This window comes from Stenotrophomonas sp. GD04024, from assembly GCF_029837545.1.
GTDB classification, from domain to species: Bacteria; Pseudomonadota; Gammaproteobacteria; order Xanthomonadales; family Xanthomonadaceae; genus Stenotrophomonas; species Stenotrophomonas forensis.
Genome location: NZ_JAOEDV010000012.1, coordinates 1 through 91,174 on the forward strand (window position 1 = coordinate 1; position 91,174 = coordinate 91,174).

Annotated in this window: 94 protein-coding genes and 4 tRNA genes; 26 read left to right on the forward strand and 72 right to left on the reverse strand. The window is 65.9% G+C overall.

Annotated features, from left to right (window positions below; genetic code table 11):
* From rsfS to N7590_RS05855, 6 genes are all read right to left on the reverse strand, one after another.
* A partial coding sequence (rsfS, locus tag N7590_RS05830) for a ribosome silencing factor (protein WP_279935237.1) occupies positions 1 to 381 on the reverse strand: 381 nt, incomplete at its 3' end.
* 58 nt (positions 382 to 439) lie between these two features.
* Positions 440 to 1,105 (reverse strand): nicotinate-nucleotide adenylyltransferase, encoded by a 666-nt coding sequence (gene nadD / locus N7590_RS05835; protein ID WP_053450437.1) that lies wholly within the window; start codon positions 1,103 to 1,105, stop codon positions 440 to 442.
* Between the two features lie 3 nt (positions 1,106 to 1,108).
* Positions 1,109 to 2,146, reverse strand: coding sequence for a DNA polymerase III subunit delta (gene holA, locus N7590_RS05840; RefSeq protein WP_053450438.1), 1,038 nt, complete (start codon positions 2,144 to 2,146; stop codon positions 1,109 to 1,111).
* 9 nt (positions 2,147 to 2,155) lie between these two features.
* Complete coding sequence (gene lptE, locus N7590_RS05845) at positions 2,156 to 2,740, reverse strand: LPS assembly lipoprotein LptE (protein ID WP_164087332.1); 585 nt, start codon at positions 2,738 to 2,740, stop codon at positions 2,156 to 2,158.
* A 136-nt stretch (positions 2,741 to 2,876) separates the two neighbouring features.
* Positions 2,877 to 5,519 (reverse strand): leucine--tRNA ligase, encoded by a 2,643-nt coding sequence (gene leuS, locus N7590_RS05850; protein ID WP_053511525.1) that lies wholly within the window; start codon positions 5,517 to 5,519, stop codon positions 2,877 to 2,879.
* Between the two features lie 105 nt (positions 5,520 to 5,624).
* Positions 5,625 to 6,224: a DUF998 domain-containing protein gene (locus N7590_RS05855; RefSeq protein ID WP_164242003.1), complete on the reverse strand. Its 600-nt coding sequence runs from the start codon at positions 6,222 to 6,224 to the stop codon at positions 5,625 to 5,627.
* A gap of 156 nt (positions 6,225 to 6,380) precedes the next feature.
* Here N7590_RS05855 and N7590_RS05860 point away from each other — a divergent pair, with 156 nt between their 5' ends.
* The 4 genes from N7590_RS05860 to N7590_RS05875 all read left to right on the forward strand — a co-directional run bounded on the left by N7590_RS05860 (position 6,381) and on the right by N7590_RS05875 (position 11,078).
* A complete protein-coding gene (locus N7590_RS05860) occupies positions 6,381 to 6,647 on the forward strand; it encodes a hypothetical protein (RefSeq protein WP_164242001.1) in 267 nt (88 codons plus the stop codon).
* 140 nt (positions 6,648 to 6,787) lie between these two features.
* Positions 6,788 to 7,645 carry a thioredoxin gene (trxA, locus tag N7590_RS05865; protein WP_053511519.1) on the forward strand — a complete coding sequence of 286 codons (858 nt, stop codon included), beginning with the start codon at positions 6,788 to 6,790 and terminating at the stop codon, positions 7,643 to 7,645.
* 152 nt (positions 7,646 to 7,797) lie between these two features.
* Positions 7,798 to 9,459 carry a FecR domain-containing protein gene (locus N7590_RS05870; RefSeq protein WP_239544366.1) on the forward strand — a complete coding sequence of 554 codons (1,662 nt, stop codon included), beginning with the start codon at positions 7,798 to 7,800 and terminating at the stop codon, positions 9,457 to 9,459.
* A complete protein-coding gene (locus N7590_RS05875; RefSeq protein WP_053511520.1) occupies positions 9,456 to 11,078 on the forward strand; it encodes a CHASE2 domain-containing protein in 1,623 nt (540 codons plus the stop codon). Before N7590_RS05870 ends, N7590_RS05875 begins: the two co-directional genes overlap by 4 nt.
* Before the next feature lie 52 nt (positions 11,079 to 11,130).
* Here the strand turns inward: N7590_RS05875 and N7590_RS05880 are convergent, their stop codons facing one another.
* Complete coding sequence (locus N7590_RS05880; RefSeq protein WP_080376019.1) at positions 11,131 to 11,583, reverse strand: transposase; 453 nt, start codon at positions 11,581 to 11,583, stop codon at positions 11,131 to 11,133.
* Between the two features lie 226 nt (positions 11,584 to 11,809).
* Here N7590_RS05880 and N7590_RS05885 point away from each other — a divergent pair, with 226 nt between their 5' ends.
* Complete coding sequence (locus tag N7590_RS05885; protein WP_053511521.1) at positions 11,810 to 12,262, forward strand: DUF4442 domain-containing protein; 453 nt, start codon at positions 11,810 to 11,812, stop codon at positions 12,260 to 12,262.
* Positions 12,263 to 12,265: 3 nt separating this feature from the next.
* Here the strand turns inward: N7590_RS05885 and N7590_RS05890 are convergent, their stop codons facing one another.
* Positions 12,266 to 13,582: a hypothetical protein gene (locus N7590_RS05890; RefSeq protein ID WP_053511522.1), complete on the reverse strand. Its 1,317-nt coding sequence runs from the start codon at positions 13,580 to 13,582 to the stop codon at positions 12,266 to 12,268.
* A gap of 76 nt (positions 13,583 to 13,658) precedes the next feature.
* On the opposite strand from N7590_RS05890, the gene N7590_RS05895 reads away from it, so the two are divergent.
* The 9 genes from N7590_RS05895 to rnfB all read left to right on the forward strand — a co-directional run bounded on the left by N7590_RS05895 (position 13,659) and on the right by rnfB (position 22,747).
* Positions 13,659 to 14,342 (forward strand): DUF502 domain-containing protein, encoded by a 684-nt coding sequence (locus tag N7590_RS05895; RefSeq protein ID WP_006460795.1) that lies wholly within the window; start codon positions 13,659 to 13,661, stop codon positions 14,340 to 14,342.
* Entirely contained in the window at positions 14,339 to 15,124 is a 786-nt protein-coding gene (locus tag N7590_RS05900; protein ID WP_053511523.1) for a queuosine precursor transporter, read from the forward strand. Before N7590_RS05895 ends, N7590_RS05900 begins: the two co-directional genes overlap by 4 nt.
* A gap of 94 nt (positions 15,125 to 15,218) precedes the next feature.
* Positions 15,219 to 17,159, forward strand: coding sequence for a DUF885 family protein (locus N7590_RS05905; RefSeq protein WP_053511524.1), 1,941 nt, complete (start codon positions 15,219 to 15,221; stop codon positions 17,157 to 17,159).
* Positions 17,160 to 17,175: 16 nt separating this feature from the next.
* Complete coding sequence (locus tag N7590_RS05910; protein ID WP_164241999.1) at positions 17,176 to 18,246, forward strand: serine hydrolase domain-containing protein; 1,071 nt, start codon at positions 17,176 to 17,178, stop codon at positions 18,244 to 18,246.
* Positions 18,243 to 18,647, forward strand: a complete 405-nt coding sequence (locus tag N7590_RS05915; protein ID WP_164241997.1) for a VOC family protein — start codon at positions 18,243 to 18,245, stop codon at positions 18,645 to 18,647. The genes N7590_RS05910 and N7590_RS05915 overlap by 4 nt, the downstream gene beginning before the upstream one ends.
* A 377-nt stretch (positions 18,648 to 19,024) precedes the next feature.
* Positions 19,025 to 19,468, forward strand: a complete 444-nt coding sequence (locus N7590_RS05920) for a DUF2147 domain-containing protein (protein ID WP_006462411.1) — start codon at positions 19,025 to 19,027, stop codon at positions 19,466 to 19,468.
* An 82-nt stretch (positions 19,469 to 19,550) separates the two neighbouring features.
* Positions 19,551 to 21,632: a methionine--tRNA ligase gene (gene metG, locus N7590_RS05925; protein WP_164242753.1), complete on the forward strand. Its 2,082-nt coding sequence runs from the start codon at positions 19,551 to 19,553 to the stop codon at positions 21,630 to 21,632.
* A 77-nt stretch (positions 21,633 to 21,709) separates the two neighbouring features.
* A complete protein-coding gene (locus tag N7590_RS05930; RefSeq protein ID WP_279935248.1) occupies positions 21,710 to 22,300 on the forward strand; it encodes an HAD-IB family hydrolase in 591 nt (196 codons plus the stop codon).
* Between the two features lie 24 nt (positions 22,301 to 22,324).
* Complete coding sequence (gene rnfB / locus N7590_RS05935; RefSeq protein ID WP_164242754.1) at positions 22,325 to 22,747, forward strand: Rnf electron transport complex subunit RnfB; 423 nt, start codon at positions 22,325 to 22,327, stop codon at positions 22,745 to 22,747.
* 43 nt (positions 22,748 to 22,790) lie between these two features.
* Here rnfB and N7590_RS05940 read toward each other — a convergent pair whose 3' ends face one another.
* Positions 22,791 to 23,138, reverse strand: coding sequence for a RidA family protein (locus N7590_RS05940; protein ID WP_005418155.1), 348 nt, complete (start codon positions 23,136 to 23,138; stop codon positions 22,791 to 22,793).
* A 192-nt stretch (positions 23,139 to 23,330) separates the two neighbouring features.
* On the opposite strand from N7590_RS05940, the gene mprF reads away from it, so the two are divergent.
* Positions 23,331 to 25,895, forward strand: coding sequence for a bifunctional lysylphosphatidylglycerol flippase/synthetase MprF (gene mprF / locus N7590_RS05945; RefSeq protein ID WP_279935239.1), 2,565 nt, complete (start codon positions 23,331 to 23,333; stop codon positions 25,893 to 25,895).
* A gap of 29 nt (positions 25,896 to 25,924) precedes the next feature.
* Here the strand turns inward: mprF and N7590_RS05950 are convergent, their stop codons facing one another.
* From N7590_RS05950 to N7590_RS05965, 4 genes are all read right to left on the reverse strand, one after another.
* On the reverse strand, positions 25,925 to 27,271 hold the full coding sequence (locus N7590_RS05950) for an AcvB/VirJ family lysyl-phosphatidylglycerol hydrolase (protein WP_053511576.1): 1,347 nt from the start codon (positions 27,269 to 27,271) through the stop codon (positions 25,925 to 25,927).
* 78 nt (positions 27,272 to 27,349) lie between these two features.
* Complete coding sequence (locus N7590_RS05955) at positions 27,350 to 27,967, reverse strand: DUF998 domain-containing protein (protein WP_053511577.1); 618 nt, start codon at positions 27,965 to 27,967, stop codon at positions 27,350 to 27,352.
* Positions 27,964 to 28,137 carry an oxidoreductase-like domain-containing protein gene (locus N7590_RS05960; protein ID WP_053511578.1) on the reverse strand — a complete coding sequence of 58 codons (174 nt, stop codon included), beginning with the start codon at positions 28,135 to 28,137 and terminating at the stop codon, positions 27,964 to 27,966. The genes N7590_RS05955 and N7590_RS05960 overlap by 4 nt, the downstream gene beginning before the upstream one ends.
* A gap of 48 nt (positions 28,138 to 28,185) precedes the next feature.
* Entirely contained in the window at positions 28,186 to 28,788 is a 603-nt protein-coding gene (locus N7590_RS05965; protein ID WP_164242756.1) for a hypothetical protein, read from the reverse strand.
* A gap of 229 nt (positions 28,789 to 29,017) precedes the next feature.
* On the opposite strand from N7590_RS05965, the gene N7590_RS05970 reads away from it, so the two are divergent.
* On the forward strand, positions 29,018 to 30,169 hold the full coding sequence (locus N7590_RS05970) for a transglutaminase domain-containing protein (RefSeq protein WP_053511580.1): 1,152 nt from the start codon (positions 29,018 to 29,020) through the stop codon (positions 30,167 to 30,169).
* A 7-nt stretch (positions 30,170 to 30,176) separates the two neighbouring features.
* Here N7590_RS05970 and N7590_RS05975 read toward each other — a convergent pair whose 3' ends face one another.
* Positions 30,177 to 30,512 carry a zinc ribbon domain-containing protein YjdM gene (locus tag N7590_RS05975; RefSeq protein ID WP_006462284.1) on the reverse strand — a complete coding sequence of 112 codons (336 nt, stop codon included), beginning with the start codon at positions 30,510 to 30,512 and terminating at the stop codon, positions 30,177 to 30,179.
* Between the two features lie 170 nt (positions 30,513 to 30,682).
* On the opposite strand from N7590_RS05975, the gene N7590_RS05980 reads away from it, so the two are divergent.
* The 3 genes from N7590_RS05980 to N7590_RS05990 all read left to right on the forward strand — a co-directional run bounded on the left by N7590_RS05980 (position 30,683) and on the right by N7590_RS05990 (position 32,761).
* Complete coding sequence (locus N7590_RS05980; RefSeq protein WP_053511581.1) at positions 30,683 to 32,044, forward strand: Hsp70 family protein; 1,362 nt, start codon at positions 30,683 to 30,685, stop codon at positions 32,042 to 32,044.
* Positions 32,045 to 32,273: 229 nt separating this feature from the next.
* Positions 32,274 to 32,567: a YkgJ family cysteine cluster protein gene (locus tag N7590_RS05985; protein WP_080375010.1), complete on the forward strand. Its 294-nt coding sequence runs from the start codon at positions 32,274 to 32,276 to the stop codon at positions 32,565 to 32,567.
* Positions 32,568 to 32,578: 11 nt separating this feature from the next.
* The gene (locus tag N7590_RS05990) at positions 32,579 to 32,761 is read left to right on the forward strand and encodes a hypothetical protein (protein WP_005410566.1); all 183 of its coding nucleotides are present in this window, start codon (positions 32,579 to 32,581) and stop codon (positions 32,759 to 32,761) included.
* A gap of 49 nt (positions 32,762 to 32,810) precedes the next feature.
* Here N7590_RS05990 and N7590_RS05995 read toward each other — a convergent pair whose 3' ends face one another.
* From N7590_RS05995 to N7590_RS06005, 3 genes are read right to left on the reverse strand one after another with little or no spacing between them, the layout of a single operon-like run.
* Positions 32,811 to 33,692 carry a DUF4097 family beta strand repeat-containing protein gene (locus N7590_RS05995; protein ID WP_279935240.1) on the reverse strand — a complete coding sequence of 294 codons (882 nt, stop codon included), beginning with the start codon at positions 33,690 to 33,692 and terminating at the stop codon, positions 32,811 to 32,813.
* Positions 33,693 to 33,702: 10 nt separating this feature from the next.
* Positions 33,703 to 34,236 (reverse strand): hypothetical protein, encoded by a 534-nt coding sequence (locus N7590_RS06000; protein ID WP_164242758.1) that lies wholly within the window; start codon positions 34,234 to 34,236, stop codon positions 33,703 to 33,705.
* Positions 34,233 to 34,811 carry an RNA polymerase sigma factor gene (locus tag N7590_RS06005; RefSeq protein WP_164242759.1) on the reverse strand — a complete coding sequence of 193 codons (579 nt, stop codon included), beginning with the start codon at positions 34,809 to 34,811 and terminating at the stop codon, positions 34,233 to 34,235. The genes N7590_RS06000 and N7590_RS06005 overlap by 4 nt, the downstream gene beginning before the upstream one ends.
* 126 nt (positions 34,812 to 34,937) lie before the next feature.
* On the opposite strand from N7590_RS06005, the gene N7590_RS06010 reads away from it, so the two are divergent.
* Both N7590_RS06010 and N7590_RS06015 read left to right on the forward strand, forming a co-directional pair.
* Positions 34,938 to 35,117: a hypothetical protein gene (locus N7590_RS06010; RefSeq protein ID WP_164242760.1), complete on the forward strand. Its 180-nt coding sequence runs from the start codon at positions 34,938 to 34,940 to the stop codon at positions 35,115 to 35,117.
* A gap of 33 nt (positions 35,118 to 35,150) precedes the next feature.
* Positions 35,151 to 35,744: a mechanosensitive ion channel family protein gene (locus N7590_RS06015; protein WP_006462204.1), complete on the forward strand. Its 594-nt coding sequence runs from the start codon at positions 35,151 to 35,153 to the stop codon at positions 35,742 to 35,744.
* A 659-nt stretch (positions 35,745 to 36,403) separates the two neighbouring features.
* Here N7590_RS06015 and N7590_RS06020 read toward each other — a convergent pair.
* From N7590_RS06020 to N7590_RS06030, 3 genes are all read right to left on the reverse strand, one after another.
* Positions 36,404 to 37,018 (reverse strand): RluA family pseudouridine synthase, encoded by a 615-nt coding sequence (locus tag N7590_RS06020; RefSeq protein ID WP_053512027.1) that lies wholly within the window; start codon positions 37,016 to 37,018, stop codon positions 36,404 to 36,406.
* Between the two features lie 85 nt (positions 37,019 to 37,103).
* A complete protein-coding gene (locus tag N7590_RS06025) occupies positions 37,104 to 38,090 on the reverse strand; it encodes a malate dehydrogenase (protein ID WP_004153634.1) in 987 nt (328 codons plus the stop codon).
* A 118-nt stretch (positions 38,091 to 38,208) separates the two neighbouring features.
* Entirely contained in the window at positions 38,209 to 38,700 is a 492-nt protein-coding gene (locus tag N7590_RS06030; protein ID WP_004153629.1) for a peptidylprolyl isomerase, read from the reverse strand.
* Between the two features lie 272 nt (positions 38,701 to 38,972).
* On the opposite strand from N7590_RS06030, the gene typA reads away from it, so the two are divergent.
* The 3 genes from typA to N7590_RS06045 are packed head-to-tail and all read left to right on the forward strand — an operon-like array spanning position 38,973 to position 42,963.
* Positions 38,973 to 40,820, forward strand: coding sequence for a translational GTPase TypA (typA, locus tag N7590_RS06035; protein ID WP_049456418.1), 1,848 nt, complete (start codon positions 38,973 to 38,975; stop codon positions 40,818 to 40,820).
* An 11-nt stretch (positions 40,821 to 40,831) separates the two neighbouring features.
* A complete protein-coding gene (locus N7590_RS06040) occupies positions 40,832 to 41,299 on the forward strand; it encodes a DUF2127 domain-containing protein (protein ID WP_005415426.1) in 468 nt (155 codons plus the stop codon).
* A 41-nt stretch (positions 41,300 to 41,340) separates the two neighbouring features.
* Positions 41,341 to 42,963, forward strand: coding sequence for an amidase (locus tag N7590_RS06045; RefSeq protein ID WP_053448884.1), 1,623 nt, complete (start codon positions 41,341 to 41,343; stop codon positions 42,961 to 42,963).
* Positions 42,964 to 43,026: 63 nt separating this feature from the next.
* Here the strand turns inward: N7590_RS06045 and N7590_RS06050 are convergent, their stop codons facing one another.
* Together N7590_RS06050 and N7590_RS06055 are read right to left on the reverse strand one after the other, a co-directional pair.
* Positions 43,027 to 44,166 (reverse strand): mechanosensitive ion channel family protein, encoded by a 1,140-nt coding sequence (locus N7590_RS06050; protein ID WP_053512030.1) that lies wholly within the window; start codon positions 44,164 to 44,166, stop codon positions 43,027 to 43,029.
* Between the two features lie 557 nt (positions 44,167 to 44,723).
* Positions 44,724 to 46,115, reverse strand: a complete 1,392-nt coding sequence (locus N7590_RS06055) for a 3-deoxy-7-phosphoheptulonate synthase class II (RefSeq protein ID WP_279935242.1) — start codon at positions 46,113 to 46,115, stop codon at positions 44,724 to 44,726.
* A gap of 220 nt (positions 46,116 to 46,335) precedes the next feature.
* On the opposite strand from N7590_RS06055, the gene N7590_RS06060 reads away from it, so the two are divergent.
* Complete coding sequence (locus N7590_RS06060; RefSeq protein WP_164241637.1) at positions 46,336 to 48,462, forward strand: TonB-dependent receptor; 2,127 nt, start codon at positions 46,336 to 46,338, stop codon at positions 48,460 to 48,462.
* 94 nt (positions 48,463 to 48,556) lie between these two features.
* Here the strand turns inward: N7590_RS06060 and N7590_RS06065 are convergent, their stop codons facing one another.
* The 47 genes from N7590_RS06065 to N7590_RS06295 all read right to left on the reverse strand — a co-directional run bounded on the left by N7590_RS06065 (position 48,557) and on the right by N7590_RS06295 (position 85,128).
* Positions 48,557 to 49,063 (reverse strand): disulfide bond formation protein B, encoded by a 507-nt coding sequence (locus N7590_RS06065; protein WP_005415421.1) that lies wholly within the window; start codon positions 49,061 to 49,063, stop codon positions 48,557 to 48,559.
* Between the two features lie 174 nt (positions 49,064 to 49,237).
* On the reverse strand, positions 49,238 to 49,621 hold the full coding sequence (rplQ, locus tag N7590_RS06070; RefSeq protein WP_005408217.1) for a 50S ribosomal protein L17: 384 nt from the start codon (positions 49,619 to 49,621) through the stop codon (positions 49,238 to 49,240).
* Positions 49,622 to 49,812: 191 nt separating this feature from the next.
* The gene (gene rpoA / locus N7590_RS06075) at positions 49,813 to 50,811 is read right to left on the reverse strand and encodes a DNA-directed RNA polymerase subunit alpha (RefSeq protein WP_004145453.1); all 999 of its coding nucleotides are present in this window, start codon (positions 50,809 to 50,811) and stop codon (positions 49,813 to 49,815) included.
* Positions 50,812 to 50,867: 56 nt separating this feature from the next.
* Positions 50,868 to 51,497: a 30S ribosomal protein S4 gene (rpsD, locus tag N7590_RS06080; RefSeq protein WP_004145446.1), complete on the reverse strand. Its 630-nt coding sequence runs from the start codon at positions 51,495 to 51,497 to the stop codon at positions 50,868 to 50,870.
* A 15-nt stretch (positions 51,498 to 51,512) separates the two neighbouring features.
* Positions 51,513 to 51,902 carry a 30S ribosomal protein S11 gene (gene rpsK / locus N7590_RS06085; RefSeq protein ID WP_004145443.1) on the reverse strand — a complete coding sequence of 130 codons (390 nt, stop codon included), beginning with the start codon at positions 51,900 to 51,902 and terminating at the stop codon, positions 51,513 to 51,515.
* A gap of 11 nt (positions 51,903 to 51,913) precedes the next feature.
* On the reverse strand, positions 51,914 to 52,270 hold the full coding sequence (gene rpsM / locus N7590_RS06090; RefSeq protein WP_004154500.1) for a 30S ribosomal protein S13: 357 nt from the start codon (positions 52,268 to 52,270) through the stop codon (positions 51,914 to 51,916).
* Positions 52,271 to 52,617: 347 nt separating this feature from the next.
* Entirely contained in the window at positions 52,618 to 53,985 is a 1,368-nt protein-coding gene (secY, locus tag N7590_RS06095; protein WP_004154499.1) for a preprotein translocase subunit SecY, read from the reverse strand.
* Between the two features lie 7 nt (positions 53,986 to 53,992).
* Complete coding sequence (rplO, locus tag N7590_RS06100) at positions 53,993 to 54,436, reverse strand: 50S ribosomal protein L15 (RefSeq protein ID WP_004154498.1); 444 nt, start codon at positions 54,434 to 54,436, stop codon at positions 53,993 to 53,995.
* A 6-nt stretch (positions 54,437 to 54,442) separates the two neighbouring features.
* Complete coding sequence (gene rpmD / locus N7590_RS06105) at positions 54,443 to 54,634, reverse strand: 50S ribosomal protein L30 (protein ID WP_004154497.1); 192 nt, start codon at positions 54,632 to 54,634, stop codon at positions 54,443 to 54,445.
* Positions 54,627 to 55,169 (reverse strand): 30S ribosomal protein S5, encoded by a 543-nt coding sequence (gene rpsE, locus N7590_RS06110; protein WP_053448882.1) that lies wholly within the window; start codon positions 55,167 to 55,169, stop codon positions 54,627 to 54,629. The genes rpmD and rpsE overlap by 8 nt, the downstream gene beginning before the upstream one ends.
* A 161-nt stretch (positions 55,170 to 55,330) precedes the next feature.
* Positions 55,331 to 55,690 (reverse strand): 50S ribosomal protein L18, encoded by a 360-nt coding sequence (rplR, locus tag N7590_RS06115; protein ID WP_024957318.1) that lies wholly within the window; start codon positions 55,688 to 55,690, stop codon positions 55,331 to 55,333.
* An 80-nt stretch (positions 55,691 to 55,770) separates the two neighbouring features.
* On the reverse strand, positions 55,771 to 56,295 hold the full coding sequence (gene rplF, locus N7590_RS06120) for a 50S ribosomal protein L6 (RefSeq protein ID WP_164241636.1): 525 nt from the start codon (positions 56,293 to 56,295) through the stop codon (positions 55,771 to 55,773).
* 18 nt (positions 56,296 to 56,313) lie between these two features.
* A complete protein-coding gene (rpsH, locus tag N7590_RS06125) occupies positions 56,314 to 56,712 on the reverse strand; it encodes a 30S ribosomal protein S8 (RefSeq protein WP_005408210.1) in 399 nt (132 codons plus the stop codon).
* A 258-nt stretch (positions 56,713 to 56,970) separates the two neighbouring features.
* Complete coding sequence (gene rpsN / locus N7590_RS06130; protein ID WP_005408209.1) at positions 56,971 to 57,276, reverse strand: 30S ribosomal protein S14; 306 nt, start codon at positions 57,274 to 57,276, stop codon at positions 56,971 to 56,973.
* Positions 57,277 to 57,294: 18 nt separating this feature from the next.
* Positions 57,295 to 57,837, reverse strand: a complete 543-nt coding sequence (gene rplE, locus N7590_RS06135; RefSeq protein ID WP_004154491.1) for a 50S ribosomal protein L5 — start codon at positions 57,835 to 57,837, stop codon at positions 57,295 to 57,297.
* A gap of 11 nt (positions 57,838 to 57,848) precedes the next feature.
* Positions 57,849 to 58,166 carry a 50S ribosomal protein L24 gene (gene rplX, locus N7590_RS06140; protein WP_004154490.1) on the reverse strand — a complete coding sequence of 106 codons (318 nt, stop codon included), beginning with the start codon at positions 58,164 to 58,166 and terminating at the stop codon, positions 57,849 to 57,851.
* A 16-nt stretch (positions 58,167 to 58,182) separates the two neighbouring features.
* The gene (gene rplN / locus N7590_RS06145; RefSeq protein WP_004145357.1) at positions 58,183 to 58,551 is read right to left on the reverse strand and encodes a 50S ribosomal protein L14; all 369 of its coding nucleotides are present in this window, start codon (positions 58,549 to 58,551) and stop codon (positions 58,183 to 58,185) included.
* A 12-nt stretch (positions 58,552 to 58,563) separates the two neighbouring features.
* The gene (gene rpsQ, locus N7590_RS06150) at positions 58,564 to 58,833 is read right to left on the reverse strand and encodes a 30S ribosomal protein S17 (RefSeq protein ID WP_004154489.1); all 270 of its coding nucleotides are present in this window, start codon (positions 58,831 to 58,833) and stop codon (positions 58,564 to 58,566) included.
* An 11-nt stretch (positions 58,834 to 58,844) separates the two neighbouring features.
* Positions 58,845 to 59,030, reverse strand: a complete 186-nt coding sequence (gene rpmC, locus N7590_RS06155; RefSeq protein ID WP_004154487.1) for a 50S ribosomal protein L29 — start codon at positions 59,028 to 59,030, stop codon at positions 58,845 to 58,847.
* Positions 59,030 to 59,443, reverse strand: a complete 414-nt coding sequence (gene rplP, locus N7590_RS06160) for a 50S ribosomal protein L16 (protein WP_004154486.1) — start codon at positions 59,441 to 59,443, stop codon at positions 59,030 to 59,032. Before rplP ends, rpmC begins: the two co-directional genes overlap by 1 nt.
* A 5-nt stretch (positions 59,444 to 59,448) precedes the next feature.
* Complete coding sequence (gene rpsC, locus N7590_RS06165; protein WP_004145350.1) at positions 59,449 to 60,183, reverse strand: 30S ribosomal protein S3; 735 nt, start codon at positions 60,181 to 60,183, stop codon at positions 59,449 to 59,451.
* Positions 60,184 to 60,201: 18 nt separating this feature from the next.
* Positions 60,202 to 60,537 (reverse strand): 50S ribosomal protein L22, encoded by a 336-nt coding sequence (gene rplV, locus N7590_RS06170; RefSeq protein WP_004145348.1) that lies wholly within the window; start codon positions 60,535 to 60,537, stop codon positions 60,202 to 60,204.
* A 12-nt stretch (positions 60,538 to 60,549) separates the two neighbouring features.
* The gene (gene rpsS, locus N7590_RS06175; protein ID WP_004154485.1) at positions 60,550 to 60,819 is read right to left on the reverse strand and encodes a 30S ribosomal protein S19; all 270 of its coding nucleotides are present in this window, start codon (positions 60,817 to 60,819) and stop codon (positions 60,550 to 60,552) included.
* 6 nt (positions 60,820 to 60,825) lie between these two features.
* Entirely contained in the window at positions 60,826 to 61,653 is an 828-nt protein-coding gene (rplB, locus tag N7590_RS06180; protein ID WP_004154484.1) for a 50S ribosomal protein L2, read from the reverse strand.
* A gap of 10 nt (positions 61,654 to 61,663) precedes the next feature.
* The gene (rplW, locus tag N7590_RS06185; protein WP_004145338.1) at positions 61,664 to 61,963 is read right to left on the reverse strand and encodes a 50S ribosomal protein L23; all 300 of its coding nucleotides are present in this window, start codon (positions 61,961 to 61,963) and stop codon (positions 61,664 to 61,666) included.
* Positions 61,960 to 62,565 (reverse strand): 50S ribosomal protein L4, encoded by a 606-nt coding sequence (gene rplD / locus N7590_RS06190; RefSeq protein WP_004145337.1) that lies wholly within the window; start codon positions 62,563 to 62,565, stop codon positions 61,960 to 61,962. The genes rplW and rplD overlap by 4 nt, the downstream gene beginning before the upstream one ends.
* A gap of 12 nt (positions 62,566 to 62,577) precedes the next feature.
* Entirely contained in the window at positions 62,578 to 63,228 is a 651-nt protein-coding gene (gene rplC, locus N7590_RS06195; protein ID WP_004145336.1) for a 50S ribosomal protein L3, read from the reverse strand.
* An 11-nt stretch (positions 63,229 to 63,239) separates the two neighbouring features.
* Entirely contained in the window at positions 63,240 to 63,551 is a 312-nt protein-coding gene (rpsJ, locus tag N7590_RS06200) for a 30S ribosomal protein S10 (protein ID WP_005408208.1), read from the reverse strand.
* Positions 63,552 to 63,883: 332 nt separating this feature from the next.
* Complete coding sequence (gene tuf, locus N7590_RS06205) at positions 63,884 to 65,074, reverse strand: elongation factor Tu (protein WP_004154360.1); 1,191 nt, start codon at positions 65,072 to 65,074, stop codon at positions 63,884 to 63,886.
* Between the two features lie 51 nt (positions 65,075 to 65,125).
* Entirely contained in the window at positions 65,126 to 67,267 is a 2,142-nt protein-coding gene (gene fusA / locus N7590_RS06210; RefSeq protein ID WP_004154359.1) for an elongation factor G, read from the reverse strand.
* A 141-nt stretch (positions 67,268 to 67,408) separates the two neighbouring features.
* Positions 67,409 to 67,882, reverse strand: a complete 474-nt coding sequence (gene rpsG, locus N7590_RS06215; protein ID WP_004145321.1) for a 30S ribosomal protein S7 — start codon at positions 67,880 to 67,882, stop codon at positions 67,409 to 67,411.
* Between the two features lie 12 nt (positions 67,883 to 67,894).
* On the reverse strand, positions 67,895 to 68,269 hold the full coding sequence (gene rpsL / locus N7590_RS06220) for a 30S ribosomal protein S12 (protein WP_004145320.1): 375 nt from the start codon (positions 68,267 to 68,269) through the stop codon (positions 67,895 to 67,897).
* A gap of 284 nt (positions 68,270 to 68,553) precedes the next feature.
* Complete coding sequence (gene rpoC, locus N7590_RS06225; RefSeq protein WP_164241635.1) at positions 68,554 to 72,777, reverse strand: DNA-directed RNA polymerase subunit beta'; 4,224 nt, start codon at positions 72,775 to 72,777, stop codon at positions 68,554 to 68,556.
* A gap of 87 nt (positions 72,778 to 72,864) precedes the next feature.
* Complete coding sequence (gene rpoB, locus N7590_RS06230; RefSeq protein WP_004154354.1) at positions 72,865 to 77,019, reverse strand: DNA-directed RNA polymerase subunit beta; 4,155 nt, start codon at positions 77,017 to 77,019, stop codon at positions 72,865 to 72,867.
* 308 nt (positions 77,020 to 77,327) lie between these two features.
* Positions 77,328 to 77,696, reverse strand: coding sequence for a 50S ribosomal protein L7/L12 (gene rplL / locus N7590_RS06235; RefSeq protein WP_004154353.1), 369 nt, complete (start codon positions 77,694 to 77,696; stop codon positions 77,328 to 77,330).
* Positions 77,697 to 77,759: 63 nt separating this feature from the next.
* A complete protein-coding gene (gene rplJ, locus N7590_RS06240) occupies positions 77,760 to 78,296 on the reverse strand; it encodes a 50S ribosomal protein L10 (RefSeq protein ID WP_005408203.1) in 537 nt (178 codons plus the stop codon).
* 384 nt (positions 78,297 to 78,680) lie between these two features.
* Positions 78,681 to 79,379, reverse strand: a complete 699-nt coding sequence (gene rplA, locus N7590_RS06245) for a 50S ribosomal protein L1 (RefSeq protein WP_004154350.1) — start codon at positions 79,377 to 79,379, stop codon at positions 78,681 to 78,683.
* A gap of 4 nt (positions 79,380 to 79,383) precedes the next feature.
* On the reverse strand, positions 79,384 to 79,812 hold the full coding sequence (gene rplK, locus N7590_RS06250) for a 50S ribosomal protein L11 (RefSeq protein WP_004145248.1): 429 nt from the start codon (positions 79,810 to 79,812) through the stop codon (positions 79,384 to 79,386).
* Positions 79,813 to 80,096: 284 nt separating this feature from the next.
* Positions 80,097 to 80,657, reverse strand: a complete 561-nt coding sequence (gene nusG, locus N7590_RS06255) for a transcription termination/antitermination protein NusG (protein WP_279935245.1) — start codon at positions 80,655 to 80,657, stop codon at positions 80,097 to 80,099.
* Positions 80,658 to 80,667: 10 nt separating this feature from the next.
* A complete protein-coding gene (secE, locus tag N7590_RS06260; protein WP_004154361.1) occupies positions 80,668 to 81,081 on the reverse strand; it encodes a preprotein translocase subunit SecE in 414 nt (137 codons plus the stop codon).
* A 49-nt stretch (positions 81,082 to 81,130) separates the two neighbouring features.
* Positions 81,131 to 81,206: transfer RNA gene (locus N7590_RS06265), tRNA-Trp, on the reverse strand.
* Between the two features lie 102 nt (positions 81,207 to 81,308).
* Positions 81,309 to 82,499 (reverse strand): elongation factor Tu, encoded by a 1,191-nt coding sequence (tuf, locus tag N7590_RS06270; RefSeq protein WP_004154360.1) that lies wholly within the window; start codon positions 82,497 to 82,499, stop codon positions 81,309 to 81,311.
* A gap of 41 nt (positions 82,500 to 82,540) precedes the next feature.
* Positions 82,541 to 82,616 (reverse strand) — tRNA-Thr (locus tag N7590_RS06275).
* Positions 82,617 to 82,665: 49 nt separating this feature from the next.
* Positions 82,666 to 82,739: transfer RNA gene (locus N7590_RS06280), tRNA-Gly, on the reverse strand.
* Between the two features lie 24 nt (positions 82,740 to 82,763).
* Positions 82,764 to 82,849, reverse strand: a tRNA-Tyr gene (locus N7590_RS06285).
* 137 nt (positions 82,850 to 82,986) lie between these two features.
* On the reverse strand, positions 82,987 to 84,003 hold the full coding sequence (locus N7590_RS06290) for an isoaspartyl peptidase/L-asparaginase (protein ID WP_053511506.1): 1,017 nt from the start codon (positions 84,001 to 84,003) through the stop codon (positions 82,987 to 82,989).
* 105 nt (positions 84,004 to 84,108) lie between these two features.
* Entirely contained in the window at positions 84,109 to 85,128 is a 1,020-nt protein-coding gene (locus tag N7590_RS06295) for a cyanophycinase (RefSeq protein ID WP_164241633.1), read from the reverse strand.
* Between the two features lie 170 nt (positions 85,129 to 85,298).
* Here N7590_RS06295 and N7590_RS06300 point away from each other — a divergent pair, with 170 nt between their 5' ends.
* Positions 85,299 to 88,037, forward strand: coding sequence for a TonB-dependent receptor (locus N7590_RS06300; RefSeq protein ID WP_164241632.1), 2,739 nt, complete (start codon positions 85,299 to 85,301; stop codon positions 88,035 to 88,037).
* A gap of 55 nt (positions 88,038 to 88,092) precedes the next feature.
* Here the strand turns inward: N7590_RS06300 and N7590_RS06305 are convergent, their stop codons facing one another.
* From N7590_RS06305 to pth, 3 genes are all read right to left on the reverse strand, one after another.
* Positions 88,093 to 88,731, reverse strand: coding sequence for a hypothetical protein (locus N7590_RS06305; RefSeq protein WP_164241631.1), 639 nt, complete (start codon positions 88,729 to 88,731; stop codon positions 88,093 to 88,095).
* Between the two features lie 659 nt (positions 88,732 to 89,390).
* Entirely contained in the window at positions 89,391 to 90,482 is a 1,092-nt protein-coding gene (gene ychF / locus N7590_RS06310; protein ID WP_004154474.1) for a redox-regulated ATPase YchF, read from the reverse strand.
* Positions 90,483 to 90,622: 140 nt separating this feature from the next.
* A partial coding sequence (pth, locus tag N7590_RS06315) for an aminoacyl-tRNA hydrolase (protein ID WP_279935247.1) occupies positions 90,623 to 91,174 on the reverse strand: 552 nt, incomplete at its 5' end.

The following is a 91,174-nucleotide window of genomic DNA, read 5'->3' on the forward strand; positions in this document are numbered from 1 at the left end:
CTGGTCGCCGACCGTCCACAGCCGTTCAAGCGCGTAGAACTCGCGCACGCGCGGCAACATCACGTGGACGATGACGTCACCCAGATCAACCAGCACCCACTCGGCTTCGCGCTCGCCTTCCACGCCCAGCGGCATCACGTCGATGTTCTTGGCGAAACGCACGACTTCGTCGGCAATCGACTTGACGTGGCGGGTCGAAGTACCCGAAACCACGATCATGTAATCGGCAACGCTGGACCGGCCGCGCACGTCGATCTCGACCAGGTCCTTGGCCTTCAGGTCTTCGGTGGCTTGGCGGACGCTGGCCAGCAGTTCCGGCACGGACGGCGGCGGGCTGGGCAGATCGACCTTGATGGTCTGGGGCTGGGTCTGGTTGCTCAAAGTGGATCGACTCGATAAACGTGGGGGCGATTATACGGGCAAGCCGCAGCTGCGGCATTCACGGCGTGGAGGGGCGGTACAGCCCGTGGACGGCAACGTAGTCGGCCACGGCGGGCGGCAGCAGCGCACGCCAGGGCCCGCCGGAGGCGATCTGCGAGCGCACTGCGCTGGCTGATTCGTCACGCAGTGGGTGGTGCAGGCGCAGGATGCGGCCGGCCGGGCTGGCGAACAGCGCCTGTTCGTTGTCGGCCCAGCGCCCTTCCAGGGCACGGCCCAGCGCGCCGTCAACCGAGGCCCGCAGCGGGCTGCCCGGGCGTTCGGCCACCACGAAATGGGCCAGCCCGAACAGGGCCTCCCATTCGTGCCAGCTGGGCAGGCCCAGCAGGCTGTCGGCACCGACCAGCCAGGCCAGCGGCCGGCTCGGCCCCAGTTCGGCGCGCAGCTCGCGCAGGGTATCGACGGTGTAGGACGGGCGACCGGGGAAACGCGCCGCACGGTCCAGCTCGCGGCGGTCCAGCAGCAGGCCGGGCTCGTCGCCAATGGCCAGCGACAGCATGGTGCAGCGCTGCTCGGCGGTCGCACCGGGTACCGCGCGATGCGGCGGGTCGGCCGCCGGCAGCATGCGCACCGCCACCTGCAGTTCATCGCGGGCGGCACGCGCGATCGCCAGGTGCCCGAGGTGCACCGGATCGAAGGTGCCCCCGTAATAGATCCGCAGGCTCATCGCTCAGGCCCGCGCCAGCAGGCGCACCGCACGCGGTTCGGCCACGGCCACCAGCAGGCGCTCCAGCGCCAGCCAGGCATCGCCGTCGGCCCGCCCCTTGGCGATGCGGTCGACCAGCCCGGCTTCGGCCACGAAGCGCTCCCAGCGCTTGCCTTCCGGGTGGCGCTGCAGCGCACGCTTGTAAGGCGCCTGCCGCGACTCCCAGATGCCCCGCGACTTCATCTCGGCGGCCAGGTTGCCGCCCCGCGCCTGCACCCGGGCCAGGCCGGCACCGGCCAGCAGCTCGCGGATCACCATCGGCATCAGTGCGGCCACCGCTTCGCCTTCGCCGCGCAGGCCGGCCAGCATGCGCAGCACCGCCGGCGGCTGGCCGGAGAACGTCGCCTCCAGCAGCCGGAACACGTCATAGCGGGCGGCATCGGCCACCAGCGATTCCATCCGTTCCACATCCAGCGGCTGGCCATCGGCCAGCAATGCCAGCTTGTCGATCTCCTGGGCAGCGGCCAGCAGGTTGCCTTCCACCCGCTCGGCCAGTCGCTGCACGGCGGCCGGGTCGGCCCGCAGGCCCTTGCCACGCAGGCGGCGCTCGATCCAGTCCGGCAGCTCGTGCGGCTTGATCGCCCAGGCCACCGACAGCACGCCGATGCGGTTGACCGCCTCGGCCCACTTGCCCTGGTGGGCCTTGCTCCATTCGTTGGCGGTGATCATCAGCACCACGTCCGGCGCCGGGTTGGCGCAGAACTGGCTGATCACCTCGGCGCCGTCCTTGCCCGGCTTGCCGCTGGGCAGGCGCACCTCGACCAGGCGACGGGCGCTGAACAGGCTCGGCGCATTGAAGCTGGCGTCAAGCTGGTTCCAGTCGAAATCGCGGCCATCGGCGTCGAACACCTCGCGCTCGCCGATCCCGGCACTGCGCGCACGCGCGCGGATGGCGTCGGCCGCCTCCAGCACGCGCAGCGTCTCCGGGCCGGCAATCAGATAGACCGGCGCCAGTGCAACATCAGCGCCCTGGCTGGCCAGCTGCTCCGGACGCAGTTCCATCTTCGCTGCTCAGTGCTTGGCTGCGGGAACCGGCTCGGCCGGCACCGCGCCTTCGACGGGCTTGGCCTTCGGTGCCGACAGGCTGCCCCCCTTCTCAAGCTCGGCGCGGACCACGCTGTCGATGCGGCGGATGATCGATGCGGACATTTCCCGGCGCAGCTCATCGGCCAGGATCTCGCGCTCGGTGGTGGTACCGGTGGCGTCGGTCGGCGGCGACACGTAGTCACGCGACAACTCGATCACCTGCTGCGGCACCAGCTCGCTGCCGTCTTCGCGACGGAAGATGAAGATCACCGCGTAACGCAGGCTGTACTCCTGCGCACGGCCCTGCGAATCGATGGCGATCGGCAGGTCGCCCCAGCGTTCGGACAGCACCTGCAGCTGGGCACTGGGCTCCTTGCTGTCCTCGTCGGCCAGCTTGGCACCGGAGGCGAGCAGGCTGCGGTTGAGCAGCTTGACCAGTTCGCTGTACGGCGCGGTGGAGACTACCTTCACCGGCGCGGTGTCGGTCGGCAGCATCAGCTTGCTGCGCAGATGGAAACCGCAGCCGGCAAGGCCGAGGGCAAGAACGAGGGCAAGCAGGATTCGGGTCATGTAGACAGTCTGGCGGAGCCGGGCGATCACGGCAACACACAGCCTGCCCGAAGCCGCGTGAATGCAGGGCCAGCAAATGCATGGCCCTGCACCGGAATGGCACCGGCCACCACGCAGGTGGCCGGTGCGGGGTACATCAGGCGGCGACGATGTTCACGATCTTGCCCGGAACGATGATGATCTTGCGCACCGTCAGGCCTTCCAGGAACTTGGCCGCGTTGGGCTCGGCCAGGGCCAGTGCTTCGACCTGCTCGCGCGCGGCATCGGCCGCCACCTCGATGGTGCCACGCAGCTTGCCGTTGACCTGTACGGCCAGGGTCAGCGCATCGCGCACCAGCGCACCGGCATCGGCCTGCGGGAACGGCTGGTCTTCCAGCAGCGTCTCGCCATGGCCCAGCACCTGCCACAGGGCATGGCTGGCGTGCGGGGTGATCGGGTTCAGCAGCAGCACGATGGCCTGCAGCGCCTCCTGGCGCACCGCACGGCCCTGCCCGCTGCCGTCCTCGAACTTGGCCAGCGCGTTCATCAGCTCCATCACTGCGGCAATGGCGGTGTTGAAGCTGTGGCGGCGGCCATAGTCATCGCCGACCTTGCCAATGGTTTCATGGGTCTTGCGGCGCAGCGCCTTCTGGCTGGCATCCAGCGCGGCAGCGTCCAGCGCCGGGGCGGCACCGTCGGCAGCGTGCTTCTGCACCTGGGCCCACAGGCGGCGCAGGAAGCGGGCCATGCCATCCACGCCGGCCTCGTTCCACTCCAGCGACTGCTCGGGCGGCGCGGCGAACATCGAGAACAGGCGCACGGTGTCGGCGCCGTACTTGCCGACCATGGCCTGCGGGTCCACGCCGTTGTTCTTCGACTTGGACATCTTCTCGGTGCCACCGACCACCACCGGCTGGCCGTCGGCGATCAGGGTGGCGCCGGTGATGCGGCCGCGTTCATCGCGCTGCACTTCCACATCGGCCGGGTTGATCCAGTCCTTCGAGCCGTCCGGGTTCGGGCGGTAGTAGGTCTCGGCGATCACCATGCCCTGGCACAGCAGGTTGCGCGCCGGTTCGTTGCTGTCGACCATCCGCGCGTCGCGCAGCAGCTTGTGGTAGAAGCGGAAATACATCAGGTGCAGGATCGCGTGCTCGATGCCGCCGATGTACTGGTCGACCGGCAGCCAGTAGTTGCCGCGCTTGTCGACGGCATCACGCGCACCCGGCGAAGTGTAGCGGGCGTAGTACCAGCTCGACTCCATGAAGGTGTCGAAGGTATCGGTTTCGCGCTCGGCCGCACCGCCGCACTCCGGGCAGGTGGTCTTGCGCCATTCCGGGTCGGTCTTGATCGGCGAACCGGTGCCCGAGAACGCCACGTCTTCCGGCAGCACCACCGGCAGCTGCTCTTCCGGCACCGGCACTGCACCGCACTTGGCGCAGTAGATCACCGGAATCGGGCAGCCCCAGTAGCGCTGGCGGCTCACGCCCCAGTCGCGCAGGCGGTAGTTGACGCGGCGCTGGCCCTGGGCCTTGCGCTCGAAACGCTCGGCCAGTGCTTCGAAGGCACCCTGGAAGTCCAGGCCGTCGAACTCGGCCGAGTTGACCAGTTCGGTCTGCCGGCTCTTGTCGCTGTACCAGTCCTGCCAGCGGCTGCCGTCCCAGCTGCGCTCTTCTTCGCTGCGCGCATCCTTCAGCGCGATCACCTGCTTGATCGGCAGGCCATACTTGTTGGCCACTTCGTTGTCGCGCTGGTCATGGCCCGGGACGGCCATCACCGCGCCGGTGCCGTAGCCCATCAGCACGAAGTTGGCGACCCAGACCGGCACCTGCTCGCCGGTGACCGGGTGCAGGGCGCGCAGGCCGGTGTCCATGCCGCGCTTTTCCTGGGTTTCCAGTTCAGCCTCGGACACGCCGCCCTGCTTCAGGTCGGCCAGCATCGCGGCCAACTCCGGGTTGTTCTTCGCCGCGTGCAGCGCCAGCGGGTGCTCGGCGGCGATCGACACGAAGGTCACGCCCATCACGGTGTCCGGGCGGGTGGTGAACACGCGCAGCGGATCCAGCACACCGCCGTCCACGTCACGCACGTCGAACTGGATCTCCAGGCCTTCGGAACGGCCGATCCAGTTGCGCTGCATGGTCTTGACCGATTCCGGCCAGCCCTCCAGCTCGTCCAGGCCGTCCAGCAGTTCCTGGGCGTAGTCGGTGATGCGCAGGAACCACTGCGGGATCTCGCGCTTCTCGACCAGGGCGCCGGAACGCCAGCCGCGGCCGTCGATCACCTGCTCGTTGGCCAGCACGGTCTGGTCGACCGGGTCCCAGTTCACCACCGCGTTGCGGCGGTAGGCCAGGCCCTTGCGCATCAGCCGGGTGAACATGCGCTGCTCGTGGACGTAGTAGTCCGGACGGCAGGTGGCAAACTCGCGCGACCAGTCGATGGCATAGCCCAGCGACTGCAGCTGGCTGCGCATATGGTCGATGTTCTTGTAGGTCCACGCCGCCGGCGCAGTCTTGTTCTTGATCGCGGCATTTTCCGCCGGCAGGCCGAACGCGTCCCAGCCCATCGGCTGCAGCACGTTGTGCCCGGTCATGCGCTTGTAGCGGCTGATCACGTCACCGATGGTGTAATTGCGCACGTGCCCCATGTGCAGCGCACCGGACGGGTACGGGAGCATCGACAGGCAGTAGTACTTCGGCTTGTCCGAAGTCTCGTCGACCTCGAAGGCACGGGTGGCATCCCAGAAGCTCTGGGCGGCGGATTCAACCTGCTGCGGGTCGTAGGCGTTGGTTTCAGCGCTGGTCATGGAACACGCGGATGCGGCGGCAAAGCGGTACAGCGTACCGCAGTGCGGCAAACGTCTCCAATCCTGACTGCCGCCCGCAGGCGCCGCCCACGCGTGGAGACCGTCTCAGCGAGCCCGCGACAGAGGCAGGGCCAGGGCCAGCCAGACCGCCCAGCAGGCGAAAGCCACGCGTTGCGCCAGCGGTGCAGGCAGCACGCCCTGCAGGGCAAAGGCCGCCATTGCCGCCAGTACGGCACAGATGACCGCCACCCCACCGAGGGCCTTGCCAGGACCCTGGCGCAGGTGGGAGATGCCCAGCAACAGGGCGCCGGCAACAAATCCCAGCACCCAGACCATCCAGGCGCTGGCGTGCAGCTGGCTGGCCGGTCCATGCAGGTCATCCACGTCCAGCGGCAGCAGCCCCATCGCCGCAAAGGCCAGGCCGGCCAGCAGCAGCATCTGGCTGCCCACCCGCGGCGCCCAGCCGGCCGTGGCCGGAAGGCGGCGGCGCAGGCACTCGGCGACCACTGCGGCCAGCACGCCGGGCAGCACGAAGCCCAGCAGATTGAACCCCAGCGCATGCGGCACGCCCCGTGCGCCCAGCAGGGCCACCGGGTGGCGCGCCTGCGCGTAGCCGTCCAGCGCCGCGCCGAAGCCCACCACGGCCAGGACGAAGATGGCTGCAGCAAGCAGCCCCCACCAACGATCACGCCGGAGCACGGACATCGCGCGGATTCACCAAGAAGCGGAAGACCGGCCATTGTCGCGGCAACGATGCGGAGCGCCAAGCGGCGGCACATTTCAGAATCATTCGATATCCGCGCGGGCATGCTGCGCGCGATGCTCGGGGCATGGCAGTCCCGCCATGCAGGGAGACCTCCCATGATCCATCGCATCCTCGTCGCCGGCGCGCTCAGCCTGGGCCTGGCCGCCACCGCTCACGCCGGCGAGTTCCAGTGCTCGGCCTGGATCGGCGCACCCGCCGCCACGGCACCGCCGAGCAGCAACTTCTTCGGAGGCCCCATCATCAAGGCGTCCGACGCCCGCACCGCGGCCGAGCTGTATCAGGCCCGCATCTCCGAAACGACGCTGCCGCTGAAGACCGGGCGCTGGATCGTGCATCACGTCCGCTGCGATCAGCTGAAGTAACGGCCGGCGCATCGAGGGCAGGCCCCGCGCCTGCCCTCTCCTGCCGGGAATGGCCATGGTTCAGGGCGCCATCAAGGGTTGAGTCTGACATTGATCGTCACCATAGAATCGGTCTCCAGATGCCAGACGATGCCTCCCCCATGACCGAGACGACCTACGTATTCGACGCTACCACCGCGACCTTCGAGGCCGAAGTCCTGCAGAAGTCGCTGCAGACGCCGGTGCTGGTCGATTTCTGGGCCACCTGGTGCGGGCCGTGCAAGACCCTCGGCCCGATGCTGGAAAAGCTGGCGGCCGAGTACAACGGCGCCTTCGAGCTGGCCAAGGTCGACGTCGACAAGGAACAGCAGATCGCGGCGGCGTTCCAGATCCGCTCGGTACCGACCGTGTTCCTGGTCAAGGGTGGCCAGCTGGTGGACGGCTTCCCCGGCGCGATTCCGGAAGGCCAGCTGCGCGAGTTCCTGGCCCAGCACGGCATCGTGCCCGCCGATATCGGCGACGCCATCGCCGAAGACGCAGCACCGCTGGACCCGCAGGCGCAGGTGGACGTGCTGCGCGCGCAGATCGCCGCCGAGCCGGACAAGGATGAACTCAAGCTCGACTTGGCCATGGCCCTGCTGCAGATCGGCGGCGTGGATGAAGCCGGCACGCTGATCGACGGCCTGCCCGCCAACCTCGCCACCGATGACCGCGCCGTCCGTGCCCGTGCCCGCCTGTCCTTCGCGGCCGCGCTGAAGGACGCCCCTGCGGCTGAAGTGCTGGACGCGCGCATCGCCACCGACGGCAATGACCTCAAGGCCCGCCACCTGCGGGGGGTACAGCTGCTGCTCGGCGGCCATGACGAGGCCGCACTGGCCCAGTTCCTGGAAATGCTGCGGATCGATCGCAGCTTCGAGGAAGGGTTGCCGCGCAAGGCCCTGATCGACGCCTTCAATGTGATCTCCGACGAGGACCTCGTTGGCCAGTACCGCCGCAGGATGGCCTCTCTGCTGTTCTGAACGGGAGCCCCCTTCGTTCAGAATCCCTGCACTGAACGCGGGCAATAATGCGCGAGATGGCGGGCGTTCGGCCGCCACGATCCGTTCGGGGGGATGAGGTCGGGGCCATCGGGTCTTGCAGCTGCACCCCCGCATTGCCGGGATTGCAAACTGTGACCTTCGTCCGCTCGCTGTCGTTCGCCAAGCGCTTCCAGGGCGCCCTGCTGTGTGCCCTTCTCCTCCTGCTGCTGCCAGGCGTGGCCGGTGCCCAGGACTGGAATTACCGGGTCCGTCCCGGCGATACACTGTGGGATCTGGGCGGCCTGTACCTGAAGCCCTCGGTACGCTGGCAACAGCTGCAACAGCACAACCGCATCGACAATCCCTATCGGTTGCCGCCCGGCCAGCTGCTGCGCTTCCCGATCAGCTGGCTGCGTACCGAGCCTGCGCCGGCCCGCGTGCTGTCGGTTCGCGGCAAGGTCGAGCTGTCCGGCGCCGATGGCAGCGCCACGCGCGCGATCCTGGCGGGCGAGCAGCTGCGTATCGGTGACACCGTGCAGACCGAAGGCGAATCCAGCGTCACCCTCGAGTTCGCTGACGCTTCGCGCCTGCAGCTGCGTGAGTACTCGCGCCTGCGCCTGGACCAGCTCAGCCGCTATGGCCACACCGGCATGGTGGACACCCGCCTGCGCCTGCAGCAGGGCCGCGCCAGCAACCGGGTCACGCCCGCCCGTGGCCCGGCATCGCGCTACATCATCGATGCGCCCACCGCGACCAGCAGCGTGCGCGGCACCGTGTTCCGGGTCAGCGCCGGCGACGCCGGCCAGGTCGGTGCGACCGAAGTCCTGCAGGGCAAGGTGCAGGTTGGCAACACCCACGGGCAGCGCCTGGTCCGGCCGGGCCAGGCCACGCTCAGCGGCAGCGCCGACGCGGCACCGGACGCGGTCTCCCCGCTGCTGCCAGCACCGCAGCTGCGCAACGACGAACTGCGCCTGGCGCCGCTGCCGACGCTGCTTGCCTGGGAGCCCGTTGCGGGTGCCGCGCATTACCGCGTGGAAGTGGTGCAGTCCGCAACCCCGGAAATCCTGCTGTATGCCGCCACCACCACCGATACACGCCTGGCGATCGGCGACCTGCCGCCGGGCCAGCTGCGCGTCCTGCTGCGCGCGGTCGATGCGCAGGGCGTGGAAGGCCTCGACGCCAGCGCCGATTTCGAACTCAGCGACCAGCCGCCACCGCCGATCACCGTATCGCCGCTGCACGGGCAGACGGTCAACAGCGACCGCCCGCGCTTCCGCTGGAGCCAGGCCCCCGGCGCGCGCAGCAGTGTGCTGCAGATCGCCTCCGAGCCCACGTTCCGGCAGCCACTACAGGAACAGGCGACCCATGGCACCGACCTGCGCCTGGCGCAGTCCCTGCCGCCAGGCCAGTACTTCTGGCGGGTCGCGTCGCGTGATGGCAATGGCCACCAGGGCCGCTACGGCCAGGCACTGCCACTGCAGCTGAGCAATGAACCAGTCGACCCGGCGCTGCAACCGCCGGAAGCGGCCCATGGTGAACTGACCCTGCGCTGGCAGGCCGGCAGCGAAGGCCAGCGCTACCGGGTGCAGGTCGATCGCCATGGCGACTTCAAGGCACCGCTGGTCGACCAAACCGTGGCCGAGCCGCAGGTCAGTTTCAAGCGGCCGTGGAGCGGCACCCTGCATGTGCGCGTGCAGTACATCGACGACGACGGCCATGCCGGCGAGTTTTCGCCCGCCCAGCAGATCAAGCTGGCGTGCCGCCTGTGCTACGGCGCCGGCGGCGGCGCCGTGCTGCTCTGGTTGCTGTTGTGAGGCGTTCGCCACTGCCGTGGAGCAAACGGATCGCACTGGCCCTGCTGGCCGGTGTGCTGACCGTGCTGGCCAGCCAGGGCCAATGGCTGTGGCGGCAGGACGAGAGCGCCTACGACGCACTGGTCGGTGGTTGGGATTACCGCCCCGACCCCAGCGTGCTGATCGTGGCCATCGACGAAGGCAGCCTGCAACGCATCGGCCAGTGGCCCTGGCCGCGCTCGATACACGCGCGCCTGCTGGACCGGTTGACCGATGCCGGTGCCGAGCGCGTCGCCCTGGACCTGGTGCTGTCCGAACCGGATCGGCGCGACAGCCGCCAGGACGATGCGCTGGCGGCCGCCATCCGCCGCAATGGCCGGGTGGTGCTGCCGGTGCTGGCCGCGCCCGCTGCCGGTGACCGCATGGCCGAGGAAATGCTGCCGATCCCGCAGATCGCGGCCACTGCCGCAGCCATCGGCCACACCGATGTCGAAGTGGATGGCGACGGCGTCGCCCGCGGTCTCTACCTGCACGCGGGCATCGGCCAGCCACATTGGCCGGCGCTGGGCCTGGCGTTGGCCGGCCTGCCGGCGGGCGCCGTGCACGGCCTGCCCGACCCCGACCCGGGAATCGGCTCGCCCTATCAATGGCGACGCGACGACTATGTGCGCGTGCGCTACGCCGGCCCGCCGGAGCGGTTGCCGCAGGTGTCCTACGCCGACGTGCTCGATGGCCACGTCGACATGGCGATGCTGCAGGGCCGCCGCATCGTGGTCGGCATGACCGCCAGTGGCATCGCGCCGCGCCTGCTGACACCGACCACCCGCGAATTCTGGATGAGCGGCAGCGAGTACCAGGCCAACATCGCTTCGATGCTGCTGCAGCACAAGCAGATCGATGTTCTGCCCCCGGCATGGCAACAGGCCATCAGCGCGGTGCTGGTCGCACTGTGCGTTCTCCTGCTCGGCCTGCGCCTGCCCTGGCTTGCGGCGCTGGCGTCGTTGCCGGCGGCCCCATTGCTGAGCTGGGTGCTGCTGCGCAGCAGCGATCTGTGGTGGGCGCCGGCCACCGCGATGCTGGGCATTCTATTGGTGCTTCTGGCCTGGGCGATCTGGCGGATCTCGGCCTGGCACCGCCAGGCCAACCGCGATGCGCTGACCGGCCTCGGCAATCGCCTGCGCTTCGAGCAGTCATTGCAGCAGGAATGCGACGCCGCGCGACGCAGCGGCAAGCCGCTGAGCCTGGCGTTGATCGACGTGGACCATTTCAAGCGTCACAACGACCTCCATGGCCACCAGGTGGGTGATCGCGTGCTGCGCGATGTCGCCCGCCTGATCGGCGCGCATGCGCGGCGCCCGCGCGACATGGCCGCGCGCTATGGCGGCGACGAATTCGCTCTGGTACTGCCGGATACACCGGCCGAAGGTGCGCGCCTGGTGATCGACGACCTGATCGCCTGCGTGCGGGCACTGCCGCCCCCGGGTGATGGCGGCGGCGAGCGGGTCACCCTCACCATCGGTGTGTTCACCCGCGTGCCGGACGGAGAACTGCAACCGCATCATTTCGTCGAAGGCGCCGACACCGCCCTGTACCAGGCCAAGGCCAATGGCCGCGACGGGTTTGTGATCGACGGCGCGTGAGGCACCATGTGCACTCTGCCTGTAGAGTCGAGCTTGCTCGACTGCGCGCCCATCATTCGAGCGGCCAACAACACCATGCGAATGGATACTCCCCCAGGGTTGATGCCAGACCCGCATGTACAGGGTTGGCCATGGCATACAGCGCTTGTTGCCGGACATCCTGCTCATTCCGGATCAGGTGATCGTAGTAGCCCCGCTGCCACACCGGGCGTCCTTCACCGGAGTGCGCGTTGACCGCGATCGCCACCCTGGACTTGAGTGATTGCATGCAACGGCCAAGCGTACCTTCGCGCAACTGCAGAACCCAGTGCAGATGATCCGGTATCACCACCCAAGCCAATGACCGCGTGATCCCCTTGCAGTCGCTGCCTCGCAGCTCATCAGTCAAGGCATCCACGCATCGCGGGTCTGCAAAGACGCGTTGGCGTCCGGCAGTGACAGTGGTGACTACGTAGAAGCATCCGACCGTGGAGCATCGGCCGCGCAACAAGGCTGGACTGGGCATACGGGCAGCATGGACCGCGGTTCACGGCCAGACCTATCAGGAGACCCCGAAATGGCGATGAGACATTGTCTGAACTCGTTCGATTGAGGCCCGCTGGAAGCAGTCGAGCAAGCTCGACTCTACTCTCGCCTGCCGTCACGCCAGAATGGCGATGATCCGCCACCCGGTGCAACATACGCATGCGAATGGTTAGACTGTAGGCCTCGCCCTGCGCCCCCGGACCCCCATGAACGCCCGCCTGTTCCGCTTCGGCATCAATCTCTGGCCGCCGTTCCTGTTCACCGGCATCCACGTCACCCGGGTCTCGCCGGACTACCGGCAGATCGACGTCGAACTGCGCATGCGGCCCTGGAACCGCAACTACGTCGGCACCCACTTCGGCGGCAGCCTGTTCGCGATGACCGATCCGTTCTGGATGCTCGGCCTGCTGCACATCCTCGGCCGCGACTACTACGTGTGGGACCGCGCCGGTGCGATCGATTTTCTCAAGCCCGGCCGCGGCACCGTGCGAACCTCGTTCCGCATCGATGACGCGCTGCTGGACGAGCTGCGTGCCGAAGCGGCCAGCGGCGAGAAGGTGCTGCGCTGGTTCAGCAACGACGTGGTTGATGAAAGCGGTGAAGTGGTCGCGCAGGTGCGCAAGCAGGTCTACCTGCGGCTGAAGCCACACGCACGCTGAGCGTCAGTCGCGCGCCGTTGCCCCCGTGGCGGGCGAAGCCTGCAGCGGTACCGAAAGCCAGGGGCTGTCGGCAACGCTGCGCGACGGGGAGCGGCGTGGCACCTGCAGGCGGCTGCCATCGGCCGACAACTGCGGGGCGCGCACCGGCGAGCGGAACTGTTCCGGCAGGCGCTGCAGCGCGTCTGCCGGGTCATCCGCCTGCTGCCGCAGCCAGCGCTGCGCCCCAAGCAGCCGCAGCATCGCAGCGGCGTCCTGGGTGCGCGACGAATAGGCGGGATAGGCCGGTGCGGCGATATCCGTCAGCACGCAACCCATGATGTTCGACAGGCAACCGAAGTCACGCTGTGGCGGCGCCGACACGGGCAACGGACGATCCGCCTCCAGTGCCGCCGTTGCCGCCGCGCCGCAGGCCCAACCGATATTACCGGCCACGCGTGCCAGGGTGCTGCTGCGGTCCAGCACCAGTACGCCGCCGAATTCCCTCGCTGAGGTTTCGATCGCCGCCTGGCTCATCGCGTACTCGCCCTGCATCGCCCGGCACAGGCTCTGCTCGTCGGTCCGCATCGGCTGCATCGCCAGCGCGCATTCCGCGGGCAGCGGGTGGTCGGCTGGAAGTTCAACCAGCATGTCGGCCAGCAGTTGTGCATTGGCCTGGACCAGGCTGGCCCCGACGATGCTCTCGACCAGATAGCTGCCCCCGGGCACCAGCCGGCGCCCCAGCTGCAGCCCCAGGCAACTGCCGCGCAGGGCGCCATCAACATCGCCCTGTACGTAGGCCAGCGCGCGGGCGCTGGTGGCATCCATCACCAGGCCATAGGTCGGCAGGGGCACCTGGATGCCTTCGCCCTTCGGCTGGAACGGCGACACGAAGTGGTCCGCCTCGGCCAGCTGGTCCAGGCGCGCATGCAGCAGCTGGTGACCGGCGTGGGCTTCGGCAAACCGCTGCGGATCGGCGCGCACCTGCGCCAGGCAGCCGCTGGCGGCCGGGCCGCAGCTGGCGGATGGGCGCGAATGCAAGCCGCCGGGGGCGCTGGCCAGCTGGGGCTGTGTGACGTTATTGCCGTGCGGGTCGGCGTCCCAGCGCCGCACGTCTTCGGCCAGCGCCTGCTCGCGCTGGCGGGCATCCAGGCCGTCAACGCCGAGCGTCCACAACTGCGCATAGCCATTGCGGCCGGGTGCCGGCAGGCGGGTCTCCAGCCGCTGCTGCGCCTGCAGCCGCGATTCGGGGATGGGCCACATGCGCGAGGCACACCACACGACGATGGCCAGCACCAGCAGGCCCAGCAGGGTCCAACCCAACCCACGCAGTATCTTCAACACAGCGTCCCTTCCATGTGCCGTTGCCGCAGTTGATTGCCCAGCGTAATCGACCCGCGGTCACCGCTACAATGCGCGCATGTCGCTCGAAGCCCCCGCCCTGGTTCCCCGCCCCTCCCTGCAGCGCCTGTTCCTGACCGGCCTGCTGACCCTGCTGCCGATCTGGCTGACCTGGGTCGTGGTCAAGTTCGTGTTCGTGCTGCTGTCGGGTATTTCCAGCCCGCTGGTGGTACCGCTGTCCGAGCAGATCGCGACCAGCTTCCCGCACTACCTCGGCTGGGTGCGCGCCGAATGGATCCAGGACACCATCGCCCTGCTGGCCACGTTGCTGGTGATCCTGGCGGTGGGCGTGGCCAGTCGCCGTGTACTCGGCCAGCGCCTGCTGCGCTGGGTCGGGGCGATCATCAAGCGCATTCCGCTGGCCAGCATCATCTACGACAGCGCCAAGAAGCTGCTGGACATGCTGCAGACCGAGCCGGGCAGCACCCAGCGCGTGGTGCTGATCGACTTTCCGCACCGTGACATGAAGTCGGTCGGGCTGGTTACCCGCGTGATCAAGGAACACGGCACCGACCGTGAACTGGCCGCGGTGTACGTGCCGACCACGCCGAACCCGACGTCGGGCTACCTGGAAATCGTGCCGGTGGAGCTGCTGACCCCGACCGACTGGACCGTCGACCAGGCGATGAGCTTCATCATTTCCGGCGGCGCCGTGGCGCCGTCCAGCGTGCCGTTCACCCGCGCCGGCGACCGCGCCGAATGACCCCGGCGCCGATCGAGCGCCCACTGCAGGACCGCGCGGTCCTGCTGTTCATCGTGCTGGCCGCGTTCTTCTGCGGCAATGCGGTGCTGGCCGAGCTGATCGGGGTGAAGATCTTCGCCCTGGAAGACACGCTGGGCATCGACCCGCTGAACTGGAACCTGTTCGGCCAGACCGGCTCGTTGAGTTTCACCGCCGGCACCCTGCTGTGGCCGGTGGTGTTCATCATGACCGACACCATCAACGAGTTCTTCGGCAAGCGCGGCGTGCGCTTCATCTCGTGGCTGGCGGTGGTGCTGATCGGCTACGGCTTCCTGTTCGCCTTTGCGGCCATTTCGCTGGCGCCGGCCAGCTGGTGGGTCACTTCGATGGACGGCCACGGCGTACCCGACTACCAGGCGGCGTTCGCCGCCGTGTTCGGCCAGGGCATGTGGACCATCGCCGGCTCGCTGGTCGCGTTCCTGCTTGGCCAGCTGATCGACGTGGCGGTGTTCCACCGCATCCGCCAGGCCACCGGCGAACGCCACGTGTGGCTGCGCGCGACCGGCTCGACTGCGATCTCACAGGTGGTGGACAGCTTCGTGGTGATCTGGATCGCCTTCGTGCTCGGCCCGCAGCACTGGCCGACATCGCTGTTCCTGGCGGTGTCCAGCGTCAACTACATCTACAAGATGGGCTTTGCGATCGCCTTGATCCCCCTGCTGTACCTGATGCGACGTGCGATTACCCGCTACCTGGGCGTTGAACGCGCCGCCGCATTGCGCGCCGCCGCTGCTGCTGACTGAAGCCCCAGCGAACGCCAGCTGACTGCGCCTTCACGCTGGCCGTACGCGGCCGGATCGTGCAAGCTCCACGGTCTGTGTTCCACGGAAGCTCCTGATGCCGCATCCCACCCGCGTCCTGGCCGCCGCCATCGCCGCGTTTTTCCTGTTCAGTGCCGTACCGTCGGCCGAAGCAGCGAAGAAGAAGGCCAGCCGCCCTGCCGCCGCGCAGACCCGCCAGGCGGCCAAGCCCAAGGCCAAGCCCGCCCGCGCCACCGCGCCGGCCCGTGGCAGCTCGGCGCGCCGCGCCACGCCGCGTCCGGTCGCGCCGGCCCGGGCCGTACCCAAGCAGGTACAGTTGGAGCGCCTGTACGACGAGTACTGGGATGCCTCGATGCGGTTGAATCCGCTGCAGGCGACCTTCCAGGGCGAAGCCCGCTACAACGACCAGCTGCCCAACATCCTGTCTGCCGCATGGCGCCAGCAATCGCACGACTTCACCACCGAGTGGCTGGGCAAGGTCGAGAAACTCGGCAGCGACGGCCTGCAGGGCCAGGACCTGCTCAGCTACGAGATCTTCGTTCGCGATGCGCGCGCCTCGCTGGCCGCCGAGCGCTACCCGAGCTGGATGATGCCGATCAGCCAGTACTACAACATCGGCAGCATCATGGCGATCCTCGGTGCCGGTGCCGGCGCGCAGCCGTTCAACACCGTGCAGGACTACGACACCTGGTCTCGCCGTTCGCTGGGCATTCCCGAGCTGTTCGACCAGGCCATCGACAACATGCGCCAGGGCATGAAGGCCGGCGTCGTGCAGCCACGCGACCTGATGGAAAAGGTATTGCCGCAGCTGGATGCGGTGATCAAGCCGACCGCCGAAGAGAGCATCTTCTGGTCGCCGATCCGCACCATGCCCAACACCATCGCGGCCGAGGACAAGGCGCGCATCAGCGCCGAATACAAGCGCATGATCGAGCTGCGCATCATGCCGGCCTACCGCGCCCTGCGCGGCTTCATCGCCACCGAGTACCTGCCGGCCACGCGTGCCAGCAGTGGCCTGGGCGCGCTGCCCGATGGCCAGGCCTGGTACGCCAACCTGATCGTGCAGACCACCGCCAGCGACCAGACCGCCGCGCAGCTGCATGCGCTGGGCGAACAACGCGTGCAGGAACTGCAGGCCCAGATCGCCACGGTGATGAAGGATGCCAAGCTGCGTGGCAGCCCCACCAAGCTGCTGCGCAGCATGCGCAACGACCGCCAGTTCCAGTACGGCGATGCCAACGCGCTGATCAACCGCTACCGCCAGGTGCAGCTGCAGGTCAACGCACGCCTGCCGCAGGTGCTGGATACGTTGCCGAAGGCACCGCTTGAGGTGCGCGCGGTGGAACCGGAGCGGGCGCTGACTGCCGCTGCCGCCGCGTACCAGCCGGCATTGCCCGGGCAGTCCGCCGTGCTGTACGTGAACACCCGCGACCTGGCCAGCCGCAAACGCTGGAACGTGCCGGTGCAGTACCTGCATGAGGCGATCCCCGGCCATCACGTGCAGCTGGGCCTGCAGCAGGAACTGGCCAAGCTGCCGCGCTTCCGCCGCCTCGGTGGCGATCTCGCCTTCGTCGAAGGCTGGGGCCTGTACGCCGAAACGCTGGGCGAAGACCTCGGCATCTACACCGATCCCTACGACCGCATCGGCTACCTGTACTCGCGCCTGCTGCGTGCCGCGCGCGTGGTGGCCGATACCGGCGTGAACGCACAGGGCTGGAGCAAGCAGCAGGCCGTGGCCTACCTGCAGAAGACGGTCGACATGAGCAGCGATGACGCCAATGCCGAAGTCGAGCGGATCATGGCCCAGCCCGGACAGGCCCTCTCCAACGTGGCTGGCCTGACCACCATCGTGGCCCTGCGCGACAAGGCCAGGGCCCGCCAGGGAGCCGCCTTCGACCTGCGTCGCTTCCACGCCGAACTGCTGAAGGACGGCTCGATGCCGCTGGACGTGCTGGACCGCAAGATGGAACGCTGGATGGCCGAGCCGGCCAGTGCCACGCCCGCCCCTTCACCCTGACCCGACCGGAGCCCTCATGCGCCCTGCCGTCGTCCTGCTCGTCGCCGTGCTGGGCCTGCTACCCCCAGCCAGCTCCGCCGCCCCGGTGCTGACCCCACCGGATGCGGGTATCGACGGCCTGATGCAGGCCTATGACGGCCAGGTGCCCGGCGCCGCGGTGCTGGTCCTGCATGACGGGCAGCCGGTATTCCGTCGCGGCTACGGGCTGGCGGTGGTGGAAGACGGCACCCCGGTCACCGCGGCCAGCAACTTCCGGCTGGCCTCGGTCAGCAAGCAGTTCACCGCCGCGGCGGTGCTGCTGCTGGTGGAGGACGGCCGGCTCGGGCTGGACCAGACCGCCCGCCAGTGGCTGCCCGAACTGCCACCGGCTGCCGCCGCCATCACCATCCGCCAGCTGCTGTCGCATACCAGCGGCCTGCTCGACTACGAAGACCTGATGGACCCGGCCGACCCGCGGCAGGTGCACGATGCCGACGTGCTGGCCCTGCTCTCGCGCGAAGACCGGCTGAACTTCACGCCCGGCACGCAGTACCGGTACAGCAACAGCGGCTACGCGCTGCTGGCACTGATCGCCGGACGCGCCTCGGGCCAGGATTTCGCAGCCTTCCTGCAGCAGCGCATCTTCCGCCCGTTGGGCATGGCCCATACCGTGGCCCACCAGGACGGTGTCGACACGATCGCCACGCGTGCCTATGGCTACAGCTGGCTCGATGGCCGCTGGCAGCGCACCGACCAGAGCACCACCAGCGCCGTGCTCGGCGATGGCGGCATCTACTCCTCGCTGGACGACCTGGCCCGCTGGGATGCCGCGCTGTATGACGACCGCCTGTTGTCCAAGGCCTCGCGCCGCGCGATGTTCAGCCCGGCCACCACGACCACCGAACCTGACGTGCCGCACTACGGCTTCGGCTGGCGCCTGAATGGCGCTGTGCAATGGCACAGCGGCGAAAGCATCGGCTTCCGCAACGTGATCGTTCGCCACCCGGAAAAGCACCTGACCGTGATCGTGCTGACCAACCGCAACGACCCCGAACCCTATCCGCTGGCGCTGAAGATCGCCCAGCGCTGGCTGGACACCCTGCAATGACGGCTGCTTCCGACGCCCTGCTGGGCATTCACCACGCCGCGCTGATCTGCAGCGACTACGCGCGCTCGAAGGACTTCTACGTGCGCATCCTTGGCCTGCGCGTGCTGGCCGAGAACCACCGTGTCGCGCGCGACTCCTGGAAGCTGGACCTGGCCCTGCCCGACGGCGGCCAGCTGGAACTGTTCTCGTTCCCCTCACCGCCGCCCCGCCCGAGCCGCCCGGAAGCCCAGGGCCTGCGCCACCTCGCGTTCCGGGTGGCCGCGCTGGAGCCGTTCATCCAGCATCTGGCGGGGCATGGCGTGGCCTGCGAACCGATCCGTGTGGACGAATACACCGGCCGCCGCTTCACCTTCTTCGCCGACCCCGACGACCTGCCGCTGGAGCTGTACGAAGTCGGTTGAGCGTTTTTCAATCGTGATTCATCCATGCATGGCATGGTTCTACGTGTCGACCAAGGTCGACACCCACCAAGAGCAGGGCGTGCCATTCCGACAGATTGCGGAGACCTGCCGAAGGCGGGGTGGGTCCGGTTGCGGGGGTGTCCGCGGCATGGATGCCGCGGCCAAGCCCCCAGGGACGGGTTCACGGCGTCCCCCGCAACCGGACCCACCCCGCCATCCCACGGAATGCGTGCCTTTGCTTCGGCCGTTGCGGTTGCTGTTGCCTCTGCAGGTGCAGCGCGCAGCCCTGCAAAGCCCCCCCTTCCCCATACCCCGCCGAATGGGTATACAGTCGACCCGTACCGGCATCGTGCCGGAATGAACCCTGGGAGGGGACCATGCGCAAGACCTTCAAGACCCTGCTGCTGGCGCTGCCGCTGTGCCTGGCCGCGCTCTCGGCGCAGGCCGCCGACGGCGCCGCCGGCCGCTGGAAGACCATCGACGACAAGACCGGCAAGGTGAAGTCGATCGTGGAGATCACCCAGGCCGCCAATGGCACCCTGACCGGCAAGGTGGTCGACATCCTGCACTCGGACAAGGGTCCCAACCCGGTCTGCGACGGCTGTGAAGGCGCCAACAAGAACAAGCCGGTAAAAGGCATGACCATCCTCTGGAACCTGAAGGCCGACGGCGCCAACAAGTGGTCCGGTGGCACCATCCTCGACCCGGCCAACGGCAAGACCTACAAGTCGAAGATGGAACTGCAGCCGGGTGGCACCAAGCTGGACGTATCCGGCTGCATCGCCTTCATCTGCCGCGCGCAGACCTGGCAGCGCGAATAAGCGCCCTGACCCGCCCCCGGCCGGGTCACCTCGTTGCGGGCATGCGATACTCTGCGGTTCCCCTCGGCTTCACCCCGCGACCATGACCCGTACCGCGCTCGTCACCACCGCCCTGCCCTACGCCAACGGCCCGCTGCACCTGGGCCACCTGGTCGGCTACATCCAGGCCGACATCTGGGTGCGTGCGCGGCGAATGAGCGGCGGCAAGGCCTGGTTCATCTGCGCCGACGACACCCATGGCACGCCGATCATGCTGGCTGCGGAAAAGGCCGGGGTCACCCCGGAAACCTTCATCGCCAACATCCAGGCCAGCCACGAGCGTGACTTCGCCGCCTTCGGCGTCGCCTTCGATCACTACGACTCGACCAACTCGGCGGCCAACCAGGCGCTGACCGAGCAGTTCTACCTGAAGCTGGAAGCGGCCGGCCACATCAGCCGCCGTTCGGTGGCGCAGTTCTACGACCCGGCCAAGGGCATGTTCCTGCCCGACCGCTACGTCAAGGGCATCTGCCCGAACTGCGGCAGCCCCGACCAGTACGGCGACAACTGCGAAGTGTGCGGCGCCACCTATGCGCCGACCGACCTGAAGGAGCCGCGTTCGGTCATTTCCGGTGCCACCCCGGAAATGCGCGATTCGGAGCACTTCTTCTTCGAGGTCGGCCACTTCGATGCGTTCCTGCGCGACTGGCTTGCCGGCGATGTCGCCCTGCCGGGCGTGAAGGCCAAGCTGGGTGAATGGCTCAATGCCGAAGGCGGCCTGCGCGCGTGGGACATCTCGCGCGATGCGCCGTACTTCGGTTTCCAGATTCCCGGCCAGCCGGGCAAGTACTTCTACGTCTGGCTGGACGCGCCGATCGGCTACCTGTCCAGCTTCCAGACCCTGTGCGGCAAGCTCGGCGAAGACTTCGAATCGCACCTGCGTGCCGGCACCAGCACCGAGCTGCACCACTTCATCGGCAAGGACATCGTCAACTTCCACGGCCTGTTCTGGCCGGCGGTACTGCACGGTACCGGCCATCGCGCGCCGACCCGCCTGCACGTCAACGGCTACCTGACCGTGGACGGCGCCAAGATGAGCAAGTCGCGCGGCACCTTCGTAATGGCCCGCACTTTCCTCGACGCTGGCCTGGAACCGGAAGCGCTGCGTTACTACTACGCGGCCAAGTCCGGCGGTGGCGTCGACGATCTCGACCTGAACCTGGGTGACTTCATTGCCCGCGTCAATGCCGACCTGGTCGGCAAGTTCGTCAACCTGGCCAGCCGCTGCGCCGGCTTCATCAGCAAGCGCTTCGACGGCCAGCTGGCCGCGCAGCTGCCCGATGCGGCGCAGTACCAGCGTTTCGTCGATGGCCTGGCGCCGATCCGCGAAGCGTACGAGCGCAACGACCCGGCTGCGGCGATCCGCCTGACCATGACCCTGGCCGACGAAGCCAACCGCTACATCGATGACGTCAAGCCGTGGGTGATCGCCAAGCAGGAAGGCGCCGATGCGCAGCTGCAGGCGGTCTGCAGCCAGGGCCTGAACCTGTTCCGCGTGCTGGTCACCGCACTGAAGCCGGTGCTGCCGGCCACCGCCGCGCAGGCCGAGGCCTTCCTGGCTGCGCCGGTGAACGACTGGACCGACCTGGTGCAGCCGCTGCTGGGCCACCGCATCACCGACTACACCCCGCTGTTTACCCGTATCGACCCGAAGAAGATTGACGCCATGATCGACGCCTCCAAGGACACCCTGCAGCCGGCCGCCGCTGCTGCCCCCGCCGCCAAGGCCGACGCCGCCAAGCCGGCCGCACCGGCACCGGCCAAGGACGAAGCGAACAGCGCCGACGCGCCGGCCTACATCGGCATCGATGATTTCGCCAAGCTCGACCTGCGCATCGGCAAGGTGCTGGTGTGCGAATTCGTGGAAGGCTCGGACAAGCTGCTGCGCTTTGAACTGGATGCCGGCGAGCTGGGCAAGCGCCAGATCTTCTCCGGCATCCGCGGCAGCTACGGTGAGCCGGAAAAGCTGGTGGGCCGCAGCGTGGTGTTCATCGCCAACCTGGCCCCGCGCAAGATGCGCTTCGGCCTGAGCGAAGGCATGATCCTGTCGGCCGGCTTCGACGGCGGCGCGCTGGCGCTGCTGGACGCCGACCGCGGCGCACAGCCGGGCATGCCGGTCCGCTGATGCCTCAAGCGGGCGTGGCCACGGCCGCGCCCGCCGGCAGCACCGGCCACGGGGGCAACGCGATGGGAGGCAACGGAATGGAACTGGCGCTGTTCGACTTCGACCACACCGTGACCACCTGCGATACCTATGGCCGTTTCCTGCGCCGCGTGGCCACGGCCGAACAGCTGGCGCAGGCGTGGTGGAAAGTCGGCCCGTGGCTGGTGGCGTACAAGCTGAAGCTGATCTCGGCCGAACGCATCCGTGCACGCGTCACCCGCCTGACCTTCAGCGACCGCCACAGCGATGACATCACCACGCTGGCCGCCGGCTTCTCGCGCGAATTCCTGCCCGAGGTGGTGCGCCCGGAAATGCTGGAGCAGATCCGCTGGCACAAGGAACAGCAGCACACCGTGGTGATCGTGTCCGGTTCGCTGGACCTGTACCTGAAGCCATGGTGCGAGCAGCTGGGCCTGCAGTTGATCTGCAACCGGCTGGAGAGCCAGGACGGCCGCCTGACCGGTCGCTATGCCGGTGGCGACTGCGGCCCGCGCGAGGTCGAGCACATCCGTCGCCAGTTCGATCTGTCGCGTTACGTGCGCATCCATGCCTACGGCGACAGTTCCGAAGACAAGCCGATGCTGGCACTGGCCCACGAGCGCTGGTTCCGTGGCAAACCCCTGAAGTAACCCAACGCGCAGCCTTCGCCACGCATGAGCCTGACCCCGCCCCTGACCGAACGACTCGACCGCCTGCTGCCCCAGACCCAATGCGGGCAATGCGGTTACGACGGCTGCCGCCCCTACGCGCAGGCGATGGCGCGCGGCGAGGCGGGCGTGGACCGCTGCCCACCGGGTGGCGATGCCGGTGCGCGTGCACTGGCCCAGGTGCTGGGCACACCGGCCATTCCGTTTGACCGCTCGCGCGGCGAGCACAAGGCCGCGCAGGTTGCGTTGATCGTGGAGGCCGACTGCATCGGCTGCACCAAATGCATCCAGGCCTGCCCGGTGGATGCCATCGTCGGCGGTGCCAAGTACATGCACACGGTGATCGCCGATCTGTGCACCGGCTGCGAGCTGTGCATTCCGCCGTGCCCGGTGGACTGCATCGAACTGGTGCCCCCGCAACAAGGCTGAGATCCCTTTTCCAACGGAAAAGGGATCTGACCCCGTTCAATGATTACGGCACCGCTGCCGTCACCACGATCTCGACCTTCCACTCGGCGTGGGCCAGCTTGGCTTCGAACGTTGCGCGGGCCGGGGTCGCGCCCTCGACCACCCACTCGTCCCACGCCTTGTTCATGCCATCGAAGTCGGCGATGTCGGCCAGGAACACTTCCGCGCGCAGCACGTGCTGGCGATCGCTGGCCACCAGCGCCAGCAGCTTGTCGATCTCCGCCAGCACCTGCCGGGTCTGACCGGTGATGTCCTGACTGGTGTCTTCCGGAATCTGGCCGGAGAGGTAGGCGACCTTGTTGTACACGGTCATTTCGGACATGCGCGGTCCGACGTCGTAACGCTCCATCATGGGCGTGGCTCCTGCGGGTGATCAGGCCTGCATTGTCCTCCAAAGCGGTCAACGATGGGTGCACGCGGGCGTGCCGCACAACGCCACTACCGCGCTCCGACACGCCCGCTGGTCAAATGCCCGCGACAGGCGCACGATGCGCCACGCCCGCGTTGACACCGCCCTCGCCCTCCCTGACGCACCCTTGCGCCGATGACCGAAACCACCGACCCCGCCACCGCTTCCTCCACCCCGGCATGGAAGCGGGTCCTTACCATCGTCGTCCCGCTGCTGATCCTGGCGCTGGCCCTGCATGGGCTGGCCAACGAGTTCGATGAGAACGGCTACCGCGCCATCCGCCACGCCTTCCATCAACTCAGCGGCACGCAGATCGCGCTTACCGTGGTGCTTGGCCTGGCCAGCTACGCCTGCCTGATCGGCTTTGACGCCATCGGCCTGCGCCGCAGCGGCATCCGCGTGCATCCGGCACGCATCGGCATCACCGCGTTCCTGGCACATACGCTGGGCCAGACCGTGGGCTTCGCCGCGCTGACCGGTGGCGCGGTGCGCCTGCGCGGTTACCGCACCGCCGGCCTGGACCTGGCGCAGATCGGCCAGGTGGTGCTGATGAGCACGCTCGGCTTCGTGTTCGGTGCCTGGCTGCTGATCAGCGTGGCGCTGTGCATGGAGCCTGAAGCCGCGGCGCTGGCACTGCCGCTGAATCCGGACGCGGTGCGCGTGGTCGGCATCATCGCGCTGTTCGCCTATCTGGCGATGCTGCTGCTGGTCGGCCGCGAAGGCCGCCAGTTCAGCGTGTTCGGCCATGGCCTGTGGCTGCCCGACCGCCGCACCATGATCGGCGTCACCGTGCTCAGCGTGATCGAACTGGTACTGGCCAGCGCCGCGTTCTACGCGCTGCTGCCGGACTCGACGCCCACCGGCCTGCCCGGCTTCGTCGGCCTGTACCTGGTCGCGGTGCTGGCCGGCCTGGTCTCCACCGTCCCCGCAGGCCTCGGCGTGTTCGAATGGAGCCTGCTGAAGCTGCTGCCGCAGGTTGCACCGGCGGCGGTGCTGGCCGCCGCGCTGATCTACCGCGTTACCTACTACGTGCTGCCGTTGGTGCTGGCCACCCTGCTCGCATTGGCCCCTGCCCTGCGGCAACCGCTGCAGGCCAGCGCCGGCGCCACCCGCGCCGGCTGGAACGCACTGCGCCCCTGGTTGCCACAGATCATCGCGCTGGCGGTGTTCAGCATCGGTGCCGCGCTGGTCATCGACGGCACACTGCCCACGCCACGCCGGCATCTGGTCAATGCCTCACTGCCGGTCCTGGAAACCTCGCACCTGATCGGCAGCCTCAGCGGTGTCGCGCTGCTGCTGATCGGCCAGGGCCTGGCCCGGCGCAGCCATGCGGCGTGGATGCTGGCGATGGCGGTGTGCGTGGTCACCCCGTTGCCGCTGTGGCTGCGCGGCGGCCAATGGTTGATCGCAGTTTCCGCAGTGCTGGCGGCGATGGCCCTGTGGGCCGCGCGCCGCGAGTTCTACCGCCAGGGTGCGCTGCTGGACGAGGCCTGGTCGTGGCCATGGCTGCGCAACCTCGGGCTGGTGCTGGTCGCGGTCACCTGGCTGCTGTTCTTCACTTACAGCCACGTCGAATACCAGAACGAGCTGTGGTGGCAATTCGCGGTGTCCGGCAACGCGCCGCGTGCGCTGCGTGCGCTGCTGGTGGTGGCCATCGCGCTGGTGATGTTCGGCCTGGCGCGATTGCTGCACAGCACGCGCAGCCCGCTGCCGGCCGCCGATGAAGCCACGCTGCAATCGCTGGCGCCGGTGCTGGCCGGTGCCACCGATACCCAGGCCTGCCTGGTGCTGACCGCCGACAAGGCGGTGCTGCGCGATGATGCCAGGCAGGGCTTCGTGATGATGCAGCGCTATGGCGGCTCGCTGATCGCGATGGGCGATCCGGTCGGACCGCCGGAGGTCGCCCGCGCATTGATCTGGCGCTTCCGCGAGGAGGCCGACCGGCTCGGCCTGCGCCCGGTGTTCTACCAGGTGGGCGAGACCTACTGGCAGACCTACCTGGACCTTGGCCTGGGCCTGGTCAAGCTGGGCGAGGAAGCGATGGTGCCGCTGCACGACTTCGGCCTGGAAGGCCGCGAGCGCGCCGACCTGCGCCAGGCCTGGAACCGCGGCAAGCGCAGCGGCCTGTCATTCCGGGTGGCGCCCGTGGAGGAGATTCCCAGCCTGCTGCCACTCCTGCATGCGATCTCCAACGCCTGGCTGGACGACAAGGCCGGCGATGAAAAGGGCTTCTCGCTGGGCAGCTACGACCCGGATTACCTGGCGCGCTTCCCGGTCGCACTGGTCGAGGCCGAAGGCCAGATCGTGGCGTTCGCCAACCTGTGGCAGGCACCGGCCGGCGCCGAGCTGTCGGTGGACCTGATGCGCCATGTCAACGAGGCGCCCAAGGGCACGATGGACTTCCTTTTCATCGAACTGTTCCTGTGGGGCCGCGCGCAGGGCTACGCGCGCTTCTCGCTGGGCATGGCGCCGCTGTCCGGCCTGGCCCAGCATCGGCTCGCGGGCCGCTGGAACCGGCTGGCCGGCCTGCTGGCGCGGCACGGTGAACGCTTCTATGGCTTCAGTGGCCTGCGCCGCTTCAAGTCGAAGTTCGATCCGCAGTGGCGGCCGCGCTATCTGGCAGCGCCCGGCGGCATGCACCTGCCGGCGGCGCTGCTGGATGCCACGCGCCTGATCTCGCTGGACCCGCGGCGGAATTGAGACCCCCTACCGCCGGGCATTGCCCGGCGCTACGCGCCACCCTTGAGGATCACCTCGGCCAGGCGGTCGTAGTCACCATTGAAGTGATGGTCGCCCGGCAGCTTCACCTTCTGCACGCCATCGTTGGCGGGAAGGCCCGGGCACAACGCGTCATCGTCGTCCTGCCCATACACGCACAACGTCTTGCCAGCCGGCAGCTTCGCCACTTCCGGCGCGATCGGCAGGCCGTCACCGCCGCCGCCCAGCCAGTTGCTGACATGGAACTCGAAGTCGGCCTTCTTGCCCACCGACAGCAGCACAATACGGTCCAGTGCCGCGCGGGTATCTGCATCGAGCTGGTTGATGGTGGCCGGCAGCACGTCGGCGCCCTGCGAGAAACCGATCAGCATCACCTTGTCGCGGTGCCACTGCTGGCGGTAGTGATCGATGATCTTCTGCAGGTCCGCAGCAAAGCCCTTCGGCGTGCGCTCGCTCCAGAAGTAGCGCAGCGAATCGATGCCGACCACCGCCACGCCGTGCTCGTTGAGCGACGACGCCACGTCCTTGTCCAGGCCGGCCCAGCCACCGTCGCCGGAGACAAACACGGCCAGCGTGTCACCGTTGCCGGTCGCCGGTACTTCCACCACCGGCAGGCCCTTCAGCGCAGCCGGCGGCGGTGCCAGGCTGACACCCGCCTGCGCCCCCATCACCCGCGCCGCAGCCACCAGGCCCGGTGAGGCATCACCGCGCGTGGTGCGCTTGAACTCGCGCGCCATCGCCACCTGCTGCACGAACCCGCTGGCCTCGCCCATCTTGCAGCCGTGATCACCGGCCGCACTCAACCACGGGAAGTTCAGTTCGGCGGGCTGCAACCTGTTGCGCTTCACGCCATCGCCGCAGACCATGCGCTCGTGGCTGTGGTCCGGGCAGAAGCCGGTGGTGAGCAGGCCGGCGAATACCTGGGTATCGGCCTGCGCCGCCAGCGAGTAGGCCATTTCGGCACCTTCACCATCGCCGCCGACCAGCGGCAGGTGATAGCCGGGAAGATGCAGCGACGCCTGCAGCCAGCGCGAGAAGTTCTCGACGTCACCGGAACCGAACGAGCAGGTCGGGTTACCCTCGCGCTTGAGCACCCCGCGCAGATGCGCGATATCCACGGCAGCGACCATCGCGCCATCGGCACGCAGGGCCTCGATCGGCAAACGGCTGGTATCACCGCCGGCAGAAGGTTCATGGAACCAGATCACTACCCGCTGCGGCGTTCCCGACGGCATGTGCACCGGAATCTGTTCGAACCGCCCGTGGCTGAACTGCTGCACGTTGGCCGCCGCCATCGCCGGCAGCGCAGCCAGCGCCAGTACCACACCCATTGCCCTGCCCAGCCCTGCACGCTTCATATCGCAGCCCCGATGGAATGCGCACACGATACGCCGCCACCGCGTGCACGGCACGTACCGGCGCAGGCCGTTGGGGGTTCAGTGAGGGGCGGGACGGCGGCTGCGGCGGTACAACGCCAGCGCCAGGTACAGCAGCCAGCCCACGATCACCGCAATCACAACCTTCTGCCCCAGCCCACGCGGCGGCCCAGCGCGCCACAGCACGTGCAGCCAGAGAAGCACGAACGCCAGCCACGCCCAGCCCCAGAGCAGGCCGGCGGCGGACTGCCAGCCCGGTTCGCGGCGCAGGTACCAGGCCTGCAGCAGCATGCCGACGCTGGCACACAGGAACGCGGTGTTGGCCGCCAGCCCATGGATGAACGGTGCCAGCAATGGCGTTGCATCAGGCAGCCAGCTGTCACCGATGGCGACGGTGGCCAGCCCCAGTGCGGACACGGTGAACAGCAGCGGCGCGGCCCCGCTGCGACGCGGGCCGATGCTGCCGCGATACAGCGCGATGCCGAGCACCGCGATGGCCAGCGCCAACAGGCAGTACGCCGCGCGCAGTGCCAGCCCCCACGGCCCATGCAGGTAGAGGCTGAGCGTGGCCCGCACCCAGTCCAGGTCGGTGCGCGCGAACTGGGTCCACAGTGCAGTCGCCACGAACAGCAGCAACGCCACCATCGCCAGCACTGCCGCCGGACGCGCGCGGTTCATGGCGCGGCATCCGGATGCCGCGCCTGCCACTCGGCCAGCGCCTTGCGGTAGCGCTGCAGCTCATCGGCATACAGGTCAAGCACGCACAGCGGGCAACCACTGCCGCAACACTCGTTGGGACCGGGTTCTTCCGGCGGCAGCGGGCGGGGATCGGGATCAGGGACGGACACGGTCGGAAACGGTGTTGGGGGAAACAGCGCCCAGTGTACCGGGCGGGCTCAGCGGCCCAACTGCCGGCGCAGGTTGTCGCGGGCCGCGGCATCCAGGCGCTGGTGGAAGAAATCGCTGAGGAAGATGCGTGGCGCGCGCAGCAGGCCCTGCAGGAAGCGCCGGCGCCCGGCACGGTACAGGAAGCCCGGTACCACGCCCGTGTACTCCTCGGCCACGCCGCGGTCGTAGGCGGCGAACACCGGTTCCGGCGCGGCCAGGATCGCCATGTCGCAGTCCAGGAACAGCGCGGCCTCGGCATCGACATCGTCCGGGCCGAGCTCGCCATGGCGGGCGGTCAGCAGGATCAGCTGCTCGACCCGGGTGCCATCGACGGCGGCCAGTTCCGGTGCCTGCGCGATTGCCTGCAGCGCCAGCTGCGCCGAGCGTGCCTCGTTGTCCTTGCGCCCGGCCTGGTAGATCGCATCGTGGTAAAGCGCGGCCAGATAGACCTCGGCCGGCTGCTGCCAGCCCGGGCCATCAGCCACCTCCTGGCAGTGCTGCAGCACGGCGCGCACGTGGCCGAAGTGGTGGTAGGCGCGAGGCGGCGTTGCATAGCTGTCCTGCAGCGCCTGCCACTGCGCCGGGGAAAGCGAGAGCGGTGAGAAGTCCATGCCCGGATCATCCCGCCTGCGCCGGCGGCGGGCAAGCTGGCTGTTTTTTCACCACGCACTCACAACGCTTGCCGGGCGCGGCCTGGGCGCGGTTGTCCACAGCTTTGTCGAGCGCTGGTCCACACCGGTTGTGGATGAACCGCGACGCCGACCAACGGTCGCTGCAGCGGAACATCCCTGGGTCTACACTCGCCACAGGCGGGAGCGCCCGCCGCTGCCGGGAGCTGTCATGTACCGTCCTTCCGTCCCTTGCCTGGCCCTTTCGCTGCTCGCCCTCTGTGCGCCGGCCTTCGGCGCGGACCCGGCGCCGCCTGCAACGGTGGTGACCACTCCAACCATCACCGTGTCGGCCCCGCGCGTGCCAACGCCGGAGGAAGTGTTCGCCATTCCGGCGGACCTGCGCGCGATGCTGCAGAAACAGGTGATCCAGCGCAGCTACTCCCGCGACCTGCGCCTGCAGGCGCTGGTGGAAATGATCTTCGACCAGCACGGCCTGGACCTGCAGTACGACGCCAATGCGACCTACACCGTCAGCGAAATCTGGCAGCACCGCCAGGCCAACTGCCTGGCCTTCACCCTGCTGTTCGTGACGCTTGCCCGCGAAGCCGGCATCCAGGCCCGCGTGCAGGAAGTGGGACAGGTGGTGTCGTGGTACCAGGACCAGCAGAACGGCGTGGTCTACAACGTCGGGCACGTCAACGCCGGCGTCGACGTCGGCGGGCGTTTCGGTACCGTCGACCTCGACCGCAACGTGCTCTACGACCGACGCGGGCCGGTTCCGGTCAGCCGTGCGCGGGCCTTGGCGCATTTCTACAACAACCGCGGCGCCGAGTACCTTGCCGAAGGTGACCTGGTGGGCGCACGCGCGTTCTTCGACGCAGCGCTGGCCCAGGACAGCGGGTTCGCTCCAGTCTGGAACAACGTCGGCGTGCTCGACCATCGCGCAGGCGACAACGAAGGCGCACGACAGGCGCTGGACAGGTCGCTGCAGCTGGATGGACGCCAGGATGCCGCGCTGACCAATGCCTCGGCCCTGTTCCGCAGCCTGGGCCTGACCGCGCAGGCGCAGGCGCTGGAGCGCCGGTTGACGTCGGTGCAGCGCGAGGACCCGTTCGCACAGTACATGCTCGGCGCCAAAGCCGAGCGTGCGGGCCAGCTGGATGCGGCGATCCGCTACTACCGCCAGGCGGTGCGCCTGTATGACACCGCGCACCAGTTCCACTTCGGGCTGGCACGGGTCTATTTCCTGGCCGGCCAGCTCAAGCGTGCCGATCGCGAAATGCTGCGCGCGCAGGAACTGGGCGGGGCCCAGGAGCAGGCACGCTACCAGGCCAAGCTGGACAGCCTGGCGCGCTGGCGCGCGCAGCAGGCCAGGCGCTGAGGTCCGGTCAGGCCTTCTTGAGGAAACAGGTCTTCAGGACCAGCCCCTTGATCTTGTCCGAGTTGCCTTCGATGTGCTCGGCATCGTCCTCGACCAGGCGGATGTTGCGGATCACCGTGCCCTGCTTCAGCGGGATCGAGGAGCCCTTCACCTTCAGGTCCTTGATCACGGTGACGGTGTCGCCGGTCTGCAGGGTATTGCCGTTGCTGTCACGCACGACCAGGGTCGAACCGGCGCTTTCCTCGGCGGTCCACTCGAAGCCGCAGTCGGCGCAGATCCACAGCGCGCCATCGGCATAGGTGTTTTCCAGGGTGCACTGCGGGCAGGCGGGGGCGGACGACATCGGCAAGTACCTCAAAATGAATCAACAGCCGCCATTGTAACCGGCCGGCCTTTTTCCCATTCCGCCGGGAGGGGCGGCGGCAGCCCTCCTTCACGGCAGGACGCAGGAACTTGCAGTTGGTGGCGAACTGCAGCAGAGTGCGCGGCCCCTGATCGTCCCCGGAACTCCCCATGCGCCTCGGCATCGACTTCGGTACCAGCAACTCCGCCGCCGCCATCGTGCATGAGGGAAAACTGTTGCCGATCCGCTTCGGCGATGCCGAGCAGTTCCGCACCAGCGTCTACTTCCCCGGCGTGGTGCCCGACCCGGACGACTTCCAGCTCGACGACGGCCAAGAACACCAGCTGCAGCAGATGATCGACAGCGCCGCCCGCGCAGCGCGTGCCGCCGGCCAGGAACGCACGCCACAGGCGCTGCGCCGCGAAGCCCTGCGCGCGTTGCGCCGCGAGTGGATGGAAGCCCGTGCCGGCCAGGAACGCAGTGCCAGCGACCTGCTGCAGAACGCGGTCTACGGTGATGAGGCTCTGGAAGCGTATTTCGAGGAACACGAAGGCAACCTGGTGCAGAGCCCGAAGTCGATGCTGGGCTACAACCTGCACCCGCGCGCCAGGCAGACCATCACCGGCATCGCCGCGCACATCCTTGAACACATCCGCCTGACCGCCAGCGCACAGCTTGGCCGCCCGCTGCGTGCCGCCCTGCTCGGCCGCCCGGTGCAGTTCCGCAGTTCGATCGGCGCGGCCGGCAACGACCAGGCACTGGACATCCTGCGCGAGGCCGCCACCCAGGCCGGCTTCGACCAGATCGATTTCCTCGAAGAGCCGGCGGCGGCGGCCATGCACTACCACGCCGAAAGCCGCGAGCGGCATCAGGCCGTGATCGTCGACATTGGCGGCGGTACCACTGACATCGCGCATGCCGAAGTCGGCGGCGACGACGCACCGCGCATCCACCGCGCCTGGGGTATCGCCCGCGGCGGCACCGACATCGACCTGGCACTGAGCCTGTCCAGCTACATGCCGCTGTTCGGCCGCGGCATCACCCGCGTACCGGCCCACCACTATGTGGAGGCGGCCACCGTCCAGGACATGACCCGCCAGCGCGATTTCCGCCTGCACAAGTACGACCATGTGGACGCGCCCTGGGGCGACCGCCTGCAGGCCCTGCAGGACACCGGCAATACCGCGCGCCTGTACCGCGATGTCGAACGCGCCAAGATCGCCCTGAGCGCTGCCAGCGAGCACCGCAGCACGCTGGACTACATCGCCCGCGATCTGCATGCCGACAGCAGCGCCGACGGCCTGGCCGCCGCCGCCCATGGGTACCTGGAGCAGATCCGCGAACTGCTGGCCCAGGTTCGCAGCGACATCGGTGGCGACCCGGATGCGGTGTTCCTGACCGGCGGCATGTCCCGTGCCGGCTACCTGCGCCAGGCCGTGGCCGAGGCCTTCCCGGGCGCCCGCATGGTCTACGGCGAACCCTCGCTGGGCGTGGTCCAGGGCCTTGCGCTGGCCGCAGCCAGCCAGGATTAACAAAACGTTACGCGGTCTAAGTTACTCTTGGTCGGCTAGAACCCTGCTGCACCTTCCACCGGCCACGCCGGTGCGTGTCTTCCGTGCAGCCCGGCCCGCCCTGCGGGCCTAGCGGCCATGCCTTCCTGGCTCGTTCATGGTCCGCGTACCACCGGAGCCGCCATCGAGACCCGCTTTGGGCACCCGCCAGGCCCCAGAGGCCTTACAACCTGACGCAGCACCTGCACCCATCGACTGCCGCCGTTGTGACGCGGTCTGTTGCCGGCTGCCCGTGCTGCTGCAGCCCGGCGACCAGGTGCCTGGCCAGTTCCTTTCGCGCGACGCCCACGGCCGTGCCGTGATGGCACGCAACGAGGAAGGCTGGTGCGCGGCGATCGATCCCTATCACCTGCGCTGCACGATCTATTCGCAGCGCCCGGCGATCTGCCGCCAGTTTTCGATGGGCGGCGATGACTGCCGCCGCGAGCGGCAGGACTACCTGCGCCAGGCTGATGCCTGGTCGCTTTCCTCCCCTTCCACCTGACAGGAGCAACCATGCCCCGCAAGGCAAAGACCCCCGCGAAGGCCAGCAACAGCATCCGCAGCGAACGCAAGGGCGCGGCCGCCAGCACCGTGGTCAGCAGTGATTCGATCGCTTCGGACCTGGCTGCGTTCCGCAAGGCCGGTGGCAAGATCGAAGTCCTCGGCACCACCTGGGCGCTGAAGAAAGCCAGCTGACCCAGTACCGACCGCGGCGGCGCTGCCGCCGCGGCCTGCCGGACCGCACTCAGCGATCCAGGCGTACCTGCACACTGCCCGAATGCGACTGGATGCGGATGTCACCATCACCGCCGCCCAGCCGCGTGTCGAGGTGGCTGCCCGGCCCGTAGCGCGGCCGCTCCACCTGCCCGGCATCGCTGTTGATCGAACCGCTGAAGCTGTTCACCGACAGCTGCGCCGACACCGTGCGCGGCAGGCTCAGCGTCACCGAGGCGCTCACCGATTCGACGTTGACGCGGCCACCCGGTGCCAACCCGGCCGCTGCCAGCTCGAGGCTGCCCGACACGGTTTCCACCGCCAGCCGCTGCACCCGCCCGGCGTCGACCTCGACCCGGCCGGACACGGTCTGCGCACCGATATCACCGGATACGCCGCCACCGGCCTCGATCCGGCCACTGACCGTATTGACGCCAAGCTTCGGTGTCTGCAGGCGAGCACTGACACTGCCGCTGACCGTGTTGAGCTTGCTGTCGCCACTGCGCCCGGCCGCGCTCAGGCTGCCGCTGACCGTATCGGCCTGCAGGCGGCGCACGTCGATGCCGCTGATGTCCTGGCTGGCGCTGACCGTACTCAGCAGCAGTTCCACCGAGCGCGGCACATTCAGCACCAGCGTGGCGCCACCGTTGCCGTTGCGGCGCGGGTATTCGATCTCCCAGCGCACGCGGTTGGCGCTCTTCTCCTGGCGCAGCTGCAGGCCGTCACTGAGCGTGCCGGTGAGCTGCACATCGTTGCGGTCCCAGCCGCGCACGGTGACCTTGCCGGCAACATTGCTCAGTTCGATGCGACCGCCGGCGGCCAGCGTGTGGCGTTCGTCGATACGGGTGTCGGCCAGCGCCAGCGAGGGTGCCAGCAACAGCGCCACACAGCAGGAAATCAGGGTTCGGGTCATTGCGGTCTCCTCAGGTCGCCAGGCCGGACTCGGCGGCATAGGCCGCCTGCCGGGTCAGTTCCAGACGCAGCGCATAGGTGCGCTTGAGCTGGCCAAGCAGGTGCGGCGCACGTGGGTCCTGCGCCAGTGCGGCGCGGATCTGCGCGGCACTTTCATCGAGTTCGTGCAGGGCCGGCTGCCATTCCGGTGCGCGTCCATCGGGCAGCGAAGCGACGGCCTGCTGGTACTGCTCGGTCATCGCCGCGGCCTGCAGCTGCAATGCGGACGGCGCCGGCATGCCGGGTTGCGCATGGCGCCACGGCGCCACCGCATACACCGCCAGGCTGGCCGCCAGCGCCGCGCCCACCGGCAGCCACCAGCGTCGCCTCGGACGCATGGGCAGGGCCACCACATTGCCATCCGCTGCAGGCGCCGACGGTGGTTCACGCGGTGGCAGCCGGGCCGACAGGCGCTCCCAGCCATCGGCGGGCACGCTGCGTTCGCTGGACAGGGCACGCAGGCGTGCCAGCAGCGCGGAATCGGAATCGTGGTCGTGTGTCGTCATGTCATTTCTCCCAGCCGTGCACGCAGCAAACCGCGCGCACGATGCAACTGTGCCTTGGAACTGCCGACAGCCATCTGCAGCTGCTCGGCGATTTCCTGGTGTTTCCAGCCCTCGATATCGTGCAACACCAGTACCGCACGTGCCCGTGGTGGCAGCGTCGACAGCGCGCGCTCCAGGTCGCGCTCGGTGCCGGCACAGCGGTCATGCACCGCCAGTTCCTGCAGCCCGCCGTCGACCTCATCCAGACTGTCGTGGTCCTGCCCGGCCGCGCGCTCACGCAATTCCATCAGGGCGGCATTGACCCCCAGCCGATGCAGCCAGGTCGACAGGCTGCTCTCGAAACGGAACCCCGGCAGCGCCTTCCAGGCCTGCAGGAAGGCCTCCTGCAGCGCATCTTCGGCACGCGCCTGCTGACCCCCACACAGCCGCCACAGCACGGCAAATACGCGGGGCGCGTGGCGCCGGTACAGCAGTTCGTAGGCGGCGGTATCGCCAGCGGCCGCCGCCCGCACCAGGGCGGATTCGTCGACGGCGTCGTTGGCGGCAGGCGGCGCGGGCATGGTGGTGTCGAGCATATCGCTTGGATGCGGCGGCCCTGAAAAAGGTTTAGAGCCAGACGATGATCGATTCCCTGCAACCTTTTCGGCGGCCGCTGCATCCATGCAAGGTCCTTCGTGAAAACGCCGTCCGGGAGTCCTGCCATGTCCAGCCCATCCTGCGCCGCCCTGCTGGTGATCATTGCCTGCGTCCTGCTGCAGGCGCTGGGGCTGTCGCTGCAGCTTCGCCCCGACAACGGCCGCGCCTGCCTGCAGCAGCATCGCAAGGAGCTGGTCTGCCTGGCCTGGACGCCCACGGTCGAATCCCCCGCACGCGCCGGGTAACATCGGGGGCCGTTCCCCCGCCGTAGTCGCCCCATGATGTTGTCGCTGAAAGACCACCTGCCGCCCTGGACCCACCCTTGGCTGAACTACGCCGGCGTCGCCCTGCAGATCGTGCTGGTACTGCTGGTCGCCTGGCTGCTGCGTCTGCTCGCCCGTCGCCTGATCCGCCGCTTCGCCGAGCACTACACGCTGCCGCCGGAAATGGTGATGGGCGCACGCCGGATCACCAGCTTCGTGGTCTATTTCAGTGCCCTGCTGTACATCCTCAGCCTGCTCGGCGCGAAGCCGTCGGTACTCTGGACCGCCTTCACCGGCTTCGCCGCGGTGGGCGCGGTGGCCTTCTTCGCGGCCTGGAGCGTGCTGTCCAACATCTTCTGCACGCTGCTGATATTCACCACCCGTCCGTTCCGCCTGCACGACTACATCGAGGTGCTGGAGAACGGCGAGAAACCTGGGCTGAAGGGCCGGGTGATCGACGTGAACCTGATCTACACGACGCTGCAGGAAACCGGTGACGGCCACGAGGGCACGGTGCTGCAGCTGCCGAACAACCTGTTCTTCCAGCGCACGGTGCGTCGCTGGCGCGACCCGGCGCAGGCTCCCGGCGGGATCCAGGGCGACGGCTGAGTGGGTTTTACTTTGCAGGGCTGCGCCCTGCACCCGCCGAGGCAACGTCAACCACCTGAGCAACAGCAAAAGCTGGCATTCCGTGAATTGGCGGGGTGGGTCCGGTTGAGGTGGGCGCCGTAAATACGTCCATGTAGGCTCGGTCGCCGCATCCATGCGGCTCACGCCCCCTCAACCGGACCCACCCCGCCTTCGACAGATTTCCGCGAGCTGCCGGAACGACGTATTGCCCTGGTGGGTCTCGACCCTGGTCGACACAGTAGAGCCACGCCATGCGTGGATGATTCATTCGATATCTGACAGAAAAGTCGTGTCGACCAAGGTCGACACCTACCAACAGCCGCGCGTTCCAACGGCCGCCGTTGCCAACAGCGGCGTGTGCCAACAGCGGCGTGAACCTGTCGAAGGTGGGGCGGTGTCGGATTGCGGGGTGTCAGCCGCATGGGCCCGAGGCATGCCTCGGGCGGGTTGGGCAGGACGCCCAACCCCGGTCTTGCCGTGTGCGCAGGAACGCGCACACGAGCAAGCGGCTGCCAAGCCTACAAGGACGTACTTACGGCGTCCCCGCACTCCGACACCGTCCCGCCAACCCACGGATAGCCCGCTTTTGACGTTGACGTTGATTCTGCGGGCGCAGGGCTGCAAGCCCTGCCGAACCCCTAGAACGGAACCGGGGACTCGAACGCGAGTGCTTCGCCTGTCACCGGATGGGTGAACCGCAGGCTGCTCGCATGCAGATGCACCCGCTGCGCAGGCGCGGCGTCATACAGCACGTCACCCACGATGGGATGGCCAATGCTGGCCATGTGCAGCCGCAACTGGTGGCTGCGACCGGTGACCGGTTCCAACTCCATGCGGGTGCGCTGCGCTTCAACATCACGTGCCAGCACGCGCCAGCGCGTCAGCGCCGGCTTGCCGCGTTCGTGATCGACCATCTGCTTCGGCCGGTTCGGCCAGTCCACGATCAACGGCAGGTCCACTTCGCCGGCCTCGCCTTCGAGCAGCCCCTGCACCACCGCTTCATACCGCTTGCTGACCTGGCGCTGCTCGAACTGCATCGACAACGCCGCCTGCATCTCCTTGCCACGCGCATGCAGCAGCAGGCCGGAGGTCACCTGGTCCAACCGGTGCACGGTCAATGCATCCGGGTACAGCGCCTGCAGGCGCGCGACCACGCAGTCCTGGTTCTCGGCGCTGCGGCCGGGCACGGACAGCAGGCCGGCCGGCTTCTCGGCCACCAGCAGCGCGTCATCGGAGTAGTGCAGGTGGATCATGGGGTTCCGTATCCGTCCAAACAAAAACGGGGAAGCCGAAGCTTCCCCGTCTTCTGCGTACCGACCGGAGCCGGTACCGCCTGCATCAGCCCAGCAGGTGGGCGACGCCGGCGCGCTCTTCTTCCAGCTCGGCCAGGGTCTTGTCGATGTACTTCTGGCTGAAGTCGTCGATCGGCAGATCCTTCACCAGGGTGTACTTGCCGTTTTCGGTGGTCACCGCGAAGCCGAAGATCACGCCTTCCGGAATGCCGTAGGAGCCATCGGACGGCACGCCCATGGTGACCCACTTGCCGTTGCTGCCCAGCACCCAGTCACGCACGTGGTCGATGGCAGCGTTGGCGGCCGAAGCAGCCGAGGACGAGCCACGGGCTTCGATGATCGCCGCGCCGCGCTTGCCGACGGTCGGGATGAAGGTGTTGGCGTTCCACTCCTGGTCGTTGATCGCATCGGCGATCGACGCACCATCGGCGGTGGCGAAACGGTAGTCCGGGTACATGGTCGGGCTGTGGTTGCCCCACACCACCAGCTTCTCCATGCCACCGACCGGCTTGCCGAGCTTGGTCGACAGCTGGCTCAGCGCGCGGTTGTGGTCCAGGCGCAGCATGGCGGTGAAGTTTTCCGGCTTCAGGTCCGGGGCCGACTTCATGGCGATGTAGGCATTGGTGTTGGCCGGGTTGCCGACCACCAGCACCTTCACGTCACGGCTGGCCACCTTGTTCAGCGCCGCGCCCTGGGCGGTGAAGATCTTGGCGTTTTCCAGCAGCAGGTCCTTGCGCTCCATGCCCGGGCCGCGCGGACGCGCGCCGACCAGCAGGGCGATGTCGGCGTCCTTGAACGCGACTTCGGCGTCGTCGGTGCCGACCATGCCGGCCAGCAGCGGGAAGGCGCAGTCTTCCAGTTCCATCATCACGCCCTTCAGGGCGGCCTGGGCCTTGTCGACCGGCAGTTCCAGCAGCTGCAGGATGACCGGCTGGTCCTTGCCCAGCATTTCGCCGGAGGCGATGCGGAACAGCAGGGCATAACCGATCTGGCCGGCGGCGCCGGTCACGGCAACACGAACGGGTGCTTTCATGGGGGTTTCCTCTTGCTTGCAAGCGTTTGATGGGACGCCGCGGGCGTGGCCACGCAGGCCTGGCGGGCGGCGGGGAACAGGGAAACGGCCACCCATGGGTGGCCGTTTCGAAGGGGGATCAGGCGGCGAGGTGCTTGTTCCACTCCGCCACGCGCTCGGCCTGGGCGGCCAGCACGGCGTCGACGTCGCCTTCCAGGGTGATCGAATGGATCACGTCGCCCTGCTTGACCGAATCGACGATGGCCTGGCCTTCCAGGACCTTGCCGAACACGGTGTGGCGGCCGTCCAGCCAATCGGTCTTGATGTGGGTGATGAAGAACTGGCTGCCGTTGGTGTTCGGGCCGGCGTTGGCCATCGACAGCGAGCCGACCTCGTGCTTCACGCCGTTCTTCTCGTCTTCGAACTTGTAGCCCGGGCCACCGGTGCCACGACCCTGCGGGCAGCCGCCCTGGATCATGAAGTCGGCGATCACGCGGTGGAAGATCAGGCCGTCATAGAAACCGTGCTTGACCAGGTTCACGAAGTTGGCCACGGTCAGCGGCGCCTTGTCGGCGAACAGCTCGACCTTGATCGGGCCCTGGGTGGTGTCGAAAGTGGCGATGAGGGACATGAAGATCCTTGATGCAGAGGGGAACGCGTCTAGCCACCTAGTTTACACCTGCCTCGTGGCGGCGGCGGCTTCGACCATGGGCGCAGATCCCGGCTTCAGCCGCCGGATGGGCAGCCCAGCCACCGGCGCCAGGCAGCCTCGACCGCAGCGGCGGGACCCAGCTGAATGGGCCCCATGACCGGCGTGAAATCCACCTTTTCGCGAATCGTCAAGTTCGACGTATAATGTTGGACTTCTTTTTCCAAATCCGGCGCCGACTGGCCCCCTTTCGTATGTCCATCGAAAATCTTCGCAACATCGCCATCGTCGCCCACGTCGACCATGGCAAGACCACCCTGGTCGACCAGCTGCTGAAGCAGTCCGGCACCCTGTCCGAGCGCACCGTCCTCGCCGAGCGCGTGATGGACAGCAACGACCAGGAAAAGGAACGCGGCATCACCATCCTGGCCAAGAACACCGCCATCACCTGGGAAGACAAGAAGACCGGCATCAAGAACCGGATCAACATCGTCGACACCCCCGGCCACGCCGACTTCGGTGGTGAGGTCGAGCGCGTGCTGTCGATGGTCGACACCGTGCTGATCCTGGTCGACGCGATGGACGGCCCGATGCCGCAGACCCGCTTCGTGACCCAGAAGGCCTTCGCGATGGGCTTCAAGCCGATCGTGGTGGTCAACAAGGTCGACCGCCCGGGCTCGCGTCCGGAGTGGGTGATCGACCAGGTCTTCGACCTGTTCGACAAGCTCGGCGCCACCAATGAGCAGCTGGACTTCCCGATCGTCTACGCCTCGGCCCTGAACGGCTATGCCGGCCTGGAAGACACCGTGCGCGACGGCGACATGACCCCGCTGTACGAAGCCATCATGCAGCACGCGCCGAAGCCGGAAGTCGATCCGGAAGGCGCCTTCCAGATGCGCATCAGCCAGCTGGACTACAACAACTTCGTGGGCGTGATCGGCATCGGCCGCATCCAGCGCGGCACCCTGAAGAAGAACATGCAGGTCGCGGTGATCGACCGCGAAGGCAAGAAGCGCAACGGCAAGGTCGCGCAGGTGCTGGGCTTCCTGGGCCTGGAGCGCATCGAGCAGGACACCGCCGAAGCTGGTGACATCGTCGCCATCTCCGGTATTCCGGAGCTGACCATCTCCGACACCCTGTGCCACCCGGACACCCCGGAAGCGCTGCCGGCACTGACCGTCGACGAGCCGACCATCTCGATGACCTTCCAGGTCAACAACTCGCCGTTCGCCGGCAACAAGGACCTGTCCGGTGGCAAGTTCCTGACCAGCCGCCAGATCAAGGACCGCCTGGACCGTGAAAAGGTCCACAACGTGGCCCTGAAGGTCGAACAGCTGGAAGATGCCGACAAGTTCCTGGTCTCCGGCCGTGGCGAGCTGCACCTGTCGGTGCTGATCGAGAACATGCGTCGCGAAGGCTACGAGCTGGCCGTGTCGCGCCCGGAAGTGATCATCAAGGAAATCGACGGCCAGATGATGGAGCCGATCGAGCAGCTGGTGGTGGACATCGAAGAAATCCACCAGGGCGGCGTGATGGAAAAGCTGGGCACCCGCAAGGGCCAGTTGAAGAACATGGAGCCGGACGGCAAGGGCCGCGTGCGCCTGGAATACTCGATCCCGGCCCGTGGCCTGATCGGTTTCCAGAACGAGTTCAAGACCCTCACCCAGGGTTCGGGCCTGCTGTTCCACGTGTTCGACCACTACGGTCCGAAGGAACAGGGCGCCATTGCCAAGCGCATCAACGGCGTGATGATCGCCAATGCCCCGGGCACCACGCCGGCGTACTCGCTGGGCCCGCTGCAGGAACGCGGCAAGTTGTTCGCTGCTGAAGGCGACAACGTGTATGAAGGTCAGCTGGTCGGCATCCACTCCAAGGACAACGACCTGACCGTCAACGCGATCAAGACCAAGCCGCTGACCAACATGCGCGCTTCGGGCAAGGACGATGCGATCCAGCTGACCCCGGCGATCAAGTACTCGCTGGAACAGGCCCTGGACTTCATCGAAGACGACGAGCTGGTCGAGATCACCCCGAAGGAGATCCGCCTGCGCAAGAAGTTCCTGACCGAAAGCGACCGCAAGAAGGCTTCGCGCGGCGGCTGAGCCAGCACCCCGTGAACCAGAGCGGCTACAACCCGGATCCGCACCGGCATCCGGGTCTCCACGTCATCGCCCTGCTCGAAGCGAGCAAGGCGATGCTGGCGCTGTTGGCCGCCACCGGGCTGGAAGTGCTCGGACCGCAGCCGCTGCGGCACGGCATCATGGTCCTGATCCGGCGTTTCAGCCTGGATCCGGACCATGGCACCCTGCCCTCGCTGCTGCACATGATCAGCCCCGACGCGGTGCACCTGGCCGCGGCGGGGATGATCGGCTACGGCCTGCTGCACCTGGTCGAAGCCTGGGGACTGTGGCGGGCCAAGGCCTGGGCCTCCTGGCTGGGCTGCCTGACCGCCTCGCTGTACCTGCCCTTCGACATCTTCGCGATCATCCGGCACCCGGGTTGGCCGTCGTGGACGATCCTGGCGATCAACCTGATCGTGGTCTACGTCCTCGCCCGCGACCTGCGCAAGCGCCATCGCTGAGCAGCGGCTACACTGGGGATTGGAGCCGACCAAGCCGCCCCATGCGCCCGTCCTTGCCGCCTCTGCTGACCTGCCTGCTCGCCGCGCTGCCTGCGCTGCTTTCGGCTGGCTGCAGCCCGGCCACGTCCAGCGCGCATGCGGCCGAACCTGCGAGCCGCAACGTGCCGTTCCCGTACGCCGAAACCGATGTCGCCGATCTGCAGGCGCGGATGACCGCCGGTGAGCTGGACAGCACCACCCTGACCCAGGCCTACCTGCAGCGCATTGCGGCCCTGGACCGCACCGGGCCGCGCCTGCGCGCGGTGATCGAGCTCAACCCGGATGCACTGAAGGAAGCCGCAGCGCGCGACCGCGAGCGCCGCGATGGCCGCCTGCGCGGGCCCCTGCATGGCATTCCGCTGCTGCTGAAGGACAACATCAACGCCGCGCCCATGGCCACCAGTGCCGGCTCGCTGGCCCTGCAGGGTTTCCGCCCGGACGACGCCTACCTGGTGCGTCGGCTGCGCGACGCCGGCGCGGTGGTGCTGGGCAAGACCAATCTCAGCGAGTGGGCCAACTTCCGCGGCAACGACTCGATCTCGGGCTGGAGCGCGCGCGGTGGCCAGACCCGCAATCCCTATCGACTCAGCCACTCGCCCTGCGGCTCCAGCAGCGGCAGTGCGGTGGCCGTGGCCGCCAACCTGGCCAGCGTGGCGATCGGCACCGAGACCGACGGCAGCATCGTCTGCCCGGCGGCGATCAACGGCGTGGTCGGCCTGAAGCCGACGGTTGGACTGGTCAGCCGCGACGGCATCATCCCGATCTCGTTCAGCCAGGACACCGCCGGGCCGATGGCACGCAGCGTCGCCGATGCGGCGGCCGTGCTGACCGCGATCGCCGGCCGCGACGACGCCGACCCGGCGACTGCGACCATGCCCGGCCGCGCGGTCTATGACTACACCGCGCGGCTGGACCCGCAGGGCCTGCGCGGCAAGCGCATCGGCCTGCTGCAGACGCCCCTGCTGAAATACCGCGGAATGCCGCCGCTGATCGACCAGGCCGCCGCCGAGCTACGCCGTGCCGGTGCCGTTGTGGTGCCGGTGGAGCTGCCCAACCAGGGCGCCTGGGCCGAGGCCGAACGCCTCGTGCTGCTGTACGAATTCAAGGCAGGGCTGGAGCGCTACTTCAGCACCCACCACGCGCCGCTGCGCAGCCTTGCCGACCTGATCGCCTTCAACCAGGCACACGCCAGGCAGGAGCTGGGCCTGTTCGGCCAGGAGCTGCTGGTCGAGGCCGACGCCACCGCCGGGCTGGCCGACCCCGCCTATATCCGCGCACGCAGTGATGCGCGCCGGCTGGCCGGCCCGGAAGGCATCGATGCCGCCCTCGCCGCGCAGCAGCTCGATGCCCTGGTGGCACCGACCACCGGTGTGGCATGGCCGATCCGCAGCGAAGGCGACGACTTCCCGGGCGAGAGCTACAGCGCCGCGGCTGTGGCGGGCTATCCCAGCCTCAGCGTGCCGATGGGCCAGATCGACGGCCTGCCGGTCGGCCTGCTGTTCATGGGCACCGCCTGGAGCGAGCCCAAGCTGATCGAGATGGCCTACGCCTATGAACAGCGCACCCGCGCGCGGCGGCCACCACACTTCGATACCGACGCGCTGATCGACGCCGGCGAGCCGTGATCGGGTAGTGCCGGCCGCTGGCCGGCAACCCATCATCCCGCAGATGCCGGCCAGCGGCCGGCACTACCGGTCCAGGGATTCCATCGGCACGATCGCCGCCTCGCCATCCTCCGCGCCCGGCGAACGCACATCTGCAGTCCGCGTACGCGGTACTCGTGGCATGTCCAGCTCATCATCGTGCTGTACGCGTGCGCGCACCTGCGGCAACGACTGCGGATGTTCGCGCGCGAGGAAATCGAGCATGCGTTCGCGCACCAGGCAGCGCAGGTCGAAGGCATCGCCGGAGCTGCGCGCGCTGACCAGCAGCCGCACCTGGATCGCACGCTCGCTGGTCTCGGTCACCTGGGTCACGCAGACCCGGCCATCCCACAGCGCTTCACCCCGGCAGATCCGCTCCAGCTCGGTGCGGATCGCTGCGATCGGCGCCCGGTAGTCCAGCCACAGGAAGGCCGTGCCAAGCAGGTCGGCACTGCGTCGCGTCCAATTCTGGAACGGGTTCTCGATGAACCAGGTCAGCGGCACCACCATCCGCCGCTCATCCCAGATGCGTACCACCACATAGCTGCTGCCGATCTCCTCGATGCGGCCCCATTCGCCTTCAACGATCACCACGTCGTCCAGCCTGATCGGCTGCGTCACCGCGATCTGCAGGCCAGCAATCAGGTTGCCGAACACCGGCTTGGCGGCGATACCGGCGACCAGACCGATCAGGCCGGCCGATGCCAGCAAAGCAGTGCCGATCTTCTGCACCATCGGGAACGTGAGCAGCACCAGCGATGCGCCCAGCACGATGATGCCGCCCATCAGCACGCGGCTGAGCACCCGCGTCTGGGTCTGGATGCGGCGCGCTTCCAGGTTGTCGGAGACATCGATGGGATGGCTGCGCAGGATCGCACGCTCGCCGGCGGCCACCGCCCGTACCAGCAACCAGATGAAGCACGCGGTCAGCGCGATGTGCAGCACGTGCTGCAGGTTGCCCAGCAGCGGATCCTGCAGCGGCGTCGCCTGCAGCGCGGGAATCAACAGCAGCAGCGGCCAGGCGGTGGCCAGCGGCAGCCCGAGCACGCGACCGATGCGCGCACGCCGCCGATCGCGTCCTTTCAACCGGTGGTAGATCCACAGGATCAACCACGCGCCGATGCCCCCCACCAGCACCGCCGCCCCCAACGGCCATGCATAGGCCTGTGCGCTTTCCCAGTGCACGGTCGCCACCTCCACTCGAACAGCAAGCGGACAGCCTCGCGCATGGCGCATGAGCGTCACGTCAGTCGTTCGTAAGGAGAGTGTTGATCGGCAGGGCTTGCAGCCCTGCACCTGCGGTAGTGCCGGCCGCTGGCCGGCAACCTCAACAGCAACAGCAAAAACGTGCATTCCGAGGGATGGCGGGAAGGGTCCGGTTGCGGGAGTGTCCGCGGCATCCATGCCGCGGACACTCCCGCAACCGGACCCACCCCGCCTTCGACAGTTTCCCGCGATCTGCTGGAACAGATCTGACCCCATTTGTGTGTATCGCTATCTGACAGATGTGCCGACCAACGGTCGGCACCCACCGACAGATCGCAGGGATCTGTCAGAGGCGGGGCGGTGTGGGTGGGCAGGACCGTTGGCGCCATGGATGGCGCCATCGAGCCCCCATGGATGGGTTTACGGCGTGTCCTGACCATCCACACCGCCCCGCCATCCCACGGAATGCCGCTGCAGCTTTTGACGTTGCCGTTGATTGCAGCAGGTGCAGGGCTGCAAGCCCTGCCGAAAAACCCTTACCGCACCTGCTCCTGCTTGCGCACGATCGCCATCGCGATCTCCAGCGACTGCTCGTAGTTCAACCGCGGGTCCACCGTCGAACGATACGCACGCTCCAGATCGCGCTCGGTCAACTCGCGCGCGCCACCGGTGCACTCGGTCACATCCTCGCCGGTCAGCTCCAGGTGCACGCCGCCCAGGCGCGTGCCCGCGGCCGCATGCAGGTCGAACGACATCTCAACCTCGCCGCGCACATTGTCGAAACGACGCGTCTTGAAACCATTGGCAGTGCTCTCGGTATTGCCATGCATCGCATCGCATACCCACAGCACACGGCGACCCTCACGCTTGACCGCGTCCAGCAGCGGCGGCAGCTTTCCGGCAATCTGCGCCGCACCCATGCGGTGGATGAAGCTCAAGCGGCCGGGTTCATCATGCGGGTTGAGCACATCGATCAGGCGCAGCAACTGGTCCGGCGTCACCGACGGGCCGACCTTGATCGCGATCGGGTTGCGCACGCCACGCAGGTACTCCACGTGCGCGCCATCGAGCGCAGCGGTGCGCATGCCGATCCACGGGTAATGCGTGCTCAGGTTCAACCAGCCCTGCTGACGCGGCACCTGGCGCGTCAGCGCCTGTTCGTAGGGCAGCAGCAGCGCTTCGTGCGAGGTGTAGAAATCAATGCGATTGAGGTTGTGCACGCGGGCCCCGGCCAGGGTCTCCATGAAGTGCACCGCATCGCCGATCGAGGCCACCATCTTCTGGTACTCGGCGGCCAGCGGCGAGTGGCTTACCCACTCCAGGTTCCAGTACTCGGGGTGATGCAGGTCGGCGAAACCACCGTCAATCAGCGCCCGCACGAAGTTCATCGTCATCGCCGAATGCGCGTGGGCCTGCAACATCCGCTTCGGGTCCGGCAGGCGCGCCGCTTCGGTGAACGCCGGCGCATTGATCACGTCGCCACGGTAGCTGGGCAGGGTCACGCCATCGCGGGTTTCGGTGTCGGCCGAACGCGGCTTGGCGTACTGGCCGGCGAAGCGGCCGACGCGGATCACCGGCTGGCGCAGGCCATGTACCAGCACCAGGCTCATCTGCAGCAGCACCTTCAACCGGTTGGAAATGGTGCCCGATTCGCAGTCGCTGAAATTCTCGGCGCAGTCGCCGCCCTGCAACAGGAAGCGCTTGCCCTCCTGCGCCTCGGCCAGCTGCTGCTTCAACGCCAGGATCTCCCACGAGGTGACCAGCGGCGGCAGCCGCTTCAGCTCATGCAGGGCCGCATCCAGCGCGACCGGGTCCGGGTAGGTCGGCATCTGCAGCGCGGTCTTGCCACGCCAGCTCTCCGGCGACCAGGCAGCGCCAGCGGCGGTCGCGGCAGGATCGGGGACAGGCGAAACGGCGGACAGGCTCATTGCAGACTTCCGGAGGTGGGGGACGTTCATGGTCGCAGAGCCAACCGCTGTCGCAAAGGGCCGGGCGTGGTCTGCACATGGCTGAACGCCGGGGAAAGGGCATCGCGATCGGCCACAAACCGCATGGCCATGGCCGTCCCGGCAGGCGCATGATTCGCCACGCACTGTTACGAAGTAACACTCCACATTCCCCGACCGGCCCCTTCCACAGCCCATCGCCATGAAGCCCTCCCTGCTCGCTACCGGCATCACCCTCGCCCTGGCTCTGGCCAGCCTGCCCGCCTTCGCCGCAGCTGCCGACGACACCTCCGCGCCGGTCAAGGACCTGGACGCTGTGACCGTCCACGCCCAGCTCGACCAGGCCCGCAACATGCTGTCGCCGGATATCGGCAGCAGCCAGTACCAGATCACGGCCGAGGACATCCAGAAGCAGCCGCTGGGTGCGTCTGCGCCACTCAGCCAGGTGCTGTTGCAGGCGCCGGGCGTGGTCCAGGATTCGTACGGCGGCGTGCATGTGCGCGGCGACCACGCCAACCTGCAGTACCGCATCAACGGCGTGCTGCTGCCCGAATCGATCTCCGGCTTTGGCCAGACCCTGGATGCACGCACCATCAAGAGCATCCGCCTGATGGATGGCGCTTTGCCGGCGCAGTTCGGCGAGCGCACCGCTGCGGTGGTCGACATCACTACGCGCAATGGCGCCGAACTTGGCATTGGTGGCAGCGCGGGCCTCACTGCCGGCTCGTTCGGCAAGCTCAATCCGAATGCCTCATGGTGGGGCAACCAGGGCCGTTGGAGCTGGTTCCTGACCGGCAACTACGACCAGAACGAGGTCGGCCTGGAAAATCCGACCCCCTCGCGCAAGCCGCTGCACGACGACACCCACCAGGGCAAGGCCTTCGCCGACCTGACCTATCTGGTCAACGACAACACCCGCCTGAGCGTATTCGCCGGCTTCGCCAACAACCGCTTCCAGATCCCGGTCAATCCGGGCCAGACACCGCAGTTCGGCTATCTCGACACCACCACCTTCGACTCCAGCCAGCTGGATGAGACCCAGCGCGAGACCACCCGCTTCGGCATGCTGGTGCTGCAGGGCACGCTGGGCAGCACCGCTTACCAGCTTTCGGCCGGGCAGCGTTACAGCGATGTGGGATTCAACCCGGACGTGGTCGGCGACCTGGTGTTCAGTGGCGTCGCTTCACAGGTCCAGCGCAGCAACCGCGCCAATACCCTGCAGGCCGACTTTTCCACGCCGCTGGGCAACGACCACACGCTGCGCTACGGCCTGTACGGCAACTACGAGAACGCGCGGGCCAGCAGCAACAGCTGGGTGTTCCCGGTCGACGACGCCGGCCAGCAGTCCAGCACCACGCCGCTGCTGATTCCCGATCGCAGCGCCTTCCACGCCAGCACCCTGGCGCTGTACGTGCAGGACGAATGGAAGATCGGCGACGACTGGACCGTCAACTACGGCCTGCGCGGTGACCGTTACAAGGCCTTTGGGCGCACCGAAGGCCAGCTCAGCCCGCGCGTGGGCGTGGTCTGGAATGCCAGCGACAGCACCACCGTGCACGCCGGCTACTCGCGCTACTTCACGCCACCGGCCAGCGAGCTGATCGCCAGCAGCGACATCGCCCTCTACGACGGCACCACCAACCAGCAGCCCAGCGGCGGCAACAACATTCCGCTGGCCGAACGCAGCGACTACTACGACATCGGCGTCTCGCAGCAGCTGGGTGAACACCTCACACTGGGCCTGGATGCGTATGACCGCCGCGTTGCGCGGCTGCAGGATGAAGGCCAGTTCGGCGCCGCCTACATCTATTCGACGTTCAACTATCGCCGCGGCCACATCCGCGGCCTGGAATTCAGTGCCGACTACAGCAACGGCCCGTTCAGCGCCTACCTCAATGCCGCCCTGAACAAGGCCATCGGTACCGACGTCATCACCGGGCAGTACAACCTGGACCCGGAAGCCCTGGCCTACGTGGCCAACCACTGGATCCACCTGGATCACGACCAGAAGCTGACGTCGTCGGGCGGCTTCAGCTACGCCTTCGCGGGCCACAACCGGATCGGTGCCAACTACGTGTTCGGCAGCGGCCTGCGTTCGGACATCGAGGGCGTGCCCAATGGCGGCGAGCTGCCGTCGTACCTGCAGGTCAATCTCAGTGCAGGCCACGACTTCAACGCCGACAGCGGCCATCCGCTGCATGTGCAGCTGGCGCTGATCAACGCACTGGATCGCAGCTACCAGCTGCGCGATGGCGGCGGTGTCGGCGTGTTCGCCCCGCAGTGGGGCCCGCGCCGCGGCGCCTACCTGAGCCTGCAGCAGGACTTCTGAAGACTTACCGTGGTAGTGCCGGCCGCTGGCCGGCAACTACGGGACACCCGCCATCGCTCATGAGGTTGCCGCCAGCGGCCGGCACTACCTTGCTTCAGCGCTTGACCTTGCGCAGCGACACCACCAGCGCCCACAGCGCCAGCAGCACGAACCACACGCCCGACCACATCGGCATGGTCAGGCCCAGGAACGTCCAGTCGATGTTGCCGCAGTTGCCGGTACCGGTCAGCACCGTGCGGAACACTTCCAGTGGCCCCATGGTCTCGCGCAGGAAGCTCAGCGGTGGGCCGCAGGTCGCGCCCATCTCCGGCGGCAGCATCTGCACGTAGACGTGGCGCGCGGCGATGCCGACACCCACCGCGGCGGCGATGAAGGCCAGTACGCCATAGGTCGCGCGGCCAGGTCGGTTGGACGGCCCGTGCAGCGCGCCGATCAGGAACAGCAGGCCGAGCGCGGCGAATGCCAGGCGCTGGAAGATGCACAGCGGGCACGGCTCCAGGCCCATCTTCAACTGCAGGAAGATCGCGTAGCCCAGCAGGCCCGCACAGATCAGGAAGCCCAGGAAGAACTGGGCGCGGAAGGGCCAGCGCAGTGGATTCATCGTCAACGCTCGAATGGATCAGGCGCCAAGCGTAACCGAGAGTGCGCGCCATTCGAACCGCCACAGGTGACGCCTGTCGGAACGGTGTGGGTTGCAGGCAGCGCCCAGCAACCCCGGAAACGCAAAAGCCCGGCAGAGGCCGGGCTTTCGCTGTGTCGCGTTGGAGCGGTCCGATTACTCGGCCACTTCCTCGGCCACGACCGGACGGTCAACCAGCTCGACGTAGGCCATCGGTGCGTTGTCGCCGGCGCGGAAGCCGCACTTCAGCAGGCGCAGGTAGCCGCCCGGACGGTTCGCGTAGCGCGGGCCCAGGATGGTGAACAGGTTGCCCACGGCTTCGTTGTCGCGCAGGCGGGCGAAGGCCAGACGGCGGTTGGCGACGGAGTCGACCTTGGCCAGGGTGATCAGCGGCTCGGCAACGCGGCGCAGTTCCTTGGCCTTCGGCAGGGTGGTCTTGATCAGCTCGTGCTTGAACAGCGAGGCGGCCATGTTCTTGAACATCGCTTCGCGGTGGGCGCTGGTACGGCTGAACTTACGGCCAGACTTCTGGTGACGCATGGTGATATTCCTTGGTTAATGATGAGGCTGTGCGGATCGTTGTCGCCATCCTGGCGTTGCTGCGCGGACTGCGGATGGTCCTGGCCGCCCGTCCTGGACGACCTGCCGCGCGAACCTGCGGTTCGTCGTGGCATGTTGTGTTGCGTTGAAGGCTCCACCGTTGCCGGTGGAGCCTCCAGGCATTACCGATATCAGCCCAGCATGCCGTGGCTGGCGACGCCGGCCGGCGGCCAGTTCTCCAGCTTCATGCCGAGGGACAGGCCGCGCTGAGCCAGCACTTCCTTGATCTCGGTGAGCGACTTCTTGCCCAGGTTCGGGGTCTTCAGCAGCTCCACTTCGGTCTTCTGGATCAGATCGCCGATGTAGTAGATGCTTTCAGCCTTCAGGCAGTTGGCCGAACGCACGGTCAGCTCCAGATCGTCGATCGGGCGCAGCAGCACCGGATCCACGCCGTTGTTGGCCGGCTTGGCCGCACCGCGGTCGCGGTGGGTGAAGTCGCCGAACACCGACAGCTGGTCGCTGAGGATGTCGGCGGCGGTGCGCACGGCTTCCTCGGCGTCGATGGTGCCGTTGGTCTCAATATCGATGACCAGCTTGTCCAGGTCGGTACGCTGTTCGACGCGGGCCGCTTCCACGGCATAGGCGACGCGGCGGACCGGCGAGAACGAGGCATCCAGGACCAGGCGGCCGATGGCACGGGTTTCTTCGTCCGGACGACGACGCGCGGCAGCGGGCTGGTAGCCGAAACCACGTTCGATCTTCAGACGCATGTTCACTGCCGTGTCCTTGGTCAGGTGGCAGATCACATGGTCGCCGTTCAGGATCTCCACATTGTGGTCGACCTTGATGTCGGCAGCGGTGACAACGCCCGGGCCCTGCTTGGACAGGGACAGGGTGGCGCTGTCGCCGGAGTGCATACGGATGGCCACGTCCTTCAGGTTCAGCAGGACTTCGAGCACGTCCTCCTGCAGACCTTCGACCGTGGTGTACTCATGCAACACGCCGTCGATTTCGACTTCCGTGATGGCGAAGCCCGGGATGGACGACAGCAGCACGCGACGCAGGGCATTGCCCAGCGTATGCCCGTAACCCCGCTCCAAAGGTTCGATAACGACCTTTGCACGGGTGTCGGTAAGGCGTTCGATCTGCGGACCGCGAGGACGCAGAACCTGGTTGGCGGTAACCGTCATGTTGCGGGTTCTCCTAGTGAACCCCCGGCCGTCGCCGGGGGCTCTCCAATGATGAATTACTTCGAATACAGCTCGACGATCAGCGCTTCGTTGATGTCCGCAGGCAGATCCGAACGATCCGGAACAGCCTTGAAGATGCCGGTGAACTTGCCGGAATCCACTTCAACCCACGACGGGCTCAGGTCATGCTGGGCGGCGACGGTCAGGGCTTCCTGGACGCGCAGCTGCTTGGCAGCCTTTTCAGACAGAGCGATGGCGTCGCCAGCCTTGACCTGGTACGAAGCCAGGTTGACCGACTTGCCATTCACGGTGACGCCCCGGTGCGACACCAGCTGACGGGCAGCCGGACGGGTCACGGCGAAGCCCATGCGGTAGACGACGTTGTCCAGGCGGGTTTCCAGCAGCTGCAGCAGGTTCTCGCCGGTGTTGCCCTTCTTGGTCGAGGCCTTCTTGTAGTAGTTGCGGAACTGACGCTCCAGCAGGCCGTAGATACGCTTGACCTTCTGCTTTTCACGCAGCTGGGTGGCGTAGTCGGACAGCTTGCCCTTGCGGGCAGTGGCGCCGTGCTGGCCGGGCTTCTGCTCCAGCTTGCACTTCGAGTCCAGCGCACGCGCCGGGCTCTTCAGGGACAGGTCGGCGCCTTCGCGACGGGCGAGCTTACAGGTAGGACCGATATAACGAGCCATTTCTTATCGCTCCCTTTAGACGCGACGCTTCTTCGGCGGACGGCACCCGTTGTGCGGGATAGGCGTCACGTCGATGATGTTGGTGATCTTGTAGCCGACGTTGTTCAACGAACGCACGGCCGACTCACGGCCCGGACCCGGGCCCTTGATGCGGACTTCCAGCGACTTCACGCCGTAGTCCAGCGCAGCACGACCGGCCTTTTCAGCAGCCACCTGGGCAGCGAACGGGGTCGACTTGCGCGAACCGCGGAAGCCAGCGCCACCGGAGGTCGCCCACGACAGAGCGTTGCCCTGGCGGTCGGTGATGGTGACGATGGTGTTGTTGAACGAAGCGTGGACGTGGGCAACGCCGTCGGTGACGACGCGCTTGATCTTCTTCTTGGTCTTAGCAGCGGGCTTAGCCATTTCTCAGTCCCTTACTTCTTGATCGCCTTGCGCGGACCCTTGCGGGTGCGGGCGTTGGTACGGGTGCGCTGGCCACGCAGCGGGAGGCCACGACGGTGACGCAGGCCGCGGTAGCAGCCCAGGTCCATCAGGCGCTTGATCGCGATACCGATTTCACGGCGCAGATCGCCTTCCACGATGTACTTGCCGACTTCGGCGCGCAGGCGCTCGATTTCCGGCTCCGACAGATCGCGGATCTTGGTGGTCGAAGCAACGCCTGCGACTTCGCAGACCTTCTTCGAACGGGTACGGCCGATGCCGTAAATGCTTTGCAACCCGACCCAGACGTGCTTCTGGGCTGGCAGGTTGACGCCTGCAATACGCGCCATGACGCGGTTCTCCAGCTGAGTGATGGCCGACAGCGCGCCTCGGGCACGCCAATCCGGCAGGATGGATCAAAAAAGTGAACTAGCGATACTAACAAGGTTCCGGTTTACATGGAAGCCCGTGAAACCATTGGTTTCATGAACCCGGCCTGGGGAGTGTGCCCAGGCTCCGGCGCCGGATGGGGTTGGACCTGGGGTTTCCCCCGGGGCCGCCCGCGCTACTCCAGCGCGGGACCACCTCACCACACCCCCACCCGGAACCGCTGCGGGGGCCGCCCTTCGTTTGTGTGGCCGGAGTCCGCGAAGCGGAGGGACCATCACGTCAGGAAGACGAAAGTATAACAGGCCTATCAGCCGCGGGCAAAACCGCCGCGGTTGCCGCCCTTCAGGTTGGCCTTCTTCAGCAGGCTCTCGTACTGGTGCGACATCAGGTGCGCCTGCACCTGGGCGATGAAGTCCATCACCACCACCACCACGATCAGCAGCGAAGTACCGCCGAAGTAGAACGAGGCGTTCAGCTGCGTGCGCATCAGTTCCGGCAGCAGGCAGACGATCACCAGGTACGCCGAGCCGGCTGCGGTCAGGCGGGTCAGCACGCCGTCGATGTAGTCGGCGGTGGCCTTGCCCGGACGGATGCCCGGGATCAGCGCGCCCGACTTCTTCAGGTTGTCGGCGGTTTCCTGCGAGTTGAACACCAGCGCGGTATAGAAGAACGCGAAACCGGTGATCAGCGCAGCGAACACGATCATGTGCAGCGGCTCGCCCGGGCCGAGCGCGTTGGCGACCTTCTGCAGGATCTGGCCGAAGCTGCTCTGGTTGGCGGCCTGGCCGGACCACATGGCCAGGGTGGCCGGGAAGGCCAGCAGGCTCGAGGCGAAGATCGCCGGGATGACGCCGGCCATGTTGAGCTTCAGCGGCAGGAACGAGGTCTGGTTCATGTACGCGTTGCGACCGCCCTGGCGGCGCGCGTAGTTGACCGTGATCCGGCGCTGGCCACGCTCGACGAACACCACGAAGAAGGTGAAGGCGAGCACGACGATGGCGATCAGCAGCAGCTGGATGAACTGGATGTTGCCGTCGCGGTAGGCGTCGAAGGTGTGGATGACCGCACCCGGCAGGCCGGCCACGATACCGGCGAAGATGATCAGCGACACGCCGTTGCCGATGCCGCGCTCGGTGACCTGCTCACCGACCCACATCAGGAACATGGTGCCGGCGGTCAGCGCGACCACGGCGGTGAGCACGAAGCCCATGCCCGGCGCGTACACGACCGGAGCGCCCGACGGCGAGACCTGGCCCTGCAGGGCCAGTGCGATCGAGCCGCCCTGCACCACTGCCAGCAGCACGGCGCCGATGCGCGAATACTGGGTGATCTTGCGGCGGCCGGACTCACCTTCCTTCTGCATCGCCTTCAGGGCGGGGAAGATGTGCACGGCCAGCTGCATCACGATCGATGCCGAGATGTACGGCATCACGTTCAGCGCGAAGATGCTGAAACGGTGCAGGGCGCCGCCCGAGAACATGTTGAACATGTCCACGATGCCGCCGCCCTGCTGTTGCATCATGGCAAGCATGGCATCGGGATTGACGCCCGGCACCGGCACGTAGCAGCCGATGCGATAGACGATCAAAGCCCCGACGACGAACAGCAAACGTTGGCGAAGTTCAGTGAACTTGCCCATTCCGCCCGCGAGGTTACCGATGCCAGCTTGCGCCATGATTTTCTTACTCCGTCACGCTGCCGCCGGCAGCTTCGATCGCGGCCTTGGCACCAGCCGTGGCAGCAATACCCTTCAGGGTGAACGCCTTGGTCACTTCGCCCTTGACGACGACCTTGGCCTTCTTTGCGGTGCTCGGGACCAGCTTGGCAGCACGCAGGGCGGCGAAGTCGATCTCGCCGGCCGGCAGCTTGTCCAGCGCGTACAGCAGCACTTCAGCGGTGTCCTTGGCGATCGGCGAACGGAAGCCGATCTTCGGCAGACGACGCTGCATGGGGGTCTGGCCGCCTTCGAAGCCAGCCTTGATCTTGCCGCCACCCTTACGGGCGAACGAACCCTTGTGGCCGCGGCCGGCAGTCTTGCCCAGGCCCGAGCCGATACCGCGACCGACGCGGGTGCGCTCGGTGCGGGCGCCCGGTGCCGGGCTCAGTTCATTGAGACGCAGAGTCATGATCGATTACTCCTCAACCTTGACGAGGTAGTGAACGGTGTTGATCAGACCGCGAACCTGCGGGCTGTCCTTCAGTTCACGCACATCGTTGAGCTTGTTCAGGCCCAGCGCACGCACCGACAGGCGGTGACGCGACTGGGTACCACGCAGGCCGCGCACCAGGCGCACCTTCACAGTCTTGTTGGACTCATTAGCCATGGTTGAGTTCCTCCACCTTCTTGCCGCGCTTGGCCGCAATGCGAGCCGGCGACTGCGCTGCAGTCAGGCCCTTCACGGTGGCACGCACCAGGTTGATCGGGTTGCGCGAACCGGTGGCCTTGGCCAGCACGTTCTTCACGCCAACCGCTTCCAGCACGGCGCGCATGGCACCGCCGGCGATGACGCCGGTACCTTCAGAAGCCGGCTGCATGAACACGCGGGCTGCGCCGTGACCATCCTTGATGGTGTGCCACAGGGTGCCGTTGTTCAGGTCAACGCTGACCAGGTTCTTGCGGGCCTGCTCCATCGACTTCTGGATGGCGACCGGCACTTCGCGGGCCTTGCCATAGCCGAAACCGACCTTGCCTTCGCCGTCGCCGACCACGGTCAGGGCGGTGAAGGTGAACTGGCGGCCACCCTTGACGGTCTTGCTGACGCGGTTGACCGCGACCAGCTTTTCGATCATGCCGTCGTCGACTTTCTCTTCGCGGTTACGGTCGCGATCGCGACCCCGCTGCTGACGCTCTTCTGCCATTTTGATTCCTTGGTAGTTTGGGTATGTACGGCTCGGGGCCGCTTATGGTTGTGGAGTGCTGCGTTGTTGCGGTGAGCCGCTGCAGAAGAGCGGCGTCGCCCAGCCTCACTCAGGCTGGCGAGCAGGCGGGCAGAGGACCCTAGGCCCCCTGCCCTTATCCCTTAGAACTGCAGGCCGGCTTCGCGGGCGGCTTCTGCCAGGGCCTTGATGCGGCCGTGGTAGCGGTAGCCCGAACGATCGAAGGCAACCTTCTCGACGCCGGCGGCCTTGGCACGCTCAGCGACGATGCGGCCAACCTTGGCAGCGGCATCGGCGTTCTTGCCGTTCTTCAGGCCTTCCATGACGTCGGTCTGGGTGGTGTTGGCGGCAGCCAGCACCTTGGAACCGTCGGCGGTGAAGACCTGGGCGTACAGGTGCTGGCCGGTGCGCAGCACCGACAGGCGGGCGACGCCGAGCTCACGGATGTGGGCGCGGGTCGACTTGGCGCGACGCAGGCGGGCGATGTTCTTGTTCATTTTGATTATTCCTTGAAAGCTGAAGGTTGGGCTTTTCCCTGAGGAGTCCGCACAGGGATGTGCGGGCTCTTGCGAGGGACTCGCGCTTACGCCTTCTTGGCTTCCTTACGGATGATGACTTCGTCGGAGTACTTCACGCCCTTGCCCTTGTACGGCTCCGGCTTGCGGAACGCACGGATCTTGGCGGCGACTTCACCGACGACCTGCTTGTCAGCGCCCTGCACCAGGATCTCGGTCTGGGTCGGGGTGGTGATGGTGATGCCTTCCGGCGCCACGAACACGACCGGGTGCGAGAAACCGAGCGACAGGCTCAGATCCTTGCCCTGCATGGCAGCACGGTAACCCACGCCGACCAGCTCCAGCTTGCGCTCGAAGCCTTCGGACACGCCCTTGACCATGTTGGCCAGGATCGCGCGGACGGTACCGGTCAGCGGGACCAGATCAGCGCTCTCGGCGCTCAGGGTGGCAACGCCATTGTCGACGTTGATGGCAATGCCAGCCGGCTTCGGCAGCGACAGGGTGCCCTTCGGGCCCTTGACGGTGACCGATTCGGCCTGGACGTTCAGTTCAACCTTACCCAGGGTGACGGGCTTCTTGGCTACGCGGGACATAGTTCTACTCCTTTCGCCTTAGGCCACGAAGCACAGGACTTCGCCGCCGACGCCCAGCTGGCGCGCCTGCGCATCAGTCATGATGCCCTTGGAGGTGGAAATGATGGAGATACCCAGGCCGTTCATGACCTTCGGCAGCTCGCTCTTGCCGCGGTACTGGCGCAGGCCCGAACGCGAGAAGCGCTTCAGGGTCGCGATGACCGGCTTGCCTTCGAAATACTTCAGCACGATTTCCAGCTCGGACTTGTTGTTTTCCAGCTGGGTCACGCGCAGGTCGGTGATGTAACCCTCGTCCTTCAGGACCTGGGCGATCGCAACCTTGATCTTGGACGACGGGGCTTTCACCGTCTGCTTGCCAACCGCAGCCGCATTCTTGATGCGGACCAGCAGGTCGGCGATGGGATCAGTCATGCTCATATGAGTACCTTTGAGTGCACCGATATCCGCTTTCGCGAAAATCTGTTGTCTCCTGGAAACGGGCCAGGTCCCCTCTTGCAGCAGGCCAGCGGCCTGCCCAGCTACCCCGTTTGCACAGGGCAAGACGCGGGAGTATACGCCAAAAGAGCCCGGCTTGCGCCGGGCTCTTCGGTTTTTTTGCTCAGGGAAGGCTGAACGCCTCCCTTGCCCCGGTTCAGGAACCCCCGAAGGGGCTCCTGATCGCAGGGCCGGCTGGGATTACCAGCTGGCCTTGCGCAGACCCGGGACGTCGCCGCGCATGGTGGCTTCGCGCAGCTTGTTGCGGCCGAGGCCGAACTTGCTGTACACGCCACGCGGACGACCCGACAGCTCGCAACGGTTGCGCTGGCGGCTCGGCGACGAATCGCGCGGCAGCTTGGCCAGCTTGGTTGCGGCGTCGATCTTCTCTTCGTAGGTCGCGTCCACGGAGGACACGATCTTCTTCAGAGCCGCACGCTTTTCAGCGTACTTCTTTGCCAGCTTTTCCCGCTTGATGTCGCGGTTGACCATGGAGGTCTTTGCCATTTCGGTTTCCTCGACGGATCAGTTACGGAACGGGAACTTGAACGCTGCCAGCAGCGCCTTCGCTTCCGCGTCGGTCTTCGCAGTGGTGGTGATGGCGATATCCATACCGCGGATCGCGTCGACGGCGTCGAAGTCGATTTCCGGGAAGATGATCTGCTCCTTCACACCCATGTTGAAGTTGCCGCGGCCGTCGAAGGAACGACCGGAAACACCACGGAAGTCGCGCACGCGCGGCAGCGAGATGTTGATCAGGCGATCCAGGAACTCGTACATCTTGTGGCGACGCAGCGTGGTCTTGCAGCCGATCGGCCAACCATCGCGGATCTTGAACGACGCAACCGACACACGCGACTTGGTGACAACCGGCTTCTGGCCGGAAATCTTGGTCATGTCGCCGACGGCGTTTTCCAGGATCTTCTTGTTGGTGGCCGCTTCGCCGACACCCATGTTCAGGGTGACCTTGACCAGCTTCGGCACTTCCATCGGATTGGTGTAGCCGAACTGCTTCATCAGCGCCGGCACCACTTCATCCTTGTAGAACTTTTCGAGACGGGAACTCATCTTCTCATTCCTCAGGCGTCGAGCGCCTCACCGCTGGAGCGGAACACACGCAGTTTGCGTCCATCCTCCAGCACCTTGAAGCCAACGCGTTCGCCCTTGCCCGAAGCCGGGTTCAGAACATTCACGTTGGAGATATGGATCGAAGCTTCGCGCTCGACCACGCCGCCGGCAACACCTGCCTGCGGGTTCGGCTTGGTGTGGCGCTTGACGATGTTCACGTTGGCGACGACCACACGGTCGCCGTCGACGCGGACGACTTCGCCCTGCTTGCCCTTGTCCTTGCCAGCGTTGACGACAACCTGGTCGCCCTTCTTGATACGGTTAGCCATGATTATCTCCTGTCGCTCACAGCACTTCGGGAGCGAGCGAGACGATCTTCATGAACTTCTCCGAACGAAGTTCACGGGTCACCGGCCCGAAGATACGGGTACCGATCGGCTCCTGCTTGCTGTTCAGCAGAACGGCAGCGTTGCCGTCGAAGCGGATCAGCGAGCCATCGGCGCGACGCACACCCTTGCGGGTACGCACCACGACGGCGTCATACACTTCACCCTTCTTGACCTTGCCGCGCGGAATCGCATCCTTCACGGTGACCTTGATGATGTCGCCGATGCCGGCGTAACGGCGCTTGGAACCACCCAGCACCTTGAAGCACATCACCTGCTTGGCACCCGAATTGTCCGCGACGTCAAGGTAGCTCTGCATCTGGATCATGATTCAGACTCCTTATTCAGCCGCACGCGTGATGACTTCCACCACGCGCCAGTTCTTGGTCTTGGACATCGGAGCAATCTCGGTCACGCGGACGACATCGCCTTCCTTGCAGGCGTTGTCGGCATCGTGGGCGTGCAGCTTGGTCGAGCGCTTGATGTACTTGCCGTACAGCGCGTGCTTGACCTGACGCTCAACCAGGACGGTAACCGTCTTGTCCATCTTGTTGCTGACGACACGGCCTTCGACCGTGCGCAGCGTCTTCTTTTCAGTATTGTCGCTCATAGCGGCCATCCTTACTTCGTGCTGCCGAGCAGGGTCTTGACGCGAGCAATCTCGCGACGGACCCGGCGAATGTCGTGGGTCTTCGGCAGCTGGCCGGTGACCTGCTGCATACGGACAGAGAACTGTTCCTTACGCAGGTCGATCAGGTGGGCCTTGAGTTCGTCAGCCGACTTTTCACGGAGAGTTTTGATATCCATCAGCGCACCGTACGGGTCACGAAAGTGGTGGTGACCGAGAGCTTGGCGGCGGCCAGGCGGAACGCCTCGCGAGCCACTTCCTCGGAAACACCCTCGATTTCATAGATCATGCGGCCGGGCTGGATCTGGGCCACCCAGTATTCCACGTTACCCTTACCAGAACCCATTCGGACTTCGATGGGCTTCTTGGTGATGGGCTTGTCGGGGAACACGCGGATCCACATCTTGCCGCCGCGCTTGACGTAGCGGCTGATCGAGCGGCGGGCCGCTTCGATCTGACGCGCGGTCAGCTGACCGTGTGCGGTTGCCTTCAGGCCGTATTCGCCGAAGCTGACAGCGTTGGCGCTCCAGCTCAGGCCATCGTTACGGCCCTTGTGTACCTTGCGGTACTTGGTTCGCTTGGGTTGCAACATTGTCGTTACCTCGCTTCACGGGCCGGGCGCTGACGGTCACCACGGTCGCCGCGATCGTGACGATCGTTGCGCGACGGGGTGTCGTCCTGCTTTTCCTGGCCAACCTGGGAGAAATCGAAGACCTCGCCCTTGTAGATCCAGACCTTGATGCCGATGATGCCGTAGGTCGTCTTGGCTTCAGCGAAGCCATAGTCGATGTCGGCACGCAGGGTGTGCAGCGGCACGCGGCCTTCGCGGTACCACTCCGAACGGGCGATTTCTGCACCGTTGAGGCGGCCACCGACGTTGACCTTGATGCCCAGGGCACCCAGGCGCATCGCGTTGCCGACCGAGCGCTTCATCGCGCGGCGGAACATGATGCGACGCTCCAGCTGCTGGGCGATCGACTCGGCAACGAGCTGCGCGTCCAGTTCCGGCTTGCGCACTTCGGTGACGTTGATGTGCGCCGGGACGCCCATCATCTCGCTCACTTCCTTGCGCAGCTTCTCGATGTCCTCACCGCGCTTGCCGATCACCACGCCCGGACGGGCGGTGTGGATCGTCACGCGAGCGGTCTTGGCCGGACGCTCGATCAGGATCTTGCTGATGCCGGCCTGAGCCAGCTTCTTGCGCAGCATTTCGCGCACTTTCAGGTCGGCTGCCAGGTAACCAGCGAACTCGGCCTTGTTGGCGTACCACTTGGAGTTCCAGTCCTTGGAAATGCCGAGGCGGATACCAATCGGATGAACTTTATGACCCATGGTCTTTTCCTTATCCGCTTACTTGGCGGCGCCCACAACCACAGTGATGTGGCTGGTGCGCTTGAGGATGCGGGTACCGCGGCCTTTCGCCCGCGCCATGAAACGCTTCAGGGTCGGACCTTCATCAACCATGATGGTCTGAACCTTCAGCTCGTCGACGTCGGCGCCCTGGTTGTTCTCGGCGTTGGCAATTGCCGACTCCACCACCTTCTTGATCAGGTGGGCAGCCTTCTTGTCCGAGAACTTCAGCAGGTTGACCGCACGCTCGGCCGGCAGACCGCGCACCTGGTCAGCGACCAGACGAGCCTTCTGCGGGGAGATGCGCGCAGTGCGCAGGATGGCTTTCGCTTCCATTGTCATCTCTCCTTACTTGCCCGACTTCTTGTCACCACCGTGACCCTTGAAGGTCCGGGTGATGGCAAATTCGCCGAGCTTGTGGCCGACCATGTTCTCGTTGACGAGAACCGGGATGTGGTTCTTGCCGTTATGCACGGCAATGGTGACGCCTACCATGTCAGGCAGGATCATCGAACGGCGCGACCAGGTCTTGATCGGCTTCTTGCTGCCCGCAGCGGCCTCCACCTTCTTGACGAGGTGGTGATCGACGAACGGGCCCTTCTTGAGTGAACGTGCCATGGTCGATTAGCCCCTACGATCGCGGACGATGAACTGCTGAGTGCGCTTGTTATGGCGCGTCTTGTAACCCTTGGTCGGGACACCCCACGGGGTGACCGGATGCGGGTTACCCTGGCCGGCCTTGGCCTCACCACCACCGTGCGGATGGTCAACCGGGTTCATGGCAGCACCACGAACGGTCGGGCGGACGCCGCGCCAACGCTTGGCACCGGCCTTGCCCAGCTTTTCCAGGCTGTGCTCGTCGTTGCCGACTTCACCGATGGTGGCGCAGCACTCGACCGGAACCTTGCGCATTTCACCCGAGCGCAGGCGCAGGGTGGCGTAGATGCCTTCGCGAGCCACCAGCTGCACGGCCGCACCGGCGGCGCGAGCGATCTGAGCGCCCTTGCCCGGCTTCAGTTCGATGCAGTGGATGGTGGTACCGACCGGGATGTTGCGCAGCGGCAGGGTGTTGCCCGACTTGATCGGGGCATCCGAACCGGCGATCACCTGATCACCCGCCTTCAGGCCCTTCGGGGCGATGATGTAGCGGCGCTCACCGTCGACGTAGCACAGCAGGGCGATGTGGGCGGTGCGGTTCGGATCGTACTCGATGCGTTCCACGCGCGCCGGGATGCCCAGCTTGTTGCGCTTGAAGTCGATGATGCGGTAGTGCTGCTTGGCACCACCACCGACGTGACGCACGGTGATGCGGCCATGGTGGTTACGACCACCCGAGCGGCTCTGCGACTCGACCAGTGCGGCGTGCGGAGCACCCTTGTGCAGGTCGGGGGTGACCACGCGCACGGCCGAACGGCGGCCGGGGGAGGTGGGCTTGAATTTCATCAATGGCATGGGATGTACCTCAGGCCTTGGCCGTTACATCGATCGACTGGCCATCGGCCAGGCGAACGTACGCCTTGCGCCAATCGCCGCGGCGGCCAGCACGGTTACGGAAGGACTTGTTCTTGCCCTTGACGTTGACCACGTTGACGGCTTCGACCTTGACGTCGAACAGCTGCTCAACCGCGGCCTTTACATCGGCCTTGGTGGCTTCGTTCGAAACTTCGAAGACATACTGGTTGGAGAGTTCCTGCAGGCGCGCGGTCTTTTCGGAGACACGCGGGGCACGCAGCACGCTGAAGATTTTTTCGTTGCTGTTCATGCCAGCCACTCCTCGACCTTCTTGACCGCGTCAGCGGTGATGACGACCGTGTCGGCACCGACCAGCGACACCGGGTCCAGACCCTGCACGTCACGCACCTGCACGTACGGCAGATTGCGGGCGGACAGGTACAGGTGCTCGGAGGCTTCTTCAGTGACGATCAGCGGGCGCTTGCCCACTTCCAGGCCGGCCAGCTTGGCGATCAGACCCTTCGTGTTGGTCACTTCGACATCGAAGGACTCCACGATGGTCAGACGGCCCTGACGGTTCAGCTCGGACAGGATCGCGCACATGGCGGCACGGTACTGCTTACGATTGACCTTCTGCTCGAAGCTGCGCGGCTTGGCCGCGAAGGTGACACCGCCGCCGACGAAGATCGGAGCCGTCAGTGCGCCATGACGCGCGCCGCCGCCCTTCTGCTTCTTCGACTTCTTGGTGGTACCAGCCACTTCAGAGCGAGTCTTCTGTGCCTTGGTGCCGGCGCGGCCGGCGTTGCGGTAGGCAACGACGACCTGGTGGACCAGATCTTCGCTGAAATCGCGACCGAACACGGCGTCGGAGACCGAGACCTTGTTGTTGCTACCCGTGATAACGAGTTCCATCGTCATCTCTCCTTATGCCTTGCTCGCCGGACGGACGATCACGTCGCCACCCGCCGCGCCCGGAACGGCGCCGCGAACCGCGATCAGACCGCGCTCGACGTCGACCTTGACCACTTCCAGGTTCTGGGTGCTCTGCTGCACCGCGCCCATGTGGCCCGACATCTTCTTGCCCGGGAAAACACGACCCGGGGTCTGGCGCTGACCCAGCGAACCCGGCGCGCGATGCGACAGCGAGTTACCGTGGGTTGCATCGCCCATACGGAAGTTGTGGCGCTTGATGGTGCCCTGGAAGCCCTTACCCTTGGTGACACCCTGGACGTCGACGATCTGGCCGACTTCGAAGATGTCCGCCTTGACTTCGCCGCCAACGGCGAAATCGCCGAGCTGCGCGTCTTCAACGCGGAATTCCCACAGGCCACGACCCGCTTCCACCTTCGCCTTGGCGAAGTGGCCGGCTTCCGGCTTGTTGACCAGGGCAGCGCGACGCGCGCCGACGGTCACCTGCACGGCGCTGTAGCCGTCGGTTTCGACGGTCTTGATCTGCGCGATGCGGTTCGGGGTTGCTTCGATCAGGGTCACCGGGATGGAGCGGCCATCTTCAGTGAACACGCGGCTCATGCCAGCCTTGCGGCCCACGAAGCCCAACGAATACTTCTTCGTCATGGTCGTAGTCCTCAGGTCAGCTTGATCTGAACGTCGACGCCGGCAGCCAGTTCGAGCTTCATCAGCGCGTCCACGGTCTTGTCATTCGGGTCAACGATATCGAGCACGCGCTTGTGCGTGCGGGTCTCGTACTGGTCACGCGCGTCCTTGTCGACGTGCGGGGAGACGAGAACGGTGTAACGCTCGATCTTGGTCGGCAGCGGGATCGGGCCACGCACTTGCGCGCCGGTCCGCTTTGCCGTTTCAACGATCTCGCTGGCCGAACGGTCGATCAGACGATGATCGAACGCTTTCAGCCGGATCCGGATCTTTTGGTCCGCCATGGCGGTAGGTTCCTTCGTTAAAAGAGCGACAGACAAAGCCTCTGGGTTGCTTTGCCCCATGAAATTCCTGAATACGGACGGCCCGCACTCCTGCAGGCCGCCAAGGTCACTCCATAGACCTCAAAAACGTAGGCAGACCAGTTTCCCGGCCTGCCCAGACGTAGAAGCATAATGGCACGCAAGGCAGCTGTCAACAGTCGCCTGTTGACGCCGCCTGAATGGCATTGACCCTTCCTGGTCCGGGGAACACAAGGCACATCCTGTGCCTGCTTTCCCATTTGATACGCCCCGATGCCCTACCCAGGCAACATCGGGGCGCAGATACTACCAGATTACTCGATGATCTTCGAGACCACGCCGGCGCCGACGGTACGGCCGCCTTCGCGGATGGCGAAGCGCAGGCCTTCGTCCATTGCCACCGGGTTGATCAGGGTGACGACCATCTTGACGTTGTCACCCGGCATCACCATTTCGACGCCTTCCGGCAGTGCAGCTGCGCCGGTGATGTCGGTGGTGCGGAAGTAGAACTGCGGGCGGTAGCCGTTGAAGAACGGGGTGTGGCGGCCGCCTTCGTCCTTCGACAGGACGTACACTTCGCCTTCGAACTTGGTGTGCGGCTTGATCGAACCCGGCTTGGCCAGGACCTGGCCACGCTCGACGTCGTCACGCTTGGTGCCGCGCAGCAGCAGGCCAGCGTTGTCGCCTGCCTGACCCTGGTCCAGCAGCTTGCGGAACATTTCAACGCCGGTCACGGTGGTCTTCTGCACCGGACGGATGCCGACGATTTCGATTTCGTCGCCAACCTTGATCACGCCGCGCTCGATACGACCGGTCACCACGGTGCCGCGGCCCGAGATCGAGAACACGTCTTCCACCGGCATCAGGAACGGCTTGTCGATTGCGCGCTCCGGCTCCGGGATCCAGCTATCCAGGGCGTCGACCAGCTTCAGGATGGCCGGCACGCCGATGTCGCTCTGGTCGCCTTCCAGCGCCAGACGGGCCGAACCGGCGATGATCGGGGTGTCGTCGCCCGGGAAGTCGTACTTGCTCAGCAGCTCGCGCACTTCCATCTCGACCAGCTCGAGCAGCTCGGCGTCGTCGACCATGTCGGCCTTGTTCAGGAACACGACGATGTACGGCACGCCGACCTGACGCGACAGCAGGATGTGCTCGCGGGTCTGCGGCATCGGGCCGTCAGCGGCCGAGCACACCAGGATCGCGCCGTCCATCTGGGCGGCACCGGTGATCATGTTCTTGACGTAGTCAGCGTGGCCCGGGCAATCGACGTGGGCGTAGTGACGGACCGGGGATTCGTATTCGACGTGCGCGGTCGAGATCGTGATGCCACGAGCCTTTTCTTCCGGCGCGGCGTCGATCGAGGAGTAGTCCTTGAACTCGCCACCGAAGCGCTCGGCACCGATCTTGGTCAGTGCAGCGGTCAGCGTGGTCTTGCCGTGGTCGACGTGACCGATGGTGCCGACGTTGACGTGCGGCTTGGTGCGCTCGAACTTACCCTTTGCCATTGTTCTATACCTTGATTTTGTAAGTGGTTTTCAGGAGAGGCTGAGCGAGGCTCAGCCCTTCTTCATGACGGCTTCGGCGATGTTGTTCGGCGCCGGCTCGTAGTGGTCGAATTCCATGGTGAAGGTGGCGCGGCCCTGGGTCTGCGAACGCAGCGCAGTGGCGTAGCCGAACATTTCACCCAGCGGGATCATCGCGTTGATGATCGAAGCGGAGCCGTCACCGGTGGTGTCGGAACCCTGCAGCACGCCGCGACGACGGCTGACGTCGCCCATCACGTCACCCTGGTAATCCTCCGGGGTCACGATCTCGACCTTCATGATCGGCTCCAGCAGCACCGGCTTGGCCTTGGCGAAGCCCTGCTTGAAGGCCATCGACGAAGCCAGCTTGAACGCCATTTCCGAGGAGTCGACGTCGTGGTACGAACCGAACACCAGCTTCACCTTGACGTCCACGACCGGGAAGCCAGCCAGCGGGCCGCTGGTGATGGTTTCGCGCAGGCCCTTTTCGACCGACGGAATGAATTCCTTCGGGATCACGCCGCCGGTGATGTCGTTGATGAACAGGAAGTCGTCCTTGATCAGCGGAGCGATCTTGGCATCGGCACGGTCTTCAGCGGTGATCGGCGACAGCTCGATCACGACGTGACCGTACTGACCCTTACCACCGGACTGCTTGGCGTGCTTGTAGTCCGACTTGACGTCAGCCAGGGTGATGGTTTCGCGGTACGCAACCTGCGGCGCGCCGACGTTGGCTTCAACGTTGAACTCGCGCTTCAGGCGGTCGACGATGATGTCCAGGTGCAGCTCGCCCATGCCCGAGATGATGGTCTGGCCGGATTCTTCGTCGGTCTTGACGCGGAACGACGGATCTTCCTGCGCCAGGCGGCCCAGGGCCAGGCCCATCTTTTCCTGGTCCGACTTGGTCTTCGGTTCGACGGCCATCGAGATCACCGGCTCCGGGAACGTCATGCGCTCCAGGATGATCGGCTGGTCGATCGAGCACAGGGTGTCACCGGTGGTGGTGTCCTTCAGGCCCACGGCAGCGGCGATGTCACCGGCCAGAACTTCCTTGATTTCTTCGCGGTTGTTCGAGTGCATCTGCAGGATGCGGCCGATGCGCTCCTTCTTGCCCTTCACCGAGTTCAGCACGGTGTCACCACCGTTCAGGGTGCCCGAGTAGACACGGAAGAAGGTCAGCGCGCCGACGAACGGATCGGTGATGATCTTGAAGGCCAGCGACGAGAACGGAGCCTTGTCGTCGGACTTGCGGGTCATGGCGACGTTTTCGTCGTCCACGTCGGTACCGGTCACGTCCGGCACATCGACCGGCGACGGCAGCAGCTGGATCACGCCGTCCAGCATGGCCTGCACGCCCTTGTTCTTGAACGCCGAACCGCAGTACATCGGGACGATTTCGGTGGCCAGGGTGCGGGTACGCAGCGCGTTGATGATTTCAGCCTCGGCCAGCTCTTCGCCGCCCAGGTACTTTTCCATCAGCTCTTCGCTGGCTTCAGCCGCGGTTTCGATCATGTAGGTGCGGGCTTCTTCAGCCTTTTCCTGCAGGTCGGCCGGGATTTCGCCGTACTCGAACTTCATGCCCTGCGAGGCTTCATCCCAATGGATGGCCTTCATCTTCAGCAGGTCGACGACGCCCTTGAAGCCGTCTTCGGCGCCGATCGGCAGCTGCATCGGCACGGCGACGGCGCCGAGCTTGGCCTTCAGCTGGTCACGGACCTTGTAGAAGTTGGCACCGGTGCGGTCCATCTTGTTGACGAACGCGATGCGCGGCACCTTGTAGCGGTTGGCCTGGCGCCACACGGTTTCCGACTGCGGCTGCACGCCACCGACGGCACACAGGACGAAGACGGCACCGTCGAGCACGCGCAGCGAGCGCTCCACTTCGATGGTGAAGTCGACGTGCCCGGGGGTGTCGATGATGTTGAAGCGGTGCTCCGGCAGGGACTTGTCCATGCCCTTCCAGAACGCGGTGGTGGCAGCGGACTGGATCGTGATGCCACGCTCCTGCTCCTGCTCCATCCAGTCCATGGTGGCGGCGCCGTCGTGCACTTCACCGATCTTGTGGCTCTTGCCGGTGTAGAACAGGATGCGCTCGGACGTGGTGGTCTTGCCGGCATCGATGTGAGCCATGATGCCGAAGTTACGGTAACGCTCGATGGGAGTGGAACGGGCCACGGGAGCCTCTCAGATTTCTTGGATTTCGGATGGCCGAACGCCGCCTTTCGGCGGCCTTCGGATTGGCGCAGTCCTTCCGGGACCGCGAGGCAGCACGCACCGAAGTGGTGCTGCCCTGCCTGTTTTACAAGGCCGTCAAACTCACCAGCGGTAGTGGGCGAACGCCTTGTTGGCTTCGGCCATGCGGTGGGTTTCTTCGCGCTTCTTGATGGCGCCGCCACGGTTTTCCGAGGCGTCGATCAGTTCAGCAGCCAGCTTCTTCGGCATGGTGTTCTCACCACGCTTGCGCGCGGAGTCGATCAGCCAGCGCATGGCCAGGGCCATCTTGCGCGACGAACGCACTTCGACCGGCACCTGGTAGGTGGCACCACCGACGCGGCGCGACTTGACTTCCACCGCCGGAGCGACGTTGTCCAGAGCCTTCTGCACCAGTTCAATGGCGTTGGCGCTGCTGTTCTTCTCGGTGATCACGTCCATGGCGCCGTACACGATCTTTTCGGCGACGGACTTCTTGCCGCTCTGCATGACCATGTTGATGAAGCGGGCGATGGTTTCGCTTCCGTGCTTCGGATCGGGCAGGACGGAACGCTGCGGAGTATTACCCTTACGCGACATAGTGCTCTCTCCTTATGCCTTCGGACGCTTGGCGCCGTACTTGGAACGGGCCTGGCGACGCTTGGCAACGCCGGCGGCGTCGAGCGAGCCACGAACGGTGTGGTAACGCACACCCGGCAGGTCCTTGACGCGACCGCCGCGGATCAGGACCACGGAGTGCTCCTGCAGGTTGTGGCCTTCACCACCGATGTAGGAAATCACTTCTTCCTGGTTGGTCAGGCGGACCTTGGCAACCTTGCGCAGAGCCGAGTTCGGCTTCTTCGGAGTGGTGGTGTAGACACGGGTGCAGACGCCACGGCGCTGCGGGCACTTGTCGAGCGCCGGCGAGGCACTCTTGTAGGTGGTCGCTTGCCGCGGCTTGCGGACCAGCTGGTTGATCGTCGCCATCAGTAGGTTCTTCTGATTGGTGGCCGGAAAATCCGACCAGAGATGCGGAAATGTTAAAGCAGGCCGAAATTTTGGCCTGCTGAGACAGACGATTGTAGCAACCTGCCAGGAAAGCAGTCAAACGCCTCCTGTCAAGCCCGTTCCTGATCCCGGAACGTTACTGGGGGGCCTCCATGTACCCCGTTCAGGTTGACAGGATCGATCGCGGACGATCTCCCCTGCCCTTTCCCAATCCCATCGATGGACTGATGGGGTGGTCCGGCCTTGCGGCCGGACCGGATACCTCATTCTTCGCCCGAGGCCTGTTCAGCTTCGGCTTCAACCACCGGCGCCTCGACCGCGGCCGGGATACCGGCCAGGGTCTGCATTTCCGACTCGGTGAGACCGGAAGCGCCGCGGCGGCGGTTGCTGTGGTACGCCAGGCCGGTACCGGCCGGAATCAGGCGACCGACGATGACGTTTTCCTTCAGGCCACGCAGGTTGTCCGAGGTGCCGCGGACGGCCGCTTCGGTCAGCACGCGGGTGGTTTCCTGGAACGACGCGGCCGAGATGAACGACTCGGTCGCCAGCGATGCCTTGGTGATACCCAGCAGGACCGGATCGAAGTGCGCCGGCAGCTCGTTGCGGGTCGACAGGCGCGCATTCTCCTCGATAACGCGCTGGCGCTCCACCTGTTCGCCGTTCAGGAACTTGCTGCTGCCCTGGTCGGTGATCTCGACCTTGCGCAGCATCTGGCGGGTGATCACCTCGATGTGCTTGTCGTTGATCTTCACGCCCTGCAGGCGGTACACGTCCTGGATTTCCTTCACCAGGTAGGCCGCCAGCGGTTCGACACCCAGCAGACGCAGGATGTCCTGCGGGCTCGGCTCGCCGTCCACGATGGTTTCACCCTTGGTGACATGCTCGCCTTCGAACACGATGACCTGGCGGTACTTCGGGATCAGCTCTTCGTGCTCCGAACCATCGGTGTCCTTGATGATCAGGCGCTGCTTGCCCTTGGTGTCCTTGCCGAAGCTGATGATGCCCGAACGCTCGGCCAGCACTGCCGGATCCTTCGGCTTGCGCGCTTCGAACAGGTCGGCCACGCGCGGCAGACCACCGGTGATGTCGCGGGTCTTCGACGCTTCCTGCGGGATCTTGGCGACGACGTCGCCCACGCCCACCGGGGCGCCATCCTGCAGGTTGACGATCGAACGCGGCGGCAGCAGGTACTGCGCCGGCAGGTCGGTGCCCGGGATCGACAGGTCGTTGCCCTTGGCGTCGACGATGCGCACGATCGGGCGCAGGTCCTTGGCCTGGGTACCACGACGCTTCGGATCGGTGATTTCGCGCGAAGCGAGGCCGGTCAGCTCGTCGGTCTTCTCGATGACGGTGATGCCGTCGACGAAGTCGATGAAGCGGATGAAGCCGGCCACTTCCGACACGATCGGGTGGTTATGCGGATCCCAGTTGGCCACGGTCTGGCCAGCCTTGATCGCATCACCGTCCTTGGACGTGATGGTCGCACCGTACGGCAGCTTGTAGCGCTCACGCTCACGGCCGTGGGCATCGAGCACCGAGATTTCGCCCGAGCGCGACACTGCCACCAGCGAGCCGTTGGCGTGCTCGACCGACTTGAGGTTGCTGAACTTGACCGAGCCGGTGGTCTTGACGGTGATGTTGTCGACCGCAGCAGCTCGCGACGCCGCACCACCGATGTGGAACGTACGCATGGTCAGCTGGGTACCCGGCTCACCGATCGACTGCGCGGCGATGACGCCGACCGCTTCACCGATGTTGACCAGGTGGCCGCGGGCCAGATCGCGGCCGTAGCAGCGACCGCAGACACCGAAGGCCGATTCGCACGAGATCGTCGAACGCACCTTGATGCTCTGCACGCCGGCGTCTTCCAGCTTGGCGACCCAGGCTTCGTCCAGCAGGGTGTTGCGGGTGACGATCGGATCTTCGTCGTTGCCCGGCAGGAACACGTCCTCGGCCACCACGCGACCCAGCACGCGATCCTTCAGCGGCTCGACCACGTCGCCGCCTTCCACGATCGGGGTCATGATCAGGCCTTCGGTGGTACCGCAATCCACCTCGGTGATCACCACGTCCTGCGCGACGTCGACCAGACGACGGGTCAGGTAACCCGAGTTCGCGGTCTTCAGCGCGGTATCGGCCAGACCCTTACGGGCACCGTGGGTGGAGTTGAAGTACTCCTGCACGTTCAGGCCTTCGCGGAAGTTCGCCTTGATGGGCGTCTCGATGATCGAGCCGTCCGGGCGGGCCATCAGGCCACGCATGCCGGCCAGCTGACGGATCTGCGCCTGCGAACCACGCGCACCGGAGTCGGCCATGATGTACAGCGAGTTCATCGACTTCTGGTCGATGGTCTCGCCCTTGGCATTGACCACCTTCTCGGTACCGATGGTGTCCATCATCGCCTTGGCGATGCGCTCGTTGGTGCGCGACCAGATGTCGACCACCTTGTTGTAGCGCTCGCCGGCGGTGACCAGGCCCGACTGGTACTGCTCCTGGATTTCCAGCACTTCGGCTTCGGCCTCGGTGAGGATGCCCTTCTTCTCGTCCGGGATCAGCATGTCGTCGATGCCGATCGACACGCCGGCGCGGGTCGCGTAGGCGAAGCCGGTGTACATCAGCTTGTCGGCGAACACGACCGTGTCCTTCAGCCCCAGCTGGCGGTAGCTGGAGTTGATCAGGCGGCTGATGTTCTTCTTGGTCAGCTCGACATTGGCCAGCGCGAACGGCAGGCCTTCCGGCAGGATTTCAGCCAGCAGGGCGCGACCGATCGTGGTGTCCACGATCGAGGTCTTGTTCTGCTTCACGCCGTCTTCGTCGGTCACCACCTCGGTGATGCGGACCTTGACGCGCGCGTGCAGTTCCACCACGCGGTTGTCGTAGGCACGCTTGACTTCAGCGATGTTGGCGAAGGCCATGCCCTCGCCCTTCTTGTTTTCCAGCGAGCGGGTCATGTAGTACAGACCCAGCACGACGTCCTGCGACGGCACGATGATCGGCTCGCCGTTGGCCGGCGACAGGATGTTGTTGGTCGACATCATCAGCGCACGCGCTTCCAGCTGGGCTTCCAGCGAGAGCGGCACGTGGACGGCCATCTGGTCACCGTCGAAGTCGGCGTTGAACGCGGTGCAGACCAGCGGGTGCAGCTGGATGGCCTTGCCTTCGATCAGCACCGGCTCGAACGCCTGGATGCCAAGGCGGTGCAGGGTCGGCGCACGGTTCAGCATCACCGGATGCTCGCGGATGACCTCTTCCAGGATGTCCCAGACTTCGGCTTCTTCGCGCTCGACCAGCTTCTTGGCGGCCTTGATGGTGGTGGCCAGGCCACGACGCTGCAGCTTGGCGAACACGAACGGCTTGAACAGCTCCAGCGCCATCTTCTTCGGCAGGCCGCACTGGTGCAGGCGCAGGTACGGGCCGACCACGATGACCGAACGGCCCGAGTAGTCGACGCGCTTGCCGAGCAGGTTCTGGCGGAAGCGGCCCTGCTTGCCCTTGATCATGTCGGCCAGCGACTTCAGCGGGCGCTTGTTGGTGCCGGTGATGGCACGGCCGCGACGGCCGTTGTCCAGCAGCGCATCGACCGATTCCTGCAGCATGCGCTTTTCATTGCGCACGATGATGTCCGGCGCGCTCAGTTCGAGCAGGCGGCGCAGGCGGTTGTTACGGTTGATGACGCGGCGGTACAGGTCGTTCAGGTCGGAGGTCGCGAAGCGGCCGCCGTCCAGCGGAACCAGCGGACGCAGGTCCGGCGGCAGCACCGGCAGCACGGTCATGACCATCCATTCCGGACGGTTGCCCGATTCCAGGAAGGCTTCGATCAGCTTGATGCGCTTGGTCAGTCGCTTGAGCTTGGTTTCCGAACCGGTGGCGGCGATTTCTTCGCGCAGGCGGGTCATTTCCGACTGCAGGTCGATCGTGCGCAGCAGTTCGTACACGGCCTCGGCGCCCATCGCGGCGTCGAAGTCGTCACCGTGCTCCTGGCGGGCCTGCAGGTACTGCTCTTCGGTCAGCAGCTGGCGGCGTTCCAGGGCGGTCAGGCCCGGCTCGGTCACCACGTACGCTTCGAAGTACAGCACGCGCTCGATGTCGCGCAGGGTCATGTCCAGCATCAGGCCGATGCGCGACGGCAGCGACTTCAGGAACCAGATGTGCGCGACCGGCGAGGCCAGGTCGATGTGGCCCATGCGCTCGCGGCGCACCTTGGCCAGGGTCACTTCGGTGCCGCACTTCTCGCAGACCACGCCGCGGTGCTTCATGCGCTTGTACTTGCCGCACAGGCACTCGTAGTCCTTCACCGGGCCGAAGATGGCGGCGCAGAACAGGCCGTCACGTTCCGGCTTGAAGGTACGGTAGTTGATGGTTTCCGGCTTCTTCACTTCGCCGAAGGACCACGAACGGATCAGGTCCGGCGAGGCCAGCGCGATCTTGATTGCGTCGAAGTCCAGCGTCTGGCGCTGCTGGTTGAAGAGGTTGAGCAGGTCTTTCATGGTGTTCTCCAGAAGGAGGAATGCTGTGTCGATGGGCTTTCAGTTGACTGCCAGCGGCGCGGTGGCGGACCGCCGCGCCGGCATGGATCAGTTGTCTTCCAGTTCCATGTTGATGGCCAGCGAGCGGATTTCCTTCACGAGCACGTTGAAGGATTCCGGCATGCCCGCGACCATCTCGTGCTCACCGTCGACGATGTTCTTGTACATCTGGTTGCGGCCCTGCACGTCATCGGACTTCACCGTCAGCATTTCCTGCAGGGTGTAGGCCGCGCCGTAGGCTTCCAGCGCCCAGACTTCCATTTCACCGAAGCGCTGGCCGCCGAACTGCGCCTTGCCGCCCAGCGGCTGCTGGGTGACGAGCGAGTACGGACCGGTCGAACGGGCGTGCATCTTGTCGTCGACCAGGTGGTTCAGCTTCAGGTAGTGCATGTAACCGACGGTGGTGTGGCGATCGAAGGCTTCACCGGTGCGGCCGTCGTACAGCTGGGTCTGGCCACTGCTCGGCAGGTCGGCCAGTTCCAGCATGCGCTTGATTTCCGCTTCGGTGGCGCCGTCGAAGACCGGGGTGGCCATCGGCACGCCGTCGGTCAGGTTGCGGGCCAGGCGCAGCAGTTCCTCGTCGCTGAACTGCGACAGGTCGACACGGTTGGCCACGTTGGTGTCGTCGTGGTTGTAGATGTCGTCCAGGAACTTGCGCAGGTCGGCAACGGCCGCCTGGGCTTCCATCATCGCCTGGATCTTGCGGCCCAGCCCCTTGGCGGCCCAGCCCAGGTGCACTTCCAGGATCTGGCCGATGTTCATACGCGACGGCACGCCCAGCGGGTTCAGCACGATGTCCACGGTTTCGCCCGAGGCCATGTACGGCATGTCCTCGACCGGCACCACGTTGGAGACCACACCCTTGTTGCCGTGGCGGCCTGCCATCTTGTCGCCCGGCTGGATGCGGCGCTTCACGGCCAGGAACACCTTGACCATCTTCAGCACGCCCGGAGCGAGGTCGTCACCGGCAGTGATCTTGCCGCGCTTGTCGGCGAAGCGACGCTCGAATTCCTTCTCGTGCGCCTGGATCTGCTTCTGCGCGCGTTCGATGGCTTCCGAGGCGTCCTCGTCCTTCATGCGCAGCGCGAACCAGTCAGCCTTCTTCAGGCCGTCCAGGAACGCGTCGCTGATGACGTCGCCCTTCTTCAGGCCAGCACCGCCGTTGACCACCTTGCCCACGATCTGCGAACGCAGACGCATGTAGATGGCGGCTTCCAGGATGCGGAACTGGTCGTCGAAGTCCTTCTTGACGCGCTTGATTTCAGACTCTTCGATCTGGCGGGCGCGCTTGTCCTTCTCGATGCCGTCGCGGGTGAAGACCTGCACGTCGATGACGGTGCCGTCCATGCCCGGCGGAACGCGCAGCGAGCTGTCCTTAACGTCCGAAGCCTTCTCGCCGAAGATTGCGCGCAGCAGCTTCTCTTCCGGGGTCAGCTGGCTTTCGCCCTTCGGGGTGACCTTGCCGACCATGATGTCGCCGGCGCGGACTTCTGCACCGATGTACACCACGCCGCTCTCGTCCAGGCGGTTCAGCGCCTGCTCGGAGACGTTCGGGATGTCGGCGGAGATTTCCTCCGGCCCCAGCTTGGTATCACGCGCAACGCAGGTCAGCTCTTCGATGTGGATCGTGGTGTAGCGATCCTCTTCCACCACGCGCTCGGAGAGCAGGATGGAGTCTTCGAAGTTGTAGCCGTTCCACGGCATGAACGCGATCAGCATGTTCTGGCCCAGGGCCAGTTCGCCGATGTCGGTGGACGGACCGTCGGCCAGCACGTCGCCGCGGGCGATGACGTCGCCCACCTGGACCAGCGGACGCTGGTTGATGCAGGTGTTCTGGTTCGAACGGGTGTACTTGACCAGGTTGTAGATGTCCACGCCTGCATCGGTGGCGCCAACGATCTCTTCCTCGTTGACCTTGACCACGATGCGGGCTGCGTCGATCTGCACGATCTCGCCACCACGGCGGGCGTTCACGGTCACACCGGAGTCACGCGCCACGGCGCGCTCGATGCCGGTACCGACCAGCGGCTTCTGCGCACGCAGGGTCGGCACGGCCTGACGCTGCATGTTGGCGCCCATCAGTGCACGGTTCGCGTCATCGTGCTCCAGGAACGGAACCAGCGCGGCCGCGATCGACACGGTCTGCATCGGCGAGACGTCCATGAAGTGGACTTCCGCCGGCGGCTTCAGCAGCGATTCGCCCTGGAAGCGGCACGGAACGAACTGCTCGGTCAGCACGCTGTCGGCATTGGTCAGCGCGTTGGCCTGCGCAATGACGTACTCGTTTTCTTCGATGGCCGACAGGAACTCGACTTCGTCGTAGACCTTGCCGTCCACGACCTTGCGGTACGGGGTCTCGAGGAAACCGTACTGGTTGGTGCGGGCGTACACGGCCAGCGAGTTGATCAGGCCGATGTTCGGGCCTTCCGGCGTTTCGATGGTGCAGACGCGGCCGTAATGGGTCGGGTGCACGTCGCGCACTTCGAAGCCGGCGCGCTCACGGGTCAGGCCGCCCGGGCCCAGGGCCGAGACGCGACGCTTGTGCGTGACTTCCGACAGCGGGTTGTTCTGGTCCATGAACTGCGACAGCTGCGAGGAGCCGAAGAACTCCTTGATGGCAGCGGCGACCGGCTTGGCGTTGATCAGCTCCTGCGGGGTCAGGCCTTCGGACTCGGCCATCGACAGGCGCTCCTTGACCGCGCGCTCGACGCGGACCAGGCCCACGCGGAACACGTTCTCGGCCATTTCGCCGACCGAACGCACGCGACGGTTGCCCAGGTGGTCGATGTCATCGACCACGCCGCGACCGTTGCGGATCTCGGTCAGGACCTTGATCACGTCCAGGATGTCGGAGCTGTCACCGTGGGCGGCGACCAGGCGCTTGGACTCTTCGTCGTTGCGCTCGCCGTAGTACTTGCGGTCGTACAGCACGGCTTCGCCGGTGGTTTCCTTGCGGCCCACGCGACGGTTGAACTTCATGCGGCCGACCGCGGACAGGTCGTAGCGCTCGAAGGTGAAGAACAGGTTGTGGAACAGGTTCTGCGCGGCATCCTTGGTCGGCGGCTCGCCCGGACGCATCATGCGGTAGATCTCGACCAGGGCTTCCAGCTGGGTCTTGGTCGGGTCGATGCGCAGGGTGTTGGACAGGTACGGGCCACGATCCAGGTCGTTCACCCACAGGGTGCCCACGGCATCGACACCGGCCTTGCGGAAGCTCTGCAGCTGCTCGTCGGTGATTTCGTCGTTGGCCTGGGCCAGCAGTTCGCCGGTCGAGGCATCGACCACGTCGTGCGACAGGATGCGGCCGACGATGTAGTCGTCCGGCACGGCCAGGGCAGCGATGCCCGAGGCTTCCAGCTGCTTGATGTGGCGCGCGGTGATGCGCTTGCCGGCTTCCACGATGACCTTGTCGCCGTCGGCGAGGTCGAAGCCCAGGGTTTCGCCACGCAGGCGCTCGGGCACCAGCTCCAGCTGGACGCCTTCATCCGGGTTGATGTGGAAGGTGTTGATCTCGAAGAACTCGGCCAGCATCTCTTCGTTGCTGTAGCCAAGCGCGCGCAGCAGGATCGACACCGGCAACTTGCGGCGGCGGTCGATACGGGTGAACAGCGCGTCCTTCGGGTCGAACTCGAAGTCCAGCCAGGAACCGCGGTAAGGAATGATGCGGGCGCTGTACAGCAGCTTGCCCGAGCTGTGGGTCTTGCCACGGTCGTGGTCGAAGAACACGCCCGGCGAGCGGTGCAGCTGCGAGACGATGACGCGCTCGGTGCCGTTGACGATGAAGGTGCCGTTCTCGGTCATCAGCGGGATTTCGCCCAGATAGACCTCCTGCTCCTTCACGTACTTGATGGCCTTGGTCGACGACTCACGGTCGTAGATCACCAGGCGCACGGTCACGCGCAGCGGGGCGCCGTAGCTCATGCCGCGCTGGCGGCACTCGCGCTCGTCGAACACCGGTTCGCCCAGCTTGTAGCCGACGTATTCCAGGGCGGCATTGCCGCTGTAGCTGGCGATCGGGAAGACCGACTTCAGCGCAGCGTGCAGGCCGTGGTCCGTGCGCTTGGCCGGATCGACGTTTTCCTGCAGGAATTCACGATAGGAATCCACCTGGATGGCGAGCAGGAACGGCACTTCGAGGATCGAGCGCTGCTTGCCGAAATCCTTGCGGATACGCTTTTTTTCGGTGAACGAATAGGACGTCATGAGGTCTTCCACCTTGTTGTGCGGGCCGTGCGTCCACGACCCTGAAGGGAACTTGAAATTGTCAGTTGGAAGTCGCTGGTATTGCCGGCACCAGCACGCCTTCTCCCGCTACTTCCAACTGCCAACTCGTCTGCATCCACTCCCCTGCCGCCGCGCCGTGCGCTGGCCTGCCGGGGTCTGACCGCAGCCCGTGTTGGGCTTTTTGCCGCAGTTACAACCGGTATTGCATGAAACGACCAAAGGCCGGGGGCTTACGCCCCCAGCCTTGGCTGCATCGCCGTGAATCGATGACGATGCAAAGGAAGTGCTTACTTGACTTCGACAGTCGCGCCAGCAGCTTCCAGGTCCTTCTTCATCTTCTCGGCTTCGTCCTTCGAAGCGTTGTCCTTCAGGACGCCGCCGGCTTCGGCCAGGTCCTTCGCTTCCTTCAGGCCCAGGCCGGTGATGGCGCGGACGGCCTTGATGACTTCGACCTTCTTGTCGCCGGCCGACTTCAGGGTGACGACGAACTCGGTCTGCTCTTCAACAGCAGCGGCCGGGCCAGCGGCAGCAGCCACGGCAACCGGAGCGGCGGCGGAGACGCCGAACTTTTCTTCGATGGCCTTGACCAGCTCCATCACTTCCATCAGGGACTTCTCGGCGATGGCGTCGACGATCTGTTCGTTGGTAAGGGACATGATTAATACCTTTGGATGATTTTCTGGGTTGAGGTTCCGTCAGGAACCACGGTAAGTCGAAACTCAGGCGGTCTCGGCGGCCGGCTCGGCAGCGTCGGCGGCGACATCGCCACCACCCTGCTTCTCGCCAACGGCCTTGATGGCGCGGGCAAACATCGTGACCGGCTCGGTCAGGACGCGGGCCAGCATGGCCAGGGCCTGATCGCGGGTCGGCAGCGAGGCCAGCACGTCGACGTGGCTTGCCGGGAACACTTCGCCACCGATGGCGACGACCTTAGCCTTCAGCTTGTCGTTGCCCTTGGCGGCTTCCTTGATCAGGCGACCGGCAGCGCCGGGCTCCTCAAGCGAGAACGCGTACAGCAGCGGACCAACCATCTGGTCCTGGGCGACTGCGAACTCGGTGCCTTCAACGGCGCGCGAAGCCAGGGTGTTCTTGACAACCTTCAAGAAAACACCGGTTTCACGAGCCTGCTTGCGCATCGCGGTCATCTGGGCGACCGTGGTGCCAGCGTATTCGGCTGCGATCAAGGAGTGGGCCTTGGCGGCGACGTCTGCCAGCTCGGCGACTACTTCTTGCTTCTGGGACAGATTGAGAGCCATTGCACTCCTCCTATTGAACTCCGCTTACGGCTCCTGCCGTGTGCGGTCCTGTGCGGCATCCGTCCTGGACGCCGGGAACATCGGGATGATGTTCCGGGGGGTGGGCCGTTCCAGACCTGGAGGCAATCAGGGAAATCCCAGACATGCGTGAACCAGAAAAACTCCAGAAGGGCACCATCTACGCAGGGTGATTCCGGGGAATCGATTAAGCGCTCATGACTGCTCCGGCGGCGACTCCTTGCCAGATCGAGCTTCCGTGCCCGTCGCCGGTATTGCCACGACCGCGCCTGCGGTCTTTGACGGCTACCGCGGGCGATGCACTGCCAGCGATGCCTTCAAATGTCACGGTCACGGCACCCAGGGCACCGTGACCGCTTCAAACAATTACTTCAGGGTCAGCGACGACTGGTCGACGGTGACGCCCGGGCCCATCGTCGAGCTGACCGAAACCTTCTGCAGGTAGGTGCCCTTCGAGGTAGCCGGCTTGGCCTTGATCAGGTCCAGCAGCAGCGCGGTCAGGTTCGACTTCAGCGCGTCTTCGGCGAAGTCGGCCTTGCCGATGGTGCAGTGGATGATGCCGGCCTTGTCGGTGCGGTAACGGACCTGACCCGACTTGGCGTTCTTCACGGCTTCACCCGGGTTCGGGGAAACGGTGCCGACCTTCGGGTTCGGCATCAGGCCGCGCGGGCCCAGCACGGTGCCCAGCTTACCGACGACGCGCATGGCGTCCGGGGTCGCGATGACGACGTCGTAGTTCAGATCGCCGGCCTGCATCTTCTCGGCCAGGTCATCCATGCCGACGGCTTCGGCGCCAGCGGCCAGGGCTTCGTCAGCCTTGGCACCGGCCGGAGCGAACACGGCGACGCGGACCGACTTACCGGTACCGGCCGGCAGCACGGTGGAGCCACGGACCTGCTGGTCGGACTTCTTCGCATCGACGCCCAGGCGCACGGCAACGTCGATCGACTCGACGAACTTGGCCTTGGTGGCGCTCTTCAGGATGTTGATCGCGTCCTCGAAGGCGTATGCCTTGCCCGGAACGACGGCGGCCTTGATGGCCTTCTCACGCTTGGTCTGTGCCATCTTATTAACCCTCCACCACGAGGCCCATGGAACGGGCAGAGCCAGCGATGGTACGCACGGCGGCGTCCAGGTCGGCGGCAGTCAGATCCGGTTCCTTCGCCTTGGCGATCTCTTCCAGCTGCTTACGGGTGACCTTGCCGACCTTCTCGGTGTTCGGGCGCTTGGAGCCCGACGAGATGCCAGCGGCCTTCTTCAGCAGGGTGGTAGCCGGGGTGCTCTTGGTGATGAAGGTGAACGTACGGTCCGAGTAGGCCGTGATGATCACCGGAACCGGCAGACCCGGCTCGAGCTTCTGCGTGGCAGCGTTGAACGCCTTGCAGAATTCCATGATGTTCAGACCACGCTGACCCAGCGCAGGACCGACCGGCGGCGAGGGGTTGGCCTGACCGGCCTTCACCTGCAGCTTGATGTAACCGACAACTTTCTTTGCCATGTGAGTGCTCTCCGGGTGCTAGCGCCTTTCGACAACAGGCTCCCCATCGGACCGGGAATCACGCGTCCCGGCATCGCGTTTTGAAATCATGCCGAAGGCCACCTTGCGGTGGCCTCGTCCTGCTGGCTTCCCAGCGGGGAGCCGCGCACTATATCAGGTTTTTTCTTCACATGCCTGAAGCGGCACGTAAACGGAAGAAACCGGGCCAAGCCCGGTTTCCATCTGTAGAGTCGAGCTTGCTCGACTGAACGGAAAGTCGAGCAAGCTCGACTCTACATATCAGGTCAGACGGCCTTCTCGACCTGGCCGAACTCGAGCTCGACCGGGGTGGCACGACCGAAGATCAGCACCGAGACGCGCAGACGGCTCTTCTCGTAGTTGACATCTTCGACGACGCCATTGAAATCGTTGAACGGGCCATCGGTAACGCGGACCATCTGGCCCGGCTCGAACAGCACCTTCGGACGCGGCTTCTCGACACCTTCCTGAACGCGATTCAGGATGGCTTCGGCCTCGGAATCGGCGATCGGCAGCGGACGATCGGCGGTACCGCCGATGAAGCCCATCACGCGCGGGGTCTCCTTGACCAGGTGCCAGCTTTCGTTGTCGATGCGCGGAATACCGGCTTCTTCGTGGGTCTCGATCTGGACCAGCACGTAACCCGGGAAGAACTTGCGCTCGGAACGGCGCTTCTGGCCAGCGCGCATCTCGACCACTTCTTCGGTCGGGACCAGGACGTCGCCGAAGCGCTCTTCCATGCCGTCACGGACGATGCGATCGCGCAGGGCCTGCGCCACCGACTTCTCGAAGCCCGAATAGGCGTGAACGACGTACCAACGCTTCATGCAATTCTCCTTAGCGGCTCAGGAACCACTGAGTCAGTTTCTGGATCAGGAAGTCGAAGCCACCCAGCAGCAGGCTGAGGATGAGCACCACGACGATCACGACCCACGTCATGCGGATGGCTTCCTGGCGCGTCGGCCAGACCACCTTGCGCAGTTCGAAGCGCGACTCGGAGAGGAATTCGCGGGTGTCGCGCCCCTTGCCGGTCAGCATGAACACGCCGATACCGCCAACCAGACCGACCACGACCGCCAACGCACGCAACTGACCCGCCCACGCACCCAGCTGGGCGGCGCGACCGGAGTCGGCGGAGAACCAGAACCAGACGAACAGACCGGCCAGCACCAGCAGCGATGCGGCGACATACTTGACGATATCTCCACCGTGGGCGGAGTTGTCCTTGGAGTGTTCGATCTTGCTATTCATCCGGCTGTGTCTGCTTTAGCGGCCCAGGCCGCTGGATAAGGTGGGCAGATGGCACGCCAGGAGGGACTCGAACCCCCAACCTGCGGTTTTGGAGACCGCTGCTCTGCCAATTGAGCTACTGGCGTACGTTTAAAACTTGCCTTCCCTTAGACGGCGAAGGCGGACCGAGGTTCCCGGCCCGCCATTCGCGTAACCGGCGGCGCTATGCAACCACCGGTACTGCAGGCTTACTCGATGATCTTCGAGACCACGCCGGCGCCGACGGTACGGCCGCCTTCGCGGATGGCGAAGCGCAGGCCTTCGTCCATTGCCACCGGGTTGATCAGGGTGACGACCATCTTGACGTTGTCACCCGGCATCACCATTTCGACGCCTTCCGGCAGTGCAGCTGCACCGGTGATGTCGGTGGTGCGGAAGTAGAACTGCGGACGGTAGCCGTTGAAGAACGGGGTGTGGCGGCCGCCTTCGTCCTTCGACAGGACGTAGACTTCGCCTTCGAACTTGGTGTGCGGCTTGATCGAACCCGGCTTGGCCAGGACCTGACCACGCTCGACGTCGTCACGCTTGGTGCCGCGCAGCAGCAGGCCAGCGTTGTCGCCTGCCTGACCCTGGTCCAGCAGCTTGCGGAACATTTCAACGCCGGTCACGGTGGTCTTCTGCACCGGACGGATGCCGACGATTTCGATTTCGTCGCCAACCTTGATCACGCCGCGCTCGATACGACCGGTCACCACGGTGCCGCGGCCCGAGATCGAGAACACGTCTTCCACCGGCATCAGGAACGGCTTGTCGATTGCGCGCTCCGGCTCCGGGATCCAGCTGTCCAGGGCGTCGACCAGCTTCAGGATGGCCGGCACGCCGATGTCGCTCTGGTCGCCTTCCAGCGCCAGACGGGCCGAACCGGCGATGATCGGGGTGTCGTCGCCCGGGAAGTCGTACTTGCTCAGCAGCTCGCGCACTTCCATCTCGACCAGCTCGAGCAGCTCGGCGTCGTCAACCATGTCGGCCTTGTTCAGGAACACGACGATGTACGGCACGCCGACCTGACGCGACAGCAGGATGTGCTCGCGGGTCTGCGGCATCGGGCCGTCAGCGGCCGAGCACACCAAGATCGCGCCGTCCATCTGGGCGGCACCGGTGATCATGTTCTTGACGTAGTCAGCGTGGCCCGGGCAATCGACGTGGGCGTAGTGACGGACCGGGGATTCGTATTCGACGTGCGCGGTCGAGATCGTGATGCCACGAGCCTTTTCTTCCGGCGCGGCGTCGATCGAGGAGTAGTCCTTGAACTCGCCACCGAAGCGCTCGGCACCGATCTTGGTCAGTGCGGCGGTCAGCGTGGTCTTGCCGTGGTCGACGTGACCGATGGTGCCGACATTGACGTGCGGCTTGGTGCGCTCGAACTTACCCTTGGCCATGGCTGCTTATCTCGAATTCGTCTGAGAGGTGATGCTTAAGATGGTGCTCACGAAAGGAATCGAACCTTCGACCTCTTCCTTACCAAGGAAGTGCTCTACCGACTGAGCTACGTGAGCCGAGTTTTGCATTATGACATGAACTCGATAATATTCAAAGTTCATTCAATGGAGCGGGAGACGGGAATCGAACCCGCACCATCAGCTTGGAAGGCTGAGGTTCTACCATTGAACTACTCCCGCGCCGGGAATGTCACAACGTGAAACTGGTGGAGGGAGGTGGATTCGAACCACCGAAGGCGTAAGCCAGCAGATTTACAGTCTGCCCCCGTTGGCCGCTTGGGTATCCCTCCTTACCACCCCATTCCGTTGCCGCCGAAGCGTTGCGGTGTGTGGTGGTGAGCCGCTTATTCTGCTGATGGGACGGGGGCCTGTCAACGCTTTTTTCCATCTTTTTCACACGTTGTCGCAAACCCATTGATACGCAAGGTTATTGCCCCGGGACCGGCAGGGTCTCGCTGGCGAAAATTGCGACATGGGGTACACCATCGGCGCCGATCCAGCCCCGATACATGCCCTGGGTGTTGAACGGCGTGGCCATTTTTCCGTCTGCGGCCAGCACGATCGCACCACCGTCGCCGCCCATCTGCGGAATCGCCTCGTTGATCACGCCCTTGCCGGCCTGCTCCGGTGTCTGCCCCCGGTAGCGCATGCGTGCGCAGATCTCATGCGCGGCAGCGGTGCGGATGTAGTACTCGCCCCAGCCGGTGCCCGACACCGCGCAACGGGCATCGGCCCAGGTGCCGGCGCCGATGATCGGCGAGTCGCCCACGCGTCCGTAGCGCTTGTTGGTCATGCCGCCGGTGGAGGTGCCGGCGGCCAGGTGCCCCTGCGCGTCGAGCGCGACCGCGCCCACGGTTCCAAAGTGCTTCGCGGTCTCCAGGTCGGCATGTGCCTGGCCGCTGGCCTCTTCCTTCAACGCCCGCTGCAGCTGCTGCCAGCGCTTGTCGGTGCGGAAGTACGACGGGTCCACCAGCGGGATGCCCTGCTCGACTGCGAAGGCTTCGGCACCCTGCCCGACCATCATCACGTGCCTGGACTTCTGCATCACGGTCTGCGCCAGCTGGATCGGGTTGCGCACCCGCTGCACACCGGCCACAGCCCCTGCCGCCTGGCTTGCGCCATCCATTACCGCTGCGTCCAGCTCGTTGTGGCCGTCATGGGTGAACACCGCGCCCTTGCCGGCATTGAAGGTCGGGTCATCCTCCAGCACGGTGATCGCCGCGGTGACCGCGGCCAATGCCGGGCGTCCGGCCGCCAGCTCGGCGTGCCCCTTCAGCAGCGCGGCGCGCAGCGCTTCGCGTGCGGCCTTCTCTTCGGCCGGCGACAGATCCTTGCGCTCGACACCGGCGCCGCCATGGATGACCAGCAGCGGCGAAGTGGCCGGTGCAGCCTGGGCAAGCAGGGGCAGGGACAGCAGCGCGGACAGCGCCAAACGCAGTTTCATCGGGTACGTCTCCAGCAGGACGAATGAATGGATTGCATGGTAGTGCCGGCCGCTGGCCGGCAAGGGGCGCATCAGGAAAGGTGAGTTGCCAGCCAGCGGCCGGCGCTACCGAAGCGTGAACTCAATATCGCCGTCGCTGACGTCGGCGACGGCCTGGTAGTCGGCCTCGGCCTCGAAGTCATCCAGCCGCATGCGGCTGCCACTGCCGACCACCGTCACCGGCACGGCATGGAAGCGCAGCGGCTCGCCTTCGACCAGGCGGTCGGCATCACGCCCGGGGCTGACCACCCACACCTTGCCCTCGCCGTCGGCGCTGTAGACCTGGGCCTGGCCATCCGGCTCCACGCACAGCGCCGTGTCCTCGTCGACGCCGATACCGACGATGTCGGGGTCGCCACTGTCCTGCGCGGCACGGGCCACGAACACGATGAGGCGGCCAAGGCGATCGCGCTTGTCGAAGTGGGTGTCGGTGACCACCCGCTGCAGGTAGGGCATCTGCAGGAAGCCACTGTCCATGGTGACCGCGCTGCCCATCGGGTCGGCCATCGCACCGGCGGAGCTGATGCTGCCTCCGTCCAACGCGCCATAGGCATAGCCGCCAAGGATGGCCAGGCCTGCGCTGGTACCGGCGATCGGCTTGCCGGCGCGTACGTGGGCGTTGAGCGCGCGGTTGAGCGCGGTGCCCTTCCAGAAGCGGATGTAACGCGACTGGTCACCGCCGGCGATGAAGATGGCATCGGCCGCCGCAACCACCCGCAGCACGGCCGGATCGTCGGCGCCGCGGCGGCTGTCGAAGACCAGGGTCTGCACTGCAGTGGTACCGCCGATCTCCCGGTACAGGCGGTCCTGCAGTTCGTCGCGGCCGGAGGCACGCAGAATCAACACGCGGCCGTTGCCGGCCTGCCTGAGCCACCACTGGAATGCCTCCGGCACCCATTCGCCGCCGCCCATCAGCATCATCGCCGGCGCGCGCGGTCCGGGCCTCGGCGCCTCCAAGTCCCCCACTTCGTAGTAGGCAAAGCCGGGGCTCTGCAGATCCTGCGCCGGGGTGGCGAGCGGCCACGCCAGAACCAGGCAGGCCAGCCAGAGGGAAGGCCCTCGCAGGGCGCGGAGGAGGCGTCGCATCTTGATCTCCCTGAACAAAATCGACTTGCAAGCGTTTTCACTCTTTGCCAGATAGGAAGCCAGTAGTCAAGGACATAAAAAAGGCGTTAAATGCGCGCGCCCATTCCGGAAATCTGAATGGGGGACAGGGCCCCTCCTCTGCGGGCCGGCTTCATTTTCGAGAATTCCTCATGCGTAGAAAGGCGATGGCGTGGTCGATCCAGCTGGCGTTGATGGGCGTGGCTGCTTCCGCGGCGGCCCAGGCACCGGCTTCCTCTTCGGTTCAACAACTGGATGCGGTGCAGGTCACCGGTTCGCGCATTCCGCGCGCCCAGGTGGAAGGTCCCGCCCCGATCACGGTGATCAGCGCCGAGCAGATCCGTTCCAGCGGCTTCACCACCGTGCCGGACGTGCTGCGGTCGATGACCCAGAACGGCGGTGAGACCCAGAGCCAGCAATCGTCCAGCGGCGCCGACTTCTCGCCGGGCGCCCAGCAGGTGGACCTGCGCGGCCTGGGCCCGAACCACACGCTGGTGCTGGTCAATGGTCGTCGCATCGCCGACTTCCCGATGCCGTTCAAGGGCCGCAGCAACTTCACCGACGTCTCCAACATTCCGCTGGGCATGATCGAGCGCATCGAAGTGCTGACCGGCAGCGCCTCGGCCATCTACGGCTCCGACGCGATCGCCGGCGTGGTCAACTTCATCCTGAAGAAGAAGGCCGACGGCACCACGATCGACACGCGCATGGGCACCACCAGCGAGGGCGGTGGCGAGTCGTTCGACATGAGCCTGGCCAGCGGCTTCAGCCGCGGCAACTTCAACGCCGTGTACAGCGTTGAGCTGCAATCGCAGACCCCGCTGTGGGCCTATGAGCGCGACATCCAGGATTCAACCCAGGATGGCCCCACCGGGGGCTCGCGCATCGCGCGCCGCGCCTACCTGCGCACCGACTACAACGACGACTACCTGGACCCGGGCGCCGCGACCTGCGAGGCGTTGGCCGGGCAGAACCAGGGCAGCACCTACCGCGCCTTCCGCCCGAAGTACGGCTACTACTGTGGCAGCGACGCGTCGATCGGCTACGGCACCATCCTCAGCAAGCGCCGCGGCGCCAACGGCTACGCCTCGCTGAGCTACGACTTCGACAATGGCCAGCAGTGGTTCGCCGACGTGCAGCTGGGTTACCACACGATGTCGCTGATGCGCGACGTCACCAAGTGGGGCCGGATGGATGCCAACGGTGACGAGTCGGGCTACTTCAACAACCAGGCCACCGGCGAAATCGAATTCTGGCAGCGCCAGTTCTCGCCCGAGGAAATGGGCGGCCTGCGCAATGCGATGGTGCGCAGCACGCAGAAGACCTTCAGCGTGACCACCGGCTTCAAGGGCAACCTGGCCGGCAACTGGGACTACGAGGCGGCGCTGAGCCACTCCCAGTACCAGTCGCGGATCAGCTGGGCGCAGATCATCGCTTCCAAGGCCAATGACCTGTTCCTCGGCCCGCAGCTGGGGGTGGACGATGACGGCTTCCCGATCTACAACGCCGACCCGTCGCGCCTGTACCGGCCGCTGACCCGCGCCGAGTACGATTCGATCGCCGCACGCACCACGTATTCGCCGAAGTCGCGCACCGAGACGGCCGCGTTCACCGTGACCAACTCGGCACTGTTCGGCCTGCCGGGCGGCGATGCCGGCTTTGCCGCGACCGTGGAAGTGGGCCAGCAGGCCTACGCGCTGAATCCCGATCCGCTGGCCAGCCAGTACTACTACTACAGCTGGAAGGACTCGGACGGCCAGGGTTCGCGCAACCGCTGGGCGACTGCGGCCGAGCTGCGCATGCCGCTGCACGAGACGGTCAACCTGAGCGTGGCCGGTCGCTACGACCAGTACCGCTATTCGGGCCACACCATCGGCAAGGCCACCTGGAGCGGCGGCCTGGAATGGCGCCCGATCGACACCCTGCTGGTGCGTGGTTCGTATGGCACCGCGTTCCGTGCACCGGACCTGCACTACGTGTTCGCCGGCCCGGGCAACGACGAGACCAGCGCCGAAGACCTGTACAGCTGTCGCCTCGAAGGCGCCAGCGACTGTTCGGATTACGAGCGCAACCTGATCCGCAGCCGCACCGGCAACCGCCAGCTGGATCCGGAAACCAGCACGTCGTGGAGCGCCGGCTTCGTCTGGTCGCCGGCGATCGGCCTGGACCTGTCGGTGGACTGGTTCGACATCGACATGCGCAAGCAGGTGCAGGACATGGACGTGCGCACGATCCTGGCCAATGAAGCAAACTGCCGCCTGGGCAGCGCCGACATCAATTCGCCGACCTGCGTGGATGCGCTCGACCGCATCACCCGTACCAGCGATGGCCGCCTGTACGGCGTGCGCGTGGCCCCGATCAACGTTGCCCGCGAGTCCACCTCCGGCATCGACGTGGGCCTGCGCTACCGCCTGCAGACCGGGGTCGGCGACTTCATCCTCAACGGCACCCACACCTGGGTGAAGAAGCACGATTTCCAGCGCTACCCGGGCGACCCGACCCTGGACCAGTTCGCGGTCAACAGCGGATTCGACATCCCGCGCACCAAGACCAGCCTGAGCGTGACCTGGGAGAAGGACGCCTGGTCGGCCACGGTCTACGGCTCGCGCCTGGGCAAGCTGCCGACCTCGGACAACTATGATCAGGCGTTCGACTGGGACAGCGGTGACAGCCCGTACGTGAAGGCGACCTACCGCTACAACGCGTCGCTGCAGTACCGCTTCGACGACCATTCGCGCCTGTCGCTGTCGGTGGTCAACGTGTTCAACAAGATGCCGCCGAAGGACGCCACGTACACCGCGTACCCGTACTACGACGTGTCCTGGTTCGACAGCGTCGGCCGCACGATCAACCTGCAGTACACCCACAAGTTCGGTGGCAGCGCGCTGTAAGCGCGGGCTGTTGTACTGGATGCAGGAAGGACGGAGGCGCAAGCCTCCGTCTTTTTTACAGAGTCGCCTCAGGCCCCGACTGCGCCGGCGCTGCAAAGCGCCAGAAAACGCGCACCACGCCCAGCATCTGCCCATGCAACTCGTCATACCGGGCGATGACCTCCGGCGGGAACGATACTCTGCCGCTTGCATCCAGCGGAACCGGCTCCCCCAGCGCGCGGGCCAGGTCGATGTAGAAGTGCGACATATCCCCGTACGGGCGCTTGCTGTCCATGAGCATCACCGCCCGCCCCAGCACCCGGGTGTTCATGCTTCGCAGCAGCAAAAGATGCTCCGATGTCACGGTGATCGCTTCGCCGCCGCCGGAGCCACCTGCGGCCTCGGCCAGCACATAGCTGCCGGGCTCAAGCATGCCCTCCAGCATGAAACTGGATGCGATCCGGGTGAGCCGTTCGGCAAAGGCCCTTTCCTCATTGGCGCCCCGCCCCGATGGCCAAGGGCAGATGCGCGCCAATGCCGCGTAGGCGAGCAGTGCTTCCTCGTCTGCGGCGTCGACGGCGTCCAGGTAGATACCCTGGCTCTCGCTGAAGTCCGCTTCGGGCCGCAGCCATTTGCGCATTGCACTCAGCATGATGACCTCACTGCACTCCAGTGCTGCCGCGCTTCCTCCGACCTTCTCGGATCGCGCGACCATGGATCGATATCCATAAGCCAGAAGGAGGCCGACGAGAAGGATCGCAACTACCCACCAGTACGCTCGGGGTGCCATGGAGATTCTCCGGATAGCGCGCAGGCATGACATCGCGCGCCCGTATGAGTGGAAGGGTCAGCCGATAGTCTGAAGCAACACCATCCAGTGCTACATGCAATGAATCCGAAATTGATGGCTGCCATGGCATGTGGGTTTTCCACACCACGCGTGGAAAGCGATGGGAACTTGGTGTGGACAAGTGGCCGCGAGGCTTGCAGTGCAGGCGTTTCCACGCGTGGTGATTTTTTATCCATCACCGTGATTGTTTTCCACACGGGACGTGGAGAGCGATGGGAACTTGATGTGGACAAGTGGGTGCGAGCATTGCGCCGCAGGCATTTTGAGGCGTGGCGAATTTTTGTCCACGATTCGAAAGCACTGATCGGGGTCGGAACCCTTTCCTGCGGAAAGGGCTCCGACCCCACGGTTTTCCACATTGGGCGTGGAAAGCGGTGGGGGTTTGGTGTGGACAAGTGCGTGCGAGCCTTGCACCGCAGCCATTCCGGAGCATGGTCAATTTTTGTCCACGCCCGAAACCGATACCGGAAACGCAAACGCCCCGCACAAGGCGGGGCGTCCGGCGTCGATCCGATGCCGCTGGATCAGACGTTGAAGCGGAAGTGCAGCACGTCGCCTTCCTGCACGCGGTACTCCTTGCCTTCCAGGCGCAGGCGGCCGGCTTCCTTGGCGCCGGCTTCGCCCTTGTACTTGATGAAGTCGTCATACGCGATGGTTTCAGCGCGGATGAAGCCCTTCTCGAAGTCGGTATGGATGACCGCGGCGGCCTGCGGGGCGGTGGCACCCTTGCGCACGGTCCACGCGCGGACTTCCTTCACGCCAGCAGTGAAGTAGGTCTGCAGGCCGAGCAGGCTGTAGGCCGCGTTGATCACGCGGTTCAGGCCCGGCTCGCTCAGGCCGAGGTCGGCCAGGAAGGTGTCGCGGTCTTCGTCGTCGAGCTGGGACAGCTCTTCTTCAATCGCGGCCGACACCGGCACCACCTGCGCGCCTTCGGCGGCGGCGTGGGCGCGCACGGCGTCCAGGTGCGGGTTGTTCTCGAAACCATCTTCCAGCACGTTGGCGATGTACATCACCGGCTTCAGGGTCAGCAGGAACAGGTCACGGACCAGCGCCTTCTCTTCCTCGTCCAGGCCGACCGAACGGCCGGACTTGCCGTCGGACAGCGCCGCCTGCAGCTTGGCCAGCACCGGCTTGCGCGCGGCCGCTTCCTTGTCGCCGCCCTTGGCGGCGCGCTCGGCGCGGTTCAGCGCCTTCTCGACGCTGTCCAGGTCGGCCAGGGCCAGCTCGGTATCGATGGTTTCGATGTCCGAGATCGGGTCGACCTTGTTGTTGACGTGGATGACGTCGGCGTTCTCGAAGCAGCGCACCACGTGGGTGATCGCATCGACTTCGCGGATGTGCGCCAGGAACTTGTTGCCCAGGCCTTCACCGCTGGCGGCACCGGCCACCAGGCCGGCGATGTCGACGAACTCGACCGCGGTCGGAATGACCTTCTGCGGATTGATGATGCCCGCCAGTTCGTTCAGGCGCGGGTCCGGCACCGGCACGATGCCGACGTTCGGCTCGATGGTGCAGAACGGGAAGTTCGCCGCGGCGATGCCCGCCTTGGTCAGCGCGTTGAACAGGGTCGACTTGCCGACGTTGGGCAGGCCGACGATGCCGCATTTGATACCCATGGGTGACAGCTCTCTGGGGTGAAAGTGATTGGGAAAGCAGCGGCATGGGTGCTGCTTTTCCAATCATTCTCCGTACCGACCAACGGTCGGTACCTACCGGCCGCCTGTTTCCGTACCAACCAACGGTCGGTACCTACCGTTTATTTCGGGGTGTGCAGCCGCTTCATCGCTTCGCTGAAATCACCCTGTACCGCCAGCGGCATCACGTCGATGGCATCGTCGATGGCGCGTGCGATCAGCACGTCATCGTCCTTGGACGGGCGTCCCAGCACCCAACCCACCACGCGGTCCTTGTGCCCGGGATGGCCGATGCCCACGCGCAGGCGATGGAACTTGCCGTGGCCGAGCAACCGGATGGTGTCGCGCAGGCCGTTCTGGCCACCATGGCCACCGTCGAACTTCAGCCGCGCCACGCCGGGCGCCAGGTCCAGTTCGTCATGGGCCAGCAGGGTTTCCTCCGGCTCGATCTTCCAGAACCGCTGGGCGGCGGTGACCGACTTGCCACTGAGGTTCATGAAGGTGGCAGGCTTGAGCAGCCACACCGTCTGCCCGGCGATCTCGACCTTGGCGGTCTCACCGAACAGCTTGCTGTCCACATTCCATCGCGCACCGGCCTTTTCAGCCAGGGCCTCAACGAAATGAAACCCGGCATTGTGCCGGGTCCGGGCGTGTTCCGATCCGGGGTTGCCCAG

Bases quoted from the DNA above. Each gene is read 5' to 3' on its own strand.
- nadD (WP_053450437.1), bottom strand. From the start codon at position 1,105: ATGAGCCTGCGGATCTATTACGGGGGCACCTTCGATCCGGTGCACCTC.
- holA (WP_053450438.1), bottom strand. From the start codon at position 2,146: ATGGAACTGCGTCCGGAGCAGCTGGCCAGCCAGGGCGCTGATGTTGCA.
- lptE (WP_164087332.1), bottom strand. From the start codon at position 2,740: ATGACCCGAATCCTGCTTGCCCTCGTTCTTGCCCTCGGCCTTGCCGGC.
- leuS (WP_053511525.1), bottom strand. From the start codon at position 5,519: ATGACCAGCGCTGAAACCAACGCCTACGACCCGCAGCAGGTTGAATCC.
- N7590_RS05855 (WP_164242003.1), bottom strand. From the start codon at position 6,224: ATGTCCGTGCTCCGGCGTGATCGTTGGTGGGGGCTGCTTGCTGCAGCC.
- N7590_RS05860 (WP_164242001.1), top strand. From the start codon at position 6,381: ATGATCCATCGCATCCTCGTCGCCGGCGCGCTCAGCCTGGGCCTGGCC.
- trxA (WP_053511519.1), top strand. From the start codon at position 6,788: ATGACCGAGACGACCTACGTATTCGACGCTACCACCGCGACCTTCGAG.
- N7590_RS05880 (WP_080376019.1), bottom strand. From the start codon at position 11,583: ATGCCCAGTCCAGCCTTGTTGCGCGGCCGATGCTCCACGGTCGGATGC.
- N7590_RS05885 (WP_053511521.1), top strand. From the start codon at position 11,810: ATGAACGCCCGCCTGTTCCGCTTCGGCATCAATCTCTGGCCGCCGTTC.
- N7590_RS05895 (WP_006460795.1), top strand. From the start codon at position 13,659: ATGTCGCTCGAAGCCCCCGCCCTGGTTCCCCGCCCCTCCCTGCAGCGC.
- N7590_RS05900 (WP_053511523.1), top strand. From the start codon at position 14,339: ATGACCCCGGCGCCGATCGAGCGCCCACTGCAGGACCGCGCGGTCCTG.
- N7590_RS05905 (WP_053511524.1), top strand. From the start codon at position 15,219: ATGCCGCATCCCACCCGCGTCCTGGCCGCCGCCATCGCCGCGTTTTTC.
- N7590_RS05910 (WP_164241999.1), top strand. From the start codon at position 17,176: ATGCGCCCTGCCGTCGTCCTGCTCGTCGCCGTGCTGGGCCTGCTACCC.
- N7590_RS05915 (WP_164241997.1), top strand. From the start codon at position 18,243: ATGACGGCTGCTTCCGACGCCCTGCTGGGCATTCACCACGCCGCGCTG.
- N7590_RS05920 (WP_006462411.1), top strand. From the start codon at position 19,025: ATGCGCAAGACCTTCAAGACCCTGCTGCTGGCGCTGCCGCTGTGCCTG.
- metG (WP_164242753.1), top strand. From the start codon at position 19,551: ATGACCCGTACCGCGCTCGTCACCACCGCCCTGCCCTACGCCAACGGC.
- N7590_RS05930 (WP_279935248.1), top strand. From the start codon at position 21,710: ATGGAACTGGCGCTGTTCGACTTCGACCACACCGTGACCACCTGCGAT.
- rnfB (WP_164242754.1), top strand. From the start codon at position 22,325: ATGAGCCTGACCCCGCCCCTGACCGAACGACTCGACCGCCTGCTGCCC.
- N7590_RS05940 (WP_005418155.1), bottom strand. From the start codon at position 23,138: ATGATGGAGCGTTACGACGTCGGACCGCGCATGTCCGAAATGACCGTG.
- mprF (WP_279935239.1), top strand. From the start codon at position 23,331: ATGACCGAAACCACCGACCCCGCCACCGCTTCCTCCACCCCGGCATGG.
- N7590_RS05950 (WP_053511576.1), bottom strand. From the start codon at position 27,271: ATGAAGCGTGCAGGGCTGGGCAGGGCAATGGGTGTGGTACTGGCGCTG.
- N7590_RS05955 (WP_053511577.1), bottom strand. From the start codon at position 27,967: ATGAACCGCGCGCGTCCGGCGGCAGTGCTGGCGATGGTGGCGTTGCTG.
- N7590_RS05965 (WP_164242756.1), bottom strand. From the start codon at position 28,788: ATGGACTTCTCACCGCTCTCGCTTTCCCCGGCGCAGTGGCAGGCGCTG.
- N7590_RS05970 (WP_053511580.1), top strand. From the start codon at position 29,018: ATGTACCGTCCTTCCGTCCCTTGCCTGGCCCTTTCGCTGCTCGCCCTC.
- N7590_RS05975 (WP_006462284.1), bottom strand. From the start codon at position 30,512: ATGTCGTCCGCCCCCGCCTGCCCGCAGTGCACCCTGGAAAACACCTAT.
- N7590_RS05980 (WP_053511581.1), top strand. From the start codon at position 30,683: ATGCGCCTCGGCATCGACTTCGGTACCAGCAACTCCGCCGCCGCCATC.
- N7590_RS05990 (WP_005410566.1), top strand. From the start codon at position 32,579: ATGCCCCGCAAGGCAAAGACCCCCGCGAAGGCCAGCAACAGCATCCGC.
- N7590_RS05995 (WP_279935240.1), bottom strand. From the start codon at position 33,692: ATGACCCGAACCCTGATTTCCTGCTGTGTGGCGCTGTTGCTGGCACCC.
- N7590_RS06000 (WP_164242758.1), bottom strand. From the start codon at position 34,236: ATGACGACACACGACCACGATTCCGATTCCGCGCTGCTGGCACGCCTG.
- N7590_RS06005 (WP_164242759.1), bottom strand. From the start codon at position 34,811: ATGCTCGACACCACCATGCCCGCGCCGCCTGCCGCCAACGACGCCGTC.
- N7590_RS06010 (WP_164242760.1), top strand. From the start codon at position 34,938: ATGTCCAGCCCATCCTGCGCCGCCCTGCTGGTGATCATTGCCTGCGTC.
- N7590_RS06015 (WP_006462204.1), top strand. From the start codon at position 35,151: ATGATGTTGTCGCTGAAAGACCACCTGCCGCCCTGGACCCACCCTTGG.
- N7590_RS06020 (WP_053512027.1), bottom strand. From the start codon at position 37,018: ATGATCCACCTGCACTACTCCGATGACGCGCTGCTGGTGGCCGAGAAG.
- N7590_RS06025 (WP_004153634.1), bottom strand. From the start codon at position 38,090: ATGAAAGCACCCGTTCGTGTTGCCGTGACCGGCGCCGCCGGCCAGATC.
- N7590_RS06030 (WP_004153629.1), bottom strand. From the start codon at position 38,700: ATGTCCCTCATCGCCACTTTCGACACCACCCAGGGCCCGATCAAGGTC.
- typA (WP_049456418.1), top strand. From the start codon at position 38,973: ATGTCCATCGAAAATCTTCGCAACATCGCCATCGTCGCCCACGTCGAC.
- N7590_RS06045 (WP_053448884.1), top strand. From the start codon at position 41,341: ATGCGCCCGTCCTTGCCGCCTCTGCTGACCTGCCTGCTCGCCGCGCTG.
- N7590_RS06055 (WP_279935242.1), bottom strand. From the start codon at position 46,115: ATGAGCCTGTCCGCCGTTTCGCCTGTCCCCGATCCTGCCGCGACCGCC.
- N7590_RS06060 (WP_164241637.1), top strand. From the start codon at position 46,336: ATGAAGCCCTCCCTGCTCGCTACCGGCATCACCCTCGCCCTGGCTCTG.
- N7590_RS06065 (WP_005415421.1), bottom strand. From the start codon at position 49,063: ATGAATCCACTGCGCTGGCCCTTCCGCGCCCAGTTCTTCCTGGGCTTC.
- rplQ (WP_005408217.1), bottom strand. From the start codon at position 49,621: ATGCGTCACCAGAAGTCTGGCCGTAAGTTCAGCCGTACCAGCGCCCAC.
- rpoA (WP_004145453.1), bottom strand. From the start codon at position 50,811: ATGACGGTTACCGCCAACCAGGTTCTGCGTCCTCGCGGTCCGCAGATC.
- rpsD (WP_004145446.1), bottom strand. From the start codon at position 51,497: ATGGCTCGTTATATCGGTCCTACCTGTAAGCTCGCCCGTCGCGAAGGC.
- rpsK (WP_004145443.1), bottom strand. From the start codon at position 51,902: ATGGCTAAGCCCGCTGCTAAGACCAAGAAGAAGATCAAGCGCGTCGTC.
- rpsM (WP_004154500.1), bottom strand. From the start codon at position 52,270: ATGGCGCGTATTGCAGGCGTCAACCTGCCAGCCCAGAAGCACGTCTGG.
- secY (WP_004154499.1), bottom strand. From the start codon at position 53,985: ATGGCGCAAGCTGGCATCGGTAACCTCGCGGGCGGAATGGGCAAGTTC.
- rplO (WP_004154498.1), bottom strand. From the start codon at position 54,436: ATGACTCTGCGTCTCAATGAACTGAGCCCGGCACCGGGCGCCCGCACC.
- rpmD (WP_004154497.1), bottom strand. From the start codon at position 54,634: ATGGCTAATGAGTCCAACAAGACTGTGAAGGTGCGCCTGGTGCGCGGC.
- rpsE (WP_053448882.1), bottom strand. From the start codon at position 55,169: ATGGCAGAAGAGCGTCAGCAGCGGGGTCGCGATCGCGACCGTAACCGC.
- rplF (WP_164241636.1), bottom strand. From the start codon at position 56,295: ATGTCCCGCGTAGCCAAGAAGCCCGTCACCCTGGGTAAGGTTGAACTG.
- rpsH (WP_005408210.1), bottom strand. From the start codon at position 56,712: ATGAGCATGACTGATCCCATCGCCGACCTGCTGGTCCGCATCAAGAAT.
- rpsN (WP_005408209.1), bottom strand. From the start codon at position 57,276: ATGGCAAAGACCTCCATGGTCAACCGCGACATCAAGCGGGAAAAGCTG.
- rplE (WP_004154491.1), bottom strand. From the start codon at position 57,837: ATGAGTTCCCGTCTCGAAAAGTTCTACAAGGATGAAGTGGTGCCGGCG.
- rplX (WP_004154490.1), bottom strand. From the start codon at position 58,166: ATGGCTAACCGTATCAAGAAGGGCGACCAGGTTGTCGTCAACGCTGGC.
- rplN (WP_004145357.1), bottom strand. From the start codon at position 58,551: ATGATCCAGATGCAGAGCTACCTTGACGTCGCGGACAATTCGGGTGCC.
- rpsQ (WP_004154489.1), bottom strand. From the start codon at position 58,833: ATGAGCGACAATACTGAAAAGAAGACGCTGCGCACGGTCGAAGGCCGT.
- rpmC (WP_004154487.1), bottom strand. From the start codon at position 59,030: ATGGATATCAAAACTCTCCGTGAAAAGTCGGCTGACGAACTCAAGGCC.
- rplP (WP_004154486.1), bottom strand. From the start codon at position 59,443: ATGTTGCAACCCAAGCGAACCAAGTACCGCAAGGTACACAAGGGCCGT.
- rpsC (WP_004145350.1), bottom strand. From the start codon at position 60,183: ATGGGTCATAAAGTTCATCCGATTGGTATCCGCCTCGGCATTTCCAAG.
- rplV (WP_004145348.1), bottom strand. From the start codon at position 60,537: ATGGAAGCGAAAGCCATCCTGCGCACTGCGCGCATCTCCCCGCAGAAG.
- rpsS (WP_004154485.1), bottom strand. From the start codon at position 60,819: ATGGCACGTTCACTCAAGAAGGGCCCGTTCGTCGATCACCACCTCGTC.
- rplB (WP_004154484.1), bottom strand. From the start codon at position 61,653: ATGCCATTGATGAAATTCAAGCCCACCTCCCCCGGCCGCCGTTCGGCC.
- rplW (WP_004145338.1), bottom strand. From the start codon at position 61,963: ATGAACAGCAACGAAAAAATCTTCAGCGTGCTGCGTGCCCCGCGTGTC.
- rplD (WP_004145337.1), bottom strand. From the start codon at position 62,565: ATGGAACTCGTTATCACGGGTAGCAACAACAAGGTCTCGGTCTCCGAC.
- rplC (WP_004145336.1), bottom strand. From the start codon at position 63,228: ATGACGAAGAAGTATTCGTTGGGCTTCGTGGGCCGCAAGGCTGGCATG.
- rpsJ (WP_005408208.1), bottom strand. From the start codon at position 63,551: ATGGCGGACCAAAAGATCCGGATCCGGCTGAAAGCGTTCGATCATCGT.
- tuf (WP_004154360.1), bottom strand. From the start codon at position 65,074: ATGGCAAAGGGTAAGTTCGAGCGCACCAAGCCGCACGTCAACGTCGGC.
- rpsG (WP_004145321.1), bottom strand. From the start codon at position 67,882: ATGTCGCGTAAGGGTAATACTCCGCAGCGTTCCGTCCTGCCCGATCCG.
- rpsL (WP_004145320.1), bottom strand. From the start codon at position 68,269: ATGGCGACGATCAACCAGCTGGTCCGCAAGCCGCGGCAAGCGACCACC.
- rpoC (WP_164241635.1), bottom strand. From the start codon at position 72,777: ATGAAAGACCTGCTCAACCTCTTCAACCAGCAGCGCCAGACGCTGGAC.
- rpoB (WP_004154354.1), bottom strand. From the start codon at position 77,019: ATGACGTCCTATTCGTTCACCGAAAAAAAGCGTATCCGCAAGGATTTC.
- rplL (WP_004154353.1), bottom strand. From the start codon at position 77,696: ATGTCCCTTACCAACGAACAGATCGTCGACGCCATCGCCGAGAAGTCC.
- rplJ (WP_005408203.1), bottom strand. From the start codon at position 78,296: ATGGCTCTCAATCTGTCCCAGAAGCAAGAAGTAGTCGCCGAGCTGGCA.
- rplA (WP_004154350.1), bottom strand. From the start codon at position 79,379: ATGGCACAGACCAAGCGTGAGAAGGCCATCAAGGCCGCCGTCGTTCCG.
- rplK (WP_004145248.1), bottom strand. From the start codon at position 79,812: ATGGCAAAGAAAGTTGTCGGTTACATCAAGCTGCAGGTGAAGGCCGGT.
- nusG (WP_279935245.1), bottom strand. From the start codon at position 80,657: ATGAAGCGTTGGTACGTCGTTCACGCCTATTCGGGCTTCGAGAAGTCG.
- secE (WP_004154361.1), bottom strand. From the start codon at position 81,081: ATGAATAGCAAGATCGAACACTCCAAGGACAACTCCGCCCACGGTGGA.
- tuf (WP_004154360.1), bottom strand. From the start codon at position 82,499: ATGGCCAAGGGTAAGTTCGAGCGCACCAAGCCGCACGTCAATGTCGGC.
- N7590_RS06290 (WP_053511506.1), bottom strand. From the start codon at position 84,003: ATGAAACTGCGTTTGGCGCTGTCCGCGCTGCTGTCCCTGCCCCTGCTT.
- N7590_RS06295 (WP_164241633.1), bottom strand. From the start codon at position 85,128: ATGCGACGCCTCCTCCGCGCCCTGCGAGGGCCTTCCCTCTGGCTGGCC.
- N7590_RS06300 (WP_164241632.1), top strand. From the start codon at position 85,299: ATGCGTAGAAAGGCGATGGCGTGGTCGATCCAGCTGGCGTTGATGGGC.
- N7590_RS06305 (WP_164241631.1), bottom strand. From the start codon at position 88,731: ATGGTCGCGCGATCCGAGAAGGTCGGAGGAAGCGCGGCAGCACTGGAG.
- ychF (WP_004154474.1), bottom strand. From the start codon at position 90,482: ATGGGTATCAAATGCGGCATCGTCGGCCTGCCCAACGTCGGCAAGTCG.